Below are 115,343 nucleotides of genomic sequence, written 5' to 3' on the forward strand. Positions count from 1 at the left end.
TATCATATATGAAGCTACTTACCTCTGCACAATCAATTTTATCACTTAGACTTCCCTGCTTTAAAGTGCTAGACTGTAACATTAAATCTCTTCTAGCTATTTTACCAGTTAACTGTTGCTGACCTATACCCATTTCACCCCCTTAAGTGTAATTAGAAATTACCCTCACTATAAAACTAAATGGTCGTAGACAATTTATGTAAATACCAAATATGACCTTACCTGTAACACGAATATTTTTAGTGTCAACAACTTTTTCTAAGTAAAGTTAATACAGATTAAAAATTGCATAGAAAAAAGTTAAATATAAACCTACAACTGAAAAAATCAGCTTGAAGGTTTATTTACTACTATTACTTCTGCTTTCCTCTTTACAGCCACTGTCTTTGCAATTTTATCATGAAGAAACTGCTTGCGCCTGTCAAATATTGCACATACAAAAATTAGTATTATGGCCATAAGGATTAAGCCTGATGAAGGGTCAAGCCACCATTCGGAGGTATAATTATTAAAAATTTCCCTTCTCGTGATGAGTATAGGGAAGCAAATAACTTCAAACGGGGCATGCCTAATTATCGCTTGCATTAGAGTAATATTGTTAAGTGTATCTGCATCTTTTATATGAATGCCGCATAACAATTGTCCTGGAGTGCCACCAAATCTTCTTATCATGAATACTCCGAATACTATTGATAGCAAAAAAGATAAGTGAGCACGTGTAACGAATAATTTAGATCCAGCAATGTGAAAAATCACTCCTACAAGAATCAACCAGACTAAAGAAATTCCCATAATAATAAAACGGTCAATAATATGTGCTATGACACGTCTAGTTATTCCCACATAGTTTAAATTTAAATGACATTCTTCAGGTTTATAGTCTATCACTACCGTGTTTGCAATTTTATCGTGAAAGAACTGCTTGCGTTTATCAAATGCTGCAAATATTAAAACCAAGATTGGTAAAATTAAAAACCACTCAGAAATATAGAGAGGTACAAACAAGAGCGCCTTGAGAGTACTTCTTATCACTACTTGCATTAAAGCAGCGTTTTCAAGCGTGCTTGTATCTTTTATGTATATACCAAATAGTAATTTTCCTGGAGTCCAACCAAGTCTTGTTATCATTAATACTTCTAATACTATATATACTAAACTTTCTAGTAATGTACCTAAGTCTTCTAATATTTCATATCGTCCTGATATAAGGCCTGTGTCAATGTTAGGAAGAACATGATTGAAAAAGCTTGCAAGAGATTCTTCTGGTAATATAAATGAAATTAATAAAAAAAAGAATGAACAGCAAACTAGGAATATCGTTTGGTCAACTAAATACGCTGCAACGCGTTTAGTAATTCCCGCATAGTTATCCATTTTTGTATCCAACACGATTGTCTAACATACCAGACTAGCAATTAAATAATAGTAAAATTGTTTGTATTGCTATTTGGATTGGTTTATTTTTATAACTCGATAGTTCAAAATAGAGACAAAGATCAAAATTTACTTATTTACGTCTCCAATTTCATCATGTATAATGGAGACAAAGATTTATATTTTGTATTTTATGTCTCTATCGTTTATTGGTAGGCAAGCTGAATTAAAACAACTGCTGGAGCTTACAGAAAAAAATACTGCATCTTTTGTAGTGGTCAAAGGAAGGCGTCGTATAGGAAAAAGTCGTTTAATTCAAGAGTTTGGTAAGCATTTCGAGCAATATTACTCATTTGCAGGTTTGCCACCAGAAAAGCATATTACAACATCCCATCAACTTAATGAATTTTCTAGACAAGTTGCTAGACAATTTAATACGTCTTTTGCTAGATATGATGATTGGAGTGATTTACTATGGTCAGTTGGTGAACGTTTACTATCTGGCAAAATATTATTGCTCTTTGATGAAATTTCTTGGATGGGCTCAAAAGATCCAACTTTTTTGGGCAAAATAAAGAATTTTTGGGATACACAGCTAAAAAATAATAACAAGCTAATTTTTGTTATTTGTGGATCTGCATCATCTTGGATCGAAAAAAACATACTTAGTAGTACTGGTTTTGTGGGAAGAATATCGTTGACTTTAACACTCGGGGAGTTATCACTTTCTGATTGCAATGAATTTTGGCCAAAAAATATTTCAGCATACGAAAAGTTTAAGGTACTTGCAGTAACCGGCGGAATTCCAAAATATTTAGAAGAGGTAAATTTTAAACACAGTGCTGAAGAAAATATTAAAAAGCTTTGTTTTACAAAAGGTGGATTTTTAGTTGAGGAGTTTGACCAAATATTTTCAGATCTATTCATGCGAAAAACAGCTTTTTATAAGCAAATAGTGAGAGCTCTTTCTACTGGAGCTAAAGAACAGGAAGAAATTTGTGCTGCTTTAGATATCGCAAGGCATGGACGCATTTCCGAGTATCTACATGAGCTTGAGCTCGCTGGTTTTATTGTAAAGGATCATACTTGGAGTATAAAAACTGGTACTGATTCACGACTCAGAAGGTACAGACTTCAAGATAATTATGTAAGATTTTATCTAAAATATATTGAAAAAAATCTAGGAAAAATTAATCGTGACACCTACTCTATGGGGTTCCTACCAGAGTGGATTGGGCTTCAATTTGAAAATTTGGTGCTGAGCAATAGAAAGAGCATACATAGTATCTTAGGAATTGATGGAATAGTAAGCGAAAATCCATTTTTTCAGAGAAAGACAAGTAATAGTTCCGGTTGTCAAATTGATTACATGATTCAAACAAAGTTTAACACTCTCTACATTTGCGAAATCAAATTTTCAAAAAATAAAATCGGTCATTCAATAATACAAGAAGTACAAAAAAAAATAGATACACTAAAGCGTCCAAAAGGCTTTTCATGTCGTCCAGTCCTTATTCACGTTAATGGTGTAAGTGACGACGTTATAGACAGCGATTACTTTTCAAACATAATTGATTTTGGAGAATTATTGAATTGTAAGTAATGTTTTTATTCTGATAGTTGATCTATTTCATTTATTGGCACAAGTTTAACTTTTGCGTGTGAACCATTCTGCTGACCTGTGTAGATTAAATACCCCTTAGCTGTTTGAGAGAGTTCACAGAAATACTGTACATTTTTAAAAAAATCACTCTGAAGCGTGGAACCAGCCTTAATTTCAATAGCATGAATGTCACCACCCCATTCCGCTAATAAATCTACTTTATGTCCCGTTCGGTCGCGCCAAAAGTATAGATTGGCAGGTAATCCCTGATTGAGGCGCCTCTTGAAAATCTCCAATACAATCAAATTTTCAAACAGAGCTCCTTTAAGGTAATGCGTTTCTAATTGACTCTCCTTTTCAAGACCAAGGAGCGTACAAGCAAGACCAGTGTCATAGAAGTATAACTTTGGCATCTTGATTAAACGCTTGTTGAAACTTTGGTGAAATGGTTGAAGAAAAAATATTAGGTAACTAGCTTCCAAAATATTCAGCCACTGTCGTACAGTTGTATGAGAAATGCCACAATCTTGAGCAAAAGATGATAAATTAAGAATCTGACCTACTCGACCTGCACACAGTTTGAGGAAGGTTTGGAATCTACCAATGTTTTCAATATTTTTAAGTTGTCGAACGTCTCTCTCAATGTAGGTTTGAATGTAGCTGGGGTAGAAATCCAGTGGATGCATGTTAAGGCTATGTAATCCAGGATACCCTCCCTTAAAAATAGCTGAATTAACATTTATAAACGTACCGAGCTCAGATAAACTCAGGGGCAATAGTGTTGTCATGCCTATGCGCCCTGAAAGAGATTGAGAAACATGATGACTAAGAGCAAAATTTTGAGACCCTGTTAGTACATATCGACCCTTTACAGGAGACTCATCAACTATTTCTTGAAGATATGATAACAACTCAGGTACGTGCTGTACTTCATCAAAAATAGCGCCCTGACGATAATTAGCTAGAAATGCCCTAGGATCATTTTGCGCTTGAAAACGAGTGTCAATATTTTCTAAAGATACGTACGGCAAGTGCTTAAACAACGTTTTTGCAATGGTTGTTTTACCAGACTGTCTAGGTCCTGTAATGCCCAAAGCAGGATAAAGCTTAGAAAATCTTTCTAAAACTGGGGTTATAGAACGTAAATACATAAATTGAATTTTATAGTTTCAATATGCAAGAATACTATAAAAGGTTAAAAATGACAACACTTACACGAACATTGGCTTGCTGAACTTTCTACAAAAACATATGAGATCATACATCTAAATCGATGTAATCCTTAAGGTAATTAACATTCATCGACCCTGAGCCCTCCTTCCTGATCCATTCTCTACCTTGAACCGGAGGCTCCTCAAACTCTAAATCTTGTTTTCGTCGCCTCTCCCCTAATTATATATATAATATATAATTTATAGGGGGGTAACCAAAAAAATGAACTTTCTTTGAGCTGAGCGAAGCCACCTAAGGTAGAGAATGGATCAGGAAGGAGTGGTGTATAAAATTATATATATAAAATCTTTAAGATTTTCTGTATAATTTACTCATGTAACTTGATAAACAAGGAAGATAGAATTTGCTGAAGAGTATATGTATTGATTATCTTCAAAGCCTCTTCATAAATGGTGTCTCTATGCCCTACTGCAACAATAATCACTACATACTTTACAGTATTTACGCTATATATAATGCGATAATCACTAACTCTTAGCCTTCTATGCCCTTTAAAGCTGTAATGTAGTGGCTTACCAAGATTCAATGGATCGACTGTAAGCCGATCATGTATTGCGTCTACAACCCTTGACCTTATCGTCTTTGGAAGGTCCGGAATATTTTTCTTAAGGACGTTCTTTAAGAAGACAATAGCATATTCCAATCTACATCCTCACTTCTAACCGTTTCTGCACCTTCAACGTCATACTCATTAGCAACCACAGATAGTAAAAAGTCGTCCATTTCAAGTTCAATTGCTTCTCCGAGTAGTTTCTCTGCTAATTCCTGAGCGGGCTGCTTAGTAAGTTCAGATAACTTAGTAAGATTCTGTAAAGTTTCTTTACTGAGAGCTATGTTAGCGTTTGCCATATGTTTTACCAAAGTCTACTACTATAACAAGTATATAGCATTTTTTTTAATTTTTCAATAAGGAAAATGGATCAGGAAGAAGTGGTGTATAAAAATATATGTAGAATCTTTAGATTTTCTATTGTAACTAATATTATTTTTGTAATAGGAACTTCAAAATGGGTAAATATATTTAATGCCTACTAAGTATCTTCCTAGCCTTCTCGTAAATGGTATCTCTGTGTCCTATTGCAACGATGGTTACTTTGTGTTCTACAGTGTTTACGCGGTTATCTAAGTGAGGAAAGTCACCTCTCCCCACTCGACTTCAAAACCGGACTTGTGACTTTCACCACATCCGGCTTCTCTCTAATTTGGTGCCTGTCATGCACACTTCTTATGTAGGTAATCATGACAATGTCCATGCAACATAGATAAATTTGCAATATTATTGTTGTTCCTATTCTTGTCTTTATGGTGTACTTCAATTACATCGTCAGACCTAAAATATAGTTGACAACAGTTACATTTACCTCGTTGTAATTTCAATAGTTTTATTACTCTTGGTGATTTTCCTGGTACTCTCCTTGAACGGTTTGCCCAATATATCCAATTCCCATCATAAGGAGATCTGTCTCCTGACACTTTAATGTGCCATTTAATAGCATGATCCTTATGCTTAATAAGGTATAGATTGTCATTTAACATGAATCGCCAGTTATCATTGCCGTATTTTTTAAAGTACTTCCTCTTAATCCAGCTTTTTCCTTTGTTATGATGCCTAAAGACTGCCCATTTCCAAAGTTTTTTGTGTGTATCATTATCCAATGAACCAAAGACTTTGCTTGACACTGCAGGAGTGTAATATTGACTCCATCCTCTTATTATAAGATTGAGTTGTTTTATTACGGTTTCCTGGGGTGCGTTGCGTAATGCTTTAAGTTTATGTTTTATAACTAACCCGTGCTGTTTTATAGAGTTACGACTTGGTTTAATTAGCAATTTGTAATCTTTTCTACCTCGTTTTATTGGGTATTGTCGTATTGTAAATCCAAGAAAATCAAAACCTGGTTTTTGTTCTCCGTAAGGTTTGAGCGTATGGGAAACTTTTGTTTTTGAATGTTTTAATTCCAACCCAATGGTTTTTAACCACTCTTCAACTAAAGTTTTCGCTCTAAGAATAATTTCTTCACTTTCATGGAGAATGATAAGGAGAGTAGACCGGCGGAACTTCCCCACCAGTCTCTCGCAGAACTGCACGGAAACCTCTCGGCTTATACAGCTCCCATTATTTAGCCTTTTGATCCTAACCCAAGTGTCCAATGATAGAAAATACTTGGAGACCTCTTTCTCACTTTTCCTAGAAATTGCTTTGCTAGTCTTCCGTGATCACGAAGTTTCTTATATTTTGTCCTGACCCATCTTATGAGGTATCTCTCTATATTTCTGAGAGATGGATACATCTCTGATTTATAAAACCTGCCATAGTACTGAAACCAGCCTCTGACTATTGGATCTATTTTCTTCGATATTTCCTCTAGTGTGGTCCATGTAATCCGATGTATTCTCCATGACTTTATGGTTTTCTTGATCTTCTTCTTGGCTTTGTTACTAATTGCAGGTAGAAATGAGATGAAATAATTCCTCATCTTATTCTTTGCTACTCTAGGTCTAAAAGTATAACCTAGAAAATCAAAGCTTTGTTTAGGAAATTGTTCTTTTCTATCATCATCCTTACTGTACACAATCTGTGTCTTTTCAGGATGTAACTTCAATTTACACTTAGCCAATCTTTCTTCAATCATTACTTTCATAAATCCTGCCTGTCTTTTAGTTCTGCAGTGCACTATCGCATCATCTACATATCTTTCAAATGGTACTGTTGGATAATTTTGTTTCATCCACATATCAAACGCATGGTGCATAAATATGCTTGAAATGATTGGGCTTATTGAACCTCCTTGCGGAACTCCTTTATCCCTTGTTACCCTACTGCCATCTGCTTGCTGAATGGGGGCTTTCATCCACCTCTCAACATACAGTATGACCCATTTGCAGTCTGTGTGTTTCTTGATAGCCTGCAGTGCTAAATCGTGGTCCAGATTGTCGAAAAATCCAGATATATCAAGATCTACCGTCCAATCATTTTTCCAACATCTCTTCCGTGCTGTGTATACCGCATCCAGCGCAGACTTATTTGGTCTATAACCATATGAATCTTCGTGAAATTTCGGTTCTACTAACGGCTCAAGATACATTGTAGCTGCTGTTTGCGCTATCCTGTCGAATACTGAAGGCACACATAAAATTCTTTGCCCTCCTGTATCTTTTGGTATCGCAACAGCTTTTACCGGCTCTGGAAAATAACTTCCGGATGACATCCGATTCCATAATTTGTATAGATTATCCTTTAGATTTTCTTCAAACTTTGTTATCGAGACCTCATCTACACCTGCTGCACCTTTATTTTTCGATACTTGTTTATAAGCTCTCCAAATAAGTTGCTTTGGTATATCAAAAGACTTTGTTTCATTCATTAACTCCTCCCTTTCGGTTGATAAATAATTAAAACTAAATAACTTAGCCCCTTCACTCCATTTCCATTACAGAAACTTCTTCGCTACTACGAGCTAATCCGCCCCTGTTTTTCGCATCGGTACTCTCATCCTCAGAGATCAGCTCTTTGGACTTCTCCCTTTTCATCGAAACGACAGGTTCCCGTAGTTCCATGCAATAGCCTAAAATAGATTCACGCCACTTTTATGCCGGACGCCACCTACCCAGTAAACAAGCTCCCTGTAGATTCATCCCAGGTTAACGACTACCCCCTGGTTTTGACGTCGTCTCTACGCTTTCGACACTTCATCAGTGGTTCACTTGCGTTCGTCTCTCTATTTCATACATGACACATAATTGTGCCTTTTCCATAACGCTCACTACCTTAGCTCTTTACCAAAGCAGCTTATGGCTGTTTGAAGCCTGCTCTTGCAAACCGGCTCCGAGGGGCCCTCCCTCATCTACTGCACAGCTTCAACACTTTCCGTGTTTCTACGGCGCACAGTCATCTGCATAAAAAATTACTTTGCATGAGTTTTGTGCATCCCTGTGAGATGCTTTTCCAAGTCTCTTTTTCTTATCAGAAAAAAGTTCGTTTGCCAAAGCTTTTTTTATGTAGCATTCCATTCCATGCAAGGCAATATTAGCCAATAAAGGTGAGATAGTTCCCCCTTGAATTGTACCTTGTTTAGTAAATTGGAATACTTTTCCTTCCATAATGCCAGCTTTTAACCATCCTCTTATAATCTTTACTATAGTTGGTGTGGTATGAAGCTTTTCCAATAACACCTTATGGTCAATATTGTCAAAGCATCCAGATATATCTGCATCCAAGACAAATGCCATTTTTCTTTTTAGTGCATCAAATATAGCTCTTATAGAATCGTGACAAGATCTACCAGGTCTAAAACCATAAGTGTTAGGCTCAAATTTTGCCTCCCATTCAGGTTCTAAAGCCATTTTTACAAGTGTTTGTTTTGCTCGATCTGCTATTGTAGGTATTCCAAGAGGACGATATTCTGTTGGTTTAACAGGTTTTGGAATCCAAACACGTCTTGATGGTTTTGCTTTTTCCCTTATATTTAAAGAGTTTGCTAATTGCAATCTTTCTTTTTGCTTAAGGCTAGCTTTTCCATCAATACCTGCTGTCTTTCTTCCTCTATTATCCTGAGTTACCCTTCTAACAGCAAGCATCCTTGCACTTGTTGATTTGAGTAATAGTCTCTGAAGATTGTGCATCCTTTTGACATCATTACATTTAGAAGCTTGGTAAATTCGTTTTTGCAGCTTAAATGAAGATTGCTCTAGCTTACGCCAGGGAATTTCATTCCATTCATACCTAACTTTTTGTTGGTTCATAACATATTTACTACTACTTACAACTTTACCTTCCAAATTATAGTGTCTACGTCAGCATATCCTGAATATTATTTCAGGCATTAGCTTCTTAGACAATCCTTCCATCATAAAGCTTGCGGTTTGGCTACCTTCTCAAGAGAGCAAATATGATGGTTACCCTGTTCTACATTCTTGTTTCACGCCACACTTAGGTTCCTACTCTCCGCCGAAGATTAAGAACATCAAAACTAGACATCTACTATTCTAATTCCTTAAATTATCTCATACCATTTTGGTCTATGCGTGTTCAACCTTTTTTCGCATATTCCGCGTAACGACAGTTCTAACATAGGTTTCTTTCGTAACCTTATGCAGCTTTGCTCGAAGGGATTCACCATAAGGTTTGGTGTTACCTCCTTTTGTCCCATGCTTGCATCCCAAAAGTTGCCACCTCTCAGAATGTGGGCCATGCTTTACCCCTGATGTCTGGGGAGATGGAATTTAACCATCACAACAATGCAACTTCAGGTCGCACATAAATGATACGATAGTCACAAATCCTTAGTTTTCTTTGTCCTTTAAATTTACCTTGTAATGGTTCACCATTACCAATAGGATCGGTTGCAATACGTCCTCTTATTGCATTTTTAATCCTTAATTTTACAGTTTCTGGAAAAGCTGATATGTCCTTTCGAATACTCTTGAGATATTTGATAGTGTACAGACTACTTCCAGATTTCTTCGCTGTCATCTACCTCTTCCGCACCTGGAACATCGCGTTCAATAGCACGCTCAACCAATATTGTATCCTCTTCAAATTCGATTGCTTGTTGCATTAATTTTTCTGCTAGATCTTGAATGGATTTATTTCTTACTTTAGCTAATCCAGCAAGACACTCTAAAGTTTCTTTGCTGAAAGTTATACTAATGTTTGGGTTTGCCATAAGTTTTACCAAAGTCTACTAATGATTATACAACATTTTTCTGAATTTTTCAATAAAGAAAGTTGATGATATGTAAGAAAAATTTTGCCACCTGCGTTAATAAACAATTAAAGATTTAGCATATTTGTCTACCCTCTATTCTATTACTTAAGTTAGACCACTTTTTTCTATTAATATTTTTTGTTTACAAAGATGAGCAATTACTCATCACGCAGTTGATCTATAGATATAATACTACCGTTTGATAATTTTTCAGTACATTTTTCACTTTTGTATTCTTTATCAGAATCGATACTGATTTTGTCAAATATTAAAACATCTCCTGAAATTTTATCACGAAACTCACTAATAGCAAAAAACGGTATAGTAATTCGCTCTTGTTTTCCTTGAAAACTCAAACTGACGCTAAATTTATCCTCAGAAACTTTTAAATCATAGAATTGATGCTGTAATATAATAAGCATTTGAGTAGGGTATGACTTTTTCAAACGATCTGGCATGGTCACACCATTAAAATATGTGAAAAATAATATTTCTAAGTAAGGGGTAAAACCATTACCTGATATAACATCTAAAGTCTTTTTGATAACTTGAAACTTAGCAGAATTAAGCAATTTTTTGTAATCTGTTTGCTCCATATAACTTTCACATACATAAATTTTTGGGGAACTTCTGTTACCCGGCGTTCCCTGAACCGTGCTTATAGCAATGAAGTTATAGTGCTTAAATTAAGCAGCTATTGCAACATTGTCTTCAGCAGCAAAATTATCGTTTGCATTTAAATTATGAACTCTTAGCGGTGGTGTCTAACCGAGCAAAGCTACCATCTTTACTATGCATGTCGATCCTTATTCGTCCCCGTATAAATTAAAAAACATGGTGGAGACGCCGAGTACTGCCCTCGGGTCCAATACACCTATTACAAGGTAATTTTATTGCTATAGTACACAAAGTGTACATAGCTATTATATAGCAACATTAAATAAATGTCAAGATATTATGACCTTAAGTTGATTTATTGCTAAGACAAAATTAAGATTTCCAGTAAAAAATTCTGTGACCTTACCCAGAAAAAGTGGAGAGAAAGTTAAGAAAATTTTTTACAAAAAGAATGATGAATCACAATGTTCAGGAATGCAATAATTAATAGCAGAATGCCTACGCTGTTTTTTGTAAAAATTTCCATGTATTCAAATATAGCAGTTCTAGCTTGTTGAACAGAATGCTTAGGTCCAAAGTGTGATGGTATGATATATAATACCAATTCCCATTACACGGCAAACAGATGGACAATGATGGAAGAAAAGCCATAATGAAGTAAGTAAAATAGTTGAGGTATAAATGGCATTAAGATCAAAATTATTGGATGAAAAAGTAGTAGAATCAGCAAAAGAAATGCTGAAGAAAGTAAGGAATAATGCATATGTTTCAAAAAAACTAAATGCTGTAATTGCAGCAAAAAAGTACAGTATAACGGCTGTAGCAAAAATATATTGCATTTCGAGAAGCGCACTAACTTCGTGGGTAAAACTCTTGAAATTTGGCAGAGAAGAAAAACTGTTTGCTCCTCCACAACGCCGTAGAAAAACTAAATTAAATCAGGCTCAACTACAGCAAATTGAAGAGTGGATAGAAGAAAATCCTAATATTACCATTAAAGAAATGAGAATAAGAATCCAGGAAAAGTTCGGATTAAATATCAGCAAATCTACAGTACACCGCCATATGCAAAAGATGAAATTCTCATATATTACACCAAGACCAGTTCATAATGGACAAGATAAAAGCAAACAAGAGGAATTCAAAAAAAAATCTCAATGGAGCTATTAGCAAGTATCCAGAAAAAGAGCTATTTTTCTTTGATGAATCACGGTTTGGCACACATTCAAAGGTTGGACATGGGTGGTTTAAAAAGGGCACAGGTTAAAACAAAATTAGGTAGGCAAAATTTCTATCTCTATAGTGCGGTTAATCCTAGAAATGGAGAGAGTTCTAGCTCAAATGTCAACACTGATTGCATGAACATATTTCTTGAGCAGATGTCGCAATATCTAGAAACACGAGAGGCTTTTCTCGTTATGGACTGTGCTAGTTGGCATAGGTCAAAAAATTTAAAGGTACCTAAAAATATCGATATTATATACCTACCTCCATACTCACCTGACTGTTGAGAGGCTTTGGTTATATGTAAAACAGAACATTTTGCGCAATAAAATATACGATACAATTGCTCTGCTTGAGGGTGCTTTGTGCAAATTTATTACTTCTCTTGCCAGCTCCACAATTAAACAACTCTGCAATGTCTCCTATTTGACTGGCCAACAATGAGAATTGGTATAAGAAGTTACCATCGAAGGAGGAATTATGGTTACACCTTTACAACTTTGTTATATTACGCAAAAAGACTCAAAACTCTCAAAACCTTATGAATTTATATGTAACCAGTGGACACAAGCATCCTGAATTATTTATACTAAATCCATACCATCACACTTTGGACCTAGTTCTTTATTCATTCTCACAATCCGTGAACGGTTACAAATACTAGGAGTTTACCCTTTTTCTTGTTATTTTTCTAATCTATAGTTAGCGTTCAAAACCATATTCGAAAAGTATCTCATATGTTTCCGGATTTTTTTAATGCTGTTTATTTCATCCTCAACATTGTCTCTACCTTTATGAACTAAGTAGCAGCATTAAAAATTATAACGTATTCCTACCTCCAGAGTTGCATCTGGTATTTGTAATGCTTTTATACCACTTAGTTGCCCGCCTGCGGTAACACCAACTGCACCAACTATCTGTGGAGTAATTTCATAATCAACACCAACCTTCAGTTTATAGGAAATAGAACCCAGTATGTTGTCTACTAAAGATGCCTTCTCTCCAGCAGCTCCAACATCTGTGCTTGCAGGTGCACTTGCACCACTGTTACCAAAGCCAAAAGGTACTATTTGGAGATATCCTCCTAAACCTCCACTGACATATAGTTTAACAGGATCAATATCAAGGTCAGGGTAATAACGGTAATTTGCCAGCAAGCTAGCCCCTATTTTCCTTGTGTCCTGAGCAATATCACTCATATTAGCAAGAACCTCAAGTTCAAATTTAGAGTTTTTGTCATGGTGATAACCAAAAACAACGCTAGGTTTCATTGCAAAGCCACCACCCCATCCAGCACCAAAGTTTAAACCTGCATAGTACTGATCTTCTGACTTACTTGCACTATTACTCGCTGCACCTGCTAGAGATGAAGTGAGCAACACAGCTAAAGCACATAATCTTTTCATTTTCATATAACTCCTCATACAAAAAAATATATATAATGCACAAGTATATATCCTTTATATTAAAAAAGATATAACCACATGTCAAAAAAAGTATAGCCATAAAATCAGATTATATAAAACGTACTACTCAGGTCTTTTATATAACTATATTTACTATCTTATTTGGTACAGCATATACAGTGCGAACTTTGCTTTGATCGATCTTACTGGACACAGAGTCTATCGCTATTTTCTTCAATTCTTCTTGAGGTAAGTTAATTGCCACCTTGATTGTTGTACGTAATTTTCCATTGATTTGCACTGCTATAGTTACCGTATCGTCAACTAATAATGATTCATCAGCTTTTGGCCAAGGTTGACCTCCTATTTCTTGCCATAGGCTTTCAGCTAGATGTGGCATGAACGGTTCGATTACTCTGATTAATATACATATACCTTCATCAATAAGAGATTTTCCAGTTTTTACGTCTATCTCAGCTATTAAATTCGTCATTTCACGGAATTTTGCTACTGCACAGTTTAATCTGCAGTTTTCTAAGTCATCTGTAAGTACGTGTAAGAGTTTATGTATTTTTTTTCTATACCCTAGAAGTTTACCTGTAACACTTTCGTTATCATAATGTATATTCACAGGCCTTAGTTGCATTACCATACGCCACAACTTATTTATATAGCGAGAACAGCCTTCAACGCCGTCGTCGGACCATTCCATATCTTTCTCTGGAGGAGTGTCAGATAAGACAAACAAGCGAGCAGTATCAGCACCATATTTTTCTATGATAAAGTTTGGGTCAACCGTATTCTTTTTCGATTTGCTCATCTTCTCGACTTTCCCAACTTGAACCTTAGCACCTTGCGCTATCAATTCTTTTGCTTCTTCAGGAAATAGCCATTTACCATCCTCATCTTTGTAAGTTACATGACAGACCATTCCTTGAGTGATTAAAGTAGAAAAAGGCTCTTTAATATCAAGATAACCACATTTGGTTAAAGCACGGCAGAAAAATCGTGAGTAAAGCAAATGCAGAATTGCATGTTCTATTCCACCTATATAATAATCCACGGGCATAAAATAATTACACGCGCCCTTATTGATAGATTTATTCTCACTGCAAAATGCAGCAAAATACCAAGAAGACTCAAAAAAGGTGTCGAATGTATCAGTTTCACGCTCTGCTTGCTTTCCGCATTTTGGACAATCAACGAATTTCCAAGTTGGGTGCTTATCCAGCGGATTGCCACCACTTGTAAATTCTACATCTATTGGTAGAACTACAGGAAGGTCTTTTTCTGGCACTGGAACGGTCCCACAGTCTTTGCAATATATGATAGGTATAGGACATCCCCAATAACGCTGTCTTGAAACTCCCCAATCGTGTAGACGATAGTTTGTTGTTTTCTTACCTATCCCTTTTTCTTCAAGTTTTTTAGTGATTACTTTTTTTGCTTCACTAACCGTCAATCCATTTAAGAATTCAGAGTTGCACATTATTTCGCCGCCAGTGTAGGCTTCTTCTAGAGTCACTATGGCTTGTGCACCCTTTTCACAAATAACAGGAATAACCGGCAAATCGTATTTCTGTGCAAATTCAAAATCACGCTGATCATGCGCAGGGCATCCAAAAATTGCCCCTTCCCCATACTCCATCAATACAAAATTCGCTATGTAAAGTGGTAGTTCTTTATCCATGAATGGGTATTTGACGCTCAATCCGGTGTAAATCCCTATTTTTTCGTCATTTTCCTCCTTTGCTTTCATGCCATCGATAAAGTCTCGTATTTCTTTGTCCTTAAGATCCTGCACAATAGGGTGTTCTGCTGCTACCGCAAAAAAAGAAGCTCCAAACCAAGTATGAGGATAAGTTGTAAAAACCTTCAATTTCTTATTTAAGCCAACTACTTCAAACTCTATAGTTACCCCTTCAGATTTTCCTATCCAACGCTCCTGCATTGTTTTGACTTTTTCTGGCCAATTTTTCAAACTTTGCAGGCACTTGAGTAAATCTTCAGCGAAATCAGTAATCTTTAAAAACCATTGGGACAACTTACGTTTTTCAACAACTGCACCTGATCGCCACCCTTTTCCATCAACCACCTGTTCATTTGCAAGCACTGTTTGGTCCACTGGATCCCAGTTAACCCATGACTCTTTTCGATAGGCAAGTCCATGCTTTAAAAAATCCAAGAAAAATTTTTGTTCGTGTTTGTAATAGTCAGGCTCACATGTGGAAAGTTCACGTTCCCAGTTATAAGAAAGACCTATAGATCTAAGCTGCGTACGCATATTATCTATATTCTCTTTTGTCCACGCTGCAGGGTTAATATTATTGTCCCTTGCTGCATTTTCAGCTGGTAATCCAAATGCGTCCCAACCAATAGGATGCAAAACCTCAAATCCACGAGCTCTCTTGTAACGTGCTATCACATCTCCTATTGCATAGTTGCGCAGGTGCCCCATGTGAATCTTACCAGATGGATATGGAAACATCTCCAACACGTAACATTTTTCTCGTTTGCTATTCTTGCTTACAGAAAAATTCCACTTATCTTGATAAAATTTTTCAACATTCTTAAAATCATATTTCATATAAATCCAAATTCAATTACAGTTCACATGCATCAAAGGATCAACCGCTTGGCCATTATGCCGTATTGTGAAACACATCTGCGGATCTTTATCTTGTGTGCTTGATTTACCTGCAGATCCGATTACTTGACCTTGCTTTACTTTATCATCAATTTCAACGTGTATGTTTTTTAAATAGGAATACACAGTCATATAATTATCTTTGTGTTCCACTATAATTAAATTTCCATACCACCTCAAGCCTTTGCCTACGTATACCACTTTGCCAGGTGCAGAGGCAACTACGTTCGTTCCATTTTGAGCAGCAATTTTTATGCCATCCTTACACATTTCATCAGAAGAGGTAGATGAAATAACTGTACCTTTAACTGGCATTACAAATTTACAATTTACCCCATTAATTTCCACGTTTTGTGCATTATTATTATCTTTGTATATCCTGTTTATGATGGCTTTTCTACTTTCTTTTTGCACTGAAGGCTCCCTAGTTAAATGATACTCTCTTGTATATTCCAGCTCTCTTTTTCCGTAAAATTCTTCGCCTTTAAGCAGCACAGGTGCAGGTTTTTGCAGGCCACAGCCTATTAATATTGCTAATAACATAAGAAATGAGGCTATATGCCACATTTTAGATATATCAACTCTCACAAAACTCCAAAATTTTAGCGAGACGTAGTGTTTCACGCCTGTTCATTACTTTCCTCGTTATTTATTTTACTAGTTAAATAGTCCCTCAAATCGGTAAGTTCTTGCAACAAATTCTTTGGATCACGATTGACTTTTATATCATTACCAAATTCTTTTTGCACTCCTTTTATTGTATATCCTTTATCATATAGCATGTATTTTACTTTCTTTATGGCCTCTATACACTTACGATCATATAGCCTTCTTCCTTTACGCTTTGTAGGCTTAATTTGATGAAATTGACCTTCCCAAAATCTTAAAACATGCTGTTCCAAATGTAGCTCTTCAGCTACTTCCCCAATCGTATAAAATAATTTTTCCTTATTCATTAATTATTGATTAATTTTTTTATAATTTTTGAAGGCCTAAAAGAAACTGAATTTCTTGCCTGAATCATCACTTTCTCTGATGTATTTGGTATATTTCCTGGTCTTTCCTTCTTTTTCTTAACCAAGAATGTTCCAAATGACGATATTTTTACTATTCCATCCTTTGCCAAGCTTGTCTTTATTTCGTTCAATATATCATCTATTATCGAAGCAGAGTCTTCCTTTGATAATCCTATTTCTTGGTTTATATTTCCAGCTATCGTTGCCTTAGTTACTGTTGTGTCTTTTGTTGTAACGTGATCCATTATTGATAAATATTACAATACGTAAATATAATATAGCAATCGACTCGAGATTCAGCTACTTTATTTTTTAGAGTATGTCTCCTTTGTTGCATAATTTAAAATACTGGCAGTTGCCAACGTTACGAATATTGCAAAAAGCGCCATTTGATAATCTGTAAAAAGTGCTAACATTGACACTATAACTCCACTGCCAATAAACATAAACCCATTGATAATGGATGATGATGTGCTAATGTATTTTCGTTTCACAATCTCGCTGCCGACAGTAAAATTAAGCATATGTCCTCCCGCAAAAAACCCGAACATTAACATACAAAAGTACACAACGTGGACTGTTAAATGGCTGCATAGTAAAATAATAATTGAAACGCCTTGCAATAAAGCAAAAGCAGAAATTACATATTTCCTATTTTTAAATAAGTTTGAGATTCGATCTGCAATTGGAGCACCAACTGCAAGACCAAGCCATAGTATTGCGGTTGCTATACCTGACTCCATTGCATTGAGTTCTGAGTTGCCCAGTAATCTTGGAGCCCACAGGGTGTTAAGTGCTAAAAATGTTCCAAAAGTAATAGCACCCACCACTGAAGTTATCCAGATATCTCTTAATTTTAGCACTGTGAGTACAGAGCACATTACTGTTCTTATAGAGTTTTGTATTGTGCATTCTTCTGAACTGCTTTCTGGAAGTGTGTTTGGACAAAAGAGTGTAAGTACAAATATCAACACACCAAATAGTATTATGCATACAATCAGATTCTTCCAATCTGCACCTTCGGCAAGCAAGCTAGAGAACAATATTTGAATTATCAGTGCAGAAAGGCTTGAAATTGTCTGCACTAGTGAAAACATTAGTCCAAATTGGGCAGCGGAAAAACATATGCTACTTGTATGAGCAGCACCAATAAAACCAAATGATGCTCCAGTTGCAATCAACACTTGAGACAAAATCAAATGGGAAAAATTGTCACTATTAATAAGGACAAAAAACCCCAAGATCATAGTTGATAATGAGAAAAAATAAATTTTTTTACTGGAAAAAACATTAAACGTTGCCCCACTAAAAAATTGTAAGATAGCAAAAGTCCAAGTATATGCTGAATTAGCCAGTGCAACTTGCGTGATTGTGAGCCCAAGTTCTTTTTCAAGATGCACACTTATAAAGGTGTAGATTATCTGCATGTTGCTGAATATAACAACCAAGTTACTAATCAGCCAAATGAACCAAGCCTTAGTTCTACTTTCCATAAGATTTATTTTTATAAGTAATTTTCTAATAATTTAACACTAAACCTTTTTCGAAGCTATAGGTCCTGATGATAGACATAAGTGTTGAAAGCAAGAACCCTTGATTTCCTTTAGCTTTACTGTATACTTAAAGGGTTTTATTCTAGAGGTTAGTAGTATGCCACCACAAGATATGTTTCAGCTTGGAAAATTCAATAATATGCTTGCAAAAGTAAGTGATAGTATTGACTTCGGTCAGGGCGACCCAACTAAATTTATTGATGAAGTAAAGCATAGGTTGCAGTTGCAAGAAGAACTTAAGGCAGTATATAAAGAATGGGAAAGAAGCGGATTTGATATAAATTTTAGGTTCAGGCTAACTGATTGTAGTCCAATTAGAGAAACAACACTACTGCACATTGCCATTCTATGCAGAAAAAATAACGTTTGTGTACCAATAGTTCGATGCTTGTTGGATAAGGGGGCTAATCCCAATGATATTCTTGAATTTACTAGTTTCCGGACAACCTCTAAAATCATTCTAAACTGATACAGTTAAATAGCTTTATTAATGTTCACTTTTAGTTCCTTGCAAATTTATAAATTTGTTAAGTGGAATTTTTATATTGAGTAATTGTATTTATAATACATTATTTTGTATAATTGATTTTTTAAATTATTATATTAACTCTAATATTTTTGGTTTAATGAAAGATAATATTATTTATCACTCTCACTTAGGCGTATACGATTTAATTTTAAAACCTAAAAGTATAGTTTTGGTGAAAAAAAGTCGAGGTCCTTATAAAGGGTTGTTTGATTTACCAGGTAGAAATTGCTGAAACGCTTGAAGAGGCACTTGTAAGAGAAATTAGAGAAGAAACAGGTTGTTTAGTGAAACAATACGACCAAATCCAAACAGTTACTAGCCTATATCATTATAATGAAGACAATGTAAATAAATGTCTAAAACATATAGCAGTTTTATACAAAATTGAAATCATAGGAGAAATAAAGCGAGAATCTGATGGAAAAGATTCTGATGGTTGTATATGGCAAAATATAGATACTATAAACTATAAAAAAAATTCTCCGATGGTTCATATAGCAAGTAAATTCATAAAATGAAGACTATTATTTTTATTACAGGTGTATCCACGGTTGGAAAATCAAGTTTGGCTCATATATTAGGTTCGAAGCTTCTTATGCCTAGAAATTTTATGATTCCACTAACTACTTGTAGAGGAAAAAGAATAGATGATGATCCTAAATATTTAATAAATTTGACTACTGAGGAATTTCAAAAATCTCAATTTTTTATTAATTGTGAGATGTCTATCTTCATACAGCTTTCCTCTTCATACCTCAACTAATGAAATTAGAAGCATCAACTCCCTTCTGCAAGCAAGCAGCAATAACAGTGTTCATCATTAGAAATGCAATTGTCATTGGGCCAACGCCCCCGGGTACTGGGGTAATAGCTTTGGCTTTCCCTTTTATTCCCTCAAAGTCAACATCACCTACAAGCTCTCCTACATTAACACTATTTATGCCAACATCGATCACTATTGCACCTTTCTTTATCCAGTCTGCTTGAACAAAATTTGGCTTTCCGACTGCTGCAACTACTATATCCGCTTTAGAGCAATATTCAGCTAAATCTTTACTCTGTGAGTGCAAGATGGTAGCAGTGCAATTTTCCTGCAGCAATAGGTGAAACATTGGCTTGCCCACGATATTTGACCTACCAATCACCACTGCGTTTTTACCGGAAAGGTTCTCTTCAATTGATTTAATTAAATGCAAAGAACCTTTAGGAGTGCAAGGTATAAGGCAGTTTTTTTCACCTTTAACTAATCTACCAACGTTTTCATCGTGGAAGCCATCTACATCTTTTTCAATACTTACTGCGTTAATTACTCTGCTTGCACTAATATGATTTGGTAAAGGCAACTGTACTAAAATGCCATGCACAGATCGATCTTCATTTAACTCATTGATTTTTTCAATCAATTCATCTTCTGAAATATTATTAGGCAAAACAATGGTCTCAGAACTTATGCCTATTGATTCTGCTTTTTTCTGTTTGTTGCGAACATAAACCTGACTTGCTGGATTGCTGCCCACGAGAATTACTTTCAGGCAAGGAAAAATGTTATACTCTCTCTTTAAAATATCAATTTTTTGTGATAGCCTCTCACATAGGTCGTTTGCTATTTTTTTACCATCAATAATAATTGTCACTTCCTTGCCACTCCTTAAAGTCAGGTAATTTGATATCAAATAAATCCAATACTTTGCCAACAGAATGATTAATAATATCATCCAACGATTTTGGTTTAATATAGAAAGCAGGCACTGGTGGAGCAATTATTGCTCCCATCTCCGTTAATTTTAACATATTTTGTAAATGCCCAAGATGCAGTGGTGACTCTCGCACCATAAGAATTAATTTTCTTCTTTCTTTTAGCGTTACATCTGCAGCCCTTGTCAATAGATTGGAAGTAACACCTGATGCGATTTCAGACATTGTCTTCATAGAGCATGGTGCTACAATCATTCCTGAGGTTTTAAATGAGCCACTTGCTATTTTTTCTCCTATTTTTTCTTCAGAATAGTAAAAATCTGCAAGTGATGTAATATCTTCAAGTTTTTCTTTAATCTCATGAGCTAGAGTTATTTTTCCAGCACGACTTACCACTAAATGAGTTTCATAACCAAATTTGCAGCGCGTGACGCTGGAATCTATATTTCTTTTTCCCTGGATCCCAGTGTCAGCTACTCGGATGACAGGGATAAGAGATCTATTAATATTTCTTAACGCCTCTAAAACACGTACACCGTAAATAGAACCAGATGCTCCACTTATTCCAATTACAATTCTGCTATTCACTTAACTCTTCTTCGTAGCTCATTCCCAATGCACGTTTATAGGTATCAAGCAATATTTCCTGTTCCTCTCTGTCATCATCATCCATCTTCCTCAGCCTAATAATTTGTTTCATCACTTTTATATCCCAACCTTCATCTGCGGCTTTTGCATATACATCACGAATGTGATCTTGCACATCCCTCTTTTCTTGTTCAAGTTTTTCGATTCTCTCTATGTAACCCTTCAACTCTTCAGCCGTTATTTTTACTGTATCTTCCATGAAACTCCACTAATTAATTGCTGCTACTAGTATTACCAGTTTTTACTTGCACTTCAACAACAGTAATAATATTTTTATCTTTTTTTAAAATCTTAAAGCGAAAACCATACATGGAAAACTCCTCGCCTTCGTCAGGAATGCGCTCTATTTCATTCACAATCATACCTGCTAGAGTTGTAGCTTCTTCACTAGGAAGATTCCAGTGTAACTGCCTGTTAATATCTCTAATCGTGGATTCTCCTTCTATATAATACACATTGTCAGACATCTTCTTTATAAAATTCTCCGTAATCAAATCATGCTCATCGGAAATTTCTCCAACTATTTCTTCTAATATATCCTCAAGAGTTACAATTCCTTGCAATGCTCCATATTCATCAACAACAAGTGCAAAGTGTTTCCTATTCTTACGGAAATTGTGAAGTTGTACACTAAGCGGCGTACTTTCTGGTATGAACCAAGGCTTTGACATAACTTGGGTAATGTCAACTTCTTCCGCTTTATTATTTTTTTCACGCAAGGCATTTATTAGACCCTTCACGTGAATTACACCGATAATATCATCTGGTTCTTTTTGCCATAAAGGTATCCTACTATGACTGCTAGTTAAAATTTCCCTTATTAACTCTTCTTTACTTCGATTTATATCAAGAGAAAATAAATTTCTTCTATGGGTCATAATTTGTGATATTTCTGTCTCAGCCAAATCAAGTATGCTGCTTAGCATATCTAAATCCTGTTGTAACATAGTTCCTTCACTACGGTGAAGAGTAATCATATTACGCATTGCATCCGCTGCAGATATTACTTCCTTATCTTTATGCAGTCCACATAATTTCAGGATGAGGTTAACAATAAATTGAATACCTAGCGTCAATGGAGAACAAATCTTTACAAAAAACAATACAAAATAAGCAGAAAATGATGCAAATTTTTCAGGATTTTGAATAGCATAAGTTTTTGGTAGAACTTCGCAGAATAATAAAATACAAAATGTCATTATAATTGTTGATAGGAGAATGCCCTCATTTCCAAAAAAATTGATAAATATTGCTGTAAATAAAGCAGAGCAAGTAATATTAATAATTGTATTGCCGAGCAATACCGTTCCTATTGTCAATTCTTTCTTATTTAATAAGCGGTCTATTATCCTGGCTCTTTTGTTACCGTCTAGCTTTAGCTTATTAACTCGAGAACGGCTAATTGAGGTTAAGCCTATTTCTGCTCCTGAGAACAAAAACGATAAAATTAACAAAATAAAAATTGCTGATAATACTAAGACCAATAACCAATCCATTAAAGTACGATGTTATTGTGATAAAAAACAAAATTAATTTTACATGTTATGAAAGGCATTTGCAAGCCTGAACTTATATTGCCGAATTTTATATATCTTTAATCTTAAAAAATAAATCATAAAGCATATTACACGCCGCATTCACATGCTCATCCTCAATGATAAGTGGTGGGGTTATCCTTACTACTTTGTTGTTTGAAACCCTAGTTATTATTAAACCTTTATCAAGAGATCGACTAATAACTTTATCAGCTACAGGAGTTGCTAGTTCTATTCCCATTAGTAACCCTTCTCCACGAACTTCTGAAATCATCTCAGGAAATTCTTTAGCTAAAGGCAACAGCTTTTCTTTTAAATATTTACTAATTCTTTTAACATGATCAAAAAAGCCTTCTTTTAGCATTATATCGAGTACCGCATTACCAACAGTCATGGCAAGTGGATTGCCACCATAGGTTGATCCATGAGTTCCTGGAGTGATTGCTTCTGCTATGTAATCTTTTACTAAACATGCAGCTAGAGGAAAACCGTTACCCATAGCTTTTGCACAGGTTAGCATATCAGGTTCAATGCCGACATTTTGATAATAAAATAAAGAACCGATGCGTCCATATCCGCATTGCACTTCATCAAAGCACAAAATTATCCCTTGAGCTTTTGTTATTTTCCTTACTTTTTGAAGATATTCTACGTCTAGTGGATATACCCCACCTTCGCTTTGTATGGGCTCTAGAAACACAGCAGCTGTTTCATTATTGATTTTTTCTTCTAATGCTTTAATATCATTTCTTGGCACTTTATCAAAACCAGAGAGGAGCGGAGCAAAACCTTCGCGTGATTTTTCATTGCCTCCAGCAGAAATTGCAGCAATACTGCGGCCATGAAACCCTCCTTCAATTGTAATAATACGATTACGTTTTGCTTGCCCTTTTGAATAAAAGTAACGACGAATAAACTTAATTGCAGCTTCTGTTGCTTCAAGCCCACTTGAGCAGAAAAAAACTTTATCTGCAAAAGTAAGGGTTGTTAAACGGTCAGCAAGCCTTTCTTGCTCGGGAATAGTGAAAATGTTAGAGCAGTGCCATAGTAAGCTCAATTGCTCTTTCAGTTTGTCTGTAATGTATGGATGACAATGCCCTAAAGAAGTTGTAGAAATACCTGCAGCAAAATCTAAATATTTTTTACCATCTTTATCAAAAAGATATGCCCCTTCTCCCCTGACTATAGGAGTATCAAGTCTATTATACGCATTAACAACATGATCCATTTTATAAGTATTGTGGTATTATCTGTATTATACCTGAAATGAATCCATTAACACAAAGCTTTTCCTTTAACCTCTTATGCTACCTCAACTAAAAATTTGGCTAATGCAAACCCTTTCTGTCATTCTATAGCTAAAGTGACTTAGTTTTACCAACGATTCGCCACTTATTAGCATTGTATAGCTAACCCAAGAAAGGTTTCCCTACGTCATACCGCGATTCATTCCATAACTGTACGAACGTTGTGCTACCAGAAGGGCAATGCCTCTTATCCAAGTACCCTCTTCTTGTCATTCCAGTGCTTGACACTGGGATCTCATTTTACTCTATAATGGCAGTGCTCCTTTCTTGTCATCCCAGTGCCCAAGCAACAAGGACAACATTGCAAATTTAGAGTTCAAGAGGGTTATTCCTCGAGAACTACTGCGTCAGAAAGCTGGCGCTGAATTTGTATATAATGTTGATCTTGGAGGTTTTTATGAATAATAGTGAGAGAAGAGAGAAATTAGAAACTCGTATTCTATCAAGCAGAGGTAGGTCTTTGCTTGACTATGAGCTACTGGAACGTAATCTATCTGCATACACAGAAAGAAAAGAAGTTGCCAAAAAGCTAATGGAGCTCTTTAGTAGTTTAGGAAGGGTAATTAATGCTGATTTTCACGAGCTAAAAAATGTTACAGGAATGAACGATGGAGCAATAGCAAATATCTTTTGCCTGAAAGAGATTTTCGATAGGATATTGAAAGGTAAGTTAAAAAAGCTGTCAATTCTTGATAATAGAGAAGAGCTACTAAAATACTTTAAAGCAGCAATAGGGCAGTCACGAAAGGAAAGCTTACGAGTGATATACTTAGATCGAAGTGGTCATTTGATATATGAGTATATTCAAGACTGTGGAACTATAGACAGAGTACCTCTGTATGTGAGGGAAATAATAAAACAGGGATTACTGATTGACGCAGCATCTGTTGCAATTTCACACGATCAACCACCTTAATACCCCATTCAACAACCAAAAAGAGATTACAGTTACAGATCCAACTCATCCGCTATTTGGCAGAACTTTTCCTATATCCTTTATCAGTTCAAGAGCCCATTGTAGTAGTAATGTATTTGTTATTCATCGTAATAACATAATTCTGCGTATCCCGTTTCTTGCTACCAACTTAGCCAGTAAGCAAGATTTTCTCACAAGTAAATTAACATGGGATTCATTATACGAATTTGTTTCTTTAGCAAAGGAGTATAAATTATGCCATGTAAACCAAATAGAGTGTGGAAAAAAATGCCGCAATGTCTCAAATCAGAAATTTTAGAAAACATATTATTAGTGTCCAAAGAGGTCATCCATGAATACATCAGAGCTAATTACAGCACAACATTTAACACGCGAAGCGATAATTTACATAAGACAATCAACACCTCATCAAGCACTGAGCAATCAAGAAAGTTTGGAGTTACAGTATGCGCTGAAACAAAGAGCTATTGATCTTGGGTGGAAAGCTGATAATATTGTTGTTATTGATAATGATCTCGGCTTAACAGGTGCTAGTGCTGAAAAGCGTGAAGGGTATAAAGAGATTCTCGCTAAAGTCACTTTATCAAAGGTAGGGATTATCCTATCCTACGATGTGACTCGTTTGTCACGTAATTGTTCTGATTGGTATCCGTTATTGGATATATGTGGCTATAAACAGTGTTTGATAGCTGATCGGGATGGTGTGTATGACCCTGGTACTATTAATGGTCGGTTGTTACTTGGTCTGAAAGGACAGCTTGCTGAAATGGAGTTATCTACTATAAGAGCCAGACTAAATGCTGGACTAGTAAATAAGGCAACCAGAGGAGATTTAGCCTTATCTCTTCCAGTGGGTTTCGTTCGTAACATTGATGATTCCGTGAGTAAGGATCCTAACCTTGAAGTTCAGCAGCATATTAAGCTTGTTTTTGACACTTTTCTAGAAAAACGAACAGCAGCACAAGTTGTAAGGTATTTTAACAATAACCAACTTACCATTCCTAGGTATGACAATTTTAAAGAAGTGCATTGGAAAAAACCAACTTTTGACGCAATTATCTCAATGCTCAAAAACCCTGCTTATGCTGGAGCATTTGCTTATGGTCGTTCTTGTACTACGCGTCACAAACTATCTTCTGCTAATAAAACAACAAAAAGACTACCAATGGAAGAATGGAAAGTTCTAATTAAAGATAAATACCCAGCTTACATAGATTGGGAAACCTTTACAAAGATTCAGATCATACTTAAAGATAATCATGCGGATTACCGTCGCTGTAGAACACGTGGAATAGCTAGACCAGGTGCAGCATTATTACATGGAATAATCTATTGTGGAGAATGTGGACACAAAATGATAGTACAGTATAAAGGAGGAAATCATTATAAATGCAGTTACCAACATCAACGTGATCTTTCCCCTTCATGTCAGTTTTTACCTGCTGATATTATTGATAATGAAGTAATTCCTAAATTTTTTGCAGCACTTAGTCAAATTGAGCTAGATGCTTATACTAAGGCTATTAACTCGCAGCTACAATCTGAACAAGAAATTAATAAAGCTCATTTACAACAATTAGAACGCTTAAGATACCAAGTAAGATTGGCAGAACGACAATTTAATCAAGTTGATCCTGACAATCGTCTTGTAGCTGCAGAACTTGAAAGACGTTGGGAACAGGCATTGAATGAACTCAAGCAAGCGGAAATTACATTTGAACGTCAGTATCCAAGTAAACCTACTCCTCAATTATCCGAGGAACTGAAAACAATATTTTTAGATGTAGGTAAGAAACTACCAGAAATTTGGCATAAGTCAGTTCTGTCACGTCAGCAAAGAAAATCTTTTGTTCGTTGTCTGATTGATAAGGTAGTAGCACACCGAATCATGCGTGATTGCTTGCAGATACGTATTGTATGGCATGGTAGAGAAACTACCACTTTCCATGCTCCTATTCCAGTAAGCTCCTTTCGTGCATTGACTACTGCAACAGAAATGGAGCAATCGATAATAAAGTCAAGTAAAGAGGGTAAAACGGATATAGAAATTGCCAAGTACTTAGAAACACAAGGGTATCGTTCTCCCTCACAATCAAAGAATATTGTTTTAGAAAATACAGTAAAAAATATTCGGTTAAAAAATAATATTATGCGAAAAAAGGAGCAATCACACCCCATTAAAGTGCCTGGCTACCTTACTATTTCACAAGTTGCAAAAATCCTTGAAGTTTCCAGGCAGTGGCTTTACGATAGAATAAGGAGAGATAAAATAAAAATACAAAAAGACTATAGCAAAACCAGAGGCAAGTATTTATTTGAAGATAGACCAGAAACTGTTAGAACCCTTATGGATTTTAAAAATGGTAAACTCAACAACCCAAATTTTTTATAGGAGTATCAATATGTATAATCGCACAACCATCCAGGAGGGAGTTTAGAACCATCAGAAGATGATAAAGTTATGACTAGAGAATTAGTGTCAGCATGTCAAGGGGTGGGAATTGAGCTAGAGGATCACATTATTGTGACGGACAAAGGATATTGCAGCTTTAAGGAAAGAGAGCTGTTATAAAGATGGATGCCAAATTTTTCAGGTTTGGGAAGTTTGGCTACCACTGCTAGTGGAAACAATACGAAATATGAATATAAGTGCTTTAAGGAAAGCATATTTCTATAGCTGAGATTTGGAAAAAGACATCACAAAAGTTGTAAAGTATACAAGATCTTTGTATAACTTGCATGTTAAGTTATAATAAACGAATAAAAGCCCAAAAAGCTCTATTCTTTTGTTATAAATAATTGCAAACTATACAAGACCTTTCTAATATTTGTATATTAAGTTAATAGTAAAGCAATAAATTGCGCTATAGACTTAGATAATATGCTTAATATAGGAGGCTTATATGGCTAGTAAAAAAATTACAATGGTTCGAAAAGACCCAAATAAAAAAAATCGTAAATTCAATATTAACCGCAAGTTATTGGGCAAAATATTTAGTGCTCTTGAGGGCATTGATATACAACCGTCTAACTTTGTGAGCAAAATTAATAACCAAAATCCTGGAGGTACAATGCCTTCCCCTAGTAGAGATGGTCGCGAAAACCAAATAAACTTCGAAGAAGGACTTGACCATATTTATGGTACAAAACCAGCAAGTAATCAAGAAGATTATCCAGAAAATTTAAATCCATTTACCTCAGGCTTGCAAAAAATAAAGCTAAGTGCAAGGGAAAATAAAAAGTTGAGCTGGTTTAAAAGTGCAGTGGTAAAAGCAGGCAGCCCAAAAGAGATGCATAAGGTTGTGGATCAAGCTCTATCTGCTGGAATAAGGATAAATGCATGTCATGAAGGAGAATGGAGTTTTTCCGAGTATGTGATATTAGGCACACATTTTCACAAAGTCAAAAAAGGTGAACTAAAAAAAATAATGCGTGAATTAATGCTGAAGGGTGCAGAGTTTCATGACAGGCTATTGCAGAATGAGCTGGTAGGTGAAACTTATAACGAACTGCAAAAAGAGGTGCAGCCACAGCTAGACAAGCAACTTGAAGAACTGAGGAAAGTCGGTGAAAGTGCTGTTCAAAAAGGAGCTGTAATAGATGTGGAAATAGACAATACAACATCGTATACGGAATTTTCTGAGGGTAGCACAGTAGAGCCTGCAAAAGTAATAGAAGGCTTAGGTCTAAACAGATGTAACATCATAAAAATAGGCAATAGAGAATTTGAAGTCAAAAACGAGAAAGGAGGTGAGAGAAATTACACTGATATATCGGACAATAGCGTTTTTGAGGTAACATTTCCAACAAGCATTGGTGGACTAAGAGTTATACTGTACCACAAAGCAGAAAACGACCACCAAGTACAGGTGAGAGTAGCAGATACAGAAATGTGGTCTGAACTACAAAAAAGAGGTGAAATAATAGGAAAAGGTTGCCTCTTTGGGGGAACGACAGTCAAAGAAGCTGTAGAAAGAGGAAGTTTCACAAGAAGTGGCATGTGGAGTAAAGAGCAGGCCAAAGAGGAGATAAGGGCGGATCACTCAAGTGAAACACTGTCGTGGGTAAATAGGGCATGTGGAGGTAGCCAAGAAGCATTTAGGAAACGTTAAACAAAGGACTTCCTTCTCAAATTGGACTGCGTAAAAGCTTTATATAAATCGCAGTCCAAGCCGAGCTCTTCCAATAAACATAAGCTAAATTTAATCTTTTGACAAAGTAGGTTATAGCAAAAAGCCTATTAACAGGGTATACATGTTTATTTCCGTAAAACCGTTGCGGCATGGCAAATATCTCTATAAGATACAAAATAGCGCAAAAAGTAAGAAGCTGGAGGTTAAAAAGAAAATATACCATAAAAGACTTAGCAGACAAAACAGGTATAAACTATCATACGCTGCGAAGATATGAACTAGGGATATGTGGCATTCCAGATGAAGAGTTACAAACAATAGCAGACGCATTATCAGTTAGTTTGAGCGATCTACTTCCTAGACAAAAAGTACTCAGAGAAAATCGTTGTTGTGATAAGACTCAGTGGATGTCCAATTTCATAGAAAAATACACAAAAACAGGGGGATGCAAAGCAATTTATGCATTAACTAAATTTATTCGAGCTGAAGAGGAAAGTGATGTAAAAACAGCAAGAATAAGAATGGCAAAGAATATGCTAAAAGCAGGATTTGCTACTGATATTATCTACCGAGCAACAGGCTTATCAACTGATGAATATGATAATAAAGAGGAAAAGGGTTCTAAGCGTTCAAACAAAAGACAAGGGATGAAAAAGTGGAGGATAATACAAGAATATACTCAAGAGAAATTAGGAAAAGAGCTTGGTGTAGGAGGTCCGCAGATACATTATTATGAACAAGGAAAGAGTACCCTTTTAAGTGAAGTGGCATGTAAAGCAGCAGAAATATTATCAGCAAATGCTGAAGATCTAATGCTTAAATCAACGGAAGAAGACTGTTCTGAAAGTACTGATGGTGAAGGAGAAAAAGAGCTATTAAGTTGGTCGAGAGAGTCTAAAAGAATTAACAATCAAGAATCACGAGATGAACTGGATATATGGGTAGAATTTTTATCCCAAAGAAGGCAAATTTACAAAGAAAAGATTGATAAAGTAGAGTCAATCAAGGTTGCGAATAATCTACTTATACTAGGCGTTTCTATTGATGATATTTCTCAAATAACTGGCTTGACTGCAGAGGAAATTGCGCAACTTATGCTCCCAACAGGATTAAAACTACGGTAGTTTATATAATGTGTTATGATATAAATGAAAATAGTTACATACTTAATACATCTATTTGCCATCTCTGAAAGCTTGCTTATTGTTTGCTGGCTCAACTGAAGCATTTTCTAACTTTCCAGATTCATCTAAAGTTTTGGATTTTCCCGCTAATTTGCGTTGTTTAATAAACTTCTTTAATGTTTTGACTGCGATGAAATTAATACTGAAAACACATGCGGAAGTTATGGCTAATGCTGGAAGAGGAGCTAAATTGAACATCGGCAAAATTGCTATAATAGTGCCAGATGTAAGTAAAAACGCTAACTTCTTGCTTCCTATTATCTTGTTTTTCTTAGCCTTTATTGGGTTTAATTTTTCTTTCAGTTTTGTGAAGCCATTTTTGAATATGTTTCCCCTTTTTGAATTCTTCTCTGCAGGCTTAATTTTTAAACTCTTTATTTTTTCTTTTGCCCATTTATTACTTTTTTTGATGTTTTCTACTTTAGAGACTTTAACCTTATTCTGCCATGAGACCATATTTAGGGATTGTTCTACATTATATGGCAATTTCGGCTTAGCTTCTTGACCCTTAGTGTGTTTTTTGAATGAAACTATATTCTTAAAACTCTTTTTCGTTTTTTTATATAATTTCTTTATCTTGCTTGGCATTTGTACCTAAATCAAGATACGATATTACAGAATTTATCCATCAGTTCCTGATTATCCTCTATCATTGCCTTTGCCTCTTGCTGAAGAGATTTGATATTTTTTGATGTAATATTATCCATGTCAGGTGATGCTATTTTCAATTGTGATTGTATACGTATATATTTATCAGCTATCACTTGATCAAGTTGGTAGTTAACTGCATCTAAACTTGAAGCAAACATCACATGTAGTAGTGGTTTTATCCAACCTATCTTTCCAAATCTCCTTGAATTAGCTATGCTTCTATCTGTTCTGCCAGTACCTATCGATAACAGTAGAATATCATCATTTGGAAATAACCTCTTACCACTTGCATATGCACAAGCCGCTGGATTATTTGCAAATACCCCGCCATCCACTAATACTCTGTCTATCTGATCAACTTTTAAATGTTTTGGTATGAAATAAGTAGGTGCAGCTGTTGTAGCTCTGAGTGCATCTTTCAGCTTAATATTACCTTCTTTCCAGTTTTTGAAGAAGAATGGTAGGGTCGAGAACTGGCGCGCCTCTTTAGGGTTTGGTGGCTGATCCATTATTTTCATGTTGGGCCTCAATCCAAAATTCCCATATTCACGTTTCCAGCTCCCGCCTCATCAAACGCAGCATGCGATTTTCCCGCACTACGCTTTCCTAGTAGTTTCTTTACCAAAATTTATAACATATTGTGCTGGTAAGGCTTTCTGAATGTAATACCTTATTCTATAGTCTGAATAAAGATCTAGAGTTTTATATATCCATTCACTACTCCATCTCTTCCAGCCAAATCCTTTCTTTGCTTTTCTGGCTCTCATTAGATTGCGTCTTATTTTCTTCTCTACCCAATGTTTGACGTAACTAAAGCTTCGATTTGTGTTTCCAATCCTAAAGTAGTTTGTCCACCCTCTCAATATCGGATTAATGATATGAATCACTTTTCCTATTGGTTGCGATTTATAACAGCGGAATACTTCCTTCAATTTTTGAAGTAGGTTTGTTCGTGCTTTCATCTTGGGTGTTATCCTCACATTCCACTTTCCTTGTTTTGTGATGTTCTGTTGAAAATCAAATCCTAGGAAGCTGAATGTCCCTTTTTCTTTAAGATTAATCACTTTTGTCTTTTCTTCGTTTACTTCTACTTCTATTTTTGCTAATTCTTCTTGTAACCTTTTGTGCACTGATTTTTCAAGCCATTCCCATTTCTGGTGTCCATCTATCAGTATCATTAGATCGTCTGCCCATCTAGCGTATTCTATATGTTGATATTTTCCTTCTTTAGTCACCTCTTTTGCCTTCTCTAGCATTTTATCCACCTCATTGAGGTATATATTGCTTAGTAGTGGTGAAAGTGGTGATCCTTGTGCTATTCCTCGTTTCCCTCCTACTTTGAGGATTAGCTTAATCAAGTGCATGATTTCTTTATCGTTTACCCTTTTGGAAATCTTTTCCATAAGAATATGATGTCGCACATTATCAAAGTAGGACTTTAGGTCTACGTCAATAACTTTTGTATTGCCTTTGATTGCTGCTTTCGCTACCCTGCTTATTGCTTCATGCGCTTTTCTCTTAGGTCTATATCCATATGATCCGTCCTGAAAGTCAGATTCGAATATTGGTTCAATTATTAGCTTTAGTGCGCTTTGCACTATTCTATCCCGAATGCAGGGTATGTTCAACGCTCTGAGTTTTCCTCCAGCTTTTGGTATTTCCTTTCTCCGGTTCCTATTTGGGTTATAGGTCTTGGTTATTAGTTCACGTCTGATTTGTTGAAGATGCTTCTCTAAGCCTTCTGCTTCTATCGATTCGAACGTCACCTTATCAATTCCTGGTGCCCCATTACTCTTCTTTGTCAGCTTATATGCTTCTTCTAGCGTCTCCATCTTACATACGTGAACATAGATTCCCCAGAATCGCCATTCCGGTTTTGCCTTCGCTTTGGTATATATCTTCCTTCTCAGGTCTTGTAATTTAATTGGCATTTTTATCATTTTTACCTTTACCTCCCTTTTGTTAAAAGATTCCTACTAGTAGGGTGCCTTTGCTCCATGAGCGTTACCTCACTTCGTCACTACTACACACCCATCCGCCACCCTTTCATCTTCAGTTCATTTCCTGTTTCCAGTTATAGAACCTACCACTCCAAGGTATTTCTCCTTGGGATGAGGAGGGCTTCTCCAGTTGCCTCGTATTCCCTTATTATCATGTCATCACTACCACCCCGCTAAAGTAGATATGCTGTATCATTCGTATTTCAGCTATCTATGTTGCTTTCACCCAACTGCCGTGAGCTCAGCCTTTAGTTTTACACACTTTCGAGGCCACCTATGTGTTCGCTTTCGCTACAACCTGATAATTCGCCATTATCCTTACGATAACGTTGTCGGTAGGCTTCAATATCTTGGTTTCCCTCCATATTGCTACCCTAGCTACAGGACTCCGACTCTTATCCTGGTGGGTCTACCTCCCACTGAACATACTCGCCTTTTCTGGACACACGACAATTATTGTGAATATCATAACTTGTAATCATTACATTACTTAAAGTGTTTTGTAGGGTATCATCACCAAAATATTTATCCAGTACAGATTCAATATTTTTATGTGGATATTGTGCACAGTTAAACCAAGATAATATTGATCGCCTAAAGAATGAAGATTTAAAAATATATGACCCGTATTCTTGGTAAAGCTCAACTAAATCATTGGCTGAATATTGGGGATTTCCCTGTTCATCTTTTTTACATAATCCTGCTACAACAATCCCACCGGTTGAAGTACCTGCCATAAGATCAAAGATTTCAGCTATCGGTTTTCTTGTCCTTTGCTCTATTTCTGCTAGAATAATGGCTGGTATGATGCCCCTTATGCCTCCGCCGTCAACGGATAAAATGTATTTAATCAATTGTGAATTTAGGTAAAGATGTTAAGATTTAATTTTTCCGCTTAAAACCTGCAATTTAAACTCATCTAATTCTTCAGAAAGATTTTTTACCCTTTCCTCAAGTACTAACACTTTTTCCATTAAACCATATTCAATAAGTTTATCGTGAAATTGTACCCTTGAGTCTAGCTTGGATAACCACCATATCAATGCTACGGTTTGGATTAATATGGTAATAATTACCGTAATTGGGATTTTTTGCTTTTTCATGTGAAAAGATTAATTTGTTATGGATAGTTTTGGAAATTTATATATAGATTATAGAAAACTTACAGCTTTAGTGATTACTTTTTGTTGATTCGTATTGATCCTCTGCTTTAGCAAGTAGCTTTATGATTTCCCTGTAAGGTTTATCTTTGTTGTGCCTTGATTCTATTACAGCTACATCTCGAGGGTTTTTTCCATCTGTATCTCTAGTATTAGGATTAGCACCTCTTGCTAATAAGAACTTAACTATCTCTGAATTGCCTCCGTATGAGGCAGAATGTAATACTGTCCATCCTTTATATCTACCTGTATCATTTATATCAACTCCTTCATTCACTAGAAATTTTACTAATTCTAGACAGTTTCCTTCTGCTGCACAATGTAGCGCTGTTAATCTAGGAACTCGTGTATTAACACTTAATAAATTTTCTACTGAAAACTTTACTACATCTAAGTTACAATTTTGAGAAGCAATGCGTAATATCGTTTTATAATTACCTGCAGCTTTTGCCTTCATGTAGGAATAGGTAGCAATAATACATACTATTACTGCTATAAGCCACCAAAAATGTAGCTTATTTTTTGTATCTTGATCCAATTTATCCATATTCAACATCTTTTTAACATTAAATAGATCATTTACTCATTTTTTATTAACATTACTTACTCAAAGATGCTGACAACATAGTAAGGTAACCTGAGCTATTTAAAGTATGCTCCGCTCTATTAACTATCCATTCACCATCTACTGCTTGATTAAAACCTATAAGATTAAGTTTAGCTTCTGCAAATAACTCTGGATTACCAGGCATAGTTATATCTAAAGTTTCATTGTTACGCTTCAATTGTTTCAACTTGGCATTTGCTGCACTTAGTGCTGACTCTGCATTTGAGTAAAGTTCCAGCATAATATAACTTGGCTCACCGCTACCAACTGTTTCTTTAATAGTTTCGCCCTTTTCATAGCTATGCCACTTTGCCACTACTGAATTATACTTATCACGTACGGTAAAATGCACTTTCCAATTAATTGTGTCTTGAGGTCTAATATTCGTTGTTCCTAAAGCTTTTCCTGTGGCTGATTTTGCCATGTTTTTTGAAATAAATAATATATACCCACCAGCTAATTTTGCCATTGCTTCGTTTTCTATTGCTATTTTAGTTAACAAGCTGATATCACTTTCATCTATTTGGTTGATGTGGGGTATCAATATATCCTTAAATTCCTCAGCGACTTTGTATCCATATCCATGTTTTTGAGCTATTTCTTTTACTAAGTTTTCTATGGTAATTTGGTGCCATTCTTTTGATACTTTTGCCTTCAAAGATATTCTTAAATTTGTTGCATGAGCTTTTATTAGTAGGGTCTTAGGTGGGCCTTGTATCGTAACTTCATTGACTGTATATACACCCATTGGAAAGATTCCCGTTTCCTTATAACCTAGTGCTATGTTCAATTCATTTGGAACTTCTACATTTTCATTGCCATAATCAACACATACCTCTGCGATATCATCTATAGTACCAGATTCATCAGTAAGATGCACCGATATTACATGATCTTTTATTCCTTCGATGCTAAATTCAGGTTTCATTTATTCCCACACTTTTAACTTCGATTTTTTCAACTGCTCTTGTATTGTAGGTAACTTGATTTTTAATCCTGCAGGCAAAAAACTTCCATAATCTGCAAGTCCAGGATTTTCTTCCAATACTATTTCTACTGCTCCAGAGCTATGTCCATAGTGTTTAAAGCATATATAATCCAACATTTCATTTTCTTGTGCTATATAATGTACTGTCATACATAACGCCTTAAACTTAAGCTAAATTCAACCTTTTTTGCTAATCCACATGGAAAATACGACGTTTGCTTTTCTTCTAATCGTGTAATTACAAACTGCCCTAAAACATTACCCGTATTATCCACTAAAGGATAGGATACTTGATTTTCTATTGATTCCTTTAAATTTTTTAGTTGGTTTAAGCCATTAGAGTTATTAAGATAAATGACTCCTTCTAAATCTATATTTTCTACTCCCTGGCCAATATTTTGCAACAATGGAGCTTTGTGAATACACTCTATGGTATTCCAACGATTCTCTTTACTGCACCTTAACCCTGTTGGAGAAATTTTATATGGACCAAGTGAAAACATTAGTAAATAGGTTCTATTGAATCAAATAAAACATCTCGCGATTTTTCTCTTATTCTTTTTATTACTGTATCAGCAAGACTACGTACATCTTGGTTAGGTTCTGCTTTAATACTTATATTAAATGTAAAAGTTTGATTGAAAATTTTTTGTTCACACTTTTCACAGTCTTTTAAAACTTTCTCTGAATTATCTGCTACAGAACCTTTTTCTGTAATCACGCTAGCACTTTCAATATTCGTTCTACTATTCGAAATTCCACTAAAAGCATTATTATTTAATAAAGGATTTCCTTTACTAAAAACATTTCTATTTTCACTAGTTGCACTGCCTATTTTTGCTTCTACTGTTTTCTCTAATGCTTTTATTGGATTATCATTAAACAATTTTCCTATACCAATCCAATTTTCTATAGGTTTTGTAATTGATTTCCAGATACTTGAGAAAAAGTCCTTTACCTTTTGCCAATTAGCGATTACAAGTGCTGCACCAACTGATAGTCCAGCAATAGCAGCTCCTATAGGATTGGTTAGCGTTAAAGCTTTCAGTCCCATGATTACTGCTGGAATTACTCGTGCTGATAACGAAGTTAATACTGGCAAAAGTGTTCCCTGCAAAATAGCATTAAAAGTTAATAGTCCACCTCCAGCCAATGCAAATGCATAACCAAAACCTACCACTGCAATCTTGCCAATAATAAGAGCTGAAATTATGCTCATAACTCCTGTAGTCAAAATTGGACACTTCTCTGCGAACCAAGCTATACCTGTAGATATAGACCTCAAAATCTTACTTATCCAATTTAAAGGAGGTAGCATAACTGACCCTAAGTTCATTCCTAGCTCTGCTATTGTATTTTTAAGTAGCTGCAAATTATTTGCTGTAGTACTTGCACGGTTATTAAATTCCTTTTGCATAGATTTGTTATACTTTTCTTTGTCAGCCACAAAACCTATTGCTTTTTTATATTCTTCCAAACTTCCAACTATCAATGCAATATCATCTTGATATTCTTGACCAAAGAGATTGAGAAGGATTTGTGAACGTTCCTGTCTATCTACTTTTTCTAAAGTTTCAAAAAAATGAAGTAGAGCTTTTTGCCCGTTTTCAGCAACCTTTTGTGACATTTCCTCTGCAGTGATACCTATCGATTCCAATGCTACTTTGAACTCTTTTTCTTGCCCTTCAGCAGTTTGGAGCTTAGAAAGTAAAGCATTTATGGCAGTTCCTGCTTTTGCTGGTTGTTTACCTAAACTAACGAAGGCATTTACTAAACTACTTGTTTCCTTGATATCAAGACCAAATTGTTTTGCAGTACCACCAACTATTGCTAGAGCTTCAACCATATCTTTTGCTTTGGCAGCAGTGTTATCTGATAAGTGATTGATTACATTACCAACGTGTTCCATTTTACTAACATCAATTCCATAAACGTTAGAAAGTTTAGCTATGGAATCACCAGCTTGTTCAGCGGACATATCAAACGCTGTTGCCATTTTAGCTACTGTTGTGGTAAATCCAAGTAGCTTATCTTTGTCGATACCAAGCTGACCACCACTTGCAGCTATTTTTGCTAACTCTGCAGCCGATAATGGTATTGTACGGGATAATTCCTTTAATTTCTGGCCAAATTCTGCGGCTTTTTCATTATGAATTGCATCATTCTCATCAAATTGCACTACTTTTTTAACATCAGCCATAGCACTTTCAAAGTCAATTGCAACTTTAATTGGCGCTGCAAGTGAAAGCCCTAGTCCTATAGTCTCCATTACTTGTGATCTATAATGCGCTTTTTTTGCCAAGGCATTTTGCTGTTTTTGTATTACAGATCCTAGTTTACTGTATTTCCCTTTTAGCACTTCAATAGATGAACCAAGTTTAGTTTGATCCCTCACTAAAGATTTAATATCCTTTCCACTTTTTCTTATTTCTTCATTTAATGTGTGAAGTGCATCTCTCTTTTTAATATAAGCCTCTTTTGCCTTTGATGCCGATGCTTTCAATTTTTCAAATTCATTTTTCAGTGCTTTGCTTGGTTCTTTTTTTTCCTTCTTTTCTTTAGCAATTGCTGCAGCTGATTCTTTTGCTTTCTTCTCCGCTTCCTTCCAATTCTTCATGGCTTCAAGGGCATCATGATTTAGTTGCTTAAATTTGGAAACCGATTTCATTGATGAATCAAGCTGCTTTATACTATCACCCAACTTAGAAAGCTTTGCTGCACTACCTGTCATTGCATTATTAAAACTGCCATCTAACGTTGCACCTATTTTTATTGAAAGCATTGACATTTTTTTGTTACTCCTTCACTTACTTCTAACCACTTTAGAAACTCTTTTATACTCATATTAATAATTTGCTCAATTCCACTTCCTGTTGTTGAGCTAAGTTTTAAAATATTGAATCTTAACTCCTCTGTTCCAGCGGCGACAAAAAATCTTTTAGCACCTTCTGTATTTCTACATAATCTTTAATACATAAATCTTCAACTACTTCTTTTGGCACAGACGCTAGATTAGCAATTAAAGCTACTTCTTTCAAAGCTTCGCCTTCTATGCGTTCTATAGCAAGTAAATCTCTTACTTTAGGTTCACGCATTGATAACTCTGAAACAGAAATTCCATCAACTGTAATTGGGTTATTAAGTGTTATAGCTTGCATGTTTCTCCTTAAAAAGTTAATTAAATAAAAGTCTATATCGGCTTTTACATAACTAATTTTTTTTACTATAGTTTTTGTGTTTGATTAACGATCCTTCATACTAAATTTCTCAATATAAAGATGATAGTAGGGTTTATTTTTCCTCAACTTGAATTAATTCTTGAACTTCATCGACAGAAAGACCTGTACACTTGACAATAGTGCTAATATCAACATTATTAGTCAACATCGCTTTTGCAACTTCAATCTTTCCTTCAATCTTTCCTTCTTTTTTGGCATCATCAAGTTTTTGAGCAAGAACAGCTTGTTCATCACGAATACGCTTTATCTCTTGTTCATAGGCTATAAATTCTTCTTCAGACCAGTTGAACCTATTTAGTTCTTCATACGCTCTTTTAATTATTAGATCACTTCCTATTATTCTCTCTAGCTCTTCTTCACTAGTTTCATCTGCATATCTAAAAAAGTAGACCCACTTTTCAACTATATTTGAAAGCTGATCTTCTTTAGTTTTGGAAAATTTAGGCAATTCAATAAATACAAAATAAAAATCTTTTAGATCATGTTCATTAGTATCTTCATCGCGAATAGTATGCTTCGATTTGTACTCGGACTTATCAGGAAACAGTATACAATCTGCTATAGCAATAAAGATAATTTCCTTAAGGTCATGGTATTGATCACCTTTATCCGCTTGTCTTGAATAGGCTTTAGCAGCGTAGTATTGGGCACGTTTTTCAAAGCCTTTGGTTTTAGCGACCTGCATCTCAATTATCCATTGCACTCCTATAGAATCTCTACATAGCACATCAACAATACTTTGCTTTTTAGATGCAATATCAGGATCTTGAATAGTACTTAAAAACTCTATATCCTGTATTGCATTTTTGCCAGTAAAGCTCAAAATATCATTTAGAAAGTGAATGAGGATATCTTTATTCTTTTCTGTACCAAAGATACGGCGAAATGCTATATCATTTTTAGGGTCGAGAAATTTAGATAAAGCCATAGCACAAATGCTTAAAAAACATTAATAATTATACAGTATTATCAGTAATTTTTCAATAAAAAAGTGGTTATATGAAAAGGCATCCATCTATTCCATTAAATCCCTAAAACCGTTTGTAGCAAGGCCATCTGATCAACACCATTTATCTTTCTTATCATATTTTCAGCATCGATCTCTATCAGCTCATTGCCACCTATCGTAAGTTTATAATAATGAGCAGCTACAGTGCATTTTAGAGTGGCTTTTTCAGCAGGTTTCCAGCTACCAAAATCAAATTCTTTGAATATGCCCCTAAGGTTGATAATTACTCCTTCAATATCATTACCTTGCATTCCACCTCTGAGTGTCAAAGAAACTGAATTCCCATTTATTAGACCAAATAGCCTAAAGAGTTCTGTATCGTATTCAGAAAAAGTAAAGTCTGCTTCTAACTTTTCCATGCCCATATCAATATTTATTGGAATATCCATACCACCAGCACGGTACTCCTTATATGTTAAAAACAAGTTCATAAATATTACAAAGTGGTAATACTAAGAACATGCAGAGAAGAGGAACCGTGGTATTCCTTGGTCATAAGGACCGTAACAGAGCAAGGTTCTCTTCTTTGGTTTATTATACTGAAAGTTCCGAACAACTGATTGAGCGTTGAGGCTCGTATATAAGGGTGGAAAATGCAGTATTATATATTATTCTATGGAGGAATTATGAATTCATCAAATATTATTGCTGGCATTGATGTTAGCAAAAACAAACTAGATATCCACATTCATCCACTTGGACATCACAAAGTATTTGAAAATAACATTCAAGCTATTGATCAAATACTCGACTTTTTGCGGTTACATGACGTAACCAAAGTTGGACTTGAAGCAACTGGTGGGTACGAAAAATTATGTGCTTATACTTTACTAAGCAATAGTTTCGAAGTATATGTCATTCAACCTAGATGGGTTAGAGATTATGCCAAAAGCCTTGGCATTGCTACTAAAACTGATAAAATAGACTGTAGCATCATCTCACGTTATATTAGTAATACAGATATGCGCGTTACTCCTTTAAAAGTTAGTAATAGTAATGTTGACTGTTTGAGGCAAAAATTATCTCGCAGAAATCAACTAGTAGAAATAGCAAAAATACAAAAAACCCAAGCTCATCAGGTAACTGATATATCCATAATCAAACAAATGGAAGAGCTACTCGTTGTTTTGCAAAATCAAATCCAATCCTTAGAAGATGAAATGATAGAATTGGTTGATCAAAGTCAAGAGCTTAAAAAAAAATACATATCAATAACTAGTATGCCAGGTGCAGGTCAAATCTTAGCTATCACTATGATTTGTTATCTACCAGAACTAGGGACTATCAGACATAAAGAAATATCTAGCCTTTCCGGAACAGCACCATTTAACCGAGACAGTGGTTTTAGTAAAGGAAAAAGGTGTATACAGGGTGGTAGATCACAGGTCAGAAAAGTTTTACATATGTGCATTCTTAGTGCGCGGGAAGGGAATTCTTACATAAAAACTTTTTTTGATAGGTTGTACGATCAATATAAAAAGCCATATAAAGTTGCTTCCACTGCTGCTATGAGAAAGTTACTTTTACTCGCTAACTCTTTAGTAAGAGATGGCAGGGTTTTTACTAAGGAATACAGCCCTAAATCCGCTTAATTGGCAGATAAGCGTGGACGTGGATAAGTGCGCTTACACAGACTGAAAGCACTTATCCACGTCCACACTTATTAAAAGAATTTAAGACAAGAATTACAACTTAAATACCTAAAACTGTCTGCAGTAAGGCCATCTGATCAACACCATTAATTTTACGGATCATATTTTCTGCATCAATTTCAATAAGTTCCTGACCAGATATGGTGAGCTTATAATAATGAGCAGCTACCGTACATTTGAGAGTTGCTTTCTCAGCAGGCTTCCAGCTACCAAAATCAAATTCTCTGAATATTCCCCTGAGATTTATAACCACTGCTTCAATATCATTGCTACCACTACCTTGCATTCCACCACGGAGCGTCAAAGCTACTGAATTTCCATCTATCAAACCAAAAAGTCTGAAGAGTTCTGTATCATACTCAGCAAAAGTAAAGTCTGCTTCAAGTTTCTCCATTCCCATATCAATACTTATTGGAATATCCATTCCTCCTGCACGATATTCTTCAGTTTTGATGGTGAGCTTTGGTAGAGTAATTTCATCGATACGACCAGCATATCCACGACCATCAACGAATACGTTAAAATTCTTTAAGATCTTTGGCAACATCTTTTTATACCTTTAAAATAAGTGAAAATTATTTTCAGTATTTTTCATTTTTCTATTGACTTTTAACACAACTGCTCTGTTTTTATGGTAAGCTTTGGCAAAGTTATTTCATCTATTTTTCCTGCATAACCACGACCATCTACGAATACGTTAAAATTCTTTAAAATCTTCGGTAACATTTTTTTCCTCTTTCTCCCCTTTTACAATATTGCACCACTCACCAGGTGTGACCTAAAAGTAATCTGTTCTGCTGGATATGGTGGTGTAAACTCGAAGTCAAAATACACTTTCCCGCTTGCAATGTTTGCTGGTGTATTGAGTTCTGGTGTTGCATAACATTTTCCACTGATAATAGCTCCTTGCGCTTTTAAATTGGCCAAATAAGAATTCACCCCCTCAATCACATCATCTATATAAGTTTTGGTAATATTTCGATCAACTGCCCAGAGATGAGCTCGAAGTAAACTATCATTGATTAAATCTGCAGTCCTTCTCACTGATAAAAAAGCCCATTTCGAGTCATTTGAACATGTTCTATTGCCCCAAAGCCTATAGCCATTTTGATGAATTATCGTTGTTACTTCATTTTCATTTAAGTGGTTTGCTCTACAATTTGTATTACCGAGCGTAAAATCAATAGGCCTGCTTGTGCCAACAATACCGTTTATTTCTTTATTTGAAGGTGAGTGCCAGAAGCCTTGCTCGCTATCTACTTTCGCTATTAAACCTGCTACAAATGGGCTAGACGGTAAAATTTCTTCTTTTCCTTCAATAAATACCTTAACCCATGGATCAACAATATAAATTCTTGAGCTACCTACACTTTTTCTCCATTTTATTGCTTCTTCATCATTAGTATTTGGTCCATCTGCAACAATAATTGCTCTTAATTTTTCTGCTATGGAAATTAAAGCACTCACTACTGGATTTACTCCATCTATTTCAGGTAACTGATGAGTAAACTGAGGTGCAATTAATATTCTTGGAGCAACATGAACTATACTTTCACTACTGAGGAATGCCTCTATCCCTTGATATTCTCCAGTCTCTTTATCAACTCCACCGATTATACTTTGAATAGTTTCACTTTCTTTGAGCTTTGGATCGCTGTTTTCACTTTCTTTAACTCGAATAACTACTACTGTTGCACCAATCTGGGAAAATATTCCATTTATTGCAGAAGGTAAACTGCCACTCTTTCCGAGCTTTGCTGCTTCCTTTAAGCTTCCTGCAACTAACACTGGTTTATTTAGCGGAAATTTTTGCTCATCTGCTTCAGGTGCAGTACCAATTACACCTATCACTGATGATTTAGCTGTACGTACTGTCTTTGCTCCTGAGGTTACCTCAATAACATTTACGCCATGTAAAAATTCTTCAGCCATTTCTTTGTATTTTTTTCCTGAAATCATCGAGCAAAGTCTGTAGCTCATTTTCACTTTTGGCTTCTTCAATCTTTCTTTTGGCTAAATCTTCAAGCTCTTCACATTTAATTATTGCTTTTACTGCTTTTTTCACTTTTTCCTCAATTATTCTTGCCATTTCAATAACCGTAATACCACGGACTTTTGCTAAAGGTTCTATAATTTCTTTATCCTTTTCATCTATAGATTCTGGTGCTGCTAGAATGCTTTTTGCGGCTTCCGCTTGAATCTCATAAGATTTAGCTTTTTGGTGAGAATGACCTGCATATTGGTGAGTATGATTATCATAATAGAAACGCATACTATCAAATGCACAAAGCTTCGCATTATCCAGTAACTCCTTTTGTATATCTTCTTTAGTACGCTGAGCAATTTTTCCTCCTTCTGTTAAACAATAGCTTTTTTGCCAATCAAAATCTTCTGGTGCTTCATACCAATCATTTTCAGTTGGCTTGCTTTCAAGTGTTGTTGTTTCTACTTGTTTATCATTTTCAAATCTAATGTAGATAGACATTGTTTGTTACCTCCAAATCTCATACGTGTTAGATAATCCTGGACATTGCCAACCCCTGAGCGTCCTTTCCACATCTACCTCAAGCCCTGTGGTGAGAAAATTGCTACGTATGTTATAAATCCCCCACTGAATAAATTGACCATAGTTGTGTACATAATTTGATGCAAGCATACCTTGACTAACTTGTGTTCTGGAATACAGATAAGATGATGTGTAAAGTAATATTGCAACTGTTTTTCCTGCTGGAATCTCCACATTACCAGATCCGGCTAACTTGCTATCAGAACTCGTGTATTGGTAAACATTTTTCCATACTATTTTTGAAATACTTGATTTATTAGAATTAGTGTTATCAGGAGTTCCCACAAATAATCCTGCTCCCCCATACTCCGTACTCGAATACGATGATCCAACAAATTCCATTGTCTTATTTATGTTCACATTGGTTGTATTTTTTACAAATACTACTCCAAGTGCAGCATACGGGTAATAGTATATCTCATCATAACTACCCGAAAAACTTTTTGTGCATAACTCTCCGTAAATAAATGTTCCTTTACTTCCCTCTATAAAACTTAGTTGTCTTGGCCGATAAAAACTAACGTAATCTGTATTGTACGTATGGCTACCTGCTAGTAGTTGTAACATATAGTCAGTTTTTGTTATATCACTACTCCACTTTCCAAGCTCTGTCGTAAAAGTTCCGTGGCCAAAATAATTATTTTTTCTGCCAAGTACACCAAATAAGAAAGGTAATGACCCTGGTTCAACCATGTTGCGCTTTCTTATTTCATTTATAAGAGACGCTTTTAACTGTTCATCCCGAGTTTTTACCTCATTCAGGATGTTTTCAATTCGAGTTTCTATTTCCCTAATAATTGATGAGCCACTTGGCACATCATTAACAGTACGGAAGTTATTCACTAAACCTTTAAGACCATCTTTATGACTGTTACTAATGCTATTTATTGCTGCAATATTGGCATTCTTTCTCGTATCAAGTAGCGATAAATTTGTTGTTCCTTTTTCATCAATTCTCTTTAATAACTGCTTCTCTGATTCAGAGATCACTGCTAAAGAACTAGCTTTTTTAGTATCCAGATCAGTTAAGTGTTTTTTTGCACTATCAAGAAGTTCTTTTAGCTTACCATCTGTCATCTGTACAATTTCAGAAACTGCACTTTTGTCGATTATTGATTCCAATGCTTTAGCAAGATATGCTAATTGATCTGGTGTACTGTTTTCTGCTAAATCCTTAAGCCTCTTTTGTAGTGCATCAATTATTTCTTTTACTTTAGTCATTTGCGCAATATCAGAAATAGCTTTTTTATCTGCTATCAATTCCAGCGATTTTGCAAGATATGCCAGTTGATCAGGTGTGCTATTTGCTGCTAAATCCTTTATCCTTTGGTATATTGCTTCTTTCATTTCCAAAAATTTAAAAAAGTCTCAAAATTAAACCGCTCAAAATTACTCTTAAGTTGATTATGCTCATCTTCTCTTTCGGTAATATCTTCATCTATTTTCTTAATTGTGGTACGGATACGAACAACATCTTGCACAGCAATGTTTTCTGGATGAGGCAAAGAGTATCCTCTACTTGTTTTATCATCTGACATTCTGCTAAGTGATAATGATTCGTAGATTTTTGACTTTTGGACGATAGACAACCGTTCCACTTAAAACCAATTTTATCCTTGTATCATTACCATTAAAATTTGATAGCACATGAGTTCTCTCTACCAAATTTTCTCCAATTGGTTTTCCTGATGTTAAATTTACTAATTGCCAATCCACGTTTTTTTGTACATATGCTTTAACATCTGCAGTGCCAGGTATCAGCGCATCATATGTTATGGTAATCTTAGTGTTAGCTCCTGCTGTAATGCTTCTTGTAACATAATCCCCAGACTCTGAAAGATTGCCCATAACTAGCTGTAACCCAGGATATAGCACTGGACTTTTTTCTTTTGACCCTTTTAAATTTGCCTTTACTGTTAACTCTCTGCTAATTCTTTCACGCAGCGCTAATGGCAAATTATCAGACAAAAAGTTTTCTTTTCCTTCTTCATCTGTTAGGATAAATTCTACGTTGGTATCAAATGCTACTTTTTCGACGTTCGTCAAAATAATTAAATCTGAAGTATTGGTTGCTGTAACTTTGCCAAGATCAATAACATGAGAATTTTCGCTAAATTTTGCAGCTAGTAGTCGAAACGTTAAATCTAAATTTTGATGTGGAGTCCAGGTACTTGCATTGCTAGATGAAAGTAATACTCCTACTTGATATGGCTGACTTGTTACCCAACGGCTATTTACTGCATCATATTTGCCAAGTTCTGCTATTTTGACTGCAGTACCCTGATCATCAGTAAGCAGTACTATTGCATACTCCTCTCCTGCATGGCAAAACACTGGTGGCCATTCTATACGTGTTGCTGTGCCATCTACTTTTATATCTTTCGGCTCAATATAACTTTCAGCAATGACAGTCTGCGAGGGCATTCCCACTGCTGTTTCTCTAATCTGCACAACAACACGTTTTTTGCTGCTATTTACGAACCATAGCTCCACGCCTCCTATGTGTCTGCTCTCATTTAGCGTAAATGTTTGGGCTAAAGGATCAACTCGTCTTGCTGCGATCACTCTTCTTCTTTCCTCTATGGTAATTGTTTTTTTACCAGTATACGTTGCTTCTCCATAACTTCCTTTATCACCGAAGAACTGCACTAACTTAGTCCCAGCAGGAATGTTTCTTGGTACAGTAAATCTTCCTTTTATTTTTCCTCTGTTATCAGCAATAAATGTTGCGATCATGTTTTTCTTTCAAATATTTTCTATGCTTGAGGTTGAATGCTTATGCCATCAAATTTTACTTCCTTAAGCTTTTCACCAGTTGCAAAACCTTCAATCTCAAAATTTTGAGTTGCTTCTCGCATAAATTCAGTTTCGTATGAGGTACTTGACAGCAGCTCTGTTGTTTCTTTAACATTAAACACTCTGGTTACTGGACTTTTCCAATTCGTGGTAACCTCCGTCCAGTGATCTATATTTTTATTTAGAGTAATTTGTGCCGGGACTGGATCAAAAGCTTGATATGGATTGATCTTTTCTCCTTTAGTCTGTAAAAGCTGCTCCAGTACCGGTTCAAGTTCATATGGCAACAAATAAGTTTTTTCTCCTCCATCAATATCAGCAATCGTTACATCTATTGGTAAAATTAGTTCCTTATTTACTATTGCTGCAGACTGCAAAATTCCTTGATCGCGCATATCATCATCAAAGAATGAATCAACAAATACTCCTTTTTTGGTGGTAGGTTCTCTTGAATTTGCATCATTGCGTAGACGTTCCTCTGCAACCAGCGCATAAAGATCATTTATTCCTTTTTTCATTGCTTCAAGCTCATTCATCGGTACAGCATGAATAGCATTATTCACTATTTTTACCCCTTCGCCTTTTTTCCACGTCTGATGAATGTAGCAGAGCAAAAGTTGTCCACTAGGCGCTCTAGGCATTGATGGTCGCCAAGGGTGAGAAATTCCTTTTATTCTTCTTACCACTCCTTTGCTATCGATAGTAATTAAATCATAGCGGGGCATTTTCCAGGTGTAATCAATCAGAACCAAGCTGTTATCAACTGCTCCTTTTACTTTGCATCCCTGTTCACTTATATCTTCAGGGCTTACATGAGTACGACAGCGGTAGGTTATTTGATAACTACTTCCAGGAGCTGGTTCTTTACCTGGTAATGACCAATCAACGTTTCCTGCGTTTAATTTGTAATCTATACTATTTTCATAAATAACATTGCCTTGTTTAACTTGAATAATCTCAAGTACTGCAGAGTCAGGTATCGGATCAATAGCTCCAGAGTATGAACCATGAGTAACAGTAATGGTTTTCTGAACAGTTATATCTACTTTTTTAATTTCACTTATTGGAAAATCATTCACCTTCAGTTCCATTACTCTTTGGCTATTTGGCTGAAAAGTATGTGGTTCTGATTCAACTGATTTTATATCCGGATCTTCATCAAAAGAAACACGAATACTGTGAGGAAGTTCAATCTCATAGCCATCAACATGAGCTTTGCCCTCATTAATCACAAATATTTTTTTTCCTCCTTCTCCCTCTTCCTTTTGCAGGAACATTACTTCAAGACCATTTACGACGTAGGAACCATTTGCTTCTTTGTCATAACGAGCAAGCGCAGTAGTTACTATGTTTGCTTGTGGAGGTGGTGAATGTTCTATTAATACTCCATTTTCAATGTTATAGATTGGATAAAACTCTCCTTCAGAAAAACGTGGAGAAAGACCTTCTGCTTGATAACCCCAAATGGTGGAAACTTTAAGCCTTGCAGCTCCTACTTCCTGATAGTTTCTTGTACCAATAGCAGGATCACGAAGGTTTTCATCCTCAAGTTCTGTAATCGTAGATTCTACATAATAAACACCTATGCGAACTGTGGTACTCAGTGGAATAACAAATTCTTCTTTTTCAACTTTTCTAACTGCACCGCGCAGATAGATTTTTCCTCCCTCAAGTGTAGCTTTACCAGTTTTTGCATCTATAATACAATTGCTTCCCGTTATAACATCACCATCACGAAATATTGCATCACCTATGCCTTTAAGCTTAGAAAGAGCATACTCCTGAGTCTCATTTAATTCTGCAGACTGTAGACCTCTTCCTGCAAGGAACAAACTTTTTTCGTACTCTTTGTCAGGATTAAAGCGGTTATAATAGGCGTTTAAAGTCATTTTATTCTAAAAGGTTACAACAAATGAAAAAGTTTCCCGAGTTGCAGATGTTCTGATAAGTGGTACAGTGTGTTCTAAAACTAATAAGATCCCTGGGTCTTCTATATCTTGTGGTTCAAAATACCTCTGTCCTATAGGTAATTCTTCTTTTACTTTAGTACCAACCATAACCCCTAATTCCCGTATAACTTGATTTGCTGCGTTTGTGAAATCGAAAGTAAATTTGAGATAGAGATTATTAGTTGGTACATTTGAGGGCCTAAACCTTCCAGATGGAGTTATAAGTTCACCGTTTTCATCACCTGTGCAGAATAGCACTTCGTCTGCAGTACGTCTGCCAAGTTCATTGAGCAGCTTTTCAGAAGTTATCAGCTCTGGTGGTGTGCTTTCACTATACTCTACAGTAACTTTATCACTTACTGGAATAGAGCTATTTTCCGTAAGTTTTATTACACCAGTACTGCCATTAACTGTATAGTCAATACTTGGCTGATAAGTTGTTTGCCCTGTAAAAACCTTCACATCTTTAATAGGTTGACGATCAAAAATAGGTTGATGATCAAATTTTATTTCACCCTTAACGAAAGTTTTTTCTACTTTGTGGCTACTTTCCCAACTTGAATCACCTGTTCCCCAAGCAAGATGGATAGATTGCTTTTTGATGCTGGCTGCTATTGCTGCTCTTCCTGACTGTGTGAGTATTGACATTTTTAATTAAGCCCCCTATATTATATATGTACGGTGAGTTCAAAATTCGTCCGCAAAAATCAAAATATTTTTTTATATCAGAAAAATTTTTTAGGAGAATAGCTCAGCTCCACAGCTAAACTTTCCAACGCCGCGAGCAAATGGTCCGCTAGGAATGTCAAGCCATTTATCTTCTTTTGAACCAGTAGCCATTCCCTTAACCAGCTTCCGTGTTTGTAACAGCTCTTGAACTATACGCTCCATTCTATCTCTTCCTATACTGTGAAACTCCTCAGGTAGTCTATGCCGCTGTTTATACACTCCTGTACTTCCTGTATGGGTAAATGGATGTCCAGAAATTGCTGCTCGTGTAATTGCAGTTATAAGATGCTGCTTTGAATCTTTTTCGTTCATATTTTTTATTCTTAATCTTTCAGTTATGTCCTCTAACAATCCTGTTTCTTCATTTCTTAAATAAGTGCGTAAAGTGCGATCAGCCAAACCGTTTGCTTTAACAATTGCTCCATAAAATAATGCGTTCTGTCTTACAGATTCTCCTATTGATTTAAAAATTGTCGGTTTAGCTGCATCTTCCACAGACCAAAAAGCGTATGAACACCTAACACCATTAACAAGAGCAGATGTACCTCTAATGGCATCACGTACTTGCTCAACAGTCGATATAGGTTTTTCACTTTTTGGCTTTCTCATATGATGGGCAGTAATTATTGATGCTCCAGTGCTACCTGCTAAATCAGATAATAAAGACATCAAATAATCGCCTACGGCTGGGTCAGTATTTAAATCAGCATGCACAAATGATGCAAGTGGATCAAATACGATTAATTTTAAGTCTTTTATTTTATTAAGTTGTTTTGTTATAGATTCAAATTCAGGAGAAGTCTCTATAACTTTACCTGAAACACTCTTTATGATTGTAAGTGATCCACTAACATTTGGTAATGGTACAATAAAGAGCCTATCTTTATATTTTAATCTTTCGCATTGCGAATCAAGACGCTCTAAACGACGATGTATTTCACTCATATCATCTTCTGCTGAGAAAATTACCACAGATCCATGTTCAGTAACTAAAGGACCAAAACCACATGGCTGATCTTTTCTACTCGCAACTTTCAGTGCTAAATCAAGCAGAAGCATACCTTTACCAGTATCTCCCATTGCAGCTAGAATAGATGTCACTCCTAAAGGAAATAACCCTTCAACAAGAAACTTTTGCTCTGGTACTGGACCTATAAAACGTTCTACGCTCCATTCTTGAATATTAAGCAATTGCTTAACGATGATTTTTTTCGAGTTATTTTCAATGAATTCAGGAATATTCATCTTTTCTTCTATACCATCAGCTGAATCCCATCCTTTTGGTTTATTGTCAGGTATTTCAAGAAGAGTAAGTGATAAAACACCAAGAAAAGTAAGCTTTTTCACAACTTTCTCAGCATATTGTTTTCCTGGTTCATCATTGTCTGGCCAAATAATAACATGCTTACCCTTAAGTGGTGACCAGTCTGTTTTTTCTATTGGTGCATTTGCTCCTAACATTGCAGTTGTGGCAGTTATACCTTGCTCTATCAGAGCATCTGCACACTTTTCACCTTCAACTAAAATCACCTTATCAGATTTCATAATACCTGAAATATTATATAAAGGCCTGATCTGTGGTGGAGTAAAACTAGACCTTTTTACATCAAAAGGAAGATATCTTTTTCCTGAATCAGTGTTATAACGATAAACTGTAACAATCACTTGATCACTTTCATCGTAATAGTTCCATGATGCCGTTGGTTGCCCCAGAGTGTTATTTTTTTCCGAATAACCAATCCACTTAGCAATATCTTCTATCGTATCAGTAAATTGATTTTTTCCAGTAACAGCAGCCCAAAGATCAAAAATATCTCCTCCTTCTCCGGTAGAAAAATCATGCCATAATCCGGCTTTACTGCCAGTTAACTCCACTATCATACTTTTTCCTTGATTGTCTTTTAGATCACCTACATAGAACTTATCACCACGAAAAGTTCCTCTTGGCAGTAAATAAGAAAGACATGACCTTATATTTGATAGGAGTTGAGTTCTTAACTGTTCTTTCTTCCCTAATAATTTATAATGTCCATTTCTTTGTGAACAATAAATATCCATACCTACCTGAAGAATTTTTATGTTCTAGCTATAACGTTAGCAGATTTCCAACATCCATTAATCTTATTGATGAATTTTGTTGGTATAGATCTACCGTTTCTAAGTTCATATACTACTTGCAAGATATTTGTACGTTTATTGGGTTGAAATATTACTATTCCAGATGTATAAAAACTTCTTAAAGCGTTAGCACCAACGAGAGCTTGAAATGGATTCTTTTCCAATATAGAGGTAGGTACTTTTTTGGTGTGATTTGTGATGATTATTCCAGCCATAGGATTAATCTTGGAACGTAGTTTTTCTATTGCATGCTGCAGACCATAGTTAACGGAATTATAAGGAGAATCAATCACAACTAAATCAAACTTTTCCTCTACCATATTTTTTATTTTTTCTATATCTTCTTCATTTAAGGTCAAATTCATCTTGTTCGTCACAATTAAGTTTTCTGTTGCTAAATGAGGAAGTTTGTTGAGTTGTTGTATACGTTCTCTAATGTAATCATATTCCATTTCGTTTTGTAGATAGAATATTTTTAGCGGTCTTGTAGGCTTCATGCCAAGAAATGATCTTCCTGCTGCCAGATGTACTAATAGAGAAAGAAGAAAATGACTTTTGCCAATCTTTGGAGTACCACCTATGACCAAAAGACCACCTGGTGTCAAAATTCTTGGGCCTATTATATCTTGTGGCATTGGTGATTTGTCATTTAAGTAATGGTTTACAGAAAATGCTTTTCCTTCGTTTTGTTTTTCTTGTAATATGGAACTTCTTTCATCTTTACTGTTCAACCATGTTTCAGCAGAATCTATATTACCTTTAACTAAAGTCCAAAGGTCTATTATATTTCCTTTCTTTTCTTCGATCAGGTTGTACCAATTTCCTGCATTTTCTCCTTCCATTTCTACTGCCAATATAGAATTTATTTTGGTAAGATTTGCCTTCAGGTAACAAATAAGATAAACAATCTTTGATATTATTAATTAATAATGATTTTATTTTTAAAGCATTTTTAGATGAAAAATCCATAAAATTCTCCTTGTTTATTCCAAATTTGTTCAACATATTTTTTAGACGTTTAAAGTCAAGATTAGCCAGCTCACAAACAGTTTCAAAAGATCGTGAGCGAATCCATTGACAAGCCTCTTTTTTAAGTTTAGGGTTTTTTCCTGCTGCATCCTGAATAGCTCTAGTAATAACAGCAGCCCACAACTTTCCTTCGTCATACTTCAAAATGGCAACCAATCATCTTGAAAACTTTTTTGTAATTCTGGAGTAATAACTGTAGTAATCCTATTTCTATCTCCGTATGTATTATTAGTTTCAACGCCTACTTTCGCTGTAAACTCTAAATCGTTGAAATCAGCTATAGAGTTGATTTTTCTAGCAGTAACTGCTTTCTCTGAAGTGTCATTTGCATGAATATTTCTGGATGATTCCAAAATACTACGCAGCATAGAACGTCCAGATTCTCCCCAGATGTCTTCTTCACCTTCTGCTTTGCCATTTTTGATACCTATAATCTGAAAAATCTTGCGTTTTGCATATGGACCTTCAGTGACAGTAAATTCAGTATTTAAATAGATGCTGCCAGTAGTGTAGTTTTTAGTGAACCAATTTTCATAACCTCCAGGCTTTATTGCCATTTTTACCTTGACTATTGTACCTTTCGGTATTAAACTGCTCTGCAGTTTTGCATTATTAAAATCAGTTAAAAAATCTTGTAGCATACGCTCTCCTATAAGTTGACTTTAAAGTGAAAGTTAGCTATTCCATTAGCTGCCAATGACCATTTATCTTATCGACAAGTTTGTTTGGCACGCGTTCACCATTGCGAAGCTCAAATACTATCTGGCGTGCACTGCTTTCTTCATCATGAGCAAACATCACCATACCAGTACTGTAAAATCCACGTAAAGATCCAGCACCACTTAGGCCTTGAAATGGATCTTCTTCGAGCATCTTTTTCGATAATTTTTTTGTATGATGAGTAAGTACAATACAAGCATCTGGATTGACAGCACTGCGTAGCTTTTCAAGAGTCTTTTGCAGAAAAAACAACATAGCACTATTGTCATTTTCATTTCCATATTCACTGCTAAAGATGTTACGTAATGGATCTATGGCCAAAACATCAGGTTTAAAGCGTTCATTTACAATCTCCTTAATTTCACTTATTTCATCATGATTAAATGATAAGTGCACTTTTGGCGTAATGATTAAGTTGTTAGCAGCTACATTCAAAAGTTCATTATCAAGTTGTTGCAAACGTTCTTTCATATATTCATATTCAATTTCAGTTTGCATGTAGAAAATTTTTAAAGGTCTATTTGAAACCATACCAAGAAAAGGAACACCTGCAGCCATATGAACGAGCCATGAAATCAAAAAGTCACTTTTGCCGATTTTAGGTGGGCCACCCAGTACCAATAAGCCTCTTTTTGTTAAAATTCTTGGTGAGATTATATCCTCTGGTATTGGCGATCGATCGTTCAAGTATTCTTTCACACTGAAAAAAGGAATTTTTTGACCAATAGTTAAAAAGTTTTGTAGCATATAATAACCTCCTATATGTTGGGCGTGACAGGTTGAATTGCAAAAGCTTTAGTTTTAATTTTTTTAAGAAGTTTTCCTAGATGCGGTTCTTCAACCATATTAAGGCAACCACTTCGATCTTTAGCAGGATATCCCCAAGAATTAATCGTCTGACAGACAAATGAACGAACCTCTGTACCATCATCTTTCTTGATTCCAACCATACTGATTACCTCATCAACAATACCTGGAATTTCACTTGCAGTTTTAGCTCCTTCACATTGAGGTAGCCAAGTTGAGCGATTGAAATCATCGAGGTATTGTCCAAGAGTTCCAACTGTAATGATGTCTTTATTTGGAATATGTTGAAACTGATTGAGCCAAGCCATCATTTCTTGAGCAAGTAACCCGTAAGCAGCTCTCATATCTTGTTTTCCTGATCTTTCAGAAAAAGCTTCAGGTTGCATTTTTGCCCACAATAGACATAAACGCGAGGCTACTGTAATACTATCGATAAAAATACATCGATACTTGAGAAACTCTGAAGCAAGCTCTTTGTATTTACTGGATACATGCTCATAGTGTTTTTGGCTATATGCTGAGTCAGATTTTAACGCAGGATTAGGACCACCTATGAGACATGCAATATCTCTTGCCTCATTCCAAGTACGAATACTTACAGAATCCCCTTGCCAATCTTGAACAGCAAGTAAACCTGCCTCAAAATCAAGACAAAGTGTTGGTTCATTTATGGTCTTTAAGAGACTAGTTTTACCTATACCATAAGGACCAAAGATGACCATTTTTATACCTGTTTGAACTTTTAGCCGTTCATTGCTGTTCATTATTTTCATTTTTCTCCCAGTACCTAAATATATATGTACGATGACCTAGGCAATTCGTCCGCAATTTGCAAAAAAAAATTTTGAGCAAATATAATCGAGAGCTTATAACTTCTCTAAAACTGAGAATTTATCGCGTATTCGTTCTAGTGTGCGATAGATAGTTGTCTTTGGTATTTTGGTTATTACAGAAACTTCAGTAATAGTAAATACCTTAAGTAATTGACATAAATTACTATCTTTTTCAGACAAAGTTGAAATTATATTATTTATGTCAGTGCGAATTATCGCTTCGATTTCCGAGTTCCTATGATCTGGAATATCGTCGTTTATATCATCAAAAGTTATATTACGTTTTAGACATAACTGATTGCGTAACATATTGCGAGCACAATAATTAGCTAATCTAGCAACGAAAGTACTAAAACTACTTCTTTTCTCATCGTGCTGGTTAAGATATTGCCAAACCTGACAAAAAAGCTCTTGTTCTATATCTTCGAGACTTTCGTTAATAAAACAGCTTTTGGATTTAAGGCGCGAAGCTTGAAATCTCACATGTTTAACAATTGTAGAATCGATTCCTTGATAAGAATTCTTCATAAAAACTCCAAAAGTTTCATGAATAGAGATTTTTACCAAGACTTTGTATGACTAATTTATTATAAAAAAGTAGTAATAATTTTTTTATCTAAAAGAATAAAATCTTTAAAAATTAAAATAAGATTTAAACGTTTTGATACACTACTGAAGCTACTTTTTCATAGGTAAAAAACTACCAATTTCGTACCTAATTTCTGAGTTACTAATTAGTATTTCAGAAAGCAGTAATCGTTAAGTTATTGATAATATTGTCTTTTTTATGTTCTATTCCTAAAAGCCGTTTCTAAAGTTAAGTGGCTAAAATCGGCCAGTAAAGAGGGTTTACGGATTACTGAAGTCTTATATATATTATATATATATTTAAATACAGGTAAAATATAATATATGATAATATAATAATATAAATATTGGCGTAATATAAGTTATGTAAAATAGTTATTAAGATAAGTAAAGATGAAAAAAACTCAAATGGCAGGATATGAAATTTTTTTTAATTTTTTTTCAAAATTGCGGACGAATTTGCGAGTCATCGTACATATATATTATACAGGGCATTGAACTTTAATTACACAAAGGAGTTTTTGTACGTCAATCTTAACGCTAGATCTCGGCAAGCAAACCGGCTGGGCAATTCTAACAGATGGAGTAATTGAAAGTGGAAGCAAAAGCTTTCATGGTAGCCGTTTCAGTGGAGGTGGAATGTGTTTTTTAAGTTTTCACAATTGGCTTAATTCTTTGAAACATGAGTTCACTGCAGTGTACTTTGAGGAGGTGAGAAGACATTTAGGAACTGATGCAGCCCATTGCTACGGTGGGTTTCTTGCAGTGCTGTCTGCTTGGTGTGAAGAGAACAATATTCCCTACCAAGGTGTTAATGTTAAAACTATAAAACGCTTTATAGCAGGCAAAGGCAATGCAAGTAAGAGTGAAGTTATTGAAGCGATACGTGAAAAAAGTTTTTCACCTAGAGATGATAATGAGGCCGATGCTTTGGCATTAATGTTCTATATTAGTAAAGATATTAATAAGACGAAAAATCCATAAAAAGTGGGTCCTTTCAGCCAGAATGGCGGATTTGGTGGGTTCAACCCCAGGCCTTCTCTAGCGTCAGATATATTTTGAATATTAACTTTTTAATTATTAAGATATGAATTTAGCAATCCACTACTATCCTACTCGAAACCTAGTTGAATATGAGCGTAACCCACGTAAAAATGACGATGTGGTCAACAGAATGTGTGCTTCTATTCGAGAATTTGGCTTTCGTATACCAATAGTTGCAAAAAGTGATGGCACTGTGGTTGATGGTCATTTAAGACTTAAAGCAGCAAGAAAACTTGGTATGGAAAGTATACCAGTGGTCTTAAGTGATAATTTAAATGAACCACAAACTAAAGCTTTTCGATTACTGGCAAATCAATCAGCTAATTGGGCAAAGTGGGATGATGAGCTTTTAAAAGTGGAAATTCAAGAGTTAGAAGATTTGCAGTTTGACCTAAAAATGACAGGATTTGAATTGGAAAAAGTTCAAAACTTTCTTGATGATTTAGATAGTGAAGAAGAAGATCTTTCTGACTTAGTTGTTGATGAAAAAAAGGTAGAAGTAACAAAACCAGGGAATTTATGGATTTTAGGTGATCATCGAATCTATTGTGGTGATAGCTCTGTAGTTGAATCATATAAAGCGCTGTTAGATGATAAAATGGCAGACATTACTGTTTGTGATCCTCCATATAACGTTGATTATGTTGCGACGCGAAGGCGTCAGAAGTAGCTGTTTCTCAGGATTTTCTAGGTTTTCTTAGAAAGATCAAGAAGAAACCGTCCGTGTTGCCGGATGAATCTAGGGGCATGAATTAAGTAGCTGCCCTGACAATGTAACAAAGCATTATGCGGGATACAAATTGCAAAAGGCGTATTCTCCCTCAAACCATACAGAGGGTAAGTGCTAGATAGTGAATAAGGTGAAGGTAACTGAACCTGTGATAAAGACCGTAAACGTTGACAAGCGAAAGCGGTTGATACGCTTGGGCCAAAAGGCATTGGAAGCAGGAGGAACATCTCGTAGTTGTGTTCCCGTAACCTATAAGCTTCTCGGTCGACAGCAGGCACCTAAGTTCACAAGCTACTTTTGGGGAAGCGTGGAAACCCTGTACTTGCTCCCTACCATAGTGGGGACAGCAAACTGTAAGGAATGCTTATGGCAGTGCAGGTTTGGGATGTCGGAAAAAGCAAAGGTCTCACTGTAATGGTGGGAATACCAGTTGAAACATTACTGGACATAAAAGTGTGCCCACGTCCGATAGGTCTTTCTTTGTAAGAGATTTTGGAGAACTTTTTATATATGAGGAAAAGCAAATGACAACACTGACATATTCAGCGATTGGTGCATCCTCTACACCTACAATTACATGGGAATCTATTAATTGGACTAAAGTGATAATAGGTGTCAAAAAGCTCCAGATGCGTATTGCAAAGGCTGTTCGAGAAAGAAGGTACGGCAAAGTGAAAGCTTTGCAATGGATATTGACACATTCGTTTACTGCAAAACTTTTGGCTGTTAAACGAGTCACTCAAAATCAAGGAAAAAACACCCCTGGGGTTGATGGCTTAGTTTGGCGCACACCGCAACAAAAGATCAAAGCTGTTCAATCGTTAAAGCGTCGAGGATATTGCGTCCAACCGCTCCGACGAGTATGGATTCCAAAAAGAGCAGGAAAAAAACGTCCTTTGGGAATACCAACTATGAAGGATCGGGCAATGCAGGCTCTTTATCTGCAAGCACTTGAACCAGTTTCAGAATCAATTTTAGATCGTCATGCCTATGGTTTTCGGCATAAAAGATCAGCTGCTGATGCTATTGACCAATGTTTTAAAACGTTGTGCCAAAAAGTATCGGCACCATGGATCCTAGAAGCAGATATCAAATCTTGTTATGACTCCATTAGTCATGCATGGCTTTTAGAACACTGCCCTATGGATAAGAAAATTCTGAAAAAATGGCTGACAGCAGGATACATGGATAAGAACACTTTTTATATCACTAAAGAAGGTACTCCTCAAGGAGGGATCATCTCTCCTACACTGATGAATATTACCCTTAGAGGCTTAGAAAAGACAGCCCAAAAATCTGCCTTTTGGCGCGATAAGGTTAATACTACCGCCTACGCAGATGACTGTGCGCCGTAGAAACACGGAAAGTGTTGAAGCTGTGCAGTAGATGAGGGAGGGCCCCTCGGAGCCGGTTTGCAAGAGCAGGCTTCAAACAGCCATAAGCTGCTTTGGTAAAGAGCTAAGGTAGTGAGCGTTATGGAAAAGGCACAATTATGTGTCATGTATGAAATAGAGAGACGAACGCAAGTGAACCACTGATGAAGTGTCGAAAGCGTAGAGACGACGTCAAAACCAGGGGGTAGTCGTTAACCTGGGATGAATCTACAGGGAGCTTGTTTACTGGGTAGGTGGCGTCCGGCATAAAAGTGGCGTGAATCTATTTTAGGCTATTGCATGGAACTACGGGAACCTGTCGTTTCGATGAAAAGGGAGAAGTCCAAAGAGCTGATCTCTGAGGATGAGAGTACCGATGCGAAAAACAGGGGCGGATTAGCTCGTAGTAGCGAAGAAGTTTCTGTAATGGAAATGGAGTGAAGGGGCTAAGTTATTTAGTTTTAATTATTTATCAACCGAAAGGGAGGAGTTAATGAATGAAACAAAGTCTTTTGATATACCAAAGCAACTTATTTGGAGAGCTTATAAACAAGTATCGAAAAATAAAGGTGCAGCAGGTGTAGATGAGGTCTCGATAACAAAGTTTGAAGAAAATCTAAAGGATAATCTATACAAATTATGGAATCGGATGTCATCCGGAAGTTATTTTCCAGAGCCGGTAAAAGCTGTTGCGATACCAAAAGATACAGGAGGGCAAAGAATTTTATGTGTGCCTTCAGTATTCGACAGGATAGCGCAAACAGCAGCTACAATGTATCTTGAGCCGTTAGTAGAACCGAAATTTCACGAAGATTCATATGGTTATAGACCAAATAAGTCTGCGCTGGATGCGGTATACACAGCACGGAAGAGATGTTGGAAAAATGATTGGACGGTAGATCTTGATATATCTGGATTTTTCGACAATCTGGACCACGATTTAGCACTGCAGGCTATCAAGAAACACACAGACTGCAAATGGGTCATACTGTATGTTGAGAGGTGGATGAAAGCCCCCATTCAGCAAGCAGATGGCAGTAGGGTAACAAGGGATAAAGGAGTTCCGCAAGGAGGTTCAATAAGCCCAATCATTTCAAGCATATTTATGCACCATGCGTTTGATATGTGGATGAAACAAAATTATCCAACAGTACCATTTGAAAGATATGTAGATGATGCGATAGTGCACTGCAGAACTAAAAGACAGGCAGGATTTATGAAAGTAATGATTGAAGAAAGATTGGCTAAGTGTAAATTGAAGTTACATCCTGAAAAGACACAGATTGTGTACAGTAAGGATGATGATAGAAAAGAACAATTTCCTAAACAAAGCTTTGATTTTCTAGGTTATACTTTTAGACCTAGAGTAGCAAAGAATAAGATGAGGAATTATTTCATCTCATTTCTACCTGCAATTAGTAACAAAGCCAAGAAGAAGATCAAGAAAACCATAAAGTCATGGAGAATACATCGGATTACATGGACCACACTAGAGGAAATATCGAAGAAAATAGATCCAATAGTCAGAGGCTGGTTTCAGTACTATGGCAGGTTTTATAAATCAGAGATGTATCCATCTCTCAGAAATATAGAGAGATACCTCATAAGATGGGTCAGGACAAAATATAAGAAACTTCGTGATCACGGAAGACTAGCAAAGCAATTTCTAGGAAAAGTGAGAAAGAGGTCTCCAAGTATTTTCTATCATTGGACACTTGGGTTAGGATCAAAAGGCTAAATAATGGGAGCTGTATAAGCCGAGAGGTTTCCGTGCAGTTCTGCGAGAGACTGGTGGGGAAGTTCCGCCGGTCTACTCTCCTTATCATTCTCCATGAAAGTGAAGAAATTATTCTTAGAGCGAAAACTTTAGTTGAAGAGTGGTTAAAAACCATTGGGTTGGAATTAAAACATTCAAAAACAAAAGTTTCCCACACGCTCAAACCTTACGGAGAACAAAAACCAGGTTTTGATTTTCTTGGATTTACAATACGACAATACCCAATAAAACGAGGTAGAAAAGATTACAAATTGCTAATTAAACCAAGTCGTAACTCTATAAAACAGCACGGGTTAGTTATAAAACATAAACTTAAAGCATTACGCAACGCACCCCAGGAAACCGTAATAAAACAACTCAATCTTATAATAAGAGGATGGAGTCAATATTACACTCCTGCAGTGTCAAGCAAAGTCTTTGGTTCATTGGATAATGATACACACAAAAAACTTTGGAAATGGGCAGTCTTTAGGCATCATAACAAAGGAAAAAGCTGGATTAAGAGGAAGTACTTTAAAAAATACGGCAATGATAACTGGCGATTCATGTTAAATGACAATCTATACCTTATTAAGCATAAGGATCATGCTATTAAATGGCACATTAAAGTGTCAGGAGACAGATCTCCTTATGATGGGAATTGGATATATTGGGCAAACCGTTCAAGGAGAGTACCAGGAAAATCACCAAGAGTAATAAAACTATTGAAATTACAACGAGGTAAATGTAACTGTTGTCAACTATATTTTAGGTCTGACGATGTAATTGAAGTACACCATAAAGACAAGAATAGGAACAACAATAATATTGCAAATTTATCTATGTTGCATGGACATTGTCATGATTACCTACATAAGAAGTGTGCATGACAGGCACCAAATTAGAGAGAAGCCGGATGTGGTGAAAGTCACAAGTCCGGTTTTGAAGTCGAGTGGGGAGAGGTGACTTTCCTCACTTAGATAACCGCGTAAATACTTTAGAACGTATAGTAACTATCACTTCAATAAAACACAGAAGAGAATCTTATAAGAAGAAATAAAATGTACTATAAATAGTATATATATTTTTATACAGCACTCCTTCCTCCTACCTTAGGTGGCTTTGCTTAGCTCAAGAAACGAAGTTTTTTTGGTTCAGCAAAGCCAACATTTTGAGTTTGAAAAGGCTAAATACTTGTCTTTTATATAACTTTCGTGTAATAGATGTGCATGCATCCAATCATATATCTACTCAACATGTTACTTGATCTTTATAGCTTCATTCTAATATGTTGGGTTGTCCTAAACTGGCTGGTTAAACTTAATATGGTGAACATATATAATGAAACTGTCAGTAGCATAATGCACATCTTGAACCAATTGACATATCCACCACTAAAGATTATTAGAAGATATATACCACCGTTCAATGGATTAGATTTATCTATAATGATATTGCTAATAACAATTCACTTTGTAAAATATACAGTAGCTTACTACTTTAGGTAGATGTTAAAAAAATATCTAAAATCAGCAATATATCTATCCCTTTTAATATATGTATATATATCAGTTTTTAGCTACAACTATAAAGATCCTTCCTTAAACACGGCTACAAATAAGGAAGTGACAAATTTAGGTGGAATAGTAGGTTCATATTTAGCTGATATATTGGTTCAATTTCTTGGATTAACTAGTGTTACAATAGCTACAACCATAGTTTACTTGTTGATCTTCAGGCCAGCAAAAATACTGCTGAAAATTCTCTATTTAATATTAATCAATTTAGGGATATGTGCTATATTACCACAACTTTCGCTAGGCATCACTGCAAGGTACAGACACAGTGGAATAATAGGGAATGCACTCGTTAATAACTGCCCATTTTATGTATTTGTGATAGTAACATCAATAGGTCTTGTAGGATCGGTTGGTTGGAAGAGAGCAATTTACTCTCTATTCTTCTTATGTAAAAAAATAGCTTGCTTATTTGTAAATGTTCCATTCTTCAGATCACATAAAACTGCTGAGTATTCAATTGCACCATTAGTAGTAGAAGAAAAACATAGAATTACTAAACAACAACCAAAAGAAAGACAGAAAAAAGCCACCGAAGAAATTTTTAAACCTTCCAGTGAGTTCGAGTTTCCAAGCATTCATTTACTTTCTAAAGCAGAGGAGTCTTTGCAGAGAAAGCAGCTGAATGAAATGGAGAGCAATAAAAATTTATCTCTGCTGGAACAAGTCCTGAGTGATTTTGGCGTGCAAGGAAAAATTATCAGTGTATGCTATGGGCCGGTTGTGACTTTATACAAACTTGAACCACAAGCTGGTACGAAATCTGCAAGAGTAATTGGCCTTGCAGATGACATTGCACGTTCTATGAGTGCACTCTCTGCACGTATTTCAATAATTCGTGGGCAAAATGCTATGGGAATAGAGTTGCCGAACAAGGAACGAGAATTTGTAATGCTGCGTGATTTGCTTGAGTCACCAGAGTACCAAAATGCAAGCTTAAATCTCCCAATTGCGCTTGGCAAAGAAATAAGCGGAAAACCAATTATTGCAGATCTAACTAAAATGCCTCACTTGCTCGTTGCTGGAACCACAGGGTCTGGTAAATCAGTTGCGATTAACACTATGATTCTTTCGCTCGTTTATCGACTCAGTCCTGATGAATGTAAGATGATAATGATTGACCCAAAAATGCTTGAGCTTTCAATATATGATGCAATACCACATCTCATAACGCCAGTAGTAACAGAGCCAAAAAAGGCTGTTATTGCTCTTAAGTGGATAGTGAAAGAAATGGAAAATCGCTATCGCATGATGTCATACTTAAATGTGCGCAACGTAATAAACTATAACCAAAAAATCACAGAAGCGATGAATAGTGGAATAGAATTGGAGCGCGTTGTGCAGATTGGCTTTAACTCAACAACAGGCAAACCTTTGTTTGAAAAGATACCAATCAAGATGGAGACATTTCCGTATATTGTAGTGATCGTGGATGAAATGGCAGATTTGATGCTTGTTGCTGGCAAAGAGATAGAGTGCTCTATTCAACGTTTAGCTCAGATGGCTCGTGCTGCGGGAATACACATCATAATGGCAACACAACGCCCATCTGTGGATGTGATCACAGGTGTGATAAAGGCGAACTTTCCAACGAGAATCAGTTTTGCTGTTACTTCTAAGATAGATAGCCGTACAATACTTGGCGAACAAGGAGCTGAACAATTGCTCGGTATGGGTGATATGCTCTATATGGCCTCTGGTGGTAAGATCATTCGAGTTCACGGCCCATTTGTAAGTGATAATGAGGTGCAAGATATAGTTGATCATCTAAAAATGCAAGGTGAGCCAAATTATATGGAGGAAATCACCAAAGAAGATGAAAATTCTTTCGCGGAATCAGAAGGTGAAACAGAGGATGAAGAAAACGACCTCTACAATCAAGCAGTGGCCATCATTCAAAGAGATCAAAAAGTTTCAACCAGTTACATTCAACGACAACTTAGAATAGGCTATAACAGAGCTGCAAATATTGTTGAAAGAATGGAAAAAGAAGGTATTGTCAGCGCACCAAGTTACTCAGGAAAGAGAGAGATATTGGTTGAGTAGCAACCTTGTAATACCTTAATTTAAGTTTCCGCACTTTCAAAAAGCAAGTCAAATAAAATTATTAAAAGATCAATACATAATGACAGTTAATTTAATAATAATTTAAACATTTGGAATGTAAAATTATAATATATTAATTAACTAGGGGGTTAAAATGAGTGTGACTAAATGGATATTAGGCTTTGATAAGTCAGATATGGCAGCATTGCAGGAAAGTCAACAGATTGATGCTGAGCAGTTTCAAAAGGTGTTTAGTGCATTAAAAGAATGGCAAGAAGCTCAAAAGATTGATGCTAAACAGTTTGAAGAGGTATTTAGTGCGTTAAAAGAATGGCAAGAAGCTCAAAAGATTGATGCTAAACAGTTTGAAGAGGTATTTAGTGCATTAAAAGAAAAGATTGGTACTGAGCAGTTTCAAGGTATGCAAGAGCACTTAAACGGCCTGCAAGAAAAAGTGGAAACACTCACAGAAACAGTAGCAGATCAAGAAAAAACACTACTAATTTGTGCCATAGTCAGTGCTGTTGCTGCAATAGCGATAACTTCTTTTGTTGCATTCTGTATCTATCAGGGAATTAAGTGTGAAAGGGAGAAAGAAAAGAACTTGTCTCAAGATACACCGGGCACAAAACTTGACGCAGACGGTGGTACTAAACTGAATAACTTAGAAGTGAATGGCTTAAAATCTGTAAATGATATAGCTGCATAACACTCTTCTTGAGGAGGTGTTACATAACTTGTAACACCTTACACTTCTTTTAGCCTATGTAGGTTTTTTGATAGCAAGCATATCACTTTTTAGAAAAATATTTGTATTGTAAAGTTAGTAAAGATTCTGGTTTACTTAAAGTTTGTTAATTGCTATCTTTTGAAACACGATATTTACTATAGCACCATATGCTTAGGATTTTTTCTAAAGTTTTGTTTATATTAATGTTTTTGGTTTCTAGCTTTTTTACTGTGCATAGTGCTGGAGCTAAATCTAAGCTCAGTAAGAGATACATACCTCCTGGTAACCCTGGTGGTGCAAACTTTCATACAGATGAGGATTTTGCTGAGTCATATAAACTGTATGAGAAGCGTAGGGAGCTCCTCAAGAAAAAAAAGTTACAAGATCGAGCTATAAATAAAGAAGATCTAATCAAAAAATTAAAAGAGAAAAAAATTGCTAGTCTTGATAATGAGCCAAATGACATGGAAGCGTGCATAGTCGACGATGAAGAGAGCGCTATGATAAATCAGCATGGTATTAATATCGCACGTTTAAAGGGTGCTGTATTTATAGATCAAGAGCCAGTTTCCCAGTATGAAAGTAAGCAGCATGAAAATGAACAACAAGAAGGGAAGAAAGTTACTTCAACACGAGAAAAGAAAGTTTCTCCTATAAATGTCACCATAAAAGAAAATCCATCAAGAAAAACGTGCTCACATGATTCTATTGCTAATTTAGATAACGTAGGTGCTAACACACAATATAGTTTGAATGGTTCGAGTTCATTTGGGAGTGTAGCTGACACAGTAAAATAGTATCACAATTAATAAGTATGCTAGATAAAAATCTGATATTGAATGATAAAGCATATGAATTATCGCCGATTTCCAGGCACAAAACTCATGTTGTAGAAGTTGGAAAAGTAAAGATAGGTGGAAATAATCCTATAGTCGTACAATCTATGGCGCTTGGTGTGCATATAGATTCTGATAATATAAAAAATAGCGCAAAACATTATGCAAAAGAAATAATGGAACTAGCGCGTGCAGGTTCAGAGTTAGTACGGATTGCTTTGAATTCAGAAGAAGTAGCAAGGGCCATACCTTATATAGTAGAAGAGATAAATAAAGAAGGTTTTGACGGTAAAATATTGGTAGGCTGCGGTCAATATGAGCTAGATAAATTAGTTCAAGATTATCCAGACAACATCAAAATGCTGGGTAAAATTAGAATCAATCCAGGCAATATAGGCTTTGGCGACAAACGTGATGAGAAGTTTGAAAGGGTGATAGAGTATGCAATAATGCACGATCTTCCGGTTAGAATTGGAGTAAATTGGGGTAGTCTTGATAAATACCTTTTACAAAAACTGATGGATGAAAACTCTTCGCTTAGTAATTCAAGGCCTTCTGATGTTATACTGCGCAAAGCACTTGTAATGTCTGCTCTTGATAGTGCAAAAAAAGCTGAAGAAATTGGTCTAAATTCAAACAAAATAATCATTTCATGTAAAGTTAGCAAAGTACAAGATTTAATTTTAGTTTATACGGCACTTGCAAAATCTTCCAATTATGCGCTGCACTTGGGTTTAACTGAGGCTGGTATGGGCAATAAAGGTGTGGTAAATACCGCAGCAGGGCTTACTTATTTATTGCAAAATGGCATTGGAGATACAATACGGGCTTCTTTGACTCAACGTCCTGGTGAATTGCGTACTAATGAAGTGGTAGTGTGTCAGGAAATATTGCAATCTATAGGCTTGCGACACTTTAACCCTCAGGTTAATTCATGTCCTGGTTGTGGGCGCACGAGTAGCGATCGTTTTCGTATATTAACTGAAGAAGTGAATGGCTATATAAAAACTCATATGCCGATGTGGAAGAAAAAAAATCCAGGTGTAGAGCATATGAGCATTGCTGTTATGGGATGCATAGTAAATGGTCCTGGAGAAAGCAAACACGCAAATTTGGGAATCAGCTTACCTGGATATGGAGAAAAACCTGTTTCAGCAGTCTACAAAGACGGCAAGTATTTCAAAACTTTACAAGGTGATAATGTCTCTGAAGAATTTAAGGCAATTATTGATAATTATGTGAAGGAGCATTACACGTAACCTTTCACGGTTAATTAATAGATAAATCGCAAATAAAAAAGAAAATTAAACCTTGTTTTTCTTTTTTCGCTATTAATATATTTATAACACAATTGAGTTTAAATAATTGGTATGAAAACCTTTTTACGAAATTTCTTGCACTATCTTCTGTCATCCCAGTGCTTGACACTGGGATCCATATCTTTTTTTCTCTGGTCACGCGCTGGAATGACACCCAGGACGTGGTGTCACTCAAACAATAGTTGTACAAGAATCCTACTAACTTTACTATTAATTCTATTTCCACTTTTAGCATCATCTATAAGCATTGAGGACATCAAAGAAAATTGCGATTACGAATATTACCCTAAATTAGATTCTTCTTCTGCTGATGAGTTATACGTTATAAAGCGAAATTATTATAGATACGGTGAGGAATTAAAAATACTAGCAGATGAGAGGATAAAGGAGATCACTTTAGGCACTAGTGATAAATAATTGTAACCAGACTGCATTCTGTGATTTTTAGCAAAACACGATCTTTCATTTGAGCTTTCTTCAATTTAAAGTAAATACAGAAAATTGCTGCCTATAGCTAAACTGACCTTACCTTACCCAGAAAAAGTGGAGAGAAAGTTTGGAATGTTTTTTACAAAGAGAATAAACTATTTGCCATATTTTGAAAAAACGTTTTATTTTACTCCAAAAACGTCTTAACTTTCTCTCTACTTTTTCTGGGTAAGGTCACGCTTGACTACTTGGATCTAGTATGATTTAATTAACCAAGAAGTAGGCATGAAAAAATTATGTAGTGAACCAGTTTGCATAACACCAGGAGGAAAATATGGATAGAAAGACGAGAATAGAATCAGACAGCTTAGGGGAAGTAAAAGTACCAAGTGAACATTACTGGGGAGCGCAGACTCAACGTTCTTTAGAAAATTTTAAGATTGGCACAGAAAAAATGCCAGAGCCTCTGATTAAAGCATTAGCAATAGTAAAACTTGCAGCAGCACGTGTTAACATGAAGCAGGGTAGCATAGATAATAAGGTAGGGGACGCAATCTGCGCAGCCGCAAGGGAAGTAATAGATGGCAAATTTAATAATGAATTTCCGCTTGTTGTTTGGCAAACCGGATCCGGAACGCAGACTAATATGAATATGAATGAAGTGATCAGCAATCGCGCAATAGAGATTTTAGGTGGTAATTTGGGTAGTAAATCTTCGATACATCCAAACGACCATGTGAATTATGGTCAGTCATCAAATGACACCTTTCCAACAGCAATGCATATAGCAGCAGCAGAGCAAATAAACTGCTTGCTTATTCCAAATCTTGAAAAATTGCATAAGGTGCTGGATAATAAGGTTCAGGAATTTAAAAATATAATAAAAGTAGGACGTACTCACTTACAAGATGCAACACCCCTAACACTGGGACAGGAGTTTTCTGGCTATGCAGCCCAGATTAAAAAGGGGATAGAGAGAGTAAAATCAACTTTAAGTGGTATATACGAGCTTGCACAAGGTGGCACTGCAGTTGGCACGGGACTCAATACTAAAAAGGGTTTTGCTGAAGATTTTTCAAGCCAAGTTGCAGGAATTACTAATCTTCCATTTACTTCAGCAGGCAATAAATTTGAAGCGCTAGCAGCAAATGATGCTTTAGTTGAGCTCAGTGGAACACTCAATACAGTAGCAGTCAGTTTAATGAAAATTGCAAATGATATAAGGTTGCTTGGTTCTGGTCCAAGATGCGGAATTGGGGAAATAATGTTACCGGAAAATGAGCCTGGTTCTTCAATTATGCCAGGTAAAGTGAATCCAACTCAGTGTGAAGCAGTAACTATGGTGTGCACTCAAGTTATGGGAAATCATGTTGCTGTGACCATTAGTGGTTCAAACGGTCATTTTGAATTGAATGTGTTTAAGCCAGTGATAATTTACAATGTTTTGCAGTCTATAAGACTTTTAGCTGATGCAAGTTTAAATTTTACAGAAAAATGTGTAGTTGGTATTAAGGCAAATGAAGAGAGGATAAAAGATTTACTGAATCAATCGTTGATGTTGGTCACTATATTAAATACGCATATAGGGTACGACAATGCAGCAAAAATAGCGAAGCTTGCTTATAAAGAAAATATCACTCTAAAAGAAGCAGCAGCAAAACTTCAACTGCTCACTGAGGAGGAGTTTGAAAGGATAGTGAAACCAGAAGAAATGGTGAATTATTTGTAACCGTTGGGAGTGTTAAATAAACCATACGCGTCAAGTTAAGAGATTGTGAGCAAATTTAGAGAGGTTAAAGTGGATACTCTAATCCTTCACATTTGTCTTTTAATGAAAATCGTGACCAGGGAATGTTCAAAAAAGCGTGTCAAACCGAAAAAAAAGTAATAAATTGATATAAAAAATGGAGGTTTGACATGAGTCAAAAAAAGGCAAACAAACTTACATCCAGAGCTTGAAACGAAGATTTTGAGCACATTTGCCAGTGGTATGGGCTATAGAGATATAGCGTCACATGTTGAGGAAATTTATGATCACAAAATATCGGCAGCAGAGATATCAAGTATTACTGACAAATTACTACCGGTAATCAATAGACTTCTTGCATAACCATATAACATTGGGAATAGAAACGAAAAAACTTGCTTGACAAACTCCGCCAGCCCCCTTATCATGAAACTGAAGGTATTCAGTTATCTTCATCTGTGCAGATTAAACAGCAAGAAAACAACGTAGTTGGCGTCTTATTTTTAATTTTTTGCACTATGTGCACCTTATGTCTTCACAATATTTCTAGGTTTTTACCTATATAAGCTGAAACGCGCTTATAAGTCGTTTAAGACAGTATAGTACGCCAATTTGCAGGATTAGGAAGTGAACACTAATTACCACGGGGTTTCTTTTGCCTTTTTTTCTGCCTAGTAAATTTCTTAAACATTTAAACTAAGGTGAGTTGCACTTAAAAGCAGCTAAATTGCAGCGTTTAAGACTTAAAAAACGCCAAATACTGAAAATAGACAATGACCAGGGCTTCTTTTGCCTTTTTTTTGTTTGGTAAATTTCTTAATGTTTATAACTAAACGACAACCGTCATACCGCTACTTGTTAGCGGCTGAGATACCGCGAATGAATCGCGGTATGACGGTGTAGATGATGGTTAAGTATTCCGCTACTTGTTAGCGGGATCTATGCTTTGAGATACCGCGGCGGTATGACGTGTTAGCTATACCTTTTTTCTACTTAGTTTGGGTTATGCAAGAAGTCTATTGTATAGCTATTGCTGGTCGTATATTACTTATAGCTCATCTATTCAAACTGTAACTTTATTTTTCATAATTAATTATTGACACTGTTGATAATCTAGTTATTGTTAATATTGTATTGGTTAATGAGGTAAAAAATGTCTACATCTAACCTTAAAATTTCAATTGCTGCTTTATCATTATGTGTATCTGCCGTTGCAATTTATATACATCTTCCTTATGTTATTGCAGCAGTTTCTGGTTCTGGTGCAATTGAAGCACTTCCCTTAGCAATTTTTACTATTTCTGCGATTGTTGCACTGGTTTCAGCAATATATCTTATTAGACTGGCCGTTTCTAGAGCTGGTGATGAGAAAAAAATAGATCTTATTAAGCAAGATAGAGGATCACAGACAGAAGTTAATAGTGGTACTAGTTTGCAGGATAAATCAAGTGTGCCTACTTCTCCTTCACGGTCTACGCAAACATGTGATACAGCAGCTTCTCAAGTACCACAAGAAAAGCCTGTTAAGCACGATAGAGGATCACAGACAGAAGTTGACATGTGTAAAAATTGTACTAATCCGGGAGATAACCCTGTTAAGCACGATAGAGAATCACAGACAGAAGTTGATAGTGATACTAGTCTGCGGGATAAATCAAGTGTGCCTACTCCTACACCGCCTCCAGTAACGTTTGGAACACAACCAAATCCAAGTGTCAGTGTACCACCGCCGCCACCTCTGCCAACTCCTGAGCAATTGAATCAAGCAGGTGGTACTGCTCGAGAAAACAGTGCTAATACTACTGATGAAAAACCTCCTGTTGGTACTACACAAAAAAACGCTTCCCATGCTAAATTCACACCCCCGAAAGGGCAAGTAGCTGTTAGTCTGGATGATATTACAAACACAAGGGCAAAACTTAAGAAAGTACATACTACTACGCAGGGGCAAAAGCAGGATGGAGGAGATAGTAACTCAAAAAATATAGCTTTAATAACCCTTGCAAGTGAACCAGACATGCGATCCTCAGATAGTGAAAGCAACCTTTCTGACCACGAGAATGATTGGGATGCTGATTAGAATGAACAGAACCCTACTGTTGTTGAAGTACCTGTTACAAACGCTACTGTGCAACAAAAAAGCCAAAGTGATCCTCTGCCCAATGTAATGAATACTACAAACCCAGGTCATAGTAGCTTCAAAATTGAGAAGGGAGGTACTCAGCTAACACAGGAAGAGTTGAATAAGCTTTCTAAGAGGAGAAAAGCCATGGCACCCTCAGATAGTGAAAGTGAGCATTCTAGTTATGATAGCAATTCAAGCTGGACTACAGATGAAGATGAAACGGAAAAGTCTACACCTTCAAACCTCAAATCAAACGATGTAAAAAGAAGCGAAAGTCCTGACAGTGGTCGTGGGTCTGGTGGTGAAGAATCTAAACCCACATCTCCGTTACTGCTTAAGCCTGCTAATTTACAAACGAAACCTCAAGCTCCTCTTGTAAACAAAGAAAGTGATGTAAATAGTAAGGTGCAAGATCCATCTACTCTTCCTTTTAAGGATCTTATGGCAAAGTTTGGTGAAAAAGCGTTGCGATACCAAAAGGAAAATGTTGTACAAGGACTATGATAACTATGAAATGGTCAACCACGCACTTCCCTTCCTTTTCAAAATAAGTTTACCTACAGGTCTGATTGTATTAAGATTGTTTAATACAATCAGGTCTATTATATGCGTTTATCCAAATATTACCTGCCAACTCTAAAGGAGAAACCTGCCCATGCTAAAATTATCTCCCATCAATATTCTTTACGTGCAGGTTTAATAAAACAGGTAGCATCTGGCATCTATATGTGGTTACCACTTGGTCTCTTAGTGCTTAAAAATATTGAAGATATTATCAGAGATGAAATGAACAAATCCGGTGCAATTGAAGCATTAATGCCTTGTGTGCAACCGGCAAGTCTTTGGCGAGAATCAGGGCGTTACGATGATTACGGTAAGGAAATGTTGCGTATAAGGGATAGGCATGAGGAAGACATGCTTTTCGGTCCAACTCATGAGGAGGTGGCAACTGATTTAATTAGAGATGTGGTAAAAAGTTACAAAGATTTGCCACTTTGTTTGTATCATATCCAGTGGAAATTTCGTGATGAGGTAAGACCACGTTATGGTGTTATGAGGGGCAGGGAATTTTTGATGAAGGATGCATATAGCTTCGATGTAGATTACGAAGGTGCACTGAATTCATATAATTTGATGTACAAAACTTACATAAAAATCTTCAAACGCATGGGACTTACTCCAATTGGAGTTCGAGCTGATACGGGGCCAATTGGAGGAAATTTGAGCCACGAGTTTCATATATTGGCAAACACTGGTGAGAGCACTTTATATTATGACAATAAATTTTCTGAACTACTGGAAAGTGAAGATGTTGAAAGTTTAAAGAGCATATACGCAGTTGCAGATGATATGCATGATCCTAAAACTTGCCTTGTGCCGCAAGAGCAGTTAAATGTTAGCAAGGGTATTGAAATAGGGCATATTTTTTATTTTGGGGATAAATATTCAAAGCCTATGAAGGCAAGTGTTACTTCTCAAGATGGAAAAAATGTCAATATACATATGGGTTCGTATGGCATTGGGGTTTCAAGGCTTGTCGGTGCAATAATAGAAGCTTTTCATGATGATAAGGGAATTATCTGGCCAGAAGCGGTAGCTCCTTTCAGAATTGGTTTAATCAATTTACAAACGAAAGTAACGGAGGCTGCAGATAAAATATACAAAGCTTTGAAAAGTGATGAAGTGCTTTACGATGATACGGAAGAAAGTATAGGAGTAAAATTTTCTAGAATGGATCTGATAGGCTTGCCGTGGCAAATAATTGTTGGAAAAAAGGCAATAGATGAAAATATAGTTGAAGTAAAAAATAGAGCAACTGGAGAGGTAAAAGAAATGCAGATTGAGGAAGCAATAAATCGCTTTAGCACAAAATGATACGCGGTATCGGCACTGACATAGTATATATACCAAGAGTATTGAGAATATTACAAAAATACGGGGAAAAATTTCTCAATAGAATCTACACTGAAAAAGAAATAGAGCTAAGTAGAAAGTATAATAGTCAAGAAATGCGAGCAAGGCATTTTGCTAAACGCTTTGCAGCAAAGGAGGCTTTTATTAAAGCACTAGGCAGTGGTCAGGGTATTACAATGAAAGATATAGAAATATACAGCGATGTAAGAGGAAAACCATATATTGCTGTCAGAAAGGATTTTATCTCCAAAATTCATCTTTCTCTGAGTGACGATGGAGATTACGCTACTGCATTTGTTATAATTTGTGGCTAGCAGATATTGTTTCAATTTATGCAGTTGATTTTATGCTATCTATATAGCTAAACTGACTTACGACAATTTGAAAAACCGTCATTCCGCTACTAGTTAGCGGATGAGATACCGCGAATGAATCCACAGCTGTACGAACATTGCAATATGGGCCTACCAGGAGGGTGTCATCCCAGTGCTTGACACTGGGATCCAGTTTTCTTTACAAATTCACCAAAAGTGCTTCATTCTATAACGCAAAACCCATACTCACCAAACCCAATGCATTACTTGCAATTAAGTTTCCTGTATCCCAGTGTCAAGCACTGGGATGACAAGAAGAGGGTACTTGGATAAGAGGCATTGCCCTCCTGGTAGGCCCAAATTGCAATGTTCGTACAGTTATGGAATGAATCGCGGTATGACGTAACGACAAATTCGTCATCCCGCTACTTGTTAGCGGGATCTAGAGATACCGCGGCGGTATAGCTATAGCATACACAAACAACTAAAAAAACATGGCGGTTTTTCTATGATTTGAGTATAATTCTAGCTTTACCTAAACAGAAAATTTAATGGACTATATTTTAATGTATCTTTCCTTACCATTTTCAATTACTGAGAATTATTTATTAATTACTGCGTTGATTCCGCTTTTAAGTGCGTTAGCTATTTTTTTTACTGGTAAATGGCCCAGAGTGAACAATAGTATTACTGTCACTTCTTCTGTATTTCTGTTTACGTATACGTGTCTGTGTACTTTATATTGGGTATATGGTGATCATTCTCAATTTATTCTCATGGATTTTGGTAATAATTTGCACATTAGTTTAAAGCTAGAGTCTACCGGAGTAATATTCAGTTTATTAATATCGTTTTTATGGATACTAACCAGTATATATGCAATATGTTATATGCAGAATAACTATGCTGATAGCAATCACTCAAGTTTTCTATGCTTTTTTTCAATATCGATTAGCTGTGCAATGTTTATTGCTTTTTCTGGAGATTTGCTCACTACATTTGTTTTTTATGAGCTTCTAACTATTAGTACATACCCTCTGGTTACTTACAACTCAACAAATGAATCAATGATTGCAGGACGCTATTACTTTGGCGTGCTATTTTTCTCTTCTTTGGTATTATTTTTTCCTGCAATAGGCCTTTTATATAATGAATTTCATACTTTAGACTTTGTAAGTGGTGGAATATTCAAATTTGATACTTCACTCATCACTTTCATTGCAGTGTGTTTTGCTATGCTGATTTATGGAATAGGAAAAGCTGCATTAATGCCAATGCATTTTTGGTTACCAAAAGCAATGGTTGCACCAACTCCTGTGAGTGCACTATTACATGCTGTTGCTGTTGTGAAATCCGGAGTTTTCATCATCATAAAAGTTATATTATACACTTTCGGCGTCGATAACATGCAACGTTTTGTGCAGCAAAATTGGTTCGCTGGAGGGTGGCTTCCGTACGCTGCTGGATTTACTATTATTACTGCATCATTGATTGCATTAAAGCAAAAAGAATTAAAGAAATTGCTTGCTTATTCTACCATCTCTCAATTGTCGTATATTATATTATTTGCTTCAATTTTTAGTGAGCTCAGCATGAGGGTTGCAATTTTTCAATTAGTTTGCCACGCATTTGCAAAAATCACTTTGTTTTTCGTTGCCGGAGCAATAATAACGAAAATAGGTGAGAAATATATAGATAAGATTCACGGTATAGGACGCAGTATGCCAATTAGCATGACAGCATTTGCTATAGGTGCATTGTCTATGATAGGGGTGCCACCTGCTCCGACTTTTTGGGGTAAATTTCTCATTTTTCAAGCTGTTTTCAACTCTGGCAATGTAATACTTTCTGTGTTTGTAACTCTAGTGTTAATTGTTAGTACTATACTTAACGCTCTGTACTTTTTACCGATAATTTACAATGCCTTTTTCTTAAAACCTTCTCAGAATTACTTTATTAAAAAAACGCCAATTCTTCTAGTTTTGCCTCCAGTTATTACCGCTACATGCACTTTGGTTATTTTTTTTAGCTACCAAGTAATATTTTAAAATCTGTATTTATAACCATTAACAATAAATTTAAATGGTATTATACCAGCCAGAGTTGCTTTTATATTCGACAAAGTGAAGCTAATCTCCACAGTATCCTCCTTATTTTGCTCGGTTGTAAAAACTACAGTAGCATTTCCAGCAAATGTAACTAAGTCCTTGGTCGATCGATCAATAGATAATGTTATTACATTTATGTTGGCAATTTTTCTTTTGGATGAAGGTGAACTAACAGCTTCATTGTTCGTTTTTTTCTGAAAGCCTTGATAGATTTTATGTATAGAATTGTTTCTTATAAAATTTTCTTGGTACTTCGGTTCAACGATCTTAATGGACTCATATATTTCAATGTATTTACTTATTAAGTACCTCGCTGTGGAAGTATATTCATCTTCCTTTTTACTGAAACTAAGCTTATGCATTACAGAGAACTCATCTTCTGTGTGGTTCATGTACTTCACAAAATTTAAATCTTTTTTAACAGGAAATAACAGGTATATGTTTAATATTAATAAACATAAGCATACTAGGAGAAGCGATACTATTAATGCCATCCAAGATCTTTCTGCTACACAAAACAGATACCTATGGCAGTACCATTCGACTGCTTTACTGAAATAACTTTTGTTTTTTACTGATTCAAGCAATTTATCTTCCATAACACAATGCTACCAAACCCAATTATAATAACAATAAGATTAGATACTCTAAAAAACTTTAAAATATGTCTAAATTTTCCAAAATAGGATGAATGATTATATCACCTTGTTCCGCAATAAGGTAGAATTTATCGATTTTGCTCACATCTACATTGATCATTTTTACACTGAAATTTTCAGGATTGTAAATATTACTTTCAGCACTTTTGTGATAATTATAATAATGTAATTTATTTTGATCATCAAAATAACCAAATTCATCAGCGAGGGTTCCCACTTTGCTACCTTTACCACTTTTGACTAGCTCAAATAGATCAATTGCATGGTTTTGAGATCCAGGCTCAATAGGCCCTTCTGCAGCAAAAAACTTAGGTGCATGACCAACGTATTCCTTAAATTTTAGATTATGAGTCTTTTTTACACTACCAAAATCCACAAACTTATATTCATCTGAAACGCCAGAATATTGTGGATCATACTTTTTATATTCAAAAAACTCATTACCTAAAAAATTACAAAACGTTAATTTATAATCATCATGATCGGATTTAACGACTTTAAGGTAATGAAAATCTCTAGGAATCTTTACTTCCTCTTCCGTGATATGATTACGTACAACAAGCTCACCATTTAGCATATGATAGCCAATTTTTGGCAAAGTAGCTATATTGATTGCCTTGTTTAGCTTAAAATTTGCCTCATAAATGCCGCTTAACAACTCCTTTCCTTTTTCTAAGGTGACATCCTGGTCTAAAGCTATATTCTTGATTGAACTTAATTCTTTCTGCATGTTTAGTATGGCTTTCGTCAAAACTTCTATTGATTGCCATACAGTTAATTTATTATCAGTCAAATTATATACTTCGAGTATTAAATTAACAGAATTTTATCATGAATTTATGTTAAAAGTATTATACTTTGTAAACTTATGTCATGATATTAACTACATTAGCTAAAACATGCTTTTTATCTAAGTGAAGTTGCTTAGCAACAACGAAAAGTTCATCTATTTTTTTCCACTGACCTAGTAAAATTTCAACACCATTTACCTCTCTCTTTATGCTTTCTAAAATGAAGGCCTGAATTATATATGATGCTAGTTCTAGTTCGATTTCGCTATTAATTACTTTATTAATCATATTGGGATTCTTTAAATCATGAAGAAATTTATAAAAGCATTTGTATGCTTCATAAGCATCACTACTTATTGCATTTATTATCATTCCTGGCATTCCAGGAAATAAAGTAATCATTTCGTCAAACGTTTGATCATCAAATTTACATTGAGATGAAGCAACTTGCTTTGTTTCGTCATAAGTTAATGGAAGTAAATTTAGCTGAAAGCACCTACACTGGATAGTAGTTTGTATATCATATGGCTTATGGCTAATTATAAATATCTTAGAATTTTTTGGCGGCTCTTCTAATATTTTCAATATTGCGTTTTTAGCGTTATTAGTCATTGCCTCTAAGCTATCTATTATAGCTATTTTGTGTTCTGATTGAATGGGACTTAAGTGTAGAAAGTTTTTCATTTCTCTGACTTTTTCTATTCCGATAGTATCACCTTCAACAATGTGTAAGTCCAATGCTACTTCATTATAGCTTTTTATGAGTAACCAATTGGAGAAGGATTTTGCAAGTGTTGCTTTTCCTATACCTTTTTTACCACAGATCAGCCAAGACTGAACAGATAAGTTGTTCATTAATTTTTTTTTGGCCTGGTTGTGACCTATTACTTTTCTCATTCTTTCTCCTATAGACCTTAGTTTGAAAATGCATTGTTTACTGTTTGTAATAAAATTGCACCTTCCCTTAAAACCTTAATCTTATCTTCGGTTAAGTCAATAATAGTAGATTCTATACCAGAAACTAATTCATTATCTTCAATCACTGCAGATAAATGTTGCTTAATGGATTGTGGTATATCGTCTGCCTTACATACACTTTTTTTTCCTGAAATATTTATACTAGTTGCAACTATTGGAACTTTCAGTTTGTTTAGTATTGAAATTGCAATAGGATGCTCAGGGATTCTGATGCCTATACTATCTTTAAAGAATTCGTTTGGCAATATGTTGTTGTTTTTAAGTGGTAAAATGTAGGTAATTGGTCCAGGAGAAAAGTGATTTACTAAACCAATATACTTTTTCTCTAGCTTTGCTATTCTCATCAAGCTGCAAATATCACTAACAAATATAGACAGTGGTTTATTTTGAGAGCGTTTCTTTATCTGATATATTTTTCCTATAGATTCATTATTTAATGCATTACAAGCAAGAGCATACACTGTTTCTGTTGGAAAACACACTAACAAGTTGTTCTGTATTGCATTTATTATTTTAGATACCATATAGCTAAAAACTTATTCATAACAACTAGATCAGTTTTGTTGCATTGTATCTTATATAGTAACTGCTAGTTTTTGTGAACGTAATGCAACGCAGCTTACCATTTGTTATGCAGATTTGCTACAACCCAAACTCTTCATTGACTTTATCAACTATTGCCTGTGGTGGATCCTCTCCCCATCCTGAATACAAAATCTCTCCATAGTCTGCAACATCTATAGAGCCAGTTCTGCTTTTTGCTAGAAACATTTCTCTTTTCTCTTTATCAACTAATACATAATGCCACGCTGATTTTCCACGATCTTTACCACGGACTAAATATATAAGATCTGACCTACTTCTTTTTGTTGCATCAGCAAAAGATCTTTCATTGACAGTTCTGCTTTTACTTTTTATGCCACCACTTTCAGAAAAAGCTTCCTTGGATTCGGTTTTTTTGTTTGCTAATTCAGAAATTTTCCCTTTTTCCCCTAATGCCCGTTCTTTGGTGTTTTGAGACGAATACTTACTGGAAAAACCTTCCCCTGTACCGCCAGGAGTCCTGTTTGTGAAACGCTTAGTAAATGAATTATTGTCGTTGTTTTCTGCCATAAAAATCTCCAAACTTTAGATTGTAGAATCCAAATTTTTACTACACCTTATCATATGTTAATTAAATTAATATAAATGAAAAATAATATAGTAATTATTACAGGAATTACAGCTTCAGGTAAATCAGAATTATGTGATAACCTGATAGAAAAATATAATAACATCAGCATAATAAATTGTGATTCAAAGCAGGTATATGAAGAAATTCCCATAATTACTGCTCAACCACCAAAGCAAGAAGTATTTTATAAACTATATGGTTATGTTTCAGCAAAAGAAAATTATTCCGTGGGTCTATGGTTAGAGGATTTAGAAAAAGAAGTTAATCACGCATTAGAAAATGCTCAAATACCTATCATCACTGGAGGAAGCGGGCTTTACATCAGCAGTTTAATCAAAGGCTTATCATCAATGCCACAAATAAGTCAGAAAGTAAGGAAAAATGTAAGCGAATTAAGGAAAAATTTAAGTAAAGAGGAGTTTTACAAATTAGTGCTAAGCAAAGATCCAAGGATTCAAGGTAAAGTATTCATGAATGACTCGCACCGCCTTTCAAGGGCACTTGAAGTTATCACTGAAACTGGTAAGACAATCTTTGTATGGCAAGAAAATAGACAGCCTCCTTTATTCGATAATTTTAAGATATATACAATTTTGCCTAAACGTGAGGATGTATACCAAAAAATAAATTCTCGTTTTATCAAAATGATCGAAAATGGAGCAATTGATGAAGTAAAAAAGCTACTTAGTATGAACTTAGCTCCACATTTGCCAGCTATGAAAGCACATGGAGTGCCAGAAATTGTAAAGTATTTGAAAGGTGAGATTACTTTAGACGAAGCGATACAGATTGCTCAAACAAACACAAGACACTACGCAAAACGCCAGTACACTTGGTTTAAAAATCAATTTCCAAATGCTGAAGTGATTGATTGTGCAAATAAGTTGACAGCGCTTGAGATATTTTGATTGTTATCAAGGAGAAGTCCTATCTTTATTGTGGGTAAGTGACTCTACACTGTTCACTTTCAGTTGCTTATCCAAGTCATGCCCTATTTTTATTTTAAAAAATCCAAATTTTTCGCACAATTTCTGAAAGCATTCTTTTATGACGTCAAACAAGTTTTTATCACCTATATTATAGTTCTTCAGTCTCTTAGGAACAGTAAGTGACAATTTACCATCTTTATATGTCACATCATCTTTCCCATCTTGGGACTGAAGTGTGAACTCTAGTGAGCTATCCAATTTACATAATTCTTCTTCTGGTTTTGCTAAAGTGCAAACTGCAATTTTTTCTTCAATTCTGATTGTTGCATGACTTGGATCACTACAATTAATATGTGTTACATGATTAGACCGAAACAATAACCCATATGTTTCAGCTAAATGAAGGATAGGTGCTCCTTTACCATACAATGCACCCACATAAGCAGCCTGGTTACAATTAGTGATTAGTTCTTCTAGAATAGAATCACTTGGAACTTCTGCTTCAGCATATTCAAATAGCTCTGTAAAAACTTGTTTTACAAATTGGCGGTACTTATTTTTGTCATTTGAAATGAGGTTGGTATGTTTATTATATAATTCATCAACAAGCTCTTTTGTTATAACTTTGTTCTGAATAACAAGTTTCATTCTTGGAAGATCTACGTACATAGTTGCACCAGAATTCGCTTCAGCATTGTCTTTACCAGCCCTTAACTTACTAAAATCAAACTCTTCTGCTTGAGTTCTTAATGTAACTACTGGATTTTCCTTTTCTTCTGGTATAAAGTTATTCATTGTTAACACCCTGTATATGAATTACTAACAGTACAATAATACATAGAAATGATTAACAAGTCAATAAAAATACCTGATATAAACCCTGCAGCAGTAGGTAATTGACTGTAAGGTGACAAGATCTTAAGAAGGCTCTATATTATTGATAAACAGCTTTATGAATCTCAATGAGCAACCCGATATACTGACTTTTCTGAGCAGCAAACTAGAGAATATACCTAAATTTCATTCCACAATATTACCTAAACTTTGTGGTGGGGACAAAGTGATGGACCTGCTATTTTATAGGCCGCTCAGTTATGTGGATAGAAGTAAGTCACTGCCCGATGCTCAAGCTGGAGAATTTGTAACTTTTATTGCAAAAGTTTATGAGCATCAGTCGCCCACTTTTAGAGGTAGACCATATAAAATAGTCGTTGAAAGTGAGAGTCAGTATATGTTCATAGTCTTTTTTAATTACTCAGTTAAGTATTTATATAAACTGTTTCCAGTTGGAGCCTATGTAATCATCAGTGGCAAACTCGAAAAATTTGCTGAGCATTGGCAGATTACTCATCCAGATTACGTGTCGCTTGACATCAACCAATTTAAAGAAATAGCTCGCATAGAGCCAGTTTACCAATTATGCCGTGGCATTACCAATAAGAGCATTGGGAACATAATAAGCTCTAACCTGAAAGAATTGCCTGATTTACCAGAGTGGATAGATGATACATTAATCAAGCAAAAAAAATGGCTAAGTTGGAGGGAAAGCATCATAAAGTTGCACAGACCAAGCTCATTGGTGGAAGCTGAGGTTTGTAGAAAAAGGCTTGCTTATGATGAATTATTTGCGTATCAGCTAGCGCTGAAGCTTGCAAGAAAAAATCATGTGAAAGAAAGGGGAAGAGAATTTATAGTATTGAGTAAATATAAAGAGCAAGTTTTAAATGAATTATCGTTTCAATTAACAAACGATCAAATTCGTGCAATAGATGAAATTTCAGAGAGGCAAAAATCCAAGTACCGCATGATAAGCTTGCTGCAAGGTGATGTTGGTAGTGGCAAAACCGTAGTTGCACTTTTTGCGATGCTAAATGTGGTAGAAAACAACATGCAGGCAGCTCTAATGGCACCGACTACTATCTTGGCGGAGCAACATTATAATTGGATTGAGGAAGTTTTATCCTGTACCGATATAAAAGTTGCGCTGCTTACTGGTAAAACTTCGCGCAAGGAAAGAAAGATTATTATGAACGAACTTGCAAGTGGTATTTTAAATATAGTGATTGGTACTCATGCGCTGTTTCAAGCTAACGTTACATTTAAAAATTTAGGGCTTGCAGTCATAGACGAGCAACAGCGATTTGGAGTGATGCAGAGAAATCGCTTGGTAGGAAAAGGAGAAAATGCCGATATACTTTTTGTTACTGCAACTCCCATTCCAAGAACCTTGCAGCAAGCTATGTATGGTGACGTTGAATGTTCAATTTTGAAAGAAAAACCAAAATCCAGATTGCCAATAAAAACTGTAACTATGAACATTAGTAGAGTGCCAGATGTTATTGAAAAGCTAAAAGGTGCTATAAACAGGGGCGAAAAAGCATATTGGATTTGTCCATACATAGAAGAAAACGAAGAGACCAATATTGCTGCAGCAGAGATGCGTTTTCAGGAATTACAAAAAACATTTTTTGATAGAGTCGGGATAATACACGGAAAATTGACTCAGGAGCAGAAAGATCAAGTTATGTTTTCCTTCAAAAGAAATGAATTTTCTTTGCTTGTTGCAACCACTGTGATAGAAGTTGGTATAGATGTGCCAGATGCAACCATTATGATTATAGAAAATGCAGAGCAATTTGGGTTATCGCAATTACATCAGTTAAGAGGCAGAGTAGGGCGAGGAAACAAGCCATCTTTTTGTGTATTATTATACGACAATTTAAGTAAAAGCTCATCTTCAAAGTTAAAGATCATGTGTGAGTCACAAGATGGATTTTACATTGCTGAAAGGGATATGATGCTAAGAGGCAGTGGAGATATTTTAGGCACAAAACAATCAGGATGTATGGAATTTAAATTTGCTGATTTATATCAGGACAAAGAGCTGCTCAATCTCGCGTATAATAACGCAAAAGGTGCAACGGCTGATTTTGAATTACTGCTTGATATATTTGAATATAGAAGTAGATTACATTTTTCAAAATTTCAGTAGGAAAACCAGGTAGCTCGCAGAAACGAAAAAACTTACTTGACAAGCTTTGCCAGTCCTCTTATCATGAAACTGAAGGTATTCAGTTATCTTCATCTGTGCAGATTAAACAGCAAGAAAACAACGTAGTTGGCGTCTTATTTTTAATTTTTTGCACTATGTGCACTCTATGTCTTTATAAAATTTTCGGGTTTTTACCTATATAAGCTGAAACGCGCTTATAAGTCGTTTAAGACAGTATAGTACGCCAATTTGCAGGATTAGGGAGTGAACACTAATTACCACGGGGTTTCTTTTGCCTTTTTTTCTGCTTAGTAAATTTCTTAACGTTTATAATTTGGGTTAGTCGCACTTAAAAGCAGCTAAATTGCAGCATTTAAGACTTAAAAAACGCCAATACAGAAAATAGACAGTGACTAGGGCTTCTTTTGCCTTTTTTTTCGTTTGGTAAATTTCTTAAATATTTATGGCTAACATGAACTGGGCAGTGCGTCACGCGCTGACCATTTACTGTGCAAATCACCTTCAAAAACAAACGTTCGTACACATATATTCTAGTTATATGATAAAACAAATGAAAAACATCAATTATCTAAATGAAATTCACATCTTAAAAGGATCATATACATCGATTTCCTTAGAATTACTCTTTTTCAATTTTTCACTTAATAATCTTAAAATAGGCTGTAAATCACCATTAATTGATAAGCACAGCACTTCTTTATTAAGATAATTGGCTAGGTGATTCTTCTTTTCCAGAATTTCTGCTTCTCTCAGCAAGTCGCATTTGTTTAATACTACAATCTCTTCTTTTTCAACAAGATCACCATTGTAAAGTTCCAATTCATTATGGATACAACTATAAGCCGAAACAACGTTATCATGAGTTACATCGATTAAATGAAGTAAAATTTGACACCTTTCTATGTGCTTTAAAAATTTATGTCCGAGCCCAACTCCAAGGTGAGCATCAGTAATTATTCCAGGAATATCTGCTATCACAATTTCGCTATCATCTACTTTTGCCACGCCTAAGTGGGGTCTTACGGTGGTAAATGGATAATCGCCTACTTTTGTATCGGAATTTGAGCAGCGAGTCAAAAATTTTGATTTACCTGCATTCGGCATGCCAATAATGCCAACATCTGACAAAACCTTTAGTTTTAATAACACATATTTTTCTTCACCAGGCTTACCGTAAGTAAAATGTCTTGGCGCCTTATTAGTAGAAGATTTAAAGTTAGTATTTCCAAGTCCACCTTTTCCACCCTGTGCTACTTGAAATTCCATGTCAGGCTTGTCAAGATCCACTATCACCTCTCTGCTTTCTTCATCAATTATCTGTGTACCAACTGGAACTTTTAGTATGACGTCTTTCCCTGCTGTGCCAGATCTATCTCTGCTTGCACCACTTTTTCCATTATCTGCTTTAATGTGTCTCCTATAACGAAAATGAAGCAAAGTGTTGAGATTGGCATCGCTGATGAAAACTATATTTCCACCCTTTCCTCCATTACCACCATTTGGCCCACCAAACTCAACGAACTTTTCTCGACGAAAACTTGCGCAGCCATCACCACCGTTACCTGCTTGTAAACACAATTTTACTTCATCTATAAAACCCATGCTAACCCGCGATAATATTTAGCATTTTTTCCTAATGTGCCCTCTATTCTTATTAGCTCGTTATATTTTGCGAGTCTATCAGAACGCGATAGCGACCCGGTTTTTATTTGCCCACAATTTGATGCAACTGCTATGTGGGATATTGTTGTATCTTCTGTTTCACCTGAGCGGTGAGAAATAACAGCTTTGTAGTTGTTTGATTTTGCCATTTCAATAGCAGCAAAAGTTTCTGTTAACGTCCCTATTTGATTTGGCTTGATCAGTACAGCATTTGCCATTTTTTCTTCTATTCCTTTGCCTATTAGTTCACAATTTGTAACAAATAAATCATCCCCAACCAATTGAATTTTACTCCCCAATTTTGCAGTAAGTAATTTCCAACCTTCATAGTCGTCTTCACTCATTGCATCTTCTATAGAAATTATTGGATATCTTTCCACAAGGTCACAATAGTATTCAGTCAATTCTTTTGAAGTAAGCTCTTTATTTTCAAATTTGTAAATTCCATCTTCATAAAAAGTAGATGAAGCAACATCAAGACCTAGTGCAAAATCACATTTTGTTGAATAACCTGCCGATTCTATAGCGTATATGATCAAGTCAAGTGCTTCTTCAGTACTTTCAATATTTGGTGCAAAACCACCTTCATCTCCTACGTTTGTGCTATAACCTTTTTTCTTAAGAATGCTACGTAAGTTATGAAACACCTCCGCAGATATTCTGATTGCTTCACTGAAAGTCTCAGCACCGACCGGAAGAATCATGAATTCTTGGAAATTGAGCTTATTGTCTGCATGTACTCCACCATTAATTATGTTAATGAGTGGAACCGGCATAACACTCATCTGCTCTCCTCCCAAATATCTATACAACGGTATTTTGAAACTGTTTGCTGCTGCTTTTGCAACCGCAAGAGACACACCCAAAGTTGCATTTGCTCCAAGTTTAAATTTATTTTTTGTTCCATCCAGTTCAATTAATGCTTTATCAATTGCATTTTGGTCCGCTGCATTCATTCCAATGATTTTATCTGTTATCACTCCATTTACAGCTTGAACAGCTTTCAGCACTCCCTTACCACAATACCTTTTCTCATCTTGGTCTCTGAGTTCCAAGGCTTCTAATTTACCGGTTGAAGCTCCAGAAGGTACAGATGCCCTACCTATTGCTCCATCACAGAGTTCAATTTCCACCTCAACAGTGGGGTAACCCCTGCTATCTAAAATTTCTCTTGCAAATACGTTGTTGATTATCTTTTTCATTACATTAACCCTTTACTAGATTCACAATTGTGTGCACGGAATGTTCTGTCTCGGAAGATGTTATCCCAGCGCTGTAACATTTCAGTGTATGAACATTGCAATATACAGGTAATTTGAGTAGCGGATGGTGTCATTCCAGTGTTTGACACTGGAATCCAGCTTTTACTATACAGCCACCTGGTGTGCTCATTTACGATTAAGTTTTCTGGATCCCAGTGTCTGGGCACTGGGATGACATCATTCTTAGTGGAAGTTACCCCCATATCACAACGTTCGTACAGTTGTGTGCTTCGACACTGGGATCCAGTTTTACTACACAATTTTATCATATAAATCCTCCCAGTCCGGATTCTCTTTCTCAATTAAATTCATTTTCCATATATATAATTGACTAGATTCCAGTTTGCATGACACCGGTACTTGCATTTATTCTATCGTTTAACTAGATGTTTGTATAGTTTCTGCTATGAGCTTCGCAGTTTCTTTTGCCAGTTTAGCTATATTACTACCAGCACCAATAAATAATACTATATCACCTGGACTTGTCGAATCACTAATAAAACGTGAAATGAGTAGAGAATCATTCATGATTTTTACGCTATCAAACCCATTACTGATTAAAGCTTCTTGTATATCATTAATCCCACAACCAGGAATAGGCTTATCTTCTGGGGGATGAACAGGAGTGAGGATGACATAATCAAACATCATGAAAATTCGTATGAATTCATTAAAAAAATTACGAATGCGAGCAAAACGAAGTGGTTCGATAATTCCTATTACTTTTCCTTTAGTAATCGAACGTGCAGCCGTTAAAGTTGCATATATTTCATTTGGATGATGGGCATAATCCTCAATTAACTTAACACCTTTAATATTGGCAATCAAAGAGAATCTTCTTGCTACTCCTTGAAATTCCAAAAGGCCTTTTTTAATCTCTGCATTGCTAATCCCGAGTTTTATTGCAACTGATATTGCAGCTAGGGCATTGCTTACTTTGTGAATACCTATTGCGTTTGCTAGTACTATGTTTTTTAAAGGGCTGGATCCCAGTGTCACGCACTGGGATGACAGAAGGTGATGGGATGATACCTGTTTTTCTGTCATTCCAGTACTTGATACTGGAATCCAGTTGTTCAACACGTCAAATTCTATGCTGTTAGCATGCTGTTTAATGTTACTTGCTCTGACATTACTCACTTTGGCAAAGCATGACACTGATTTTTTTTTCTGGATCCCAGTGTCAGCTACTTGGATGACAATGTCATCACCCTCAAATCCAAACATCATAGAGTTACTTGCATCATAATTAATGCCTACAGAATCAGGCAAAACTGCAAAATCTGCTTTGCTTATAAACTGAGAAAACGCATTTTTAATATCGTCGAATGTACCATAATGATCCATATGATCGTCGTTAATACTCGTTATGACAGCAATATTTGCAGGAATTTTCAGCATGGTTCCATCAGACTCATCAGCTTCGATTAAAAAAATGTCACTCTTTCCAAGTCTTGAATTACTCTGATACGAATTTAGTATTCCTCCTACAATTACAGTTGCATCAATATTAGAATGATCAAAAATAGAAGCAATCATAGCGGTTGTTGTTGTCTTTCCGCTTGAACCTGAAACCGCTATTACACACCTATCTTTCATAATTTCAGTAAGTATGTCTGATCTATGCAAAATAGTTTTATTGTTATTTCTTGCTGTTGCTAACTCCACATTATCAGATTCTATCGCAGAAGAATGTACAACTATTTGAGCTTGGCTTATATTATTAGCATTGTGACCAATAAAAACCTCTATGCCCAGCCTTTGTAATCTATCTACATTGTTGTTTGATTGTGCATCACTGCCTTGAACTTTGCAATTGGAATTGTGAAGAATTTCAGCAATGGCACTCATTCCGATTCCACCTATACCAATTATATGTATTATTCCTTTTTGAGTCTTGTTCATATTTAGCAGTAAACGTTTACTTATTACTAAATTTATTATAGTATAATTTAAAATCCTCATGGTATCGAACCCTCTTACCGAATACAATGATAAAAAACCTAGTCTTTCTATGCCTAATATTTGTTTTGATGAGTAGTTGCAGTTTTAGCAACAGGGTTAATTGCACTGCAGGTCATTATAAAATTGGCTGCAGCTACACAATAAATGGTATAACTTATTATCCAAAAAACTGTAAACACTATGAAGAGATAGGGATAGCGTCGTGGTATGGAATAGAAGATCATGGCACGCTTACAGCAAATGGTGAAGTGTTTAACCGCCACTTGATCTCTGCAGCGCATAAGACTTTGCCCCTACCCTGCTTTGCTCTTGTCACTAATTTAGAAAATGGAAGAAAGCTTGTTGTAAGGATTAACGATAGAGGGCCTTTTATTGAAGGCAGAATAATAGACTTATCAGAAAAAGCAGCTCAAGTCTTAGGATTTCATAAAGTAGGGCTTGCAAAGGTAAAAGTCCAATACCTAAGAAAGATGTCAGAACAATTGATACAAAATACTCCTCATTACAGAAAGCAATATGAAAAAGAAATGCAGAAACGTCACCCGAAACAAGACAGTGCAGAAAGTAAGGGATATGTTGCATTTTTTAAAAGTGCTCAGGCTGCTAAATCAGCTGCATCAAAGCTTCGCAATCAAGGAATAAAAAATGTCAGATTGCTTTTTAAGAACGATCAATATTGCGTGAAAGTGAGTTATAGGTAGAAAACTCTAGGCTCTGTCCAAGTAATCTATAGTACGTTTCTTATAGATTCATTTAAACTTAATCAAGTAGGAGTATTATTAACGCGAAAAGGGTTCAATTAGAGACTTAAGTGATATGGCGCGTGAGGAAGATATAAACCAATTAGTAGAAAATGGATTTGATATTAACTCAAAAGATGCAAGTGGAATCACTCTCTTGCATAAGTTCACAAAAGAAGGCGATTTAGTTGGAGTAAAGTCATTACTAGAGCACGAAGCTGATTTCAATGTCGTAGACAACGAAAATAGAAACCCTCTGCATTATGCCATTATGCATGGACACAAGAAAGTTGCTAAACTTTTTGTTAACCAGCTGACAATTAATTCCAAGGATAAAAATGGATTCACTCCACTGCACCTTGCTGCACTACAAGATGACACGGAATTAATAGATTTTTTGATAACAAAAGGCGCAAAAATTAATGAAAAAGACGCTAAAGAGGGCTATACTCCTCTTCATATAGCTTCACTATACGGTTCTAAAAAAAGCGTCCAAATTTTAATTGATAGCGGAGCAAATCTCGAATGTGAAGATAACAATTTTCGTACTCCTCTGTTTTTAACTATCTATCAATGCACTGCACATTATGACAGCAGAGCAGAAATTATAGAATATCTGATAAAGAAAGGGGCAAATATAGAAGCCAAAGATGCAGAAAATAACACTACGCTTTTCCTAGCAGCGTATAACAACAAAATGCAAATAGTAAAGCTTATTACAAAAAAACAGCAAGCAAGTAACGATAAAATTAAACTTAAAGAGTTTTTTTGCACAAAAAACAACCATGGTTTTGATGCATTAGATTGCGCTATTGAACATAATAATAGAAAAATGGTAACATTTCTTGTATCAAAAGGAATAGATGCAAATGATCAAGATTTTAATGGCAACGCCAGGCTGCATAAAGCTAGCCATAATGGTAACACTAAAACAGTTAAGCTCTTATTGAGGCTTAAGGTAAACATTAATGCTGTTACTAAATGTAACAGAACTCCCTTGCTACTGGCAGTTAAAAAAGGCCATACAAAAATTGTGAAAATGTTATTGGAAGTTAGAGCCAATATGAACATTTGTGAGCAACAAGGTTTTGCACCTCTACATCTTGCTGTTCAAAAGGATTATTTTGATATAGCTCAGCTGTTAACAGAAAAAGGTGCAGACCTGAGCATTAAGTGTAATAACGGTCATACCGCAATAGATATGTTCATTAGCAAGGCTCATAGCAAAAAAAACATCGAAGAAAATTACAAAAAATTTTGTAGATTTTTGATGCTTTACCTGAAAGAGCTACATAGTAAACACAAAGCCTGTTGTATACTTTCAACCCTAGCTCTAAGCTTAACAATTATAGGCTTACCATTTATTTTCAAGCCTATTATTAAATATAGAGAAAGAAGTAAAATATATAAAAAAATTAGGGCTATGCTGGTCTACATTTAAGTACAAGATAAAGTGTGCAAAAAAACATATATAGCTATACCGCCACGGCGCTAACGAGTAGCGGAATGACGAGTTACTATACCGCCGCGAACCGTCATACCGTGATTTATTCACGGTATCTCTAGATCCCGCTAACACGTAGCGGGATGACGGTTTTTCAAATCGTCGGTAAATCTAAGTCAGTTTAGCTATAGCCAGTGCAGGTCAAGCTAATATATGACAATTATCTGCTCGATGAAAATGAGATTAAATACATTTTTAATATTTTTATAGAAATCTATTAGTATAGATTTCGTATGCTGTTCTAATGGCTATTTTTAAATGCTTAATGCTCCTTTTTATTATTTCTTGCACACACCTGCCTACTAAGCAACGTCTTACTAACGTAGACAACGAAGATCATCATGATATAGATGAGCACGATTATTCGTTGCAACAATATAACACCTCTTTGGAGAGTAATGAACCGGCAATACCAGAAATTATGCCTTTACCAATAGAGTTTCCCGATCTCACAATCAGTAATCAGCTTATTTCTATTAATGTTAGTGAAGAAGTATCAGTAAAAGATTTGCTGATTGAGATAGGAAAACTTTCTGACATTAACTTGGATATAGACCCAAAAATATCAGGTAATATTATTTTAAAGCTAAAAGATAAGAATATAAATGAAGTAATTCAGAGTATAGCAAATAGCGCCAAATTGCGTTACTCAACAAGCAATGGTGTAATTAGAATTGAGCAGGACTTGCCATACGCGCAAAATTATTACGCAGACTTCATTAATATTCAACATTCTGCTCAAAGCAGTTTCGTCATTAGTAACAATATTACTAACAGTGATGGAAGTAACGTTGATAGGGACTACAACAACGTTATGAAGTCTCAATATAGTAGTGACTTATGGAATTCATTAGAAAAAGGCTTGAATGCAATAATGGATGTTAATGGGGTGGATGATGGCGAATTTCTTTCATCCAATAGAGAAGCTGGTGTTATTATTTTGAATGCTAGAAAAGATATTCACAAAGCTGTTGAAGAATATATTAACAAGGTTAAGAAGTTATCGTCTTCTCAAGTAATGATAGAGGCAAAAATAGTTGAAGTTGTGTTAGATGACAAATATCTTTCTGGTATAAACTTAAATGACTTACGCGATGGAACTAAGTCTATAATAGATCAAGATAACTCCATTATTAACCTAGCAATGAACTTTGGTGCGAGTGATCTAGGAGATTTAGTAAAAAATTTAGACAAATTTGGCACTTCAACCGTAATTTCAAGCCCTAGAGTACATGCTATAAATAATCAGCAAGCGATGATTTCATTTACCAAAAACCATATTTATTTTACTTCCGATATACAAAAAGATACTAGAAACTCTAATCAGACCTTAATTACCAAGATGAATAGCGTCCCAATAGGTGTTGTGCTAATAATCCACCCAAGCATTAACATTGATACTAGTGAAATATTCATGGATATACATCCAACTTTATCAAGAATTAACAGCTACACTAAAGATCCAGATATAGAGTACATCGCACAGCAGAGTAAAATGAAATTAAATAGCGACATTCCAATTGTTGAAATCAGAGAAATGAACTCTATGTTAAAAATTAAGAGCGGTGAAATTATGGTAATCGGCGGGCTTATAGAACATAGAGAAGATAAGCAAAGCTTATTGCACCAGAAGTCAAAAAGGCTAGCAAATAATATTAGAACAGTAGAAACTGTCATTTTTTTAAAAGCAACAATCGTACCAACATTTGGTTTGTTAGATAGAAAAGATAAGAATTTATATATATATTAAATCACTACTAAAAATTAAATATCAAACCAACTTCAATATTGTGAGTAGATATGTCATCTGCAACAGGTATCGGAACGCTAAAGTAACGATAGCCGAGAAAGGTTTTGACTTCTGGGATTATTGAATAATCAATACCAAGTTTTATTTGATAAGCAAACCAAGGAACATTAAGTGGCATTGAACTTTGGGGTGACCCATTAATCCTTTTTAATCTAAAAACTGTTGGTCCTATACCAAGACCGACGTACGGAGAAAATTGTGTATCTTGAACGCTGGGATTATAATATAAGTTTAACAAAAACGCAAATATACTTGCTGATTTATCAAATACCAGAGGAGAATTACTATTTTCAATATTGGCTCTAGAATACATAGCTTCAAAATCAACTTTACCATTTTCTCCGGCATAGTAACCTAAAGATATGCTGTTAAGCCACTGGAAATCAATTTTACCATCAAATTGCTGTATACTTTTAATTTCATTTGCCACTATATTTTTTATTATAAAACCATAATGACTTTCAACTAAAGTTAGGACTCTCTCCCCTATTGCCTTTATACCCTTTACAAATGTTTTTGAATTATCATTGTATATCTTACCGCCGTTAGCACTAACATAAAAATCAAGTTTTTTTGATTTTTCCTTTGTAATCTGCTCATTATCAGCTTGATCTGCAATACGTGACCACATATTTTTCTGATCAGCTACTTGGAGAATAGAAGGTTGCTTAATAGGACTACTTTCAAGTTCTTGATATTTTAAATCATTTATTAGTATTTCTTTTTCAGTAACCTCTTCAGAACGTATTACACTTTCATTATTGTCTGTTTCTAATTTTAAGGGTTGTGCTTGCTCAATGTGTGTATCATTACTAATATAAGTAATAAAAAAATAGACACATGAAATGAAAATCAAAAATAAAGTAATAGATATTCTAGTTATCATAAATGAATTCACAATTATCATTTACAGTATAATTACTATATCGTATATTTCTTCAATGTACAAAAATTAAGAAAAAATATTTCCAATTAGATAATTATTTTCCACTCCTTTAACATTAACTTTCACAATACTCTTGGCTTGAGCTTTTGATTCAAGCTTTACTAATGCAAAATTTTCTGTTCTACCGACATTATTTTGCTCAACCAGAACACTTTGTTCAGTGCCTATCAAAGATTGATAAAAGCTACTCATCATTTCTCTATTCATTTCTCTTAAATTTTTTACTCGTTCTTTACGCACACTCTCTGGTACTTGTGGCATTCGTGCAGCAGGTGTATTCTTCCGCTTTGAATATGGAAAAGCATGTAGGTAAACTATATTTGTTTTTTTCAGTAAATCAACTGTATCCTGAAACATTTCATCAGTTTCTGTTGGAAATCCAGCAATAATATCAGCGCCAAATGCTATATTAGGCCTCAAGCTCTTCATTTTATGACAAAATTCTATCACTTGTTCTCTGTTGTGACGACGCTTCATTCTCTTTAGTATTAAATTATTACCAGATTGTAGACTCAAATGTAAATGAGGCATAAGTCTTGACTCATTAGCTATTAAATCCATTAATTCGTTGTCAACCTCAGCAACATCGATAGAGGAAAGTCTTAGCCTCTTCAACTCTGGTATATCCTTTAAAACTCTCCTAATCATTGAACCAAGTGATGGCTTAGCAAACAAATCTGTACCAAAGTCAGTAATATCAACACCTGTAAACACTACTTCTTGATATCCATTTTCTATAAAGATCCTAATTTGCTCTATAATACTGTTTATTGGCACAGATCGATTATTTCCTCTTGCCTCAGTAATTGAGCAAAATGTGCAGCTATGATTACAACCATTTTGAATTTCAATAAATGCCCTTGATTTATCTTCAAATCCATTAATTAGAACAGATTCTACTTGGTTATCACTGACTAAGATTTTATCGTCATTTAGTAAGTAATTTTCAGCTTTTAGCTTATCTTGATTACCCAGCACTTTACTCACACCAGGAATATCACTATACGATTCAGGATCCAACTGAACAGCACAGCCAACTACGATAATTTCTTTACTTGGGTCGTTTTTATAGATCTTACGTATTTTTTGCTTTACTTGGCGTTCTGCTTCGTTTGTTACTGCACAGCTATGCACCACAACAACATTTTCTCTTTTTGCTTTTTTTAATGCTTCTTTGATTAACTCGCTCTCGTAAAAATTTAGACGACAACCAAATGTTATCACTTCATTCATGTTAGTATTTTTTGCTTTAATAGACCTAAATTATATCAAATATCCAAGCAAAGTCTCTTGCATGACTATTTTTTTTGTAAATAAATGCTATGCAAGCAGCGGACACTGGGATCCAAGACGGCAGTGCCTTGACTACTTGGATCCAGGAAAAAGGATGATGTCATTCAAGTAGCTGACACTGGTTCCTTTATAACGGTGTCATCCCAGTGCCCAGACACTGGGATCCAGGAAACTTAATTGCAAGTAATGCATTGGGTTTGGTGAGTATGGGTTTTGCGTTATAGAATGAAGCACTTTTGGTGAATTTGTAAAGAAAGCTGGATTCCAGACTGGAATGACATCATTCTCCTGTCATCCAAGTAGCCTTCTCTTTCTGTCATCCGAGTAGCTGACACTGGTCTCCATCCAAAAGGGTGTCATCCAAGTAGCTTGACACTGGGATCCAGAAAACTTAACTTTAAATAAGTGGCTGCATAATAAAGACTAGATTCCAGACTGGGATGACATCTTTTTTCTTGGTACAAATTACTCTTATATCTCATTATGATGGTGTCATTCCAGTCTGGAATCCAGTAAACTTATTTACTATATATGAAAAGTTATTATGTTTATATACTTGCAAGTGAACGCAATGGAACCCTATACACAGGCATAACATCAAATTTAATTAAACGAATTTGGGAGCACAAAAGTAAAGCTGTTTTTGGTTTCACGTCAAAGTACAATGTTTGTAAATTAGTTTATTTTGAAGAGTTTCAAGACATAAATTTAGCAATCAGTAGAGAAAAGCTTCTGAAAAGCTGGCAGAGGAAATGGAAAATGAACTTAATTGAGCAAACAAATCAGGAATGGAAAGATTTATATGATGAAATTGTATGATGAAGGCTGGATCCCAGTGCCTGGGCACTGGGATGACAAAAAAAGGAGCACTGGAATGACACCTTCCTGCCCAGTTCATGTTGCTATAAATATTAAGGAATTTACCAAATGAAAAAAAAGGCAAAAGAAACCCTAGTCACTGTCTATTTTCTGTATTGGCGTTTTTTAAGTCTTAAATGCTGCAATTTAGCTGCTTTTAAGTGCAACTAACCTTAGCTTAAATGTTTAAGAAATTTACTAAGCAGAAAAAAAGGCAAAAGAAACCCCGTGGTAATTAGTGTTCACTCCCTAACCCTGCAAATTGGCGTACTATACTGTCTTAAACGACTTATAAGCGCGTTTCAGCTTATATAGGTAAAAACCTAGAAATATTGTGAAGACATAAGGTGCACATAGTGCAAAAAATTAAAAATAAGACGCCAACTACGTTGTTTTCTTGCTGTTTAATCTGCACAGATGAAGATAACTGAATACCTTCAGTTTCATGATAAGGGGGCTGGCGGAGTTTGTCAAGCAAGTTTTTTCGTTTCTAACGGTTGTTGCCAAAAACTATGCAAGAAGTCTTTTAAGATCAATCACTTATTTTCAAAGCTTGAATAAAAGCATTCTGTGGAATATTTACGTTCCCTATAGAATGTAACCTTTTTTTACCCTTCTTTTGCTTTTCAAGTAGTTTCATTCTTCGCGTTACATCTCCACCATAGAGTTTAGCTGTTACATCTTTTCTGTATGGGTTAATCGTTTCTCTGGCAATAATTTTTCCGCCCACTGCCGCTTGAATCGCGATTTTATATTGCTGACGTGGTATTAGATCCTTCAAGCGTGCGCATATTTCACGCCCCCTTTTTTCTGCTCTGCTTTTGTGAGCGATACAAGCCAGTGCATCTACGGGCTCTCCATTAATTAAAAAGCTTAATTTATCTATTTGACTTGCCAGATAGCTGGAAATTTCCCAATCCAAGCTTGCATATCCTTTGGAAATTGATTTTAATCGATCATAAAAGTCAAAAACAACTTCAGACAGTGGTAATTTATATCTTAACAATGCTGTTGTTGTGTTACCAATGTAAGATAAATCTTCCTGTTCTCCCCTCCTTTCTTCACATAGAGATAGAATCTCTCCCAAGTATTGGTCAGGCACCATTATGGTTGCGGTAATCCATGGTTCTTCCACAATTTCAATTTTCGTTGGATCTGGCATATCACTTGGGTTATGAATATTCAAAACTTCACCACTTCGTGTTGTAACCCTATATATAACACTCGGTGCAGTTGCTGTTAGGTCTAAATCAAATTCTCTCTCGAGCCTTTCTTGAATAACTTCAAGATGCAACATTCCCAAAAAACCACAACGAAATCCATAGCCTAGTGCATTTGAAGTTTCAGCTTCGAAGGTAAAACTTGCATCATTTAAATGTAACTTTTCTAGAGCTTCCCTTAAATATTTAAAATCATCCGTTTTGTGAGGGAAAATGCTACAAAATACCACAGGATGCACTTCTTTAAATCCAGGAAGTGCTTCACTACAAGGTCTCTTTTCCTCAGTAATAGTGTCCCCTACCTTGCAGTCTGCTACTTCCTTCATTGAAGCAGTTATAAAACCAACTTCACCCGCTGAAAGCTCTCTCGTCATAACTTTTTTAGGGGTGAAAATACCGATATTATCTATCTGATATGTAGCATTATTAGACATCATAACAATTCTCATGCCTTTTTTTAGCACTCCATTTTTAACTCGCACTAAAATTACTACTCCTAAGTAAGTGTCATACCAACTATCAACTAAAATTGCTTGCAGTGGAGCATTTACATCACCTTGAGGAGCTGGAAGTTTTGCCACTATCGCTTCTAATACACCCCTTATTCCAAGACCAGTCTTGGCTGATATTAAAACTGACTCACTTGCGTCAATACCAATTATTTCCTCAACCTGGAGTTTTACCTTTTCTGGATCTGCAGCAGGGAGATCAACTTTATTGAGTACAACTATTATTTCATGATTGTTGTCAATTGCCTTGTATACATTTGCAAGAGTCTGAGCTTCAACGCCCTGGCTACTATCTACCACTAAAAGCGAACCTTCACATGCAGCTAAGCTTCGACTTACCTCGTAAGAAAAGTCAACGTGACCTGGGGTGTCCATGAGATTTAGGCAATATTGATTACCGTCATTTGCCGTATAATTGAGTTTTACCGTCTGTGCTTTAATTGTAATGCCACGTTCACGCTCTATATCCATTGAATCGAGTATTTGATTGATCATTTCTCTTGCTTCAAGACCGTTACATTCCTCTATTAAACGGTCAGCAAGCGTTGACTTACCATGGTCTATATGCGCTATTATTGCAAAATTTCTTATGTTGTTCATTTATGGTCCACTATACTTAAACTATTTTACATTTTAAGTGTTGTGAGGGCAATTATTTATGTATATAGGAACTTCTTTCTTCTATAAGAAAATAGCGCATTAGGTTTTTTACGTACGACTACTGATGCGTTCTGCACCCTGACTAACTAATAATTGGTCAAGTTTGCTACTCACTTTACTCGAATCTTCATGCTTTTGCCGATCATTATTCTGTTTGCATCCCTTTACTGCATCAGCAAGGCTTAGATAAGCATTACCAATTTTAATCTTTACATCTTTATTTTTTTCCAAATCTTCATCAGTTGGTTTATCACCCACTATTTTAATACTGCCATCGCTATTAGCACTTAATGTAATGCTACATTCCCTTCCGTCTACATACCAGTTAAACTTTATTCCATATTGAGTCATGGTACTTAAATCATAGTACCTTACTCTTTTACCATCTATGTGGCCTTTTATAACTTCTTCCTGACTACTATTTAATATTGAGAAACCAACAATTTTGTTGTCTATACAGAATTTACTATTTAAAAACTCACTTATTTTAATACTCGTGTTCTTGTTATCATTATCTTGTAGGTTAATTGTTGCATAAAGATTGCCATTCTTATACTCTTTAATTGATACTCTATCAATAGCGCCATTTTCTATATATTTACCGAATTCTGCATTGGCTTTTTTCTCTAATTCACAGTATTCGTTTTCATTGGTATCGTCAGGGTATTTGTTTACATCATTACCTTGATTCGTTGTACTTTGTGGCAATTGCTGCTGTTGCATTTTTTCTAGCGCTTCTTTCATTTTTTTCTGAAGTGACATAGCTTGATTAAGTTTGTCTCTTCTACCATCGTTACCATCATCACGTAGCTTTAAAGCTTCTACCACTATGTTTAAGTTTTTATAAGCCACTTTAACACTATACTTGTCACTCAAAAGCTCATTGTTAGCTAAAGAATGTTTCAAGCTATCCAAGCAATCCTCTTGAACAATAGCACATTCTATTTCAAGCCTTAGATAGATATTCCAAAGCTTTTTCATTATTTCTTCTTTTTGACTGTGACCCTTTCCAACTAGCTCCTGACTTTCTTTAATATCTTCAACCAGGTTATTAACATACACAGGCGATTTTACTATCGACCTGCTCTTTATTGATTTATCTAGTTCTTTCTCAATATCTTGAAGTTTTCTCAAAATCATACACTTTCCCTCACAAAATTATCTAACATTATATACATAAACATTAGGAAATTTTCAACATATTTATGCATCTCCTATTATTCCTTCAACATAGACGACACTTTTTTCGAGCAGGAAATCACTTTATTAACCATATAGTTTTCATGATTATTATCTATTTTAGGCAACTCATACAGATAATTTACCATCATTCCAGCCGACTGACTAATACCCTTTTCAGAAGTATCCGCCATCCAGTTTAATTGTTTTATCGATGCACCATTGCTTAAATGAAAATGCGCCACCGGGTCATAAGCATTCCCATTACTATTATTCACTTTTAGTAAATAATATGCACATAGTTTAAGCATGCATTGTTTAGTTTCATTTGTACACTCAACGTTAGTTTTTAATTGCTCTGCACTTTCTAAAATTTCTGCACTAGATTGTTTTATATTTAGTTTGCCCAATAAAGTGACATCTTGGTTTAGATTGTTTTTTAGCCATTTTGTAAAGCCAGGTATTGGAGAAAGAGTTGCATACGCTTTTATACTTTTAAATTCCTGTGATAGCTTTTCTACAACCCTTTTGATTAAGAAATTACCAAGACTAATTCCAGATAACCCTGCTTGAGTATTTGATATTGAATAGAATATGGCAGTGCTTGCGTTACTTGGATCACTAGAAGGCACTGACTCATCCAAAAGGTGTTGAATGCTATTTGCAATCTTATTCATTAACGCAACCTCTACAAAAATTAGAGGTTCGTTCGGTATCTTGTAATGAAAAAAAGCAAAACAGAGACGATCAGAGTCTAGTCTGTTTTTTAGGTCGCCCCAAGAGGAAATTTTATGCACAGCTTCATATTTTATAAGTTTTTCTAACAATGATGCAGGTGAATCCCAGGTGATTTGACGAAGATCAAGTAGATCAACATCAACCCAAGTATAGAGTATATTTTTTAATTCATTCTCTAGTGGATTCAAGCTTCTATATTGGTTCTTTAGCTTAAGCACATCAGAACGCATATCAACAATAAACTTAAGGCCTTCTGGTAGAGAAATAAATTGCTTCAATATTTTAGAACGCGGTGATTCAAGAATTTTTATTAAACCCTGTTCAAATTTATAGTTTAACTCGGGATCTTGATTTTCCTTGTACTCTTTTATTTTCTCATCTATTTCTTCTTTATGTAGACTAAATTTTTCTGCCAGGGTTTGCAGAAATTTTATTTTACCTTTCTCTGATAAGCTTAAGTACAAATTACCAAGAGATACAGCATTCTTACGTGCTGAAACCTCCCCTCCCTTTGGATTTAAGCACTCGTTCATCTTCAAGACTAAACTATCGATATCGCGACTGTTGCTTAAATCAGGACCGATGTTACCAATCCACGATCTTACAGCATCTGCCACTTCACCTAGTATTTTAAAAAAGCTTCTTACCGCTTTTTTGTCTTCAACTTTCACTATATCAGTTTTTACCAATGATTCTTTTGTCATAGATTTCCTTTATTATACATGGCTAATGCAAGTCAGGGTCATACCGCCGCGGTATCCCGCTAACAAGCAGCGGGATGACGAATTTGTCGTTTGTCAAATCGTCGGTAAACCCAAGTTATTTTAGCTACATGTAGCTTAAGTTAAAGGAAAATTTAGCTACATAGCAGGCACTATTACTGAATTATTAATAATTCAGTAATACAATAGACTTCTTGCACTACCTCCCAAGCCACAACTGTCATTCAGTAGAAATGCAAAAATCACTTGACAAACTCCGCCAGCCCCCTTATCATGGAAGTGAAGCTATTTATTTATCTTCGCAATCTGCAGATTAAAACGACAAAGGGAACTTTGTATTTGGCGTAAATCATGCTTAATTTTTTGCACTATGTGCACCTCATGTCTTTATAAAACTTCTGGGTTTCTACCTATACAAGCCGAAACGCGCTTATAAAGCGTTTAAGACATCAAAAGACGTCAAATAGAACAAGGGAGAATTTGAATACTAGCTACCCTAGGTTTTCTTTGCCTTTTTTTCTGCTTAGTAAATTTCTTAAACATTTATGACTAAAGGTTAGTTGCATTAAAAAGCAGCTGAGTCGCGGTTATTAGACGTTTAAAACATAAAAAAACGCCAATACAGAAAATAGACAGTGACTAGGGTTTCTTTTGCCTTTTTTTTCATTTGGTAAATTCCTTAATATTTATAGCAACATGAACTGGGCAGGAAGGTGTCATTCCAGTGCTCCTTTTTTTGTCATCCCAGTGTCTGGGCACTGGGATGACAAGAGGGGGTATTGGGATGACAAAAAAAGGAGGCTACTGGGATGACGAGAAAGGAGCACTGGGATGACAAAAAAGGGGCTACTTGGATGACATCATAGGGGCGCTGGCCTGACAATCGTCATCCCGCTTTATTAGCGGATGAGATACCATGAATAAATCCATAGCTGTACGAACATTCATTTTTGAAGGTAAACTGCACAGCAAATGGTCAGTGCTTGGCACTGCTCTCCTTTGTCATCCCAGTGCCCAGACACTGGGATCCAGTTTTCCATATAATCTCATCGAAAATGTTGTAACCACTTTCTATGCTAGTTTGCTTGCTCACAAGCAAACTTTCCTGGATCCCAGTGTCTGGGCACTGGGATGACAAGAAAGAGGCTACTTGGATGACACCCTGACAACCGTCATCCCGCTACTTGTTAGCGGGATCTCTTGTTAGCGGCTAAGAGATACCGCGAATGAATCGCGGTATGACGGTCTGCGGCGGAATGACGGTTAAGCAATTCGTCATCCCGCTACTTGTTAGCGGGATCTCTTGTTAGCGGATGAGATACCGCGGCAGTATGACGGTTAAGTAGGGTGTCATCCCAGTGTCAGCTACTCGGATGACGAGAAAGGAGCACTGGGATGACATCATAGGGGCGCTGGAATGACACCGTCACAGGGTGAACCAGCGTCATACACACATCCCTTTGGTGACAATGTTTGTTGATGCAAGATTATACCTTGAAAAAATTAAGTTTTAGTGCTATTAAATAGTTGTAAATTTTGTCTCTGTGGTAGCTTTATGAATGTTGAAAGTAAGAAAATACATGATACTAAAATAAAATTACCAATATTTCTTGATTATCAATCTACTACTAAAGTGGATCCCCGTGTTTTGGAGGTAATGATACCTTATTTTAGTGAGTTCAGTAATGCACACTCTCGCAGCCATTCATTTGGTTGGACTGCTGAAGAAGCAGTGGAAAAAGCAAGGAAACATATCGCTGATCTGGTGAACGCAGATAGCAAAGAAATTATCTTTACCTCAGGTGCAACTGAGTCAAATAATACAGCAATCAAGGGCGTTGCTCACTTTTACAAAAATAAAGGAAATCATATAATAACTGTCTGCACGGAGCACAAGTGTGTTCTGGATTCTTGTCGGCATCTGGAAAATGAAGGCTTTAAAGTTACATATTTGCCTGTTAAGCAAAACGGAATTATAGATTTATTAAAGCTTGAGGAAGCAATTACTGATAAAACAATTTTGATTTCAGTAACGATGGTAAATAGTGAAATCGGAGTAATTCAGCCTGTCAAAGAAATTGGTGTAATATGTAGAAAGCATAATATATTTTTCCATACAGATGCAGCTCAAAGCTTTGGAAAAGTTCCAATTGATGTTAATGAGATGTGCATTGACCTTATGAGTCTCTCTAGCCACAAAATTTATGGACCTATGGGAATAGGCGCATTATATGTCCGTAGAAAGAATCCTCGTGTTAGGCTGATACCACTAATTAGTGGTGGTGGACAGGAAAGAGGCATGCGCTCTGGCACAGTTCCAACACCTCTTACAGTCGGTTTTGGTGAAGCGGCACGTATTGCTAGAGAAGAAATGAAAAAAGAAACAACTAGAGTGAAGGAATTAAGGGATATTTTGTATAATAAGATAAAAGAAGCGTTTCCTGATATCGTTTTAAATGGTGATTATGAAAATAGAATTCCTGGCAACCTAAACTTGAGCTTTCCCTATGTTGAGGGTGAGTCTCTCATCATGGCAATCAAGGATTTAGCAGTAAGTTCTGGTTCTGCGTGCACGTCTGCGTCTCTTGAGCCTTCCTATGTCGTACGGTCGCTAAATAATGGCCATGACCTTGAGCATTCATCAATTAGATTTGGCCTAGGCCGATTTACAACTAAAGAAGAAGTTTTGTACGCAGCAGATCTTGTTGCTAAAAATGTTGGCCGACTGAGAGAAATGAGCCCACTTTGGGAGATGGTACAAGAAGGAGTAGATTTGAACACCGTGAAATGGGACTCTCATTAAATGTATCCGTTCAGCCAGTCCAACTGCAAATGCACTTTGAAATTACTCTGTAACCATTCACACTTAATTCTGCAATTCTTTGATCTCACTCATGGAAAGACGGTATCTTTCTTGTCATCCCAGTAGCTAACACTGGTTCTTTTATGACGGTGTCATTCCAGTGCCCAGACACTGGAATCCAGAAAACTTAACTTTGACGGTGTCATCCCAGACTGGGATGACCTTGTTGCATCGCACTTTATGAGATGGTGATTTATGGTAAATTCATGTAACTATCTCAAATTTAGCCATACCAATATCAGTGAATTTGTTAAGTAAATAACACTTGAGTAGCAGTTCCCTCTCACGATTAATTTCAGATTTGTTCCTAAAACTAAATCCGAATATTTGCTTTAATCTTGAGAAAAATCCTTCAATGCGAGCTCTCTTTCCATAATCTACTTCTTCTTTCCACTTTTTTATGCAATCATATGACTTTATTAGTCTAACAGCAGCATTTCTATCATCCATGTAATCCAATTTTTGGTGCTCTGTTGCGTTGTTTTTCGGAAGAACTTTTGTCTTTATACCAAACTTGTTACATAATTCGTAAAGCTTATGCCTGTCATATGCTCTATCCGCATATAATACCTTTACAGCATGAACTTCTTCTAACAAATCGCAAGTGATCCGAATAAACTCCGCTGCTGTATTTTGCTGCTATGACTTTTTATACTCAACATTACATGCAGTTTCCGTGTCTGCTCATAGCCGTTCTGTCTGCACTATTTTCCTTCTGGGGTATTGCTGATGCTTGTGCTATCTATGGCAATTTCGATATCTTCCATATTATTTTTATCAATTCTGCAATCATTGATCTTAATATTAAGTTTCTTAAACTTTCTTGATGCTTGTGAATAGCTGATAACTGCCAAATCTCTTCCTATTTGTTGCAAATATCTTTTTATAAACCCAACTGTTTGTCTTAAACCTATTCTGAATAGATGGGTTATTATATGTATCAAAATTACCACTTTATTGCTGTAAATATTGTTGCCACCCTGCATTTTTGGACTATTTTCATACCAATTTTCGATAGCTTCATTGATGTAACGAAAAATATTTCCCCTTTCTTGGAGAAATTTGTTATATTCGTTTTGGTTACTGACTCTCATTTTTTGTGGCATATTTTTTCTTCAAAGGTTAAATGGCTATTTATAATGAATTTTGTCAGTAACTGCCAGTTCTTTTCATCTGAGCGATGCAACAAAGCCATCCCAGACTGGGATGACAGCAATCCTACGTCATACCGCGTTCATTCGCGGTATCTCTAGATCCCGCTAACAAGCAGCGGGATGACGAGGTTATCGTCATACCACCGCGAACCGTCATACCGCCGCGGTATCTCAAAGCATAGATCCCGCTAACAAGTAGCGGGATGACGAGGATGACGGTTGTCGTTTAGCTATAAATATTAAGAAATTTACCAAATGAAAAAAAAGGCAAAAGAAGCCCCGTGGTGGTTGGCTATTTACTATGTACTAAAATATCGGCGTTTTTTTTATTCTAAAACGCTTGATTAAGAGCGATTTAGCTGCTTTTAACTTGCAACTAACCTACACCGCAAGTGTTTAAGAAATTTACTAAGCAGGAAAAAAGGCAAAGAAACCCCGTAGTAGCTAGCATTCAAATTCTCCCTTGTCAATTTGACGTTTTTTGCTGTCTTAAACGCTTTGTAAGCGCGTTTCGGCTTATATAGGTAAAAACCCAGAAATTTTTAAAGACATGCGATGCACGTAGTGCGAAAAATTAAACATGAGACGCCAAATACCCTAAGTTTTTTGTCATTAACCTGCACAGATTGCGAAGATAAATAAATAGCTTCATTCTCATGATAAGGGGACTGGCGGGGTTTGTCAAGGAAGTTTTTTGTTTCTACTGAATGAAAGTTGTGGCTTGGGCAAGAAGTCTATTTCCACAAAAATGCTTCAATTTATCTTAACATTTTGTCAACTACCTTTGTAGATTTAAAAGGGCATTTTTACATATTCCATATGGCTGCCAGTTGCACCCCTCACATGCGTAATCAAATTTCTTTAAAGACATTTTCTCTCTAATCTTTTTTACCGCCTCATTCCAAGTTAAAGTCTCGCCAATTTTTATTCCTAAAATTTCCATATGCCTTCTATCTAGCTCTAAAACTTTAGCTTGTGTGGTGCATTTACCTTGTTTAGTCTGATTTGGGCAAGCACTACAAATACTATCAAGATTGCCGACTACTTCGATTTGAGTACTAATTACTTTGCTTGCTATCTTTTTATAATTTTCTACAAAACCCTGAGAATATCCATACCCTTGAAATGCAAGGGTGCACATAAAATGATGAGGGCGGAATTTTATCATTTTTTCAAATATTGCAAAGCTGCTACAAGTAGAAAAATTTTTACCAAACCAGGAAGGATAAATGGTAAAACACCCACCATTATCGCTTGTCCCAGACCCAAGTAAACAGCAAGCCAACTAACACCACAAATAAAGATTATAACTGTACCAGCCAGACAACTTAAAGAATTACACACAAATGATTTATATTTAGAGTTCAGTAATTCATTTACTTTGCTCATTACCATAACAGCAGCTAAACAGCCAATTAAATATCCACCTGTTGGTCCAAGAAAAATGTGATAACCACCAAAAAAATTCGCAAAAACAGGAAATCCTGCTGCACCAAGTGATAGATATGTAAGCACAGAATAGAATGCTGTTCTGCGGTTAAATTTAAGCCCAATAAGCATTACTCCTAAAGTTTGCAATGTGATAGGCACAGGCTGCAATGGTATGCTTATTTGAGCCATCAAGAATAAAAGTAAAACGCAAGACAATATTTCAGCCAGTGTTGATCTGCTGCTAGATTGTGTTATAAACATACCTTCCCAATAAAAATAACTTATTAAATGTAATATATGTGTATAAGAGGTTTTGCAATTTAAATTTTGCTCATATTGTGCTACAATGAATTATTTATGCACTATTAAATTAAAAATGATGAGTAAACAAGATCTATTATCGTTGATGAAAGCAAGACACAGCGGACGTTCATACGATACTACAAGAGCAATATCTCAGGAAGACATGGATATTTTAATGGAAGCTGTAAGGCTGACTCCCTCATGTTTTGGTGATGAACCTTGGAGATATGTGATATGCAACAAACAGAACAATCAAAGCGCATGGGAAAAGCTGCTAAATTGTCTTGATGAATCTAATCAAAAATGGGCAAAAGATGCACAAGTGTTAATCATATCTTTAAGTGCTAAAAACTTCCGTAAACAAGGTAAAGGAGAAAATCTTTGGGCTAGTCATGATACTGGTGCAGCAAATTATGCACTTATGCTACAGGCTGCAGCTATGAACTTAATGGCCCATCAAATGGGTGGATTTGATAGAGATAAAATAGTAGAAAGATTCAACATATCCGATGATTTTAATGTAATGTCAGTGATAGCGGTTGGTTACGAAGAAGAGGGCGCTGAAACAAGTAAGAAAAAAAGAAGACCAATAGAAGAAATATTTTTTTATGATGAGTGGCCAAGGTCCTAAAAATTTTATCAAGATGCATGGTACTGGCAATAATTTTGTTATCATAGACTCACGTTCAACAAACAATTTAGACTGGAACTATAGACAAATTGCTGATCAAAGCAGTTGTGATCAAGTGATAATTATAACAATGTCTAATGCTGCAGACTGCTTTATACATATCTATAATGCTGATGGTAGTCGAGCTGAAATGTGCGGAAACGCAGCACGCTGTGTTGGATATTTGATAATGTCAGAAAAAGGTACTGAGTATATCACTATTGAGCTGGTAAACAAACGCATTTTAGAGTGTTTTAAAGTGGGTGATAAATCCATAAAGGTTAACATGGGTAAACCTTTGCTAAAATGGTATGAAATTCCCTTGTCTACTGAGTGTGACACTCTTCACTTACCTATAGAGCTTGAAATGCTAAAAGATCCTGTTGCAGTAAATATTGGTAACCCTCATATAGTTTTTTTTGTTGATAACATAAATGAAATACCATTGCGAAATTTAGGACCAAAGCTAGAAAATCACGTATTATTTCTTCAGAAAATTAATATTAGTATTGCACAAGTTGAAAAGTCTGGAGAAATAGCTTTAAGAGTTTGGGAAAGAGGTACAGGCATTACTGCATCGTGCGGTAGTGCAGCCTGTGCAGCACTTGTTGCATCCACACTACGTGGATATCTGACTGCCCAACAGACTTCAGTAGATTTACCAGGAGGTAAGTTATTAATCGAATGGGCAAATAACGTATTCATGACCGGTGATATAGGGTTTTTGTGACCCTAATTCTAGTGATGCATTACTTCCAAAACTTTTTTACCAATCACCGCAGGAGTCTCTGCAATTGCAATTCCAGCGCTCCGCATAACTTCTAGTTTTGCACCAGCACTTCCACCACTGGAAGAGATGATTGCTCCAGCGTGTCCCATACGTCTTCCTGGAGGTGCTGTTTGACCTGCTACAAAACCAACGATTGGCTTTTTAGTTTTTTCTGTTTTCACAAAATGTGATACATCTTCTTCTTCGTTTCCACCTATTTCACCAATAACTACAATACCATGAGTATCGTCATCTTTTAAAAAGAGCTCCATACAGTCGACAAATGTCATACCATGAACTGGATCTCCCCCAATTCCGATACACGTGGATTGACCAAGACCAACAGCGGTTGTTTGTGCTACTGCCTCGTAAGTTAAAGTTCCAGAGCGAGACATAATTCCTATGTGTCCACGCTTATGGATATGGCCAGGCATAATTCCTATTTTGCACTCTTCAGGCGTAATAATTCCCGGGCAGTTGGGACCAACCAATCGACTTTTTGAATCAACAAGCGCGCGCTTAACTTTCACCATATCAAGTATAGGAATGCCCTCTGTAATACAAACTATCAATTCTATTTTTGCATCTATTGCTTCAAGTACTGCAGCAGCAGCAAATTTAGCAGGTACATATATAACTGTAGCATTTGCACCAGTCTTTTCTTTGGCTTCTGCTACAGTATTAAAAACCGGTAAATTAAGGTGAGTGCTCCCACCCTTTCCAGGAGTTACACCCCCCACCATTTTCGTTCCGTAATCAATTGCTTGCTCTGAATGAAATGTACCTTGCGCACCAGTAAAACCCTGGCATATTAATCTTGTATCTTTGTTTACTAAAACGGACATGCTTTATTTTACCTCTTTTACTATCTTTTGCGCAGCTTCATCTAGCTCATCTGCAGCAATAATATTTAATCCCGACTCTTCTAAAATTTTTTTTCCTTCTTCAAAATTAGTACCTGATAATCTAACCACTAGAGGAACTTTAATGCTCATTTCTTTTGCAGCCGCAACAATTCCACTTGCGATAATATCGCAACGCATTATACCACCAAATATGTTAACCAAAATTCCTCTTACGTTGCTATCAGACAATATGATTTTAAATGCTTCAGTTACAGTTTCTTTACTCGCTCCACCACCAACATCCAAAAAGTTAGCAGGCTCTGCTCCGTAGTATTTTATTATATCCATTGTTGCCATAGCAAGACCTGCACCATTTACCATGCAACCAATACTGCCATCCATTTTGATGTAACTGAGCCCATACTTTGAAGCCTCTATCTCTTCTTTCACTTCTTCATCATAATCACGAAGTTCCATAATTTCTGGGTGACGATATAAAGCATTATCATCGAAATTAATTTTTGCATCGAGCGCAATAAAATCTCCAGAATTTGTTTCAACCAGTGGATTAATTTCAATTTGGCTCGCGTCAGTTGCAATAAATGCATCATATATTTTTTTTGTAATGTTCGATATCTTTTCTATTTGTTCTGGACTCAAATGAAAACTGCTGCTTAACTTGCTGCTATCAAAACTCGTAGCAGGATCAATATCAAATTTCACAATTTTTGCGGGAGAATTTTTTGCCACTTCTTCGATGTCCATTCCACCTTCTGAGGAAAATATGAATATTGGCCTACTGAGCTTCGGGTCGATTACCAGGCTTAAATAATACTCTTTCTTAATGCTTGAGCCTTCTTCAACGTACACTTTTCTTACTTGCTGCCCGCTTGGCCCTGTTTGATGAGTAACTAAAGTCATACCAATCATGTCCTTTACAAACTGTTGAGCTTCTTCAACTGACTTTGCTAGCTTTACGCCACCGGCTTTACCCCTACCACCTGCATGAATTTGAGCTTTAACTACAAACACGTCAGATTTTAATTGACTTACTTGAGTCTTTACTCCCTCTGCAGATATAGTGACAAAACCTTTTGGCACCGGGACATTAAATTTATGCAAAATCTCTTTTGCCTGATATTCGTGAATATTCATAAAACAACCAATGATAAACTATTAAAAAATTACCAACCGTAACGCTGCCTTCTGCATTCTTGCTGGTATTTCTTTTTTCTCGCTTCAGCTTTCTTTTTAGCTCTTTTTTCTGATTTTTTTTCATGATATTGTTTTTTCATTTTCAACCCTCTTCCTTCCTTTTGAATTGTTTTTTTCAATACTGGAAGAGCTCTGTCTACATCACCATAATGGACTGATACTTCAATCAAACTCTATACCTCCTTCGGTAATCATTTCAAAATTTATTTATAAATTAGAAAATTAACATTGTCAATTATTTTATAAACTTGAGCGTTAAACTGCAATATGAACGAAATGCCTTTAAAAGCTCTAACTATTAAAAGCGTTAAAACTTCTGCTAGCATCGGGGCGGAGAGATTTGAACTCCCGACCCTTTGGTCCCAAACCAAATGCGCTACCAGGCTGCGCTACGCCCCGACTTCTTTACTCAGATTATCAATAATTCAGGCAAAATGCAAGGTTCATTTGTTTATTTTAGAAAAAATATAATATAAGATTTAATATTATTTTAGAATATGTTTTTTATTAGCTCCTCTTTAACAACAGACTGCTTCGTAGGGAGTCTACAGAGTTTTTGTGCGCGCAACACTGAACCAGATTTCTCTATGACCCAAACCTTAGCCATATTTAAAAATCTAGCTACACCAATTGGTGAAAGTTAATGCAGCAACTACAGCAGTATCGACCCTTAAAATTCTTTTTCCTAGACTCAATTTTTGACAAAACTTATCGGCAAGATCAAGTTCATAAGATGAAAAACCACCTTCAGGGCCAACAATAATAGCAACATTTTTCTTACCTTTCAGCACTTTATCAGCTTTACCTGTTTCATCACATAAAACAAAATTTTTACTCTGGGAATCAGGTAACTCACAAAAGTTAATAGGAGGCAAAATCTCTGGTATACTCATCCTACCGGATTGTTCCGCAGCTTCGATTGCCTGTAATTTTGCTCTACTTAGGTTAATGTTTTTTACTACTGTACGTTCCGTTGAAATAAATTGAATGCAGGTTACTCCCATTTCAGTTGCCTGTCTTACTATGTTGCCTAAAGCACCACTTTTTACCATGGCACAATATAAGTATAAATTTTCCTCATGTTGCTGTTGTTTAGTGCATTCTTTGAGTGTGACTTCTGTCAATTTACGCGATATATTAACTACTTCTCCTAACCATTCTCCATCCTTTCCATTAAAAAGAGAGAGATTATCATACTTCTTAAGCCGCATTACATTGCAAATATAGTGACTTTGTTGTGGATTAAGTGCTAAACTCACGCCTTGTGATAAAGCTTCTTCAACATAAAGCCTAATTTTTCCCATTCAAAACTTTAATTATATTCTACTTGAGTGACTCTTACGGGATTTGAACCCGTGTTACCACCGTGAAAGGGTGGTGTCCTAACCACTAGACGAAAGAGTCAATGCGAATTAACTCAAGTTATATCGATTATGCACATAAAGTCAATTCAATTGTTTTACGACACAAGCAGTTTTTGTGAAATCCCAATTTGTGATAAGAGTGATTTATAACCACTTAACAAGTGGTGGCATTGACATCATAATTGCATCTGGATTGCCGTCCGTCATTAAACCAAACCTTGTGCCACGATCGTATAACAGATTGAATTCTACATATCTGCCACGTTTTATTAATTGATTTTCTCGTTGTTCTTTTGTCCAAGATTTTTGTATATGTTTACGTATGATGTGCAAATAAATTTCCAAAAAAGCTTCACCTACTGCTTTTGTGAACTCAAAATCATTTTCCCAATTGCCAGAACTCAGATTATCATAGAAAATGCCACCAATGCCACGCGGCTCTTTTCTGTGTTGTAAGAAAAAATAGTTGTCACATTGCTCTTTAAATTTTGGATAATATCCGGTGTCAAATCTATCACATGTCATTTTGATTGATTCATGAATATGCTTGCAATCTTCTTCATTTTTATATATTGGCGTAAAATCCATTCCTCCACCAAACCATTGTTTTGAAGTATATATCAGCCTTGTATTCATATGTGCTGCAGGGATAAGGGGCGATTGCATATGAGACACTAAAGATATACCGCTTGCCCAAAACTCTCCGTTACTTTCACTTGCACCAGGAATTTCATTAATGGCTGAATCTGCAAATTTTCCGTGTACTTTTGAAACGTTTACTCCAACTTTTTCAAAAACATTACCAAAAATAATTGTAGATTCACCACCTCCACCACCTGGGCGATCCCACTTTCTTTTTTCGATCTTTGGCTCTGCGGATGATTGTTTTTCAATTAATAAGAAAGATTCTATGATCTTATCTCTTAGTGCACAGAACCACTTAAATGCTTGTGTTCTTTGTTTTTCCATAATATCCTCTCGCTAGCTTATTAACATTGTTATATCTGATATTTAAGGAACTTAATTAGATTTGGATGATAATTATCTATCAAAGACGTTAATAAATCTATAATAATTAAATCAATATAATAAAACATTTTCGTATGTACAACGATGCCAAGTAACAATAATGAGTAAAAGATACATAGATAACAAAAAAGAGAACAGGGTTGACTTCATACTAAGAAATTATGGAATGTCAATTGTTGTGATGGCAGTTATTATGCTCTTACCTCCAGTAGCAATATCGATACTCTACTTTTTTGATATATATAGTCAGCATATTAATATAGAGATTAATTTATTAGTTAGCATTCTAACAACTCTCTTTATGATATATAATGTAAAACGCTACAGACACCTACTTAATACTATAGAATTTCAAAATGCAATATTTGCAAATGCACTAAATCATAATACAGAATTTTGCCTTATTTTACATAAAGATGAGGGTGTTATTTATGCTGATGCAAGGTTCTACGAAAGGTTTAAAGATCATATAGATGATGACATTACGTTAGGCAAGATTCTTGAAATAGGAGATATTTCAGAAGAAGACAAAAAAGTACTCTATCATGCACTAAAAAATAACTCTTCTGTACAGGTATGCATTTCCTTAAACAAGAAGAATAGAGTATCTAACTTTCTTTTGCTCTTTGAGCCGATACCAGATAATCCCCAAATTGCTATAAATAGTAATAAGATTTTAAATTTATCATTAGTGCCAATAGCAAGGCCAGATGGGTATTTTGTGTTAAAAGCAACACAGATAAACAAGGAGCAGATATATGAAGAGTTAATAGAAAAACACAGCATAGGAACTTACATTGCAAATGCCAAAGGGGTGATTTTATCTGTAAATAAAAGATTTTTAGATATATTTGAACTGAAAAAACTGGAAAAAGGTAGCTCAATCAGTGATTTTATATCTCAATCTAAATATAACAATACAACAACCGATAATGAAATTTTGTTTTTTACTATAAGTGGTATTCCATTCAAGGCTTATATGAGCACTGCTATATTTTGTGATAAATACAACCATAGCTATATATATGGCTTTATAACACCAACCGAATCAAATATTGTTGATTATCAATTACACCCTTGTTTTGCAAATTCATCAATTGCTATTGCACAATGTGACATAAACGGCAACTTTGTAAAGAAAAATACGGCACTAATAAAGCTTGCAGGGTCAGATAATAATTCAATCTTTACATTGATATTGGATAGTTATCATGTGAAAATACGTGAATATTTTTCGAGTAATAGAATAAATAATGCGTCCTTTGATGTACAGCTCAACTGTGGTAATAACATAAAAATATATTTCAATAAGTTTCTTCATAATAAAATGATCTTCATACTTTGTTATTTTATTGATAATACTGAACACAAAAACCTAGAAATAAAGCTTGAGCATTATCAAAAGATGCAAGCTATAGGGCAGTTAGCAGGTGGTATTGCGCATGATTTCAACAATATATTGACTGGGATAATAGGATTTTGCGATTTGCTTTTACTCCAACATTCAGCTGGTGATCCATCTTTTGGAGATATAATACAGATACAGCAAAATGCAAAGCGTGGATCAAATTTAGTAAGACAATTGCTTGCTTTTTCAAGAAGACAGACCTTGCAGCCAAAAATTATTGATGTAAATAGTACTATAGCTAATCTTTATGAAATGATAAAAAGATTAATAGGTGAAAATATAAAATTTAATATTTATTATGGTAGAGACTTAGGTGCTGTTAGGGCTGATCAAGGGCAATTAGAGCAAGTTATACTTAACTTAGCAGTCAATGCTAGTGCTGCTATGGAAAAGGGCGGAGAATTAACTATACGAACCTTTAATCAAAAGATTGACTCATTAAATTCTACACCTCAGGATATGTTTTCTCCAGACAAGGAATCGATTGAACATGGAAATTATGTTGTGATTGAAGTAATTGATACAGGATGTGGAATGACGAGTGATACAACTGAAAAGATCTTTGATCCATTTTTTTCTACCAAAGATATTACCTCCGGTACAGGTCTTGGCCTCTCTACTGTATATGGCATTATTAAACAAACTGAAGGATACATCTATGTTGCTAGCAAAGTAGATCATGGAACTAAATTTAGCATATTTTTGCCCATGGTTTACATATCAGATGAAAATCTGAGAGAGGAAGATAGTGAAGAAATAGAAAGACCGGTAGTAAGTGAAATTAAAGGTAATGGTATAATTTTATTGATTGAAGATGAAGATTCAGTAAGGGAATTCATTGCTAAAGCACTCAAGAGAAAAGGATTTGATGTAATAGAAGCGAGCATAGGCAGCGAGGCGCTAGAAATAATCAGTAAAAAAAGTCAACACATAGATCTTATAATCACTGATGTAATCATGCCAGAGGTGAGCGGCCCAGAAATAGTTAAAGAAGCATTGATCCATAGGCCAAATATCAACGTTATTTTTATTTCTGGGTATGCAGAAGATGCTTTTTTAAAGAGTGATGACATCAATATAGAAGATTTTCACTTTTTGCCAAAACCATTCACTCTGAATGAATTAGGAAACAAGGTTCAAAGTGTGTTACACAAAGCAAAAAAGACAGTCTAATTTTAGTGTGACTAGCAACAAAAAAATTTTCTAATGCAAAAGTTTCTTGCATATATACAATAGAATTATTTTATACATAAGATAAAAGGCGTGAGCAAGATTATTGCAATAGTAAATCAAAAGGGTGGAGTTGGCAAAACCACAACTAGTATAAATTTATCGACAGCCTTTGCTGCTGTGGGAAAAAGCACTTTATTGGTAGATCTTGATCCTCAAGGAAATGCTAGTACAGGGCTCGGGATTTCTTATCGTAGTAGGGAAGAAAAAAACATATACAAAATACTACTAAGCAGCGAAAATAAATTGATAGAATCGGCAATTTTCAATATAAAGGAAATTCCAAATTTATCACTAATTTCATCAGTAGTTGATTTATCAGCTGCAGAAATTGAATTATCGCAACTTGAGCGAGGAAAATTTGTGCTAAAAAGCGCATTGGAGAAGATACGCGATAACTATGAGTATATAATCATCGATTGCCCTCCATCACTTGGGCTTCTAACCATAAATGCTTTGACTGCTGCTAATTCTATTATTGTTCCTCTTCAGTGTGAATTTTTTGCTCTGGAAGGATTAAGCCATTTAGTTAAAACTGTAGAACTGATAAAAAGGAATAACCTAAACCCTTTTTTGGCAATAGAAGGGATCGTGTTAACAATGTATGACAG

Annotated in this window: 112 protein-coding genes, 2 tRNA genes, 1 other RNA gene and 8 pseudogenes (2 of these 123 only partly in view); 44 read left to right on the plus strand and 79 right to left on the minus strand. The window is 35.6% G+C overall.

Annotated features, from left to right (window positions below; all coding sequences use genetic code 11):
- Together ABWU58_RS04990 and ABWU58_RS04995 are read right to left on the minus strand one after the other, a co-directional pair.
- Positions 1-133, minus strand: the start of a protein-coding gene (locus ABWU58_RS04990; protein ID WP_353282758.1) for an ankyrin repeat domain-containing protein. Its footprint begins 572 nt before the window's first position; 133 of the gene's 705 nt are visible here — the first part of the coding sequence; its start codon is at positions 131-133; its stop codon lies off the left edge, out of view.
- A 194-nt stretch (positions 134-327) separates the two neighbouring features.
- Positions 328-1,374: an RDD family protein gene (locus tag ABWU58_RS04995; protein ID WP_353282759.1), complete on the minus strand. Its 1,047-nt coding sequence runs from the start codon at positions 1,372-1,374 to the stop codon at positions 328-330.
- Positions 1,375-1,567: 193 nt separating this feature from the next.
- On the opposite strand from ABWU58_RS04995, the gene ABWU58_RS05000 reads away from it, so the two are divergent.
- On the plus strand, positions 1,568-2,977 hold the full coding sequence (locus tag ABWU58_RS05000; protein ID WP_353282760.1) for an AAA family ATPase: 1,410 nt from the start codon (positions 1,568-1,570) through the stop codon (positions 2,975-2,977).
- Positions 2,978-2,982: 5 nt separating this feature from the next.
- On the opposite strand, the gene ABWU58_RS05005 is transcribed toward ABWU58_RS05000, so the two are convergent.
- The 11 genes from ABWU58_RS05005 to ssrA form a co-directional block, all read right to left on the minus strand.
- Positions 2,983-4,128, minus strand: a complete 1,146-nt coding sequence (locus ABWU58_RS05005) for an ATP-binding protein (RefSeq protein WP_353282761.1) — start codon at positions 4,126-4,128, stop codon at positions 2,983-2,985.
- A gap of 389 nt (positions 4,129-4,517) precedes the next feature.
- Positions 4,518-4,853 (minus strand): type II toxin-antitoxin system RelE family toxin, encoded by a 336-nt coding sequence (locus ABWU58_RS05010; RefSeq protein ID WP_353282762.1) that lies wholly within the window; start codon positions 4,851-4,853, stop codon positions 4,518-4,520.
- A complete protein-coding gene (locus tag ABWU58_RS05015; protein ID WP_353282763.1) occupies positions 4,829-5,059 on the minus strand; it encodes a hypothetical protein in 231 nt (76 codons plus the stop codon). Before ABWU58_RS05015 ends, ABWU58_RS05010 begins: the two co-directional genes overlap by 25 nt.
- 363 nt (positions 5,060-5,422) lie before the next feature.
- Positions 5,423-6,277: a group II intron maturase-specific domain-containing protein gene (locus tag ABWU58_RS05020; protein ID WP_353282764.1), complete on the minus strand. Its 855-nt coding sequence runs from the start codon at positions 6,275-6,277 to the stop codon at positions 5,423-5,425.
- A 53-nt stretch (positions 6,278-6,330) separates the two neighbouring features.
- Complete coding sequence (gene ltrA / locus ABWU58_RS05025; RefSeq protein ID WP_353276809.1) at positions 6,331-7,575, minus strand: group II intron reverse transcriptase/maturase; 1,245 nt, start codon at positions 7,573-7,575, stop codon at positions 6,331-6,333.
- A 52-nt stretch (positions 7,576-7,627) separates the two neighbouring features.
- Entirely contained in the window at positions 7,628-7,768 is a 141-nt protein-coding gene (locus tag ABWU58_RS05030) for a hypothetical protein (protein WP_019078704.1), read from the minus strand.
- A 318-nt stretch (positions 7,769-8,086) separates the two neighbouring features.
- A complete protein-coding gene (locus ABWU58_RS05035) occupies positions 8,087-8,989 on the minus strand; it encodes a reverse transcriptase N-terminal domain-containing protein (RefSeq protein ID WP_353282765.1) in 903 nt (300 codons plus the stop codon).
- A 451-nt stretch (positions 8,990-9,440) separates the two neighbouring features.
- Complete coding sequence (locus tag ABWU58_RS05040; protein WP_353282766.1) at positions 9,441-9,683, minus strand: type II toxin-antitoxin system RelE family toxin; 243 nt, start codon at positions 9,681-9,683, stop codon at positions 9,441-9,443.
- Positions 9,658-9,876: a hypothetical protein gene (locus tag ABWU58_RS05045; protein ID WP_353282767.1), complete on the minus strand. Its 219-nt coding sequence runs from the start codon at positions 9,874-9,876 to the stop codon at positions 9,658-9,660. The genes ABWU58_RS05040 and ABWU58_RS05045 overlap by 26 nt, the downstream gene beginning before the upstream one ends.
- 200 nt (positions 9,877-10,076) lie before the next feature.
- On the minus strand, positions 10,077-10,514 hold the full coding sequence (locus tag ABWU58_RS05050) for a ClpXP protease specificity-enhancing factor SspB (RefSeq protein ID WP_353282768.1): 438 nt from the start codon (positions 10,512-10,514) through the stop codon (positions 10,077-10,079).
- Positions 10,515-10,536: 22 nt separating this feature from the next.
- Positions 10,537-10,873, minus strand: a transfer-messenger RNA (tmRNA) gene (ssrA, locus tag ABWU58_RS05055).
- A 344-nt stretch (positions 10,874-11,217) separates the two neighbouring features.
- Between ssrA and ABWU58_RS05060 the strand changes: the two are divergent.
- Positions 11,218-12,204: pseudogene (locus tag ABWU58_RS05060) on the plus strand (IS630 family transposase).
- Positions 12,205-12,572: 368 nt separating this feature from the next.
- On the opposite strand, the gene ABWU58_RS05065 reads toward ABWU58_RS05060, so the two are convergent.
- From ABWU58_RS05065 to ABWU58_RS05090, 6 genes are all read right to left on the minus strand, one after another.
- Entirely contained in the window at positions 12,573-13,172 is a 600-nt protein-coding gene (locus ABWU58_RS05065; RefSeq protein ID WP_353282769.1) for a hypothetical protein, read from the minus strand.
- Between the two features lie 130 nt (positions 13,173-13,302).
- On the minus strand, positions 13,303-15,753 hold the full coding sequence (gene leuS, locus ABWU58_RS05070) for a leucine--tRNA ligase (RefSeq protein WP_353282770.1): 2,451 nt from the start codon (positions 15,751-15,753) through the stop codon (positions 13,303-13,305).
- 12 nt (positions 15,754-15,765) lie between these two features.
- Positions 15,766-16,380, minus strand: coding sequence for a murein hydrolase activator EnvC family protein (locus ABWU58_RS05075; protein ID WP_353283726.1), 615 nt, complete (start codon positions 16,378-16,380; stop codon positions 15,766-15,768).
- A gap of 53 nt (positions 16,381-16,433) precedes the next feature.
- The gene (locus ABWU58_RS05080; protein WP_265033447.1) at positions 16,434-16,769 is read right to left on the minus strand and encodes a MerR family transcriptional regulator; all 336 of its coding nucleotides are present in this window, start codon (positions 16,767-16,769) and stop codon (positions 16,434-16,436) included.
- A complete protein-coding gene (locus ABWU58_RS05085; protein ID WP_353282771.1) occupies positions 16,769-17,074 on the minus strand; it encodes an integration host factor subunit alpha in 306 nt (101 codons plus the stop codon). Before ABWU58_RS05085 ends, ABWU58_RS05080 begins: the two co-directional genes overlap by 1 nt.
- A gap of 60 nt (positions 17,075-17,134) precedes the next feature.
- A complete protein-coding gene (locus tag ABWU58_RS05090; RefSeq protein ID WP_353282772.1) occupies positions 17,135-18,322 on the minus strand; it encodes an MFS transporter in 1,188 nt (395 codons plus the stop codon).
- Between the two features lie 157 nt (positions 18,323-18,479).
- Between ABWU58_RS05090 and ABWU58_RS05095 the strand changes: the two genes are divergently transcribed.
- From ABWU58_RS05095 to ABWU58_RS05105, 3 genes are all read left to right on the plus strand, one after another.
- Positions 18,480-18,851: an ankyrin repeat domain-containing protein gene (locus tag ABWU58_RS05095; protein ID WP_353282773.1), complete on the plus strand. Its 372-nt coding sequence runs from the start codon at positions 18,480-18,482 to the stop codon at positions 18,849-18,851.
- 266 nt (positions 18,852-19,117) lie between these two features.
- On the plus strand, positions 19,118-19,429 hold the full coding sequence (locus ABWU58_RS05100; RefSeq protein ID WP_353282774.1) for an NUDIX domain-containing protein: 312 nt from the start codon (positions 19,118-19,120) through the stop codon (positions 19,427-19,429).
- A 77-nt stretch (positions 19,430-19,506) separates the two neighbouring features.
- Positions 19,507-19,674: a hypothetical protein gene (locus tag ABWU58_RS05105; protein ID WP_353282775.1), complete on the plus strand. Its 168-nt coding sequence runs from the start codon at positions 19,507-19,509 to the stop codon at positions 19,672-19,674.
- On the opposite strand, the gene folD is transcribed toward ABWU58_RS05105, so the two are convergent.
- The 5 genes from folD to ABWU58_RS05130 form a co-directional block, all read right to left on the minus strand.
- Complete coding sequence (gene folD, locus ABWU58_RS05110; RefSeq protein WP_253309370.1) at positions 19,667-20,545, minus strand: bifunctional methylenetetrahydrofolate dehydrogenase/methenyltetrahydrofolate cyclohydrolase FolD; 879 nt, start codon at positions 20,543-20,545, stop codon at positions 19,667-19,669. The two genes, ABWU58_RS05105 and folD, sit on opposite strands and share 8 nt — an antisense overlap.
- A complete protein-coding gene (locus tag ABWU58_RS05115; RefSeq protein ID WP_353282776.1) occupies positions 20,529-21,194 on the minus strand; it encodes a UbiX family flavin prenyltransferase in 666 nt (221 codons plus the stop codon). Before ABWU58_RS05115 ends, folD begins: the two co-directional genes overlap by 17 nt.
- The gene (locus ABWU58_RS05120) at positions 21,187-21,453 is read right to left on the minus strand and encodes a DUF2312 domain-containing protein (protein ID WP_010082293.1); all 267 of its coding nucleotides are present in this window, start codon (positions 21,451-21,453) and stop codon (positions 21,187-21,189) included. Before ABWU58_RS05120 ends, ABWU58_RS05115 begins: the two co-directional genes overlap by 8 nt.
- Before the next feature lie 13 nt (positions 21,454-21,466).
- Complete coding sequence (locus tag ABWU58_RS05125) at positions 21,467-22,750, minus strand: HlyC/CorC family transporter (RefSeq protein WP_353282777.1); 1,284 nt, start codon at positions 22,748-22,750, stop codon at positions 21,467-21,469.
- A gap of 88 nt (positions 22,751-22,838) precedes the next feature.
- Positions 22,839-24,017, minus strand: a complete 1,179-nt coding sequence (locus ABWU58_RS05130) for an aspartate aminotransferase family protein (protein WP_353282778.1) — start codon at positions 24,015-24,017, stop codon at positions 22,839-22,841.
- Between the two features lie 476 nt (positions 24,018-24,493).
- Between ABWU58_RS05130 and ABWU58_RS05135 the strand changes: the two genes are divergently transcribed.
- From ABWU58_RS05135 to ABWU58_RS05155, 5 genes are all read left to right on the plus strand, one after another.
- Positions 24,494-25,012: a JAB domain-containing protein gene (locus ABWU58_RS05135; protein WP_353282779.1), complete on the plus strand. Its 519-nt coding sequence runs from the start codon at positions 24,494-24,496 to the stop codon at positions 25,010-25,012.
- Between the two features lie 352 nt (positions 25,013-25,364).
- The gene (locus ABWU58_RS05140) at positions 25,365-27,425 is read left to right on the plus strand and encodes a recombinase family protein (RefSeq protein WP_309165575.1); all 2,061 of its coding nucleotides are present in this window, start codon (positions 25,365-25,367) and stop codon (positions 27,423-27,425) included.
- Between the two features lie 69 nt (positions 27,426-27,494).
- Complete coding sequence (locus tag ABWU58_RS05145; protein ID WP_353282780.1) at positions 27,495-27,605, plus strand: JAB domain-containing protein; 111 nt, start codon at positions 27,495-27,497, stop codon at positions 27,603-27,605.
- A 331-nt stretch (positions 27,606-27,936) separates the two neighbouring features.
- Positions 27,937-29,145: a hypothetical protein gene (locus tag ABWU58_RS05150; protein ID WP_353282781.1), complete on the plus strand. Its 1,209-nt coding sequence runs from the start codon at positions 27,937-27,939 to the stop codon at positions 29,143-29,145.
- A 170-nt stretch (positions 29,146-29,315) separates the two neighbouring features.
- Positions 29,316-30,290, plus strand: coding sequence for a helix-turn-helix domain-containing protein (locus ABWU58_RS05155; protein ID WP_353282782.1), 975 nt, complete (start codon positions 29,316-29,318; stop codon positions 30,288-30,290).
- 51 nt (positions 30,291-30,341) lie between these two features.
- Here ABWU58_RS05155 and ABWU58_RS05160 read toward each other — a convergent pair whose 3' ends face one another.
- The 13 genes and pseudogenes from ABWU58_RS05160 to ABWU58_RS05220 form a co-directional block, all read right to left on the minus strand.
- Entirely contained in the window at positions 30,342-30,938 is a 597-nt protein-coding gene (locus tag ABWU58_RS05160; RefSeq protein ID WP_338977067.1) for a hypothetical protein, read from the minus strand.
- An 11-nt stretch (positions 30,939-30,949) separates the two neighbouring features.
- Positions 30,950-31,459 (minus strand): annotated as a pseudogene (locus tag ABWU58_RS05165) (patatin-like phospholipase family protein); the annotation flags it as partial.
- Positions 31,460-31,597: 138 nt separating this feature from the next.
- Positions 31,598-32,941 carry a group II intron reverse transcriptase/maturase gene (gene ltrA / locus ABWU58_RS05170; RefSeq protein ID WP_253308914.1) on the minus strand — a complete coding sequence of 448 codons (1,344 nt, stop codon included), beginning with the start codon at positions 32,939-32,941 and terminating at the stop codon, positions 31,598-31,600.
- Between the two features lie 509 nt (positions 32,942-33,450).
- Positions 33,451-33,855: pseudogene (locus ABWU58_RS05175) on the minus strand (patatin-like phospholipase family protein); the annotation flags it as partial.
- 21 nt (positions 33,856-33,876) lie between these two features.
- Entirely contained in the window at positions 33,877-34,104 is a 228-nt protein-coding gene (locus tag ABWU58_RS05180; RefSeq protein ID WP_172758512.1) for a hypothetical protein, read from the minus strand.
- Between the two features lie 67 nt (positions 34,105-34,171).
- Positions 34,172-34,708 (minus strand): ankyrin repeat domain-containing protein, encoded by a 537-nt coding sequence (locus ABWU58_RS05185; RefSeq protein WP_338977072.1) that lies wholly within the window; start codon positions 34,706-34,708, stop codon positions 34,172-34,174.
- Between the two features lie 52 nt (positions 34,709-34,760).
- Entirely contained in the window at positions 34,761-35,696 is a 936-nt protein-coding gene (locus ABWU58_RS05190) for a contractile injection system protein, VgrG/Pvc8 family (RefSeq protein WP_353282783.1), read from the minus strand.
- Positions 35,697-35,906, minus strand: coding sequence for a tail protein X (locus ABWU58_RS05195; protein WP_264685702.1), 210 nt, complete (start codon positions 35,904-35,906; stop codon positions 35,697-35,699). It lies immediately after the preceding gene.
- Positions 35,903-36,259 (minus strand): phage tail protein, encoded by a 357-nt coding sequence (locus ABWU58_RS05200; RefSeq protein ID WP_236514916.1) that lies wholly within the window; start codon positions 36,257-36,259, stop codon positions 35,903-35,905. The genes ABWU58_RS05195 and ABWU58_RS05200 overlap by 4 nt, the downstream gene beginning before the upstream one ends.
- Positions 36,259-38,544: a phage tail tape measure protein gene (locus ABWU58_RS05205; protein WP_353282784.1), complete on the minus strand. Its 2,286-nt coding sequence runs from the start codon at positions 38,542-38,544 to the stop codon at positions 36,259-36,261. Before ABWU58_RS05205 ends, ABWU58_RS05200 begins: the two co-directional genes overlap by 1 nt.
- A 115-nt stretch (positions 38,545-38,659) precedes the next feature.
- Positions 38,660-38,914, minus strand: coding sequence for a phage tail assembly protein (locus ABWU58_RS05210; protein WP_353282785.1), 255 nt, complete (start codon positions 38,912-38,914; stop codon positions 38,660-38,662).
- Between the two features lie 133 nt (positions 38,915-39,047).
- On the minus strand, positions 39,048-39,923 hold the full coding sequence (locus ABWU58_RS05215; protein ID WP_353282786.1) for an Rpn family recombination-promoting nuclease/putative transposase: 876 nt from the start codon (positions 39,921-39,923) through the stop codon (positions 39,048-39,050).
- Positions 39,924-40,018: 95 nt separating this feature from the next.
- Positions 40,019-40,414, minus strand: a pseudogene (locus tag ABWU58_RS05220) (phage major tail tube protein); the annotation flags it as partial.
- Positions 40,415-40,630: 216 nt separating this feature from the next.
- On the opposite strand from ABWU58_RS05220, the gene ABWU58_RS05225 reads away from it, so the two are divergent.
- The gene (locus ABWU58_RS05225; RefSeq protein WP_353282787.1) at positions 40,631-41,596 is read left to right on the plus strand and encodes an IS110 family transposase; all 966 of its coding nucleotides are present in this window, start codon (positions 40,631-40,633) and stop codon (positions 41,594-41,596) included.
- A gap of 100 nt (positions 41,597-41,696) precedes the next feature.
- Here ABWU58_RS05225 and ABWU58_RS05230 read toward each other — a convergent pair whose 3' ends face one another.
- The 16 genes and pseudogenes from ABWU58_RS05230 to ABWU58_RS05305 all read right to left on the minus strand — a co-directional run bounded on the left by ABWU58_RS05230 (position 41,697) and on the right by ABWU58_RS05305 (position 55,731).
- Entirely contained in the window at positions 41,697-42,203 is a 507-nt protein-coding gene (locus ABWU58_RS05230; RefSeq protein WP_353282788.1) for a phage major tail tube protein, read from the minus strand.
- A gap of 83 nt (positions 42,204-42,286) precedes the next feature.
- A pseudogene (locus ABWU58_RS05235) lies at positions 42,287-42,382 on the minus strand (phage major tail tube protein); the annotation flags it as partial.
- A 21-nt stretch (positions 42,383-42,403) separates the two neighbouring features.
- Positions 42,404-43,588 (minus strand): phage tail sheath subtilisin-like domain-containing protein, encoded by a 1,185-nt coding sequence (locus ABWU58_RS05240; protein ID WP_353283727.1) that lies wholly within the window; start codon positions 43,586-43,588, stop codon positions 42,404-42,406.
- Positions 43,581-44,141 carry a hypothetical protein gene (locus ABWU58_RS05245; protein WP_155968663.1) on the minus strand — a complete coding sequence of 187 codons (561 nt, stop codon included), beginning with the start codon at positions 44,139-44,141 and terminating at the stop codon, positions 43,581-43,583. The genes ABWU58_RS05240 and ABWU58_RS05245 overlap by 8 nt, the downstream gene beginning before the upstream one ends.
- Positions 44,142-44,147: 6 nt before the next feature.
- Entirely contained in the window at positions 44,148-45,569 is a 1,422-nt protein-coding gene (locus tag ABWU58_RS05250; protein WP_353282789.1) for a hypothetical protein, read from the minus strand.
- Complete coding sequence (locus ABWU58_RS05255; RefSeq protein WP_015589010.1) at positions 45,566-45,760, minus strand: hypothetical protein; 195 nt, start codon at positions 45,758-45,760, stop codon at positions 45,566-45,568. Before ABWU58_RS05255 ends, ABWU58_RS05250 begins: the two co-directional genes overlap by 4 nt.
- A gap of 4 nt (positions 45,761-45,764) precedes the next feature.
- Positions 45,765-46,958, minus strand: a complete 1,194-nt coding sequence (locus tag ABWU58_RS05260) for a hypothetical protein (protein ID WP_353282790.1) — start codon at positions 46,956-46,958, stop codon at positions 45,765-45,767.
- Between the two features lie 20 nt (positions 46,959-46,978).
- Positions 46,979-48,907, minus strand: coding sequence for a DUF4815 domain-containing protein (locus ABWU58_RS05265; RefSeq protein ID WP_264339108.1), 1,929 nt, complete (start codon positions 48,905-48,907; stop codon positions 46,979-46,981).
- Positions 48,908-48,913: 6 nt separating this feature from the next.
- Complete coding sequence (locus ABWU58_RS05270) at positions 48,914-49,615, minus strand: hypothetical protein (RefSeq protein WP_265023359.1); 702 nt, start codon at positions 49,613-49,615, stop codon at positions 48,914-48,916.
- Positions 49,616-49,705: 90 nt separating this feature from the next.
- A complete protein-coding gene (locus ABWU58_RS05275; protein WP_353282791.1) occupies positions 49,706-51,754 on the minus strand; it encodes an AAA family ATPase in 2,049 nt (682 codons plus the stop codon).
- A 17-nt stretch (positions 51,755-51,771) separates the two neighbouring features.
- A complete protein-coding gene (locus tag ABWU58_RS05280; RefSeq protein WP_353282792.1) occupies positions 51,772-52,656 on the minus strand; it encodes an AAA family ATPase in 885 nt (294 codons plus the stop codon).
- Positions 52,574-52,987 (minus strand): hypothetical protein, encoded by a 414-nt coding sequence (locus tag ABWU58_RS05285; protein ID WP_022626307.1) that lies wholly within the window; start codon positions 52,985-52,987, stop codon positions 52,574-52,576. Before ABWU58_RS05285 ends, ABWU58_RS05280 begins: the two co-directional genes overlap by 83 nt.
- The gene (locus tag ABWU58_RS05290; RefSeq protein WP_182364992.1) at positions 52,984-53,484 is read right to left on the minus strand and encodes a hypothetical protein; all 501 of its coding nucleotides are present in this window, start codon (positions 53,482-53,484) and stop codon (positions 52,984-52,986) included. The genes ABWU58_RS05285 and ABWU58_RS05290 overlap by 4 nt, the downstream gene beginning before the upstream one ends.
- Before the next feature lie 37 nt (positions 53,485-53,521).
- Complete coding sequence (locus tag ABWU58_RS05295) at positions 53,522-54,310, minus strand: AAA family ATPase (protein WP_353282793.1); 789 nt, start codon at positions 54,308-54,310, stop codon at positions 53,522-53,524.
- An 11-nt stretch (positions 54,311-54,321) separates the two neighbouring features.
- Entirely contained in the window at positions 54,322-55,143 is an 822-nt protein-coding gene (locus ABWU58_RS05300) for an ATP-binding protein (RefSeq protein WP_353282794.1), read from the minus strand.
- A gap of 93 nt (positions 55,144-55,236) precedes the next feature.
- Positions 55,237-55,731 (minus strand): sigma-70 family RNA polymerase sigma factor, encoded by a 495-nt coding sequence (locus ABWU58_RS05305; RefSeq protein WP_019236463.1) that lies wholly within the window; start codon positions 55,729-55,731, stop codon positions 55,237-55,239.
- A gap of 591 nt (positions 55,732-56,322) precedes the next feature.
- Between ABWU58_RS05305 and ABWU58_RS05310 the strand changes: the two genes are divergently transcribed.
- From ABWU58_RS05310 to ABWU58_RS05405, 20 genes and pseudogenes are all read left to right on the plus strand, one after another.
- The gene (locus ABWU58_RS05310) at positions 56,323-56,775 is read left to right on the plus strand and encodes a crossover junction endodeoxyribonuclease RuvC (protein WP_353283728.1); all 453 of its coding nucleotides are present in this window, start codon (positions 56,323-56,325) and stop codon (positions 56,773-56,775) included.
- Positions 56,776-56,878: 103 nt separating this feature from the next.
- A pseudogene (locus tag ABWU58_RS05315) lies at positions 56,879-57,499 on the plus strand (ParB N-terminal domain-containing protein); the annotation flags it as partial.
- A 590-nt stretch (positions 57,500-58,089) separates the two neighbouring features.
- Entirely contained in the window at positions 58,090-58,920 is an 831-nt protein-coding gene (locus tag ABWU58_RS05320; RefSeq protein WP_353282726.1) for a reverse transcriptase N-terminal domain-containing protein, read from the plus strand.
- 318 nt (positions 58,921-59,238) lie between these two features.
- Positions 59,239-59,379 (plus strand): hypothetical protein, encoded by a 141-nt coding sequence (locus tag ABWU58_RS05325; protein WP_019078704.1) that lies wholly within the window; start codon positions 59,239-59,241, stop codon positions 59,377-59,379.
- Between the two features lie 52 nt (positions 59,380-59,431).
- Positions 59,432-60,676 carry a group II intron reverse transcriptase/maturase gene (gene ltrA, locus ABWU58_RS05330; protein ID WP_353276809.1) on the plus strand — a complete coding sequence of 415 codons (1,245 nt, stop codon included), beginning with the start codon at positions 59,432-59,434 and terminating at the stop codon, positions 60,674-60,676.
- Positions 60,677-60,729: 53 nt separating this feature from the next.
- Positions 60,730-61,584, plus strand: a complete 855-nt coding sequence (locus ABWU58_RS05335; protein ID WP_353282764.1) for a group II intron maturase-specific domain-containing protein — start codon at positions 60,730-60,732, stop codon at positions 61,582-61,584.
- A 339-nt stretch (positions 61,585-61,923) separates the two neighbouring features.
- Complete coding sequence (locus ABWU58_RS05340; RefSeq protein WP_353282795.1) at positions 61,924-62,202, plus strand: YggT family protein; 279 nt, start codon at positions 61,924-61,926, stop codon at positions 62,200-62,202.
- A complete protein-coding gene (locus ABWU58_RS05345; RefSeq protein ID WP_353282796.1) occupies positions 62,203-64,317 on the plus strand; it encodes an FtsK/SpoIIIE family DNA translocase in 2,115 nt (704 codons plus the stop codon). It abuts the gene before it with no gap.
- 154 nt (positions 64,318-64,471) lie between these two features.
- Positions 64,472-65,026 (plus strand): hypothetical protein, encoded by a 555-nt coding sequence (locus ABWU58_RS05350; RefSeq protein ID WP_353282797.1) that lies wholly within the window; start codon positions 64,472-64,474, stop codon positions 65,024-65,026.
- A gap of 188 nt (positions 65,027-65,214) precedes the next feature.
- Positions 65,215-65,844 (plus strand): TRP75-related protein, encoded by a 630-nt coding sequence (locus tag ABWU58_RS05355; RefSeq protein WP_353282798.1) that lies wholly within the window; start codon positions 65,215-65,217, stop codon positions 65,842-65,844.
- A 17-nt stretch (positions 65,845-65,861) separates the two neighbouring features.
- Positions 65,862-67,142, plus strand: coding sequence for a flavodoxin-dependent (E)-4-hydroxy-3-methylbut-2-enyl-diphosphate synthase (gene ispG / locus ABWU58_RS05360; protein ID WP_353282799.1), 1,281 nt, complete (start codon positions 65,862-65,864; stop codon positions 67,140-67,142).
- A gap of 111 nt (positions 67,143-67,253) precedes the next feature.
- Positions 67,254-67,619 (plus strand): hypothetical protein, encoded by a 366-nt coding sequence (locus ABWU58_RS05365; protein ID WP_353282800.1) that lies wholly within the window; start codon positions 67,254-67,256, stop codon positions 67,617-67,619.
- Positions 67,620-67,965: 346 nt separating this feature from the next.
- Positions 67,966-69,360, plus strand: coding sequence for a class II fumarate hydratase (fumC, locus tag ABWU58_RS05370; protein WP_353282801.1), 1,395 nt, complete (start codon positions 67,966-67,968; stop codon positions 69,358-69,360).
- Positions 69,361-69,552: 192 nt separating this feature from the next.
- A pseudogene (locus ABWU58_RS05375) lies at positions 69,553-69,726 on the plus strand (transposase); the annotation flags it as partial.
- Between the two features lie 805 nt (positions 69,727-70,531).
- A complete protein-coding gene (locus ABWU58_RS05380; protein WP_353282802.1) occupies positions 70,532-71,458 on the plus strand; it encodes a hypothetical protein in 927 nt (308 codons plus the stop codon).
- Between the two features lie 87 nt (positions 71,459-71,545).
- Positions 71,546-72,007 (plus strand): hypothetical protein, encoded by a 462-nt coding sequence (locus tag ABWU58_RS05385; protein ID WP_353282803.1) that lies wholly within the window; start codon positions 71,546-71,548, stop codon positions 72,005-72,007.
- A 102-nt stretch (positions 72,008-72,109) separates the two neighbouring features.
- Positions 72,110-73,378 (plus strand): proline--tRNA ligase, encoded by a 1,269-nt coding sequence (gene proS / locus ABWU58_RS05390; protein WP_353282804.1) that lies wholly within the window; start codon positions 72,110-72,112, stop codon positions 73,376-73,378.
- On the plus strand, positions 73,375-73,731 hold the full coding sequence (locus ABWU58_RS05395; protein ID WP_353282805.1) for a holo-[acyl-carrier-protein] synthase: 357 nt from the start codon (positions 73,375-73,377) through the stop codon (positions 73,729-73,731). Before proS ends, ABWU58_RS05395 begins: the two co-directional genes overlap by 4 nt.
- A 137-nt stretch (positions 73,732-73,868) precedes the next feature.
- Positions 73,869-74,042, plus strand: coding sequence for a hypothetical protein (locus ABWU58_RS08120; protein ID WP_410542035.1), 174 nt, complete (start codon positions 73,869-73,871; stop codon positions 74,040-74,042).
- A gap of 240 nt (positions 74,043-74,282) precedes the next feature.
- Positions 74,283-75,779: a proton-conducting transporter membrane subunit gene (locus ABWU58_RS05405; RefSeq protein ID WP_353282806.1), complete on the plus strand. Its 1,497-nt coding sequence runs from the start codon at positions 74,283-74,285 to the stop codon at positions 75,777-75,779.
- Here the strand turns inward: ABWU58_RS05405 and ABWU58_RS05410 are convergent.
- The 5 genes from ABWU58_RS05410 to ABWU58_RS05430 all read right to left on the minus strand — a co-directional run bounded on the left by ABWU58_RS05410 (position 75,776) and on the right by ABWU58_RS05430 (position 79,380).
- Positions 75,776-76,438, minus strand: coding sequence for a VirB8/TrbF family protein (locus ABWU58_RS05410; protein WP_353282807.1), 663 nt, complete (start codon positions 76,436-76,438; stop codon positions 75,776-75,778). The two genes, ABWU58_RS05405 and ABWU58_RS05410, sit on opposite strands and share 4 nt — an antisense overlap.
- Before the next feature lie 58 nt (positions 76,439-76,496).
- Positions 76,497-77,291, minus strand: a complete 795-nt coding sequence (locus tag ABWU58_RS05415; protein WP_253309489.1) for a hypothetical protein — start codon at positions 77,289-77,291, stop codon at positions 76,497-76,499.
- A 73-nt stretch (positions 77,292-77,364) separates the two neighbouring features.
- Entirely contained in the window at positions 77,365-78,186 is an 822-nt protein-coding gene (locus tag ABWU58_RS05420; RefSeq protein ID WP_353282808.1) for a DNA polymerase III subunit delta', read from the minus strand.
- A 17-nt stretch (positions 78,187-78,203) separates the two neighbouring features.
- A complete protein-coding gene (locus ABWU58_RS05425; protein ID WP_353282809.1) occupies positions 78,204-78,791 on the minus strand; it encodes an L-threonylcarbamoyladenylate synthase in 588 nt (195 codons plus the stop codon).
- 118 nt (positions 78,792-78,909) lie between these two features.
- Positions 78,910-79,380, minus strand: coding sequence for a hypothetical protein (locus ABWU58_RS05430; RefSeq protein ID WP_353273743.1), 471 nt, complete (start codon positions 79,378-79,380; stop codon positions 78,910-78,912).
- Positions 79,381-79,455: 75 nt separating this feature from the next.
- Here ABWU58_RS05430 and miaA point away from each other — a divergent pair, with 75 nt between their 5' ends.
- A complete protein-coding gene (miaA, locus tag ABWU58_RS05435) occupies positions 79,456-80,349 on the plus strand; it encodes a tRNA (adenosine(37)-N6)-dimethylallyltransferase MiaA (RefSeq protein WP_353282810.1) in 894 nt (297 codons plus the stop codon).
- Between the two features lie 6 nt (positions 80,350-80,355).
- On the opposite strand, the gene ABWU58_RS05440 is transcribed toward miaA, so the two are convergent.
- Positions 80,356-81,165, minus strand: coding sequence for a hypothetical protein (locus tag ABWU58_RS05440; RefSeq protein WP_353282811.1), 810 nt, complete (start codon positions 81,163-81,165; stop codon positions 80,356-80,358).
- Between the two features lie 157 nt (positions 81,166-81,322).
- Between ABWU58_RS05440 and recG the strand changes: the two genes are divergently transcribed.
- Complete coding sequence (gene recG, locus ABWU58_RS05445) at positions 81,323-83,362, plus strand: ATP-dependent DNA helicase RecG (RefSeq protein ID WP_353282812.1); 2,040 nt, start codon at positions 81,323-81,325, stop codon at positions 83,360-83,362.
- A 600-nt stretch (positions 83,363-83,962) separates the two neighbouring features.
- Here recG and cgtA read toward each other — a convergent pair.
- From cgtA to murC, 4 genes and pseudogenes are all read right to left on the minus strand, one after another.
- Entirely contained in the window at positions 83,963-84,985 is a 1,023-nt protein-coding gene (gene cgtA / locus ABWU58_RS05450; protein WP_353282813.1) for an Obg family GTPase CgtA, read from the minus strand.
- Entirely contained in the window at positions 84,973-86,247 is a 1,275-nt protein-coding gene (gene eno, locus ABWU58_RS05455) for a phosphopyruvate hydratase (protein WP_353282814.1), read from the minus strand. Before eno ends, cgtA begins: the two co-directional genes overlap by 13 nt.
- 128 nt (positions 86,248-86,375) lie before the next feature.
- Positions 86,376-86,492, minus strand: a pseudogene (locus ABWU58_RS08125) (WPE palindromic element domain-containing protein); the annotation flags it as partial.
- A 193-nt stretch (positions 86,493-86,685) separates the two neighbouring features.
- Complete coding sequence (gene murC / locus ABWU58_RS05465) at positions 86,686-88,272, minus strand: UDP-N-acetylmuramate--L-alanine ligase (RefSeq protein WP_353282816.1); 1,587 nt, start codon at positions 88,270-88,272, stop codon at positions 86,686-86,688.
- Positions 88,273-88,298: 26 nt separating this feature from the next.
- On the opposite strand from murC, the gene ABWU58_RS05470 reads away from it, so the two are divergent.
- From ABWU58_RS05470 to ABWU58_RS05480, 3 genes are all read left to right on the plus strand, one after another.
- On the plus strand, positions 88,299-88,973 hold the full coding sequence (locus ABWU58_RS05470) for a septal ring lytic transglycosylase RlpA family protein (protein ID WP_353282817.1): 675 nt from the start codon (positions 88,299-88,301) through the stop codon (positions 88,971-88,973).
- Positions 88,974-89,088: 115 nt separating this feature from the next.
- Positions 89,089-90,453, plus strand: a complete 1,365-nt coding sequence (locus ABWU58_RS05475; RefSeq protein ID WP_353282818.1) for an ankyrin repeat domain-containing protein — start codon at positions 89,089-89,091, stop codon at positions 90,451-90,453.
- A gap of 307 nt (positions 90,454-90,760) precedes the next feature.
- Positions 90,761-92,266 (plus strand): type II secretion system protein GspD, encoded by a 1,506-nt coding sequence (locus ABWU58_RS05480; RefSeq protein ID WP_353282819.1) that lies wholly within the window; start codon positions 90,761-90,763, stop codon positions 92,264-92,266.
- A 7-nt stretch (positions 92,267-92,273) separates the two neighbouring features.
- Here ABWU58_RS05480 and ABWU58_RS05485 read toward each other — a convergent pair whose 3' ends face one another.
- Positions 92,274-93,212: an outer membrane protein gene (locus ABWU58_RS05485; protein ID WP_353282820.1), complete on the minus strand. Its 939-nt coding sequence runs from the start codon at positions 93,210-93,212 to the stop codon at positions 92,274-92,276.
- Positions 93,213-93,278: 66 nt separating this feature from the next.
- The gene (gene mtaB, locus ABWU58_RS05490; protein WP_353282821.1) at positions 93,279-94,505 is read right to left on the minus strand and encodes a tRNA (N(6)-L-threonylcarbamoyladenosine(37)-C(2))-methylthiotransferase MtaB; all 1,227 of its coding nucleotides are present in this window, start codon (positions 94,503-94,505) and stop codon (positions 93,279-93,281) included.
- 591 nt (positions 94,506-95,096) lie between these two features.
- On the opposite strand from mtaB, the gene ABWU58_RS05500 reads away from it, so the two are divergent.
- Both ABWU58_RS05500 and ABWU58_RS05505 read left to right on the plus strand, forming a co-directional pair.
- Complete coding sequence (locus ABWU58_RS05500) at positions 95,097-95,384, plus strand: GIY-YIG nuclease family protein (RefSeq protein WP_353282822.1); 288 nt, start codon at positions 95,097-95,099, stop codon at positions 95,382-95,384.
- The gene (locus ABWU58_RS05505; protein ID WP_353282823.1) at positions 95,368-95,496 is read left to right on the plus strand and encodes a hypothetical protein; all 129 of its coding nucleotides are present in this window, start codon (positions 95,368-95,370) and stop codon (positions 95,494-95,496) included. The genes ABWU58_RS05500 and ABWU58_RS05505 overlap by 17 nt, the downstream gene beginning before the upstream one ends.
- 459 nt (positions 95,497-95,955) lie before the next feature.
- Here ABWU58_RS05505 and lepA read toward each other — a convergent pair whose 3' ends face one another.
- From lepA to ABWU58_RS05520, 3 genes are all read right to left on the minus strand, one after another.
- Positions 95,956-97,752: a translation elongation factor 4 gene (gene lepA / locus ABWU58_RS05510; protein WP_353282824.1), complete on the minus strand. Its 1,797-nt coding sequence runs from the start codon at positions 97,750-97,752 to the stop codon at positions 95,956-95,958.
- A 108-nt stretch (positions 97,753-97,860) separates the two neighbouring features.
- Entirely contained in the window at positions 97,861-98,952 is a 1,092-nt protein-coding gene (locus ABWU58_RS05515) for a hypothetical protein (RefSeq protein WP_353282825.1), read from the minus strand.
- A gap of 77 nt (positions 98,953-99,029) precedes the next feature.
- The gene (locus tag ABWU58_RS05520) at positions 99,030-100,433 is read right to left on the minus strand and encodes a malonyl-CoA decarboxylase (RefSeq protein ID WP_353282826.1); all 1,404 of its coding nucleotides are present in this window, start codon (positions 100,431-100,433) and stop codon (positions 99,030-99,032) included.
- 934 nt (positions 100,434-101,367) lie between these two features.
- Here ABWU58_RS05520 and ABWU58_RS05525 point away from each other — a divergent pair.
- Together ABWU58_RS05525 and ABWU58_RS05530 are read left to right on the plus strand one after the other, a co-directional pair.
- A complete protein-coding gene (locus tag ABWU58_RS05525; protein ID WP_353282827.1) occupies positions 101,368-101,586 on the plus strand; it encodes a hypothetical protein in 219 nt (72 codons plus the stop codon).
- A 420-nt stretch (positions 101,587-102,006) separates the two neighbouring features.
- Positions 102,007-103,254 (plus strand): IscS subfamily cysteine desulfurase, encoded by a 1,248-nt coding sequence (locus ABWU58_RS05530; RefSeq protein ID WP_353282828.1) that lies wholly within the window; start codon positions 102,007-102,009, stop codon positions 103,252-103,254.
- Between the two features lie 264 nt (positions 103,255-103,518).
- Here the strand turns inward: ABWU58_RS05530 and ABWU58_RS05535 are convergent, their stop codons facing one another.
- The 4 genes from ABWU58_RS05535 to ABWU58_RS05550 form a co-directional block, all read right to left on the minus strand.
- The gene (locus ABWU58_RS05535) at positions 103,519-103,911 is read right to left on the minus strand and encodes a transposase (RefSeq protein WP_353282749.1); all 393 of its coding nucleotides are present in this window, start codon (positions 103,909-103,911) and stop codon (positions 103,519-103,521) included.
- 107 nt (positions 103,912-104,018) lie between these two features.
- On the minus strand, positions 104,019-104,420 hold the full coding sequence (locus ABWU58_RS05540; RefSeq protein ID WP_353282829.1) for a transposase: 402 nt from the start codon (positions 104,418-104,420) through the stop codon (positions 104,019-104,021).
- Between the two features lie 826 nt (positions 104,421-105,246).
- Entirely contained in the window at positions 105,247-105,636 is a 390-nt protein-coding gene (locus ABWU58_RS05545; protein ID WP_353282830.1) for a DUF1284 domain-containing protein, read from the minus strand.
- Positions 105,633-106,160, minus strand: a complete 528-nt coding sequence (locus tag ABWU58_RS05550; RefSeq protein WP_353282831.1) for a biotin transporter BioY — start codon at positions 106,158-106,160, stop codon at positions 105,633-105,635. The genes ABWU58_RS05545 and ABWU58_RS05550 overlap by 4 nt, the downstream gene beginning before the upstream one ends.
- 85 nt (positions 106,161-106,245) lie before the next feature.
- Between ABWU58_RS05550 and ABWU58_RS05555 the strand changes: the two genes are divergently transcribed.
- Both ABWU58_RS05555 and dapF read left to right on the plus strand, forming a co-directional pair.
- Complete coding sequence (locus ABWU58_RS05555) at positions 106,246-106,833, plus strand: nitroreductase family protein (protein WP_353282832.1); 588 nt, start codon at positions 106,246-106,248, stop codon at positions 106,831-106,833.
- A complete protein-coding gene (dapF, locus tag ABWU58_RS05560) occupies positions 106,814-107,602 on the plus strand; it encodes a diaminopimelate epimerase (RefSeq protein WP_353283729.1) in 789 nt (262 codons plus the stop codon). The genes ABWU58_RS05555 and dapF overlap by 20 nt, the downstream gene beginning before the upstream one ends.
- A gap of 8 nt (positions 107,603-107,610) precedes the next feature.
- Here the strand turns inward: dapF and sucD are convergent, their stop codons facing one another.
- The 7 genes from sucD to hemF all read right to left on the minus strand — a co-directional run bounded on the left by sucD (position 107,611) and on the right by hemF (position 112,034).
- Positions 107,611-108,486 (minus strand): succinate--CoA ligase subunit alpha, encoded by an 876-nt coding sequence (gene sucD / locus ABWU58_RS05565; RefSeq protein WP_353282833.1) that lies wholly within the window; start codon positions 108,484-108,486, stop codon positions 107,611-107,613.
- 3 nt (positions 108,487-108,489) lie between these two features.
- On the minus strand, positions 108,490-109,641 hold the full coding sequence (sucC, locus tag ABWU58_RS05570) for an ADP-forming succinate--CoA ligase subunit beta (RefSeq protein ID WP_353282834.1): 1,152 nt from the start codon (positions 109,639-109,641) through the stop codon (positions 108,490-108,492).
- 29 nt (positions 109,642-109,670) lie between these two features.
- Entirely contained in the window at positions 109,671-109,871 is a 201-nt protein-coding gene (gene rpsU, locus ABWU58_RS05575) for a 30S ribosomal protein S21 (protein ID WP_353282835.1), read from the minus strand.
- A gap of 155 nt (positions 109,872-110,026) precedes the next feature.
- A tRNA-Pro gene (locus tag ABWU58_RS05580) sits at positions 110,027-110,100 on the minus strand.
- A 218-nt stretch (positions 110,101-110,318) separates the two neighbouring features.
- A complete protein-coding gene (locus tag ABWU58_RS05585) occupies positions 110,319-111,005 on the minus strand; it encodes a 16S rRNA (uracil(1498)-N(3))-methyltransferase (RefSeq protein WP_353282836.1) in 687 nt (228 codons plus the stop codon).
- A gap of 28 nt (positions 111,006-111,033) precedes the next feature.
- Positions 111,034-111,105, minus strand: a tRNA-Glu gene (locus ABWU58_RS05590).
- Positions 111,106-111,209: 104 nt separating this feature from the next.
- The gene (gene hemF, locus ABWU58_RS05595; RefSeq protein ID WP_353282837.1) at positions 111,210-112,034 is read right to left on the minus strand and encodes an oxygen-dependent coproporphyrinogen oxidase; all 825 of its coding nucleotides are present in this window, start codon (positions 112,032-112,034) and stop codon (positions 111,210-111,212) included.
- Positions 112,035-112,194: 160 nt separating this feature from the next.
- Between hemF and ABWU58_RS05600 the strand changes: the two genes are divergently transcribed.
- Positions 112,195-114,675, plus strand: coding sequence for an ATP-binding protein (locus ABWU58_RS05600; RefSeq protein ID WP_353282838.1), 2,481 nt, complete (start codon positions 112,195-112,197; stop codon positions 114,673-114,675).
- Positions 114,676-114,765: 90 nt separating this feature from the next.
- Positions 114,766-115,343, plus strand: the 5' portion of a protein-coding gene (locus tag ABWU58_RS05605) for a ParA family protein (protein WP_353282839.1). Its footprint extends 265 nt past the window's final position; 578 of the gene's 843 nt are visible here — the first part of the coding sequence; its start codon is at positions 114,766-114,768; its stop codon lies beyond the right edge, outside the window.

The sequence above is a fragment of the Wolbachia endosymbiont (group A) of Pogonocherus hispidulus genome (genome assembly GCF_964028195.1).
Classification (GTDB): Bacteria; Pseudomonadota; Alphaproteobacteria; order Rickettsiales; family Anaplasmataceae; genus Wolbachia.

Coding starts and splice junctions, on each gene's coding strand:
- fumC (WP_353282801.1), top strand. CDS start 67,966: ATGGATAGAAAGACGAGAATAGAATCAGACAGCTTAGGGGAAGTAAAA.
- ABWU58_RS05385 (WP_353282803.1), top strand. CDS start 71,546: ATGAATACTACAAACCCAGGTCATAGTAGCTTCAAAATTGAGAAGGGA.
- ABWU58_RS05440 (WP_353282811.1), bottom strand. CDS start 81,165: ATGAATAACTTTATACCAGAAGAAAAGGAAAATCCAGTAGTTACATTA.
- ABWU58_RS05525 (WP_353282827.1), top strand. CDS start 101,368: ATGAATAAATCCATAGCTGTACGAACATTCATTTTTGAAGGTAAACTG.
- ABWU58_RS05520 (WP_353282826.1), bottom strand. CDS start 100,433: ATGACAAAAGAATCATTGGTAAAAACTGATATAGTGAAAGTTGAAGAC.
- ltrA (WP_253308914.1), bottom strand. CDS start 32,941: ATGATAAAAATGCCAATTAAATTACAAGACCTGAGAAGGAAGATATAT.
- ABWU58_RS05290 (WP_182364992.1), bottom strand. CDS start 53,484: ATGCTACAAGATTTTTTAACTGATTTTAATAATGCAAAACTGCAGAGC.
- ABWU58_RS05120 (WP_010082293.1), bottom strand. CDS start 21,453: ATGGAAGATACAGTAAAAATAACGGCTGAAGAGTTGAAGGGTTACATA.
- ABWU58_RS05095 (WP_353282773.1), top strand. CDS start 18,480: ATGCCACCACAAGATATGTTTCAGCTTGGAAAATTCAATAATATGCTT.
- ABWU58_RS05500 (WP_353282822.1), top strand. CDS start 95,097: ATGAAAAGTTATTATGTTTATATACTTGCAAGTGAACGCAATGGAACC.
- ABWU58_RS05410 (WP_353282807.1), bottom strand. CDS start 76,438: ATGGAAGATAAATTGCTTGAATCAGTAAAAAACAAAAGTTATTTCAGT.
- ABWU58_RS05420 (WP_353282808.1), bottom strand. CDS start 78,186: ATGAGAAAAGTAATAGGTCACAACCAGGCCAAAAAAAAATTAATGAAC.
- ABWU58_RS05090 (WP_353282772.1), bottom strand. CDS start 18,322: ATGGAAAGTAGAACTAAGGCTTGGTTCATTTGGCTGATTAGTAACTTG.
- ABWU58_RS05305 (WP_019236463.1), bottom strand. CDS start 55,731: ATGAAGAATTCTTATCAAGGAATCGATTCTACAATTGTTAAACATGTG.
- dapF (WP_353283729.1), top strand. CDS start 106,814: ATGAGTGGCCAAGGTCCTAAAAATTTTATCAAGATGCATGGTACTGGC.
- ABWU58_RS05180 (WP_172758512.1), bottom strand. CDS start 34,104: ATGAAAAAGCAAAAAATCCCAATTACGGTAATTATTACCATATTAATC.
- sucD (WP_353282833.1), bottom strand. CDS start 108,486: ATGTCCGTTTTAGTAAACAAAGATACAAGATTAATATGCCAGGGTTTT.
- ABWU58_RS05210 (WP_353282785.1), bottom strand. CDS start 38,914: ATGCAAGCTATAACACTTAATAACCCAATTACAGTTGATGGAATTTCT.
- ABWU58_RS05160 (WP_338977067.1), bottom strand. CDS start 30,938: ATGCCAAGCAAGATAAAGAAATTATATAAAAAAACGAAAAAGAGTTTT.
- ABWU58_RS05475 (WP_353282818.1), top strand. CDS start 89,089: ATGGCGCGTGAGGAAGATATAAACCAATTAGTAGAAAATGGATTTGAT.
- ABWU58_RS05515 (WP_353282825.1), bottom strand. CDS start 98,952: ATGATTTTGAGAAAACTTCAAGATATTGAGAAAGAACTAGATAAATCA.
- miaA (WP_353282810.1), top strand. CDS start 79,456: ATGAAAAATAATATAGTAATTATTACAGGAATTACAGCTTCAGGTAAA.
- eno (WP_353282814.1), bottom strand. CDS start 86,247: ATGAAAAAGATAATCAACAACGTATTTGCAAGAGAAATTTTAGATAGC.
- cgtA (WP_353282813.1), bottom strand. CDS start 84,985: ATGGGTTTTATAGATGAAGTAAAATTGTGTTTACAAGCAGGTAACGGT.
- ABWU58_RS05205 (WP_353282784.1), bottom strand. CDS start 38,544: ATGTCAATGCTTTCAATAAAAATAGGTGCAACGTTAGATGGCAGTTTT.
- ABWU58_RS05265 (WP_264339108.1), bottom strand. CDS start 48,907: ATGACTTTAAACGCCTATTATAACCGCTTTAATCCTGACAAAGAGTAC.
- ABWU58_RS05225 (WP_353282787.1), top strand. CDS start 40,631: ATGAATTCATCAAATATTATTGCTGGCATTGATGTTAGCAAAAACAAA.
- ABWU58_RS05505 (WP_353282823.1), top strand. CDS start 95,368: ATGATGAAATTGTATGATGAAGGCTGGATCCCAGTGCCTGGGCACTGG.
- ABWU58_RS05275 (WP_353282791.1), bottom strand. CDS start 51,754: ATGGATATTTATTGTTCACAAAGAAATGGACATTATAAATTATTAGGG.
- ABWU58_RS05240 (WP_353283727.1), bottom strand. CDS start 43,588: ATGGCTGAAGAATTTTTACATGGCGTAAATGTTATTGAGGTAACCTCA.
- ABWU58_RS05345 (WP_353282796.1), top strand. CDS start 62,203: ATGTTAAAAAAATATCTAAAATCAGCAATATATCTATCCCTTTTAATA.
- ABWU58_RS05585 (WP_353282836.1), bottom strand. CDS start 111,005: ATGGGAAAAATTAGGCTTTATGTTGAAGAAGCTTTATCACAAGGCGTG.
- ABWU58_RS05280 (WP_353282792.1), bottom strand. CDS start 52,656: ATGGAAGGAGAAAATGCAGGAAATTGGTACAACCTGATCGAAGAAAAG.
- ABWU58_RS05065 (WP_353282769.1), bottom strand. CDS start 13,172: ATGAAAATGAAAAGATTATGTGCTTTAGCTGTGTTGCTCACTTCATCT.
- ABWU58_RS05485 (WP_353282820.1), bottom strand. CDS start 93,212: ATGATAACTAGAATATCTATTACTTTATTTTTGATTTTCATTTCATGT.
- ltrA (WP_353276809.1), top strand. CDS start 59,432: ATGAATGAAACAAAGTCTTTTGATATACCAAAGCAACTTATTTGGAGA.
- ABWU58_RS05355 (WP_353282798.1), top strand. CDS start 65,215: ATGCTTAGGATTTTTTCTAAAGTTTTGTTTATATTAATGTTTTTGGTT.
- ABWU58_RS05080 (WP_265033447.1), bottom strand. CDS start 16,769: ATGAATAAGGAAAAATTATTTTATACGATTGGGGAAGTAGCTGAAGAG.
- mtaB (WP_353282821.1), bottom strand. CDS start 94,505: ATGAATGAAGTGATAACATTTGGTTGTCGTCTAAATTTTTACGAGAGC.
- ABWU58_RS05530 (WP_353282828.1), top strand. CDS start 102,007: ATGAATGTTGAAAGTAAGAAAATACATGATACTAAAATAAAATTACCA.
- ABWU58_RS05050 (WP_353282768.1), bottom strand. CDS start 10,514: ATGGAGCAAACAGATTACAAAAAATTGCTTAATTCTGCTAAGTTTCAA.
- ABWU58_RS05325 (WP_019078704.1), top strand. CDS start 59,239: ATGGAACTACGGGAACCTGTCGTTTCGATGAAAAGGGAGAAGTCCAAA.
- ABWU58_RS05030 (WP_019078704.1), bottom strand. CDS start 7,768: ATGGAACTACGGGAACCTGTCGTTTCGATGAAAAGGGAGAAGTCCAAA.
- ABWU58_RS05600 (WP_353282838.1), top strand. CDS start 112,195: ATGAGTAAAAGATACATAGATAACAAAAAAGAGAACAGGGTTGACTTC.
- ABWU58_RS05300 (WP_353282794.1), bottom strand. CDS start 55,143: ATGAAAATAATGAACAGCAATGAACGGCTAAAAGTTCAAACAGGTATA.
- ABWU58_RS05135 (WP_353282779.1), top strand. CDS start 24,494: ATGAATAATAGTGAGAGAAGAGAGAAATTAGAAACTCGTATTCTATCA.
- ABWU58_RS05425 (WP_353282809.1), bottom strand. CDS start 78,791: ATGGTATCTAAAATAATAAATGCAATACAGAACAACTTGTTAGTGTGT.
- ABWU58_RS05295 (WP_353282793.1), bottom strand. CDS start 54,310: ATGCTACAAAACTTTTTAACTATTGGTCAAAAAATTCCTTTTTTCAGT.
- ABWU58_RS05470 (WP_353282817.1), top strand. CDS start 88,299: ATGATAAAAAACCTAGTCTTTCTATGCCTAATATTTGTTTTGATGAGT.
- ABWU58_RS05085 (WP_353282771.1), bottom strand. CDS start 17,074: ATGGATCACGTTACAACAAAAGACACAACAGTAACTAAGGCAACGATA.
- ABWU58_RS05540 (WP_353282829.1), bottom strand. CDS start 104,420: ATGCCACAAAAAATGAGAGTCAGTAACCAAAACGAATATAACAAATTT.
- ABWU58_RS05015 (WP_353282763.1), bottom strand. CDS start 5,059: ATGGCAAACGCTAACATAGCTCTCAGTAAAGAAACTTTACAGAATCTT.
- ABWU58_RS05245 (WP_155968663.1), bottom strand. CDS start 44,141: ATGTCTATCTACATTAGATTTGAAAATGATAAACAAGTAGAAACAACA.
- ABWU58_RS05195 (WP_264685702.1), bottom strand. CDS start 35,906: ATGACAGTACATTATATAGCACAAGAAAATGAAATGTTGGATTATATA.
- ABWU58_RS05555 (WP_353282832.1), top strand. CDS start 106,246: ATGAATTATTTATGCACTATTAAATTAAAAATGATGAGTAAACAAGAT.
- sucC (WP_353282834.1), bottom strand. CDS start 109,641: ATGAATATTCACGAATATCAGGCAAAAGAGATTTTGCATAAATTTAAT.
- ABWU58_RS05190 (WP_353282783.1), bottom strand. CDS start 35,696: ATGAAACCTGAATTTAGCATCGAAGGAATAAAAGATCATGTAATATCG.
- ABWU58_RS05550 (WP_353282831.1), bottom strand. CDS start 106,160: ATGTTTATAACACAATCTAGCAGCAGATCAACACTGGCTGAAATATTG.
- ABWU58_RS05140 (WP_309165575.1), top strand. CDS start 25,365: ATGAATACATCAGAGCTAATTACAGCACAACATTTAACACGCGAAGCG.
- ABWU58_RS05185 (WP_338977072.1), bottom strand. CDS start 34,708: ATGGATAAATTGGATCAAGATACAAAAAATAAGCTACATTTTTGGTGG.
- ABWU58_RS05000 (WP_353282760.1), top strand. CDS start 1,568: ATGTCTCTATCGTTTATTGGTAGGCAAGCTGAATTAAAACAACTGCTG.
- ABWU58_RS04995 (WP_353282759.1), bottom strand. CDS start 1,374: ATGGATAACTATGCGGGAATTACTAAACGCGTTGCAGCGTATTTAGTT.
- ABWU58_RS05155 (WP_353282782.1), top strand. CDS start 29,316: ATGGCAAATATCTCTATAAGATACAAAATAGCGCAAAAAGTAAGAAGC.
- ABWU58_RS05395 (WP_353282805.1), top strand. CDS start 73,375: ATGATACGCGGTATCGGCACTGACATAGTATATATACCAAGAGTATTG.
- ABWU58_RS05480 (WP_353282819.1), top strand. CDS start 90,761: ATGGCTATTTTTAAATGCTTAATGCTCCTTTTTATTATTTCTTGCACA.
- ABWU58_RS05105 (WP_353282775.1), top strand. CDS start 19,507: ATGCCTAGAAATTTTATGATTCCACTAACTACTTGTAGAGGAAAAAGA.
- ABWU58_RS05430 (WP_353273743.1), bottom strand. CDS start 79,380: ATGGCAGAAAACAACGACAATAATTCATTTACTAAGCGTTTCACAAAC.
- ABWU58_RS05125 (WP_353282777.1), bottom strand. CDS start 22,750: ATGGATTGGTTATTGGTCTTAGTATTATCAGCAATTTTTATTTTGTTA.
- ABWU58_RS05145 (WP_353282780.1), top strand. CDS start 27,495: ATGACTAGAGAATTAGTGTCAGCATGTCAAGGGGTGGGAATTGAGCTA.
- ABWU58_RS05005 (WP_353282761.1), bottom strand. CDS start 4,128: ATGTATTTACGTTCTATAACCCCAGTTTTAGAAAGATTTTCTAAGCTT.
- ABWU58_RS05040 (WP_353282766.1), bottom strand. CDS start 9,683: ATGACAGCGAAGAAATCTGGAAGTAGTCTGTACACTATCAAATATCTC.
- ABWU58_RS05075 (WP_353283726.1), bottom strand. CDS start 16,380: ATGTGGCATATAGCCTCATTTCTTATGTTATTAGCAATATTAATAGGC.
- ABWU58_RS05545 (WP_353282830.1), bottom strand. CDS start 105,636: ATGATAAAATTCCGCCCTCATCATTTTATGTGCACCCTTGCATTTCAA.
- ABWU58_RS05130 (WP_353282778.1), bottom strand. CDS start 24,017: ATGGATCATGTTGTTAATGCGTATAATAGACTTGATACTCCTATAGTC.
- ABWU58_RS05350 (WP_353282797.1), top strand. CDS start 64,472: ATGAGTGTGACTAAATGGATATTAGGCTTTGATAAGTCAGATATGGCA.
- ispG (WP_353282799.1), top strand. CDS start 65,862: ATGCTAGATAAAAATCTGATATTGAATGATAAAGCATATGAATTATCG.
- murC (WP_353282816.1), bottom strand. CDS start 88,272: ATGAGGATTTTAAATTATACTATAATAAATTTAGTAATAAGTAAACGT.
- leuS (WP_353282770.1), bottom strand. CDS start 15,753: ATGAAATATGATTTTAAGAATGTTGAAAAATTTTATCAAGATAAGTGG.
- ABWU58_RS05230 (WP_353282788.1), bottom strand. CDS start 42,203: ATGTTGCCAAAGATCTTAAAGAATTTTAACGTATTCGTTGATGGTCGT.
- ABWU58_RS05215 (WP_353282786.1), bottom strand. CDS start 39,923: ATGGCTTTATCTAAATTTCTCGACCCTAAAAATGATATAGCATTTCGC.
- ABWU58_RS05250 (WP_353282789.1), bottom strand. CDS start 45,569: ATGAAAGAAGCAATATACCAAAGGATAAAGGATTTAGCAGCAAATAGC.
- ABWU58_RS05365 (WP_353282800.1), top strand. CDS start 67,254: ATGAAAACCTTTTTACGAAATTTCTTGCACTATCTTCTGTCATCCCAG.
- ABWU58_RS05260 (WP_353282790.1), bottom strand. CDS start 46,958: ATGATCGCAACATTTATTGCTGATAACAGAGGAAAAATAAAAGGAAGA.
- proS (WP_353282804.1), top strand. CDS start 72,110: ATGCGTTTATCCAAATATTACCTGCCAACTCTAAAGGAGAAACCTGCC.
- ABWU58_RS05405 (WP_353282806.1), top strand. CDS start 74,283: ATGGACTATATTTTAATGTATCTTTCCTTACCATTTTCAATTACTGAG.
- ABWU58_RS05380 (WP_353282802.1), top strand. CDS start 70,532: ATGTCTACATCTAACCTTAAAATTTCAATTGCTGCTTTATCATTATGT.
- ABWU58_RS05340 (WP_353282795.1), top strand. CDS start 61,924: ATGCATCCAATCATATATCTACTCAACATGTTACTTGATCTTTATAGC.
- ABWU58_RS05150 (WP_353282781.1), top strand. CDS start 27,937: ATGGCTAGTAAAAAAATTACAATGGTTCGAAAAGACCCAAATAAAAAA.
- ABWU58_RS05045 (WP_353282767.1), bottom strand. CDS start 9,876: ATGGCAAACCCAAACATTAGTATAACTTTCAGCAAAGAAACTTTAGAG.
- hemF (WP_353282837.1), bottom strand. CDS start 112,034: ATGGAAAAACAAAGAACACAAGCATTTAAGTGGTTCTGTGCACTAAGA.
- ABWU58_RS05270 (WP_265023359.1), bottom strand. CDS start 49,615: ATGTCAATACTCACACAGTCAGGAAGAGCAGCAATAGCAGCCAGCATC.
- ltrA (WP_353276809.1), bottom strand. CDS start 7,575: ATGAATGAAACAAAGTCTTTTGATATACCAAAGCAACTTATTTGGAGA.
- recG (WP_353282812.1), top strand. CDS start 81,323: ATGAATCTCAATGAGCAACCCGATATACTGACTTTTCTGAGCAGCAAA.
- ABWU58_RS05320 (WP_353282726.1), top strand. CDS start 58,090: ATGACAACACTGACATATTCAGCGATTGGTGCATCCTCTACACCTACA.
- lepA (WP_353282824.1), bottom strand. CDS start 97,752: ATGAACAACATAAGAAATTTTGCAATAATAGCGCATATAGACCATGGT.
- ABWU58_RS05255 (WP_015589010.1), bottom strand. CDS start 45,760: ATGTCAGATGATAAAACAAGTAGAGGATACTCTTTGCCTCATCCAGAA.
- ABWU58_RS05200 (WP_236514916.1), bottom strand. CDS start 36,259: ATGTTTTCACTTGGTCCATATAAAATTTCTCCAACAGGGTTAAGGTGC.